This window comes from Pseudomonas vranovensis (assembly GCF_040438935.1).
In the GTDB taxonomy this organism is placed as follows: Bacteria; Pseudomonadota; Gammaproteobacteria; order Pseudomonadales; family Pseudomonadaceae; genus Aquipseudomonas; species Aquipseudomonas vranovensis.
Genome location: NZ_CP159259.1, coordinates 4870480 through 4985822, shown reverse-complemented (window position 1 = coordinate 4985822; position 115343 = coordinate 4870480). Strand labels below are relative to the sequence as shown.

At 56.0% G+C, this 115343-nt stretch carries 91 protein-coding genes and 4 pseudogenes (2 of these 95 only partly in view); 39 read left to right on the top strand and 56 right to left on the bottom strand.

Annotated elements, in window-relative coordinates; all coding sequences use genetic code 11:
* Together ABVN19_RS23010 and ABVN19_RS23005 are read right to left on the bottom strand one after the other, a co-directional pair.
* Positions 1-959, bottom strand: the 5' portion of a protein-coding gene (locus tag ABVN19_RS23010; protein ID WP_105641069.1) for a LuxR C-terminal-related transcriptional regulator. 1552 nt of this gene lie to the left of the window's left edge; 959 of the gene's 2511 nt are visible here — the first part of the coding sequence; the start codon lies at positions 957-959; its stop codon lies off the left edge, out of view.
* Between the two features lie 146 nt (positions 960-1105).
* Positions 1106-2986 (bottom strand): DUF1302 domain-containing protein, encoded by a 1881-nt coding sequence (locus ABVN19_RS23005; protein WP_105641070.1) that lies wholly within the window; start codon positions 2984-2986, stop codon positions 1106-1108.
* A 286-nt stretch (positions 2987-3272) separates the two neighbouring features.
* On the opposite strand from ABVN19_RS23005, the gene ABVN19_RS23000 reads away from it, so the two are divergent.
* Positions 3273-4640, top strand: a complete 1368-nt coding sequence (locus tag ABVN19_RS23000; protein ID WP_105641071.1) for a DUF1329 domain-containing protein — start codon at positions 3273-3275, stop codon at positions 4638-4640.
* A 110-nt stretch (positions 4641-4750) separates the two neighbouring features.
* Here the strand turns inward: ABVN19_RS23000 and ABVN19_RS22995 are convergent, their stop codons facing one another.
* The 9 genes from ABVN19_RS22995 to ABVN19_RS22955 form a co-directional block, all read right to left on the bottom strand.
* Complete coding sequence (locus ABVN19_RS22995; RefSeq protein WP_158259210.1) at positions 4751-6247, bottom strand: DUF1254 domain-containing protein; 1497 nt, start codon at positions 6245-6247, stop codon at positions 4751-4753.
* Positions 6248-6435: 188 nt separating this feature from the next.
* On the bottom strand, positions 6436-7212 hold the full coding sequence (locus ABVN19_RS22990) for a glucose 1-dehydrogenase (protein WP_105641073.1): 777 nt from the start codon (positions 7210-7212) through the stop codon (positions 6436-6438).
* 24 nt (positions 7213-7236) lie between these two features.
* Positions 7237-8052 (bottom strand): glucose 1-dehydrogenase, encoded by an 816-nt coding sequence (locus tag ABVN19_RS22985; protein ID WP_105641074.1) that lies wholly within the window; start codon positions 8050-8052, stop codon positions 7237-7239.
* Positions 8053-8078: 26 nt separating this feature from the next.
* Positions 8079-8456: a hypothetical protein gene (locus tag ABVN19_RS22980; protein ID WP_105641075.1), complete on the bottom strand. Its 378-nt coding sequence runs from the start codon at positions 8454-8456 to the stop codon at positions 8079-8081.
* Positions 8450-9223, bottom strand: a complete 774-nt coding sequence (locus ABVN19_RS22975) for a DUF1295 domain-containing protein (protein WP_158259211.1) — start codon at positions 9221-9223, stop codon at positions 8450-8452. Before ABVN19_RS22975 ends, ABVN19_RS22980 begins: the two co-directional genes overlap by 7 nt.
* Positions 9224-9308: 85 nt before the next feature.
* Positions 9309-10430, bottom strand: a complete 1122-nt coding sequence (locus tag ABVN19_RS22970) for a DUF5938 domain-containing protein (protein WP_105641077.1) — start codon at positions 10428-10430, stop codon at positions 9309-9311.
* 30 nt (positions 10431-10460) lie between these two features.
* Entirely contained in the window at positions 10461-12065 is a 1605-nt protein-coding gene (locus ABVN19_RS22965; protein WP_105641078.1) for an AMP-binding protein, read from the bottom strand.
* Positions 12062-13306 carry a thiolase family protein gene (locus tag ABVN19_RS22960; RefSeq protein WP_105641079.1) on the bottom strand — a complete coding sequence of 415 codons (1245 nt, stop codon included), beginning with the start codon at positions 13304-13306 and terminating at the stop codon, positions 12062-12064. The genes ABVN19_RS22965 and ABVN19_RS22960 overlap by 4 nt, the downstream gene beginning before the upstream one ends.
* Before the next feature lie 10 nt (positions 13307-13316).
* On the bottom strand, positions 13317-14549 hold the full coding sequence (locus ABVN19_RS22955) for an acyl-CoA dehydrogenase family protein (RefSeq protein WP_105641080.1): 1233 nt from the start codon (positions 14547-14549) through the stop codon (positions 13317-13319).
* Positions 14550-14730: 181 nt separating this feature from the next.
* On the opposite strand from ABVN19_RS22955, the gene ABVN19_RS22950 reads away from it, so the two are divergent.
* Both ABVN19_RS22950 and ABVN19_RS22945 read left to right on the top strand, forming a co-directional pair.
* Positions 14731-17364 (top strand): LuxR C-terminal-related transcriptional regulator, encoded by a 2634-nt coding sequence (locus tag ABVN19_RS22950; protein ID WP_158259212.1) that lies wholly within the window; start codon positions 14731-14733, stop codon positions 17362-17364.
* 508 nt (positions 17365-17872) lie between these two features.
* Positions 17873-18877 (top strand): DUF1214 domain-containing protein, encoded by a 1005-nt coding sequence (locus ABVN19_RS22945; RefSeq protein WP_105641150.1) that lies wholly within the window; start codon positions 17873-17875, stop codon positions 18875-18877.
* An 86-nt stretch (positions 18878-18963) separates the two neighbouring features.
* On the opposite strand, the pseudogene ABVN19_RS22940 reads toward ABVN19_RS22945, so the two are convergent.
* Both ABVN19_RS22940 and ABVN19_RS22935 read right to left on the bottom strand, forming a co-directional pair.
* Positions 18964-19112 (bottom strand): annotated as a pseudogene (locus ABVN19_RS22940) (transporter); the annotation flags it as partial.
* Positions 19113-19256: 144 nt separating this feature from the next.
* Positions 19257-20777 (bottom strand): DUF1254 domain-containing protein, encoded by a 1521-nt coding sequence (locus tag ABVN19_RS22935; protein ID WP_105641151.1) that lies wholly within the window; start codon positions 20775-20777, stop codon positions 19257-19259.
* A gap of 400 nt (positions 20778-21177) precedes the next feature.
* On the opposite strand from ABVN19_RS22935, the gene ABVN19_RS22930 reads away from it, so the two are divergent.
* The 4 genes and pseudogenes from ABVN19_RS22930 to ABVN19_RS22915 all read left to right on the top strand — a co-directional run.
* A complete protein-coding gene (locus ABVN19_RS22930) occupies positions 21178-22683 on the top strand; it encodes a DUF1254 domain-containing protein (protein ID WP_256585709.1) in 1506 nt (501 codons plus the stop codon).
* Between the two features lie 147 nt (positions 22684-22830).
* A complete protein-coding gene (locus ABVN19_RS22925) occupies positions 22831-23937 on the top strand; it encodes a DUF1254 domain-containing protein (protein WP_105641083.1) in 1107 nt (368 codons plus the stop codon).
* Positions 23938-24009: 72 nt separating this feature from the next.
* Entirely contained in the window at positions 24010-24783 is a 774-nt protein-coding gene (locus tag ABVN19_RS22920) for a transporter (protein ID WP_256585720.1), read from the top strand.
* 150 nt (positions 24784-24933) lie between these two features.
* A pseudogene (locus tag ABVN19_RS22915) lies at positions 24934-25161 on the top strand (transposase); the annotation flags it as partial.
* Here the strand turns inward: ABVN19_RS22915 and ABVN19_RS22910 are convergent.
* Positions 25051-25457: pseudogene (locus tag ABVN19_RS22910) on the bottom strand (DUF1302 family protein). The pseudogenes ABVN19_RS22915 and ABVN19_RS22910 overlap by 111 nt on opposite strands.
* A gap of 313 nt (positions 25458-25770) precedes the next feature.
* On the opposite strand from ABVN19_RS22910, the gene ABVN19_RS22905 reads away from it, so the two are divergent.
* Positions 25771-26811 carry an AraC family transcriptional regulator gene (locus ABVN19_RS22905; RefSeq protein WP_105641085.1) on the top strand — a complete coding sequence of 347 codons (1041 nt, stop codon included), beginning with the start codon at positions 25771-25773 and terminating at the stop codon, positions 26809-26811.
* Between the two features lie 10 nt (positions 26812-26821).
* On the opposite strand, the gene ABVN19_RS22900 is transcribed toward ABVN19_RS22905, so the two are convergent.
* The 4 genes from ABVN19_RS22900 to ABVN19_RS22885 all read right to left on the bottom strand — a co-directional run bounded on the left by ABVN19_RS22900 (position 26822) and on the right by ABVN19_RS22885 (position 29803).
* Complete coding sequence (locus ABVN19_RS22900) at positions 26822-27901, bottom strand: zinc-binding dehydrogenase (protein WP_105641086.1); 1080 nt, start codon at positions 27899-27901, stop codon at positions 26822-26824.
* 51 nt (positions 27902-27952) lie between these two features.
* Positions 27953-28975, bottom strand: coding sequence for an NAD-dependent epimerase/dehydratase family protein (locus tag ABVN19_RS22895; RefSeq protein WP_218274684.1), 1023 nt, complete (start codon positions 28973-28975; stop codon positions 27953-27955).
* Positions 28976-29033: 58 nt separating this feature from the next.
* Positions 29034-29552: a 2,4'-dihydroxyacetophenone dioxygenase family protein gene (locus ABVN19_RS22890; protein WP_105641088.1), complete on the bottom strand. Its 519-nt coding sequence runs from the start codon at positions 29550-29552 to the stop codon at positions 29034-29036.
* 92 nt (positions 29553-29644) lie between these two features.
* Positions 29645-29803: a hypothetical protein gene (locus ABVN19_RS22885; RefSeq protein ID WP_158259213.1), complete on the bottom strand. Its 159-nt coding sequence runs from the start codon at positions 29801-29803 to the stop codon at positions 29645-29647.
* Between the two features lie 102 nt (positions 29804-29905).
* On the opposite strand from ABVN19_RS22885, the gene ABVN19_RS22880 reads away from it, so the two are divergent.
* The gene (locus tag ABVN19_RS22880; protein ID WP_105641089.1) at positions 29906-31201 is read left to right on the top strand and encodes a DUF1254 domain-containing protein; all 1296 of its coding nucleotides are present in this window, start codon (positions 29906-29908) and stop codon (positions 31199-31201) included.
* Between the two features lie 100 nt (positions 31202-31301).
* Here the strand turns inward: ABVN19_RS22880 and ABVN19_RS22875 are convergent, their stop codons facing one another.
* Together ABVN19_RS22875 and ABVN19_RS22870 are read right to left on the bottom strand one after the other, a co-directional pair.
* Complete coding sequence (locus ABVN19_RS22875; RefSeq protein WP_146117307.1) at positions 31302-31523, bottom strand: DUF1214 domain-containing protein; 222 nt, start codon at positions 31521-31523, stop codon at positions 31302-31304.
* Positions 31490-32956 (bottom strand): DUF1254 domain-containing protein, encoded by a 1467-nt coding sequence (locus tag ABVN19_RS22870; protein ID WP_105641091.1) that lies wholly within the window; start codon positions 32954-32956, stop codon positions 31490-31492. The genes ABVN19_RS22875 and ABVN19_RS22870 overlap by 34 nt, the downstream gene beginning before the upstream one ends.
* A 480-nt stretch (positions 32957-33436) precedes the next feature.
* Here ABVN19_RS22870 and peaA point away from each other — a divergent pair, with 480 nt between their 5' ends.
* The 8 genes from peaA (at position 33437) to ABVN19_RS22830 (ending at position 42978) form a co-directional block, all read left to right on the top strand.
* Positions 33437-34978, top strand: coding sequence for a quinohemoprotein amine dehydrogenase subunit alpha (peaA, locus tag ABVN19_RS22865; RefSeq protein ID WP_256585721.1), 1542 nt, complete (start codon positions 33437-33439; stop codon positions 34976-34978).
* Between the two features lie 86 nt (positions 34979-35064).
* Entirely contained in the window at positions 35065-36495 is a 1431-nt protein-coding gene (peaB, locus tag ABVN19_RS22860; RefSeq protein WP_105641093.1) for a quinohemoprotein amine dehydrogenase maturation protein, read from the top strand.
* A gap of 1 nt (position 36496) precedes the next feature.
* Entirely contained in the window at positions 36497-36820 is a 324-nt protein-coding gene (gene qhpC / locus ABVN19_RS22855) for a quinohemoprotein amine dehydrogenase subunit gamma (protein ID WP_105641094.1), read from the top strand.
* A gap of 17 nt (positions 36821-36837) precedes the next feature.
* Positions 36838-37965 (top strand): quinohemoprotein amine dehydrogenase subunit beta, encoded by a 1128-nt coding sequence (peaD, locus tag ABVN19_RS22850; protein ID WP_105641095.1) that lies wholly within the window; start codon positions 36838-36840, stop codon positions 37963-37965.
* 30 nt (positions 37966-37995) lie between these two features.
* Complete coding sequence (locus ABVN19_RS22845) at positions 37996-39486, top strand: aldehyde dehydrogenase family protein (RefSeq protein ID WP_105641096.1); 1491 nt, start codon at positions 37996-37998, stop codon at positions 39484-39486.
* A 260-nt stretch (positions 39487-39746) separates the two neighbouring features.
* The gene (locus tag ABVN19_RS22840) at positions 39747-40796 is read left to right on the top strand and encodes an AraC family transcriptional regulator (RefSeq protein WP_256585712.1); all 1050 of its coding nucleotides are present in this window, start codon (positions 39747-39749) and stop codon (positions 40794-40796) included.
* A gap of 113 nt (positions 40797-40909) precedes the next feature.
* Positions 40910-42529: an AMP-binding protein gene (locus ABVN19_RS22835; protein WP_105641098.1), complete on the top strand. Its 1620-nt coding sequence runs from the start codon at positions 40910-40912 to the stop codon at positions 42527-42529.
* On the top strand, positions 42526-42978 hold the full coding sequence (locus tag ABVN19_RS22830) for a MaoC family dehydratase (protein WP_105641099.1): 453 nt from the start codon (positions 42526-42528) through the stop codon (positions 42976-42978). Before ABVN19_RS22835 ends, ABVN19_RS22830 begins: the two co-directional genes overlap by 4 nt.
* Before the next feature lie 494 nt (positions 42979-43472).
* On the opposite strand, the gene ABVN19_RS22825 is transcribed toward ABVN19_RS22830, so the two are convergent.
* Entirely contained in the window at positions 43473-44399 is a 927-nt protein-coding gene (locus ABVN19_RS22825; RefSeq protein ID WP_105641100.1) for a LysR substrate-binding domain-containing protein, read from the bottom strand.
* Between the two features lie 195 nt (positions 44400-44594).
* Here ABVN19_RS22825 and ABVN19_RS22820 point away from each other — a divergent pair, with 195 nt between their 5' ends.
* The 4 genes from ABVN19_RS22820 to ABVN19_RS22805 all read left to right on the top strand — a co-directional run bounded on the left by ABVN19_RS22820 (position 44595) and on the right by ABVN19_RS22805 (position 48478).
* Positions 44595-45926, top strand: coding sequence for a dicarboxylate/amino acid:cation symporter (locus tag ABVN19_RS22820; protein WP_105641101.1), 1332 nt, complete (start codon positions 44595-44597; stop codon positions 45924-45926).
* A 54-nt stretch (positions 45927-45980) separates the two neighbouring features.
* Entirely contained in the window at positions 45981-46880 is a 900-nt protein-coding gene (gene ttdA, locus ABVN19_RS22815; protein ID WP_105641102.1) for a L(+)-tartrate dehydratase subunit alpha, read from the top strand.
* The gene (ttdB, locus tag ABVN19_RS22810) at positions 46877-47485 is read left to right on the top strand and encodes a L(+)-tartrate dehydratase subunit beta (protein WP_105641103.1); all 609 of its coding nucleotides are present in this window, start codon (positions 46877-46879) and stop codon (positions 47483-47485) included. Before ttdA ends, ttdB begins: the two co-directional genes overlap by 4 nt.
* Before the next feature lie 126 nt (positions 47486-47611).
* Positions 47612-48478, top strand: coding sequence for an isocitrate lyase/phosphoenolpyruvate mutase family protein (locus tag ABVN19_RS22805; protein ID WP_105641104.1), 867 nt, complete (start codon positions 47612-47614; stop codon positions 48476-48478).
* Positions 48479-49137: 659 nt separating this feature from the next.
* Here the strand turns inward: ABVN19_RS22805 and ABVN19_RS22800 are convergent.
* From ABVN19_RS22800 to ABVN19_RS22780, 5 genes and pseudogenes are all read right to left on the bottom strand, one after another.
* Positions 49138-49329, bottom strand: a complete 192-nt coding sequence (locus ABVN19_RS22800) for an antitoxin Xre/MbcA/ParS toxin-binding domain-containing protein (RefSeq protein WP_353632819.1) — start codon at positions 49327-49329, stop codon at positions 49138-49140.
* A gap of 515 nt (positions 49330-49844) precedes the next feature.
* Positions 49845-50156: pseudogene (locus tag ABVN19_RS22795) on the bottom strand (pyridine nucleotide-disulfide oxidoreductase); the annotation flags it as partial.
* Positions 50114-51286, bottom strand: a complete 1173-nt coding sequence (locus ABVN19_RS22790) for an Abi family protein (protein ID WP_105641106.1) — start codon at positions 51284-51286, stop codon at positions 50114-50116. The pseudogene ABVN19_RS22795 and the gene ABVN19_RS22790, both read right to left, overlap by 43 nt.
* Positions 51287-51562: 276 nt before the next feature.
* Positions 51563-55693 (bottom strand): HigA family addiction module antitoxin, encoded by a 4131-nt coding sequence (locus ABVN19_RS22785; RefSeq protein WP_105641107.1) that lies wholly within the window; start codon positions 55691-55693, stop codon positions 51563-51565.
* 332 nt (positions 55694-56025) lie between these two features.
* Positions 56026-57207, bottom strand: coding sequence for a Fic family protein (locus tag ABVN19_RS22780; RefSeq protein WP_105641108.1), 1182 nt, complete (start codon positions 57205-57207; stop codon positions 56026-56028).
* Between the two features lie 606 nt (positions 57208-57813).
* On the opposite strand from ABVN19_RS22780, the gene ABVN19_RS22775 reads away from it, so the two are divergent.
* The 3 genes from ABVN19_RS22775 to ABVN19_RS22765 all read left to right on the top strand — a co-directional run bounded on the left by ABVN19_RS22775 (position 57814) and on the right by ABVN19_RS22765 (position 61927).
* Positions 57814-59610: an AAA family ATPase gene (locus ABVN19_RS22775; RefSeq protein WP_105641109.1), complete on the top strand. Its 1797-nt coding sequence runs from the start codon at positions 57814-57816 to the stop codon at positions 59608-59610.
* A gap of 14 nt (positions 59611-59624) precedes the next feature.
* Positions 59625-61343, top strand: a complete 1719-nt coding sequence (locus ABVN19_RS22770; protein WP_105641110.1) for a UvrD-helicase domain-containing protein — start codon at positions 59625-59627, stop codon at positions 61341-61343.
* A 338-nt stretch (positions 61344-61681) separates the two neighbouring features.
* Positions 61682-61927 (top strand): type II toxin-antitoxin system prevent-host-death family antitoxin, encoded by a 246-nt coding sequence (locus ABVN19_RS22765; RefSeq protein WP_105641111.1) that lies wholly within the window; start codon positions 61682-61684, stop codon positions 61925-61927.
* Positions 61928-62063: 136 nt separating this feature from the next.
* Here the strand turns inward: ABVN19_RS22765 and ABVN19_RS22760 are convergent, their stop codons facing one another.
* Positions 62064-62348: a hypothetical protein gene (locus tag ABVN19_RS22760; protein WP_158259215.1), complete on the bottom strand. Its 285-nt coding sequence runs from the start codon at positions 62346-62348 to the stop codon at positions 62064-62066.
* Between the two features lie 103 nt (positions 62349-62451).
* Between ABVN19_RS22760 and ABVN19_RS22755 the strand changes: the two genes are divergently transcribed.
* Positions 62452-63339, top strand: a complete 888-nt coding sequence (locus ABVN19_RS22755; protein ID WP_146117308.1) for a TniQ family protein — start codon at positions 62452-62454, stop codon at positions 63337-63339.
* A 1-nt stretch (position 63340) separates the two neighbouring features.
* Here ABVN19_RS22755 and ABVN19_RS22750 read toward each other — a convergent pair whose 3' ends face one another.
* The 25 genes from ABVN19_RS22750 to rpmH all read right to left on the bottom strand — a co-directional run bounded on the left by ABVN19_RS22750 (position 63341) and on the right by rpmH (position 89871).
* Positions 63341-64813, bottom strand: a complete 1473-nt coding sequence (locus ABVN19_RS22750) for a TniQ family protein (RefSeq protein ID WP_105641113.1) — start codon at positions 64811-64813, stop codon at positions 63341-63343.
* Positions 64814-64837: 24 nt separating this feature from the next.
* Positions 64838-66283, bottom strand: coding sequence for an ATP-binding protein (locus ABVN19_RS22745; RefSeq protein WP_105641114.1), 1446 nt, complete (start codon positions 66281-66283; stop codon positions 64838-64840).
* Positions 66276-68447: a Mu transposase C-terminal domain-containing protein gene (locus tag ABVN19_RS22740; protein ID WP_105641115.1), complete on the bottom strand. Its 2172-nt coding sequence runs from the start codon at positions 68445-68447 to the stop codon at positions 66276-66278. Before ABVN19_RS22740 ends, ABVN19_RS22745 begins: the two co-directional genes overlap by 8 nt.
* Positions 68440-69291 (bottom strand): TnsA endonuclease N-terminal domain-containing protein, encoded by an 852-nt coding sequence (locus tag ABVN19_RS22735; protein ID WP_105641116.1) that lies wholly within the window; start codon positions 69289-69291, stop codon positions 68440-68442. The genes ABVN19_RS22740 and ABVN19_RS22735 overlap by 8 nt, the downstream gene beginning before the upstream one ends.
* Before the next feature lie 317 nt (positions 69292-69608).
* The gene (gene glmS / locus ABVN19_RS22730; protein WP_105641117.1) at positions 69609-71444 is read right to left on the bottom strand and encodes a glutamine--fructose-6-phosphate transaminase (isomerizing); all 1836 of its coding nucleotides are present in this window, start codon (positions 71442-71444) and stop codon (positions 69609-69611) included.
* Positions 71444-72223 carry a DeoR family transcriptional regulator gene (locus ABVN19_RS22725; protein ID WP_028942546.1) on the bottom strand — a complete coding sequence of 260 codons (780 nt, stop codon included), beginning with the start codon at positions 72221-72223 and terminating at the stop codon, positions 71444-71446. The genes glmS and ABVN19_RS22725 overlap by 1 nt, the downstream gene beginning before the upstream one ends.
* Before the next feature lie 217 nt (positions 72224-72440).
* Positions 72441-73808, bottom strand: coding sequence for a bifunctional UDP-N-acetylglucosamine diphosphorylase/glucosamine-1-phosphate N-acetyltransferase GlmU (glmU, locus tag ABVN19_RS22720; RefSeq protein ID WP_028942547.1), 1368 nt, complete (start codon positions 73806-73808; stop codon positions 72441-72443).
* Between the two features lie 124 nt (positions 73809-73932).
* Complete coding sequence (locus ABVN19_RS22715; RefSeq protein ID WP_028942548.1) at positions 73933-74352, bottom strand: F0F1 ATP synthase subunit epsilon; 420 nt, start codon at positions 74350-74352, stop codon at positions 73933-73935.
* A gap of 44 nt (positions 74353-74396) precedes the next feature.
* On the bottom strand, positions 74397-75773 hold the full coding sequence (atpD, locus tag ABVN19_RS22710; RefSeq protein ID WP_028942549.1) for a F0F1 ATP synthase subunit beta: 1377 nt from the start codon (positions 75771-75773) through the stop codon (positions 74397-74399).
* Between the two features lie 27 nt (positions 75774-75800).
* Positions 75801-76661 (bottom strand): F0F1 ATP synthase subunit gamma, encoded by an 861-nt coding sequence (gene atpG, locus ABVN19_RS22705; protein ID WP_028942550.1) that lies wholly within the window; start codon positions 76659-76661, stop codon positions 75801-75803.
* Positions 76662-76711: 50 nt separating this feature from the next.
* Positions 76712-78256: a F0F1 ATP synthase subunit alpha gene (gene atpA, locus ABVN19_RS22700; protein ID WP_028942551.1), complete on the bottom strand. Its 1545-nt coding sequence runs from the start codon at positions 78254-78256 to the stop codon at positions 76712-76714.
* A 21-nt stretch (positions 78257-78277) separates the two neighbouring features.
* Positions 78278-78814, bottom strand: coding sequence for a F0F1 ATP synthase subunit delta (locus tag ABVN19_RS22695; RefSeq protein ID WP_028942552.1), 537 nt, complete (start codon positions 78812-78814; stop codon positions 78278-78280).
* Positions 78815-78826: 12 nt separating this feature from the next.
* Positions 78827-79297: a F0F1 ATP synthase subunit B gene (locus ABVN19_RS22690; protein ID WP_028942553.1), complete on the bottom strand. Its 471-nt coding sequence runs from the start codon at positions 79295-79297 to the stop codon at positions 78827-78829.
* Positions 79298-79354: 57 nt separating this feature from the next.
* Positions 79355-79612, bottom strand: a complete 258-nt coding sequence (atpE, locus tag ABVN19_RS22685) for a F0F1 ATP synthase subunit C (protein ID WP_003097235.1) — start codon at positions 79610-79612, stop codon at positions 79355-79357.
* Positions 79613-79755: 143 nt separating this feature from the next.
* On the bottom strand, positions 79756-80625 hold the full coding sequence (atpB, locus tag ABVN19_RS22680; RefSeq protein ID WP_010222723.1) for a F0F1 ATP synthase subunit A: 870 nt from the start codon (positions 80623-80625) through the stop codon (positions 79756-79758).
* Positions 80626-80641: 16 nt separating this feature from the next.
* Complete coding sequence (locus ABVN19_RS22675; RefSeq protein WP_010222722.1) at positions 80642-81049, bottom strand: F0F1 ATP synthase subunit I; 408 nt, start codon at positions 81047-81049, stop codon at positions 80642-80644.
* A gap of 149 nt (positions 81050-81198) precedes the next feature.
* A complete protein-coding gene (locus ABVN19_RS22670; RefSeq protein ID WP_105641118.1) occupies positions 81199-82071 on the bottom strand; it encodes a ParB/RepB/Spo0J family partition protein in 873 nt (290 codons plus the stop codon).
* 9 nt (positions 82072-82080) lie between these two features.
* The gene (locus tag ABVN19_RS22665; protein WP_353632773.1) at positions 82081-82872 is read right to left on the bottom strand and encodes a ParA family protein; all 792 of its coding nucleotides are present in this window, start codon (positions 82870-82872) and stop codon (positions 82081-82083) included.
* 18 nt (positions 82873-82890) lie between these two features.
* Positions 82891-83535 (bottom strand): 16S rRNA (guanine(527)-N(7))-methyltransferase RsmG, encoded by a 645-nt coding sequence (gene rsmG / locus ABVN19_RS22660; protein ID WP_028942556.1) that lies wholly within the window; start codon positions 83533-83535, stop codon positions 82891-82893.
* Positions 83532-85424, bottom strand: a complete 1893-nt coding sequence (gene mnmG, locus ABVN19_RS22655; RefSeq protein WP_028942557.1) for a tRNA uridine-5-carboxymethylaminomethyl(34) synthesis enzyme MnmG — start codon at positions 85422-85424, stop codon at positions 83532-83534. Before mnmG ends, rsmG begins: the two co-directional genes overlap by 4 nt.
* A gap of 517 nt (positions 85425-85941) precedes the next feature.
* Positions 85942-87312 carry a tRNA uridine-5-carboxymethylaminomethyl(34) synthesis GTPase MnmE gene (gene mnmE, locus ABVN19_RS22650; protein ID WP_105641119.1) on the bottom strand — a complete coding sequence of 457 codons (1371 nt, stop codon included), beginning with the start codon at positions 87310-87312 and terminating at the stop codon, positions 85942-85944.
* 83 nt (positions 87313-87395) lie between these two features.
* Entirely contained in the window at positions 87396-89078 is a 1683-nt protein-coding gene (yidC, locus tag ABVN19_RS22645; protein WP_105641120.1) for a membrane protein insertase YidC, read from the bottom strand.
* 2 nt (positions 89079-89080) lie between these two features.
* The gene (yidD, locus tag ABVN19_RS22640; protein ID WP_082071379.1) at positions 89081-89326 is read right to left on the bottom strand and encodes a membrane protein insertion efficiency factor YidD; all 246 of its coding nucleotides are present in this window, start codon (positions 89324-89326) and stop codon (positions 89081-89083) included.
* Positions 89319-89723 (bottom strand): ribonuclease P protein component, encoded by a 405-nt coding sequence (gene rnpA / locus ABVN19_RS22635; protein WP_167332096.1) that lies wholly within the window; start codon positions 89721-89723, stop codon positions 89319-89321. The genes yidD and rnpA overlap by 8 nt, the downstream gene beginning before the upstream one ends.
* Positions 89724-89736: 13 nt before the next feature.
* Positions 89737-89871, bottom strand: a complete 135-nt coding sequence (gene rpmH, locus ABVN19_RS22630; protein ID WP_002551315.1) for a 50S ribosomal protein L34 — start codon at positions 89869-89871, stop codon at positions 89737-89739.
* A 580-nt stretch (positions 89872-90451) separates the two neighbouring features.
* Between rpmH and dnaA the strand changes: the two genes are divergently transcribed.
* From dnaA to ABVN19_RS22585, 9 genes are all read left to right on the top strand, one after another.
* The gene (dnaA, locus tag ABVN19_RS22625; RefSeq protein WP_028942561.1) at positions 90452-91966 is read left to right on the top strand and encodes a chromosomal replication initiator protein DnaA; all 1515 of its coding nucleotides are present in this window, start codon (positions 90452-90454) and stop codon (positions 91964-91966) included.
* 40 nt (positions 91967-92006) lie between these two features.
* Complete coding sequence (dnaN, locus tag ABVN19_RS22620; protein WP_028942562.1) at positions 92007-93110, top strand: DNA polymerase III subunit beta; 1104 nt, start codon at positions 92007-92009, stop codon at positions 93108-93110.
* Positions 93111-93129: 19 nt separating this feature from the next.
* Entirely contained in the window at positions 93130-94233 is a 1104-nt protein-coding gene (gene recF / locus ABVN19_RS22615) for a DNA replication/repair protein RecF (RefSeq protein ID WP_028942563.1), read from the top strand.
* A 4-nt stretch (positions 94234-94237) separates the two neighbouring features.
* Positions 94238-96655, top strand: coding sequence for a DNA topoisomerase (ATP-hydrolyzing) subunit B (gene gyrB, locus ABVN19_RS22610; RefSeq protein ID WP_028942564.1), 2418 nt, complete (start codon positions 94238-94240; stop codon positions 96653-96655).
* Positions 96656-97613: 958 nt separating this feature from the next.
* Positions 97614-98252 carry a TnsA endonuclease N-terminal domain-containing protein gene (locus tag ABVN19_RS22605; protein ID WP_105641122.1) on the top strand — a complete coding sequence of 213 codons (639 nt, stop codon included), beginning with the start codon at positions 97614-97616 and terminating at the stop codon, positions 98250-98252.
* Entirely contained in the window at positions 98233-100197 is a 1965-nt protein-coding gene (locus ABVN19_RS22600; protein ID WP_028942566.1) for a DDE-type integrase/transposase/recombinase, read from the top strand. Before ABVN19_RS22605 ends, ABVN19_RS22600 begins: the two co-directional genes overlap by 20 nt.
* A complete protein-coding gene (locus ABVN19_RS22595; RefSeq protein ID WP_105641123.1) occupies positions 100190-101131 on the top strand; it encodes a TniB family NTP-binding protein in 942 nt (313 codons plus the stop codon). The genes ABVN19_RS22600 and ABVN19_RS22595 overlap by 8 nt, the downstream gene beginning before the upstream one ends.
* A gap of 85 nt (positions 101132-101216) precedes the next feature.
* The gene (locus ABVN19_RS22590) at positions 101217-103061 is read left to right on the top strand and encodes a TniQ family protein (RefSeq protein WP_158259216.1); all 1845 of its coding nucleotides are present in this window, start codon (positions 101217-101219) and stop codon (positions 103059-103061) included.
* Positions 103062-103439: 378 nt separating this feature from the next.
* On the top strand, positions 103440-103940 hold the full coding sequence (locus tag ABVN19_RS22585) for an HAD domain-containing protein (RefSeq protein ID WP_084167932.1): 501 nt from the start codon (positions 103440-103442) through the stop codon (positions 103938-103940).
* Positions 103941-104067: 127 nt separating this feature from the next.
* Here the strand turns inward: ABVN19_RS22585 and ABVN19_RS22580 are convergent, their stop codons facing one another.
* The 4 genes from ABVN19_RS22580 to ABVN19_RS22565 form a co-directional block, all read right to left on the bottom strand.
* Positions 104068-105108: an AraC family transcriptional regulator gene (locus ABVN19_RS22580; RefSeq protein WP_256585714.1), complete on the bottom strand. Its 1041-nt coding sequence runs from the start codon at positions 105106-105108 to the stop codon at positions 104068-104070.
* Positions 105109-105212: 104 nt separating this feature from the next.
* Positions 105213-106601 carry a DUF1254 domain-containing protein gene (locus tag ABVN19_RS22575; protein WP_105641124.1) on the bottom strand — a complete coding sequence of 463 codons (1389 nt, stop codon included), beginning with the start codon at positions 106599-106601 and terminating at the stop codon, positions 105213-105215.
* A gap of 71 nt (positions 106602-106672) precedes the next feature.
* Positions 106673-107986, bottom strand: coding sequence for a DUF1329 domain-containing protein (locus ABVN19_RS22570; protein ID WP_028942570.1), 1314 nt, complete (start codon positions 107984-107986; stop codon positions 106673-106675).
* A 35-nt stretch (positions 107987-108021) separates the two neighbouring features.
* Positions 108022-109842: a DUF1302 domain-containing protein gene (locus tag ABVN19_RS22565; protein WP_051270463.1), complete on the bottom strand. Its 1821-nt coding sequence runs from the start codon at positions 109840-109842 to the stop codon at positions 108022-108024.
* A gap of 131 nt (positions 109843-109973) precedes the next feature.
* Between ABVN19_RS22565 and ABVN19_RS22560 the strand changes: the two genes are divergently transcribed.
* From ABVN19_RS22560 to ABVN19_RS22540, 5 genes are all read left to right on the top strand, one after another.
* The gene (locus tag ABVN19_RS22560) at positions 109974-111029 is read left to right on the top strand and encodes an AraC family transcriptional regulator (protein ID WP_084167934.1); all 1056 of its coding nucleotides are present in this window, start codon (positions 109974-109976) and stop codon (positions 111027-111029) included.
* 69 nt (positions 111030-111098) lie between these two features.
* The gene (locus tag ABVN19_RS22555) at positions 111099-111887 is read left to right on the top strand and encodes a hypothetical protein (protein ID WP_028942572.1); all 789 of its coding nucleotides are present in this window, start codon (positions 111099-111101) and stop codon (positions 111885-111887) included.
* Between the two features lie 75 nt (positions 111888-111962).
* Positions 111963-113339 carry a DUF1254 domain-containing protein gene (locus ABVN19_RS22550; RefSeq protein WP_245219031.1) on the top strand — a complete coding sequence of 459 codons (1377 nt, stop codon included), beginning with the start codon at positions 111963-111965 and terminating at the stop codon, positions 113337-113339.
* Between the two features lie 19 nt (positions 113340-113358).
* Entirely contained in the window at positions 113359-114762 is a 1404-nt protein-coding gene (locus tag ABVN19_RS22545) for a DUF1254 domain-containing protein (protein ID WP_028942574.1), read from the top strand.
* Positions 114763-114774: 12 nt separating this feature from the next.
* Positions 114775-115343 carry the 5' portion of a transporter gene (locus tag ABVN19_RS22540; protein WP_028942575.1) on the top strand. Its footprint extends 379 nt past the window's final position, so 569 of the gene's 948 nt are visible here — the first part of the coding sequence; its start codon is at positions 114775-114777; its stop codon lies off the right edge, out of view.

The following is a 115343-nucleotide window of genomic DNA, read 5'->3' as shown; positions in this document are numbered from 1 at the left end:
GCGCGAATGAACAATGCTTTTTTTTGCTCAAGGGACAGTCGTGCCGATAACAGCCCGGCTGCCGCAGGCTGCACACGGTAGCGTGCAGCGCCACAGTACATCGAGTCGACAAACAGGCCCGTCTCATACAGCTGCCTCATCAGTCGGCCGCCACCGACTGTTCCGATCAGGTAATCGCAAAGCGCGGCATCAAAACCTGGCAAACAAGCCAAAGTGCAAAGCCACTCACGCCACTGCGGCGGTAGCCCATTGAGCACTTCGCTCTCCAGGTATCGCTCTATCAGCAAGCCGTTATGGGGGCTGACAGGCCTCACCCCACGCCGCTGGCCAAGGAGCTGCATCCGAATCCCCGCGTACCAGCCCCCAGTCGAATCCAGCATTTGCTGCGCAGCGCACGGAGCGAGTTGAAGCGTTTCACGTCCCAGCAACTCCTCCAGCTCAGAGTTCGTCAAGGCCAATTCGCGAATGCCAAGTTCCAGCAGTTTCCCTTCCAGTAACAAGCGCATCAGTTGGCAATTGGGTCGTCGACGGCTGGCGATCCACCAGTGGACCTGGTGGGAAGTCGACAGCAGAAAGCTGTTGAGCACGCTGTCCAAGGCATTGTCGGTGGTGCGGGGATAATCGTCGACCATCAGCCACAGAGGGGTCGCCTGTTGTTCAAGGCAGGTTTGTACGCTGGCCATGTCATGCGACACGCCTAATTGCCGGGCCAATACTTCGATGAAACCGTCTGCTCCGAATGACTGCCCTTTCAGGTCGCACCAAAGCAGGCGCGTACCGACGGGACAGTGCTGGGCGCATTCATGCAGCAAAAAGGTCTTGCCACTGCCTGCCGGGGCGCAGAGCAGGCGCACCGGCCAAGGGGCGTCGAGCAACGCCCGGCGCAAACGCGGGCGCGGCACAATGGCTTGGACACAGTGCGGCGCGTGCGGTTTTTTATGGGTGATTGCCAAAGACATGGGGAACTCGCATCTTGAGTTCGACTAAGGGTATCGAAGCGAATGCAACGCTATGACCCCCTCGATGGGGGATGTCCGGCCGCCGATGAAAATAAAAAAGAGCGGCTCGTGAGCCGCCTAAATCCGATGGGAAAAACCGGCAGCAATCAGAAGTTCATGCCGAGACTCAACGCAGCAAAGTCACGATCAACCGAGGTGTTGTAGTCGCCGCCAAAGAAGTTGGTGTAAGACAGGCTTGCGCTATAGGTGTTGCTGTACACCGCATCGAGCCCAAGGCTGACGGCCTTGGCGCCTTCGGTGAACTGACCGTTCGGGCCGTACCCCTCGACGTCGTGGGACCAGGCAATGTTCGGCTTCAGGTTGATTCCGGCGAACACGTTGTTGTAGTCCCAGATTGCCCGGGCACGGTAACCCCAGGAAGTGCTGGTGACATAGCCATCGTCCTTGCAGAAACGGGTCAGGTTTTTGCCATTGGCTCCCACCGTGCCCAGGTTGAGTTGGCGACAGGTATCGATGGCTCCCCCGGCACTCGCCGGCAGCGGCCCCTGGCCGTAGACCGGATCACGACCGTAGCGGGCGTCGGAACTGCTTTCCAGGCCGCCGACATGCACCACGCCCACTTCACCGACCAGCGTCAGGCGATCGGCGCCCATGACCTGGTCGAAAAAGTGCGTAAGGGTACTCTGAAACTGGGTGATCTCCTTGCGACGATAGCCGTGCAAGTCCTGGCCAGGAGCGACGTCCAGCAGCGAAGCGTTGGGCAGGACCGGCCCGCCCAACGGACCGACCGCGGAGAACAAAATGTCCTGGGTGTTCAACTGCACTGGTGCATTGGGCCGATAGCTGATTTCACCCGACCAGGCGGTACCGGTCGGCAGCGTCGTGGAAAAGCTCAGGCCGTACAGGTGAATGTCTTCCGGGTACTCGATGAAGTACTGGGAATTGGCCGCCACGGCGATTGGCTGCAAGGCGGCTGCAGGACCGGTCAGCACTGCCTGCGCTTGGTTGTACACCTGCTGGCTGGCCGCCGTGGCGCTGAAGAATGGAAGGCGGCTGTGATAGTTCATGTAATAGCCACCGAACTCGGTGTCGAGTGCGTCGGACATGTAGCGCAGGGCAATACCAAACTGACCGTCGTCACGTGCATCCCGATCCGGGCCTCGGGGAACCTTCACACCCTCCTGATCGATGTCGGCCCCAAAGACATTTTGCAAGGCGGCCAGGCCGCCCGCCGGAATCGCCGAGCGCGGTGCCAACGCCCGCAGGTTGTTGTTGCAGCCATCGGCCACCACATCGGGCTGGGCGAAAAAGGTCCCGCAGTTGTCGACGACGGTCTGGTCCCACTCAAGCTGGTAGAACGCTTCGGCCGCCAGGTTTTCCGTCAGGCTCTGCGACACATAGAACATGTTGACCGGAATCAGGCCCTCCTTGATTTCGGCACCCGGGCGGCGAAAAGCGGCGGCGTCGATCGGGTTGATCGAGTTGATGCCGTTCTGGATGAACGTGCTCTCCCCCCAACTCACCACCTGCTTGCCCAGGCGCACGGAGCCTGGTTGATCGGCAACCTGATAGTTGTGATAGACGAACGCGTCGAGAATTTGCGCGCCGGAAGATTTGGCGCCCTCCTTGCGGCCGTGGTCATCAATGTCCTTGAACGGGCGACTTTCGTCCTTGAGTTCGAAGTCGTACCAATACTTGCCGCGTACAAAGACACCGCTGTCGCCGTACTTGAGTTCCAGGTCGTGGATGCCCTTGAAGATCTTCGAGAAGGTTTCATTTTTCTTGAAGTTCAGGTGCGAATCATCGGAGGTCTGCGCCAGGCCGTCGCCGCCATTGTTGCCACCGATCAGATCGCGATCGGGGCTGCTGGTCGCCCAACTGGCACCCACGGACAACGAGGAGTCGAACGAACCGTCGATTTCACCGATGTTGAAGGCAACGGCCTGTGCGTCGACGACACAGCCCAGGGCGATGGCGGCAGCCAGCACCGCGCGCTGGAAAATCCAGCCCTTGTTGAGGTTATGCATGTGGCTTCCCTATTGGTTTTATTGTTGGTTGCCAACGCTAAAGGCTTGCTTGCCGGTGCGGTAAGAGACGAAGGAGTGAATCGCAAAACTCATCCCGGGGGATGAGTTTTGCGATCCCGATGCCAGAGCCTGCGGCCGATATTGCCCCCCACTGCCGCCCCCCATCCGGGGGACGTTCTAGCCAGTGCGTGATCGCTAGTTTGTGCTCAAGGCAATTGCCTTCGCCCGTTTCTCCGGGCGTCTTCATGCAAGTCCGTCTCACTTTTGCTCGTCGAGGAAAGACTCAATGACTCCAATAACAACCTGGCTAAAAGCCGGGGCTCTGTCGCTCACAGCACTCTCTGGTGCAGTACTTGCCGCGGTTCCCGCCGACGAAGCCGCCCAGTTGGGCAAGAGCCTGACCCCAATCGGCGCCCAACAGGCAGGCAACGCCGACGGCAGTATTCCGGCGTGGACCGGTGGCATGGGAAAAACCGCAGCACCAGTCGATGCCAATGGTTTCCTGGGCAACCCGTTCGCCAACGAAAAACCCCTGTTCACCATCACCAAGGCGAACATGGATCAATACAAGGACAAACTCACGCCTGGCCAGATCGAGATGTTCAAGCGTTACGGCGACAGCTACCGGATGCCGGTCTACACGACCCATCGCACGGCTGCCCTGCCCGACTCGGTGTACGCCGCGGCGAAAAAGAATGCCACCACCACCCAGCTCATCGAAGGTGGCAACGGCCTGCAGAACTTTGACACGGCCATTCCATTCCCCATCCCCAAGAGCGGCGTGGAAGTCGTGTGGAACCACATCACCCGCTATCGCGGCGGCAGTTTCCGTCGGGTCATTACCCAGGCCACGCCGCAAACCAACGGCAGCAACACGCTGGTGACCTTCCAGGATCAATTCACGTTCCGCACCCAGCTCAAGGACTACAACCCCGCCGAAAACAGTAACGTCATGTTCTTTTTTACCCAACGGGTACTGCAACCGGCGCGCCTGTCGGGTGACGTCCTGCTGGTCCACGAGACCATCGATCAGGTGAAGGAACCGCGCATGGCCTGGATGTACAGTGCCGGTCAGCGCCGGGTGCGCCGCGCCCCGCAGGTTTCCTATGACGGGCCGGGGGTTGCCACCGATGGCCTGCGGACCTCCGACAACTACGACATGTACAACGGCTCCCCTGATCGTTATGACTGGAAGCTGATCGGCAAGAAAGAAATCTACATCCCTTACAACAGCTTCGCGCTGGCCTCGACCAAGCTCAAATACAACGACATCCTGCAACCCGGTCATATCAATCAGGACCTGGCACGTTATGAACTGCATCGCGTCTGGGAAGTCGAGGCGACCCTGAAAACCGGCGAGCGCCATATCTATGCCAAGCGCCACTTCTACTTCGACGAGGACACCTGGCAGGCAGCCGAGATCGATCATTACGATGGCCGCGGCATGCTCTGGCGCGTCGCCGAAGCCCATGAAATGCAACTCTACGACCATCAAGTACCGTTCTATGCGCTGGAAACCCTTTACGACCTGCAATCGGGTCGCTATCTGGCGCTGGGCATGGCCAACGAAGAGAAGCGTTTCTATGACTTCGACTTCCAGGCGTCGACGACTGACTACAGCCCGGCCGCCCTACGCTCTGCCGGGGTGAAATAAACGCCTGACAGCAAATCAACTTCCCTTTGCAAAGCCACCTTCGGGTGGCTTCTTTTTGCTCGTTGCGCGGGTTTGCCGATCTCCGGCAAGCCCGCCATCAACCCCCTGAATCAGTTCACCCGGCGAATCGCCGGAGGCGCCCAATCGCCATTGAAGATGCCCGGATCGGTTGCGCGATAAGCCCGCAGAATCAGCTGGAACGGCCCATCCGGGCTCGGCAGCCAATTGGCCTCCTGCCCTTGCGGCGCTTGTCGCTGGATGTACACGTCCAGAGAACCATCGTCGTTGTACTTGAGGGATTTGTCGACGCTGTTTACCGTCCAGCGTCCAGTCGGATTGGGATAGAAAAGCCGCTCCGGCAGCCGGTAGATGGTCAGACCCCAATAGGCCTGCACGGCCGGGAAAGCGCCCTTGTCAAAATGCAGGACATAGTGATTGTTGCCATTGAGTGGCTGGCCGTCGGTATCGGCAATTCCCGCCATCGCTGCATACTCGTCAGCGGTATTGGAATAGATGCCACGGTGACCGACGCCGGCTCGCTGCAAGTAGTCATAGCCAAAGGCGCCGACGGGCTGGCCCAGTTGCGGTACCCCCCAGCCGTTGACCAACTTGGTGCGCGCCGTTGCGGAGCGGTCCTGGACCAGTTGCCAGCCGTCGGTGATCGCTCTCTGCAACGCCTCGCGGGTAGCGGTATCGAGTTTTTCCGGATCGAACTCCAGTCCAGGGCCAATCCCGATACGACGCAACTGTGCCCACAGCGCTTCTTCGCCGGGACGCGGGCCGGCGGCGGCCATGGCCTGGTTGAGAACGCGGAAGAATTCCAGCGACGTCGACAGTTCCTGCTGTTCGACCGGCACCTTGCGGCGAGGGTCATCGGCTGGCAACTCTGGGGCTTTCCAGTCTTTTTTACCGACGAATACCGATAGCGGCTTGAGACTGAACTGTTGCTGGACCACCCGCGTGCGCTGAGCCAGATCATCCTGGTCTTCAAAGAAGGTGCGAACCAGGATAAATCCGCTGTTGGTATCGACCGGCACCGCAGTGACGCCCTTGGGTAAGGTGCCCTTCCAGCCCGGCCCGACCAGGGCATAGTCACCAGGCCCATTGCCCACCGAACGCTTGGAAATATTGGCCACGGTCTCGGTGTAGCCATCGGTGACCTGGGCGGTCCAGTAGCGCATGCCCTGAGTGTCGGGGACATGCAAAATCACAGGTTCCTGGCTCAAGTCCAGACAGGCTTCCGAGTACAGCAGGTCGCCATTGGGCGTCACGAACAGGCGGTATTGGTCATCGGCGGGTGTCGGCTCGTGGCGAAAACTGTTGAGTGCCGCGTGATGGCGAAAGTCCGGATCAAGCATGCGCGAACACACCCGATAGTTCTCCACTGCCGGCCATCCGTAGACATACGCCTGAATGCCAAGCGAATAGGCATCCAGTTGTCGTGCACGATACATCACCTTGAGGGCGGGCTTGTAGCCGGGCTCGACACGGTCGACCCGAATGCTATCGACCGGCGGCGGCTGGATACTTTGATGGGGAACAGCAGCGAGTACGGTGGTACTCATGAGCGCAACCGTGAGTACGCCCGGATGCATCGAATAGCGCATACGCATTTCCTTTTTTATGATTGTCTGCGAGCCCCGCGTTGGCCTGGACCTATCTGGGCAGCCAGGACTATGCAAAAAACCCCTGTGGGCTTGGATCCCCCGCGTGGGGGGCGGTGTTTGCAGCAGGCAAAAAAAAGCGAAGCACCAGGGTTGCCGATGCTTCGCCAAAACCAGCGCAGTACTGAGGGTTACTGCGCTAGGTAGCCGCCATCGACCACCAGGTCGGAGCCGGTCATGTAGGTTGAATCGTCTGAGGCCAGGAAGAGTGCCGCCTTGGCGATTTCTTCCGGCGCGGCGAGCCGCCCCATGGGAATGCGCTGCTGCAGGTAACTTTGGAACTGCTGCGCCAGATCACCGCCAATGCTCTCCAGTCCGCCACTGATCATTGAGGTCGCAACATAGCCGGGGCAGAGGTTATTGATCCGGATCCCATAGCCCTTACGGGCACAATGGGCGGCGGCCGCGCGGGTAAAAATCCGCACGCCCCCCTTGCTGGCGTTATACGACGGCACCATCGGCTCACCAATGATGCCCTCGATCGAGGCCACGTTGATGATCGAGCCAGCGCCACGGTTTTTCATGACGGCAATGGCTTGCTGGGTGCCGAGGAACACTCCGTCGAGGTTGATCGCGTTGGTTTTTCGCCACTGTGCCAGGGTCAATTGCTCAACGTCGGCGAGAATGGCGATCCCGGCGTTGTTCACCAACACATCAAGCTGGCCCCAGCGCTCAACCACAGTAGAAATCGCCTGCGTCCATTGCTCCTCGCAACTGGCATCGTGACGCAAAAAGGCGGCGTTGAAACCTTGTTCCTGCAAGCGCTCGACTGCCTGCGTACCGCGTGCCTCATCGATGTCGGTCAACAGGACTTTGGCGCCTTCACGCAGGAACGCCTCGGCAATCGCCAAACCAATACCGTTGGCGGCCCCGGTGACCAGGCACACTTTTTCCAATAAACGAGTCATTGCACATATCTCCAGATAAACGAGTTAGCAGGCGCTGGCGCCACCGTCGATGACGAGTTCGCTGCCGGTGCTCCAGCGCGAAGCGCTTGACGCCAGGAACAGCACTGCACTGGACACGTCCTGAGGCTGGCCATAGCCAATGGGATGCAAGGATTCGACATAGGCATCGGCGCTCGCTTCATCCGGTGCAAGGCCGACGGCTGCGAGTCCGCGCACCACATTGATGCCCATTTCAGTTTTGATGATGGCTGGATGGATCGAGTTGACACGGATGCCATAGCCCAGTCGCGCAAACTCCACCGCCGCGGATTTGGTCATCAGCCGCACGGCTCCCTTGGACGAGCAGTAGCCACCCAGCGCTGGCATACCGACAAGGCCGGCCACCGAAGACAGGTTGATGATCGAACCACCCTTGCCCGCCGAACCCTCCGGGCGCATGGCCCTCGCCGCATGCTTGATGCCCAGGAATACTCCCGTGACGTTGACCTCATGCATCAGGCGGAAGTCCTCGACACAGGCTTCGGTGAACAGCGCCATCTTCTCAATGCCGGCGTTGTTCACCAGGATGTCCAGACCGCCAAAAGCCTCGACGGTCGCCTGTACCACTTGTTCCCAGTGCTGCTCGTTGGTGACGTCATGCCCCAGTGCCAACGCCTCACCGCCCAACTCGCGAATACGCTGGGCCGTCGCTTCGGCCTCAGCCATCAAGACATCGCTAACCACCACTTTCGCGCCTGCCTTTGCCAGGGTTTCAGCTGTTTCTGCACCGAGGCCACGTGCTGCGCCGGTTACCAAGGCGACTTTGCCTTCAAGCTCAAAGCATTTGAATACCGTGTTCATAGTCGACTCTCTATTTTTGTTTTAGGTTAGGCGGGGTATTGGCGCAGGAAACTCAGAAACAACCAGGCGAACAGCACATCACCCAGCGCCAGTGCAGGCAGTTGCCAGCCAATATTGCCGGCCAGCCAGTGGCCAAAAATGGCAACCACTACCAGGATTTTGGCCCCTGCGCCGAGACCGACATAAGGCCTGAAACGGCCGGGTGAATAGGCAGTGCACAGGTAAGCGAAACCGAAAGAGGCAATCAGCATCAAGCCCAGGTCACGCAGCGCAAGATTGCTGCCGGTGGCCTCATTGAGTTGCAGCAAAGGGCCCAGCCAGGTATCAAGCAACAGCAAGCCAAAGGCCACTGAAAAGTTGAACAGTGCGGCCAATCCAAACAGCCAGCGCGCATGAATCAGCATACGCCACCCTCCTTGGCGTCAGCCTTGAAAGGCGCCAGCACAATGCGCAGTGAGGGCAGCAACAGGCCACTACTGGCTTTGTAGTCTTCCCAACCCGGGTGGCGCGACAACGAGGCGTCCTTGGCCAGCATGCGTGGCAAAAACAGGCCGAGCCAGCACCAGAGCACGACAACCCAACCCAGCCAGTGTGCCGCGAGCACGGCATAGGTGCCGTAGATCATGATTTCGCCGAGGTAGTTGGGATTGCGGGTGTAGGCAAATACACCGTCGGTGATCAGCCCTTTGCGCAACTTGAGGATGAAGTTCTTTTGCAAATCGGCGGCGACCATCAACACCACGCCCAGGGTGTGCACGGCAATGCACGCTGCGAGCAATGGGTATCCGGGCTCGATGTGTCTGGAAATGAAAAGGTAGGGCAGCGCCCAGTACCAGGCGATCAGGCCCAGGTACAGCACGGCGGTCCCGGCCAGGGTAATGCGGCGATCGAAGTTGGCATCGCGACAGGTCGCGTCCTTGATCAGCCAGCAGTAGCCGTAGATGCCATGCAATCCCAGATAGACCCAGGCGCCGACGCTGAAATTATCGAAATGGCACATCATTGCGAAAATGATGAAACCGGTAATGACCTTGTGCGTGTTGACGGCCCAAGCCATTTTCAACGGCCTTGGACCGCCACCCAGGTCTTCAGTCAAGTAAGTCGTAATACGTTGCGCTTGCCGCACCCACATCGGTGCGGGTTGAGTAGCAGGCAGGCTGGAGCGGGTCATTATTGTTCTCCATCGGCACTCAGTCGTCCAGGGTGCGGCACGGGCGTTGGCAACGCACGACCGAACCCCGGACCCGGAAAATAAATCAGGCAGGCAATGCGCTGCAGTAGCCCAACTCATGGAAGCGCTGGATCAGTTCACGATGACCAAATGCCTTGGCCGAGGACTGGAAGCCATTGTTCTTCAACTGGCCGTCGAGTAGACGCTGGGCCGCTTCGGCACAAATCTCGCCGGTCCAGGTGTAGGCCGCGGACAGGTTCATCACGTAGCTGGTGGTGACCTGTCGACCCTGACCGAGGCAGACAATCACACCGCGCTGCACATCGACCGAATCCTTCGGCGGCTCACCGCTGTCCATCTGGTCGCCCATGGCGTTGGTGAACGCTTCACGTTGCTCCTGATTCATCCCCGGGGCGGCGGCGTTAAAGGCTTTGATCGCCTGGATCACCGGGCCGATCATGTGCTCGCCAACGGCGGTGAGCACCTTGCAATTGCGTACGCGCGGGTCGTTCTTGAACCACACCGGCTCACACGCGCCACCCCATGGATGGGCGCTGAGCATCGCATTGCGATACGGCATCGCCACCTGGTAAGCCACATCGTTCGGCCAGGCCTTGTACTCGTTCTGCTCCAGGTAATACTGCGAGACGTCGTTGCAGACCATGCGCAGGAATGACTTGGTCGAAGCCTCGGAAGGCAGGCCATTGTCGATCTGGTAGCAGATGTCCAGGCTGTCGACTTCCGGGTTTTCCAGTACCACTTCGGCGGCCAGTGCACCGGCGGCCCACATGAACGAGTTGGCCGGGCACAACAGCAGGCCCTTGGCCGCGAACGCCGGGCCGAATTTTTCGCCGATAGCGGCGGTCCAGTCCTGCTCACCGGTGGTGTCCAGATAATGACAGCCGGCTTCCAGGCAAGCCTCTACCACCGGCCAGCCGATCTGCATGAAAGGACCGGCGACGTTGATCACAACGTCGACGTCGGCGAACAGCGGCAGCAGTGCTTCAACGGTGTTGTCGGCGGTAACAATTTCGGCGTCCACGGCCTGGCCATGACGCTCTTCGACCACGGCCAGTGCCGCCTCAAGGCGTGCACGGGTGCGTCCGGCCATGAAAAATGGAATGTTGCGTCGGGCCAGGGATTCGGCAATCAATTTGCCGGTGTAACCACTGGCGCCATAGATCAATACCTTACGAGCTGCAGACATGGTGGTTCCTCTTGTTATTGGTTCTGGGTCTTAACGGGCTTCGTGATGAACACAACCCGGCTGCTGTTCAAACGCTTCGAGCAGGAATCGGTCCTGGGGTTTTTCCGAAGCGGTCTTGGGGATCTGTGCCAGTACCTGCAGGTAACTCGGCACAAAGTTGGATTCGAGCTTTTCGCGGCAGACGCGATAGATGCTCTGCGGATCAAAGCTTTCCAGGTTTTTGGGCACTACGGCCGCCACCACATCTTTCTCGCCGGGCACGCCGTTGGCTGCCGGAATGCCATAGACATAAACGTCATCGACTTGCGGACACTCGGCGATGGCCTTCTCGATAAAAGCGCTGTTGATGAAGTCACCGTTGCGGCGAATGCCATTGCCCTGGCGGTACTGGAAAAACAGCCAGCCTTCGGCGTCTTCAAGCACGACATCGCCCATGTGCAACCACCCCCCCATGCACTTCTTTGCCGAAGCCTGGGGGTTGTTGAAGTACTCGACCCTGTACGGGCTGCCATCGACCGGCTGGAACAACAATTCACCCGGCGTACCCGGAGGGCAGTCCTGACCATGATCATCGACGATTCGGTAACGCAGATTGGGGGCGACCTTGCCGATGCTGCCTACCGGGCCGACGCCAATCGGCTTGATGGTCAAGCCACCTTCGGCCGCGCCGTAAAACTCCAGCATCTGCACGCCGAAACGCTGCTCGAAATCACTCCAGATGGCTTTCGGCATGCCAGCGGAAATCACGAAGCGCACGGGGTTGTCGGCGTCATCCGCCCGCTTGGGCTCTGCGTACAACGCGGTGGTCATGCCGCCCAACAGCGTGAAGCTGGTACAGCCAAAACGCCGGGTAATCTCCCAAAGCCTGGACTTGGTGAAACGCCTGGACAACACACAGGACAACCCCAATGCCAAGGAAGCACCAAGCGTTACCAACTGCGCATTGGCATGGGTCAGCGACAGTCCGGAGTACGGTTTGTCATCAGCCCGGTAGCCAAAGATGCGATCAGTGATAAGTGCTGTTTCGCAGTAGCGCTGGTGCGTCATGACAATCCCTTTCGGGTCGCCCGTCGTACCGGAGGTGAAGATCAACTGCATGGGCGAATCCGCGCCCAATTGCGCCAGCGGATGCTCTTCGCTGTGTGTCGCCAGGGCGTCTGCGTACAGGGTCACTCCTGGAGCATCGAGCGCGGCGCTATCACACTCATCGGTCGGCAACCCGACGATCCACCGCGTATGTTGCAACTGCTCACGTACCGCCAACAGGTTGCCCATCGCATAGTCAGCGGCAATCACGCCCTTGCACTTTGCGTTGTCGAGGAAAAACGCCAGCTTGTCGCCTTTGGCCCGTGGATCGATTGGCACGAACACCGTGCCGGTGATCGCCGCCGCCACCATGGCATCGACAAACTCGACGTGATTGGCCATGAGTAATGCGAAGCAGTCGCCCGGTTGCAAACCGAGTCGGCTCAGCCCCCATGCCAGGCGATGCCCGTTGCGCCACAGATCACTATAGGTACGTTTCTCGACCAGGCTGCGGCTGCCGTTTTCAACGGCCAACACGGCAAAATCGGGTTTTTCCAGGGCTCGATTGCCGATAAGGCCGGCGAGGTTCAAATCGCTATAGACAGTCATTTCAGTTCTTCCCGTACCAGCAGACTTACCACCGTAGCGGCGGCATCCAGGCCGATTGCACCGCCGCCGTTATGGGCCATGCCGATGCGCGCGCCTTGCACTTGTCGGTCACCCGCGCGCCCTTGCAATTGCTCTGTCAGCTCAACGATTTGTGCGCAACCGCTGGCACCGATCGGGTGGCCTTTGCGCAGCAGGCCGCCGGAAGTGTTGACCGGTATCCGCCCGCCCAGGCGGGTAGCACCGCTTTCAAGCAGGTGAATGCCTTCGCCTGGCTGGCACAAATCGAGGTATTCGTAGGCCATGAGTTCCGAAGGCGCCGAGGCATCATGAAGCTCGACGCAGGACAGCTCGCCAGGGCCAATACCGGATGCTTCATAAACCTGCCGGGCCGCGAGGGCGCCGACGCTTTCTCCCGGTTGCTCGAAGTCCCACCCGGACACCAATGCCGAAGCCGCGACGCGCACCGGATTTCTCAGGCCCAGCTGCCGGGCCTTGCGCTCACTGACCACGATCACCGCCGCCGCGCCATCACCGATCGGCGAGCACATCGGCAGCGTCAGTGGATCAATGATTGCGCGTGCTGCAAGGACCTGTTCGACGGTCAGCACTTCACGAAATTGCGCGCGGGGATTGAGGCTGCCGTGAAGGGAGTTCTTGGCGGCGATCATGGCGAAATGTTCGGCTGTGGAGCCGTATTGCTTCATGTGCTTTTTGGCCATCATCGCGTAGATGTCCATGAACACTGACCGAGTGCTGCCCGCGCCCTCGGCCACAAAAGGCTCACCCGCCGCCTCGGCGAGTTTCTTGATGACATTGACCGCACCGTCGGGGTCTTCCACATCCACGGCACTGGAAAACGCCCCCAGGCTGCGCGCCTTGTCTTCGTGGAACAGCTTTTCATAGCCACACACCAGTGCGATGTCGTAGTAACCGGCACTGACCATGGCGCAGGCTTGTTGAAAAGCCGTCGATGAAGAGGCGCACGCGTTCTCCACGTTGATCACCGGGATCTTGCCGATGCCCATGCCTCGCAGCACCACTTCACCACGAATCATTTCCTGACCGGTCACCACGCCTGCCGCGGCGTTTCCCATCCATGCGGCCTGCAACTGAGACTTGTCCAGCCCGGCATCGTTGAGCGCCAATTGAATAGCCTGGCCCGCAAGGCTTTTGAGCGTCTTATCCTGGTGCTTGCCGAACGGCACCATGCCGACCCCGGCGATGTATGCATTCATCTTCATGCCATGTGCCTCAGATCCGGGAAATCAGGGTGCCGCCCTTGATGGCGAGCATCTCATTGCAACCGTCCTCAATCATCGAGGCGCGGGCATCGCGCAACAGTTTCTCGACCGGGTACTCACGGGTGACGCCGTTGCCGCCGAACATCTGGATGGCTTGCGAAGCCACATCGAACGCTGTCTGGGTGGCGGTGATTTTTGCGGCGATGGAACCTTGCAGTGCCGGCTGCGGCGCCACGTGGTTGAAGTAGATGGCACGACGCGCCAACGCGCGGGATGCCTCGACCCGGACAAACATGTGGAACAGGCGATGGCGCACGTTCTGGTGCTGGATGATCGGTACGCCACCCTGTTTGCGCTGGTGGGCATACTCATGGGCATGCTCATAGGCAGCCCTTGCAGCGCCTGTCCAGATCACACCCATCAGGCCGTTAGCCTCGGTCAGAATGCCTTGCTCGGCCTTGACGTAGTCTTCGGGGCCGGCAACCAGGTGGTCCAGAGGCAGGCTGACGTTGTCGAAATACAACTCGCCCTGTGGCAGCGCGCGCTGGCCCATCTTGTCCAGCGGCGCGCCGCGGCTCACACCGGCGCTGTCCAGCGGCACCAGAACCACACAGCGCTTGTCGGTACCCGAACCGTCGTCGTAACCACAGAACAGAATGCAGGTCTGGGCGATCGGGCCGTTGGAGACCCAAGCAGACTTCTGCCCGCTGATGACGATGCGTTCGCCCTGGATCTTTGCGTAGCAGTTGAGGCGACCATGATTCACCCCCGGGTGACGGGTATGGCCACTGCTGTCGAGCATGTCCGAGCCATGGTCGGGTTCGGTGATGCCCCAGCAACCGACAGGTTGGTCGGCGTATCGCGCGATCAGATCCTGCCGACCCATCAGGTTGAGAACGATACTGGGGATCATGGCAGCCCCCAGCACCACCGCCAGGCCGCCATCGCCATAACCCAACTCTTCGAACACCAGGCACATCAGCCGTGCCTGATCGGCGGGCGGCAAGGCCAGCATGTCGGCCAGGGTAATGCCGAGTTTGGAGAACTCGTCGAACACCTGCCAAAGTGGCGAATCTGCGGCGATCACCTCAGCTGGGGTCATGTGGTCCAGTCGTTGGCCAATGGGGCGCATCACCTTGGTGGCGAAGCGCCGGGCGCTGAGCTGCATCGAGGTTTCCAGCTCGTTGAGATCTGCATCCAGGCCTGTAGGTTCGAGCTCGGTGCGCAAGGCATACCCGGTCATTCTTATTCTCTCCGGTCAATGGCGGTGAGCAGTCACACCCGTGAGTGCGGCTGTCGCGTTTGAGGCGAGTTAGATACTATTCGCCTCACTTTGAGGGATTGACCCCCTCGATGGGGGATGACCGATGAATCAAGAAGCACCCATAAAAACAACAAACTCGCCGCTATTGACGACCAAACTGATGCCACCGCGCCGAGGACGAGGCAACCTGCCTCGCCCGCGCCTGGAACAACTGATCGACCAGATCGCAGAGTCGAGCCTGACCGTACTCAAGGCCCCCCCCGGCTTTGGCAAAAGCACCCTGGCCAGCGCCTGGGCCCAAGCCGCGTTGGCCCGTGGTGCACAGGTGGCCTGGCTGACCCTCGACGAAGCGGATGACAGTCCGGAGCGCATACTGCTGTACGTGGCCGCTGCCATTGCGCAAAGCCAGGCGGTGGAAGCCGAACAGTCATTGCTCAAGAATTTCGCATTACTGCCTGCCGAGCACCTGAGCACACTGCTGCTCAACGACCTCGGACGCCGGGAGCAGGCTTGCTTTCTGTTTGTCGATGATTGCCACTGCGCACCCGCCGAGGCATTCGCAGCCGCATTCGATCAACTGATCCGCTACGCACCTGACAACCTTCACCTGGTGTTCTGCGGACGCAACGACTTGCCGGCGAGCCTCTACGCTCACCTTTACAGCGATGCCTGCCTGGAGGTTGACGCTGGCCAGCTGCGCTTTGACCTGGATGAAACCCGCGACCTGTTGTTGCGCTCGGGCTTTGCAGAAATAGATGCAGGCGATTTGCTTGATCTGCACCGTTCCACCCAAGGCTGGATCGCGGCCTTGCGCGCCAGCCTGCTGTCCATTCGTCAACGCCCTGGCGCAAGCGCCCGCTTGCCAAAAAGTATTTCGGGTCTGTTGGACGAATTGCTCAAGCACCTGCCCCCGTCCATGGTCGAGCAGCTCAGCCGACTGGCTTGCGTCGATAAATTCAACACTGAGTTGACGGCACGCCTCACCGGCCACCCGGACGCACGTGCCCTGATCGATGAACTGGACCGCCTGCAATTGTTTCTCAGCTGCCTGGACGACGCTGGCGACTGGTTCAGTTTTCACCCGTTGTTCCGCGAGCATCTGCGTCGACGCCTGTCACCGGTGCAGTTGAGCTATACCTTGAGCCTGGCCGCGCGCTGGTTCGCCGATCAACAGCTGTGGACCGATGCCGTGCGCAGCGCGCTGTCCGCCGGTGACAATGAGAGTGCCCAACAATGGATTGCCCACTGTGCGATGGACCTGGTTGAACGAGGTGACTTCATCATCCTGCTCGACTGGCAACGCCAGTTGCGAGACCATCTGTTGCAAAGCCCGCCGCAACTGAAGCTGGCAATGGCCTGGGCATCGGGCCTGGCCATGACCCATAGCAATTCGCTTCACCTGCTCAGCGAGGTGGAGGCCGACCTCGCCGCCCTGGGTCGGCTGGAGTCGACCGATGCGTTGTTCTGGGAATGCCAGGCCCTGCACGCCATGCTCAAGGCGCTCGGCGATGATGGTCAGGCCGGTGGAGAACTGGCTATTCGCTGCCTGCCGCACTTGAGCAACCGCCCGTGGATCTGCAACACCTTGCTCAATGTGGTGTGTTTCAGCCATCTGAGTGCCAGTCGCTGGGAGGCGTTCTACAGCCTGCCCCCAGTCATTTGCGAACCGCTGGAACGCAGCCGCTACCTGTTTAACCAAATCTACCGCCTGAGCCTGGTGGGCTTCGGCGAATCGCTTCAGGGGCGCTTCTCACAAGCTGCGGCGATTCTGGAGGAAGCCTTGCGCCTTACCACGCCGGTCAATGCCAGTGGCCAGGGACATTCGGTACTTCGTGCGCTGCCCGCGAGCTTTCTCGCTGCCGTGCGTTATTTGCAAGGACGCGAGGAAGAAGCCGCGCAACTGAGCCTGGAAAATATCGAGTTTGCCAAACTCGGCGGTTTCCTCGATTGCATCGCCAGCGTCTACATAACTGCCAGCCGCCTGAGCAGCAGCCATTCCAGCCATCAGGGTGCTCGCTACTTTCTAGAGGACGGTGAGCGTTTGGCACAAACTCGCCAATGGCCACGCCTGCAAGCATATCTATTGCTGGAACGCATCCGGGTCAGCCTGATCGACCATAAACAGCATGAGGCGCAGGCCTGCGCTCAGCAGTTGGAACAGATACAGACTGACCATTCAGCGCCTGCGACAGACAATTTCACTGATTATCAATACCTGGCCAGCCTGGCGGCACTCTGGTGTGAAACGGCGGGCATTTCCAGGCCGGCGGATCTGGTGCAAGCGCAAAAAATCTACAAGTTGGCGGCAGGCCTCAATCAACGACTCAAGCAAGCTCGGCTAGCAGCCAGCCTAGCCCAGGTTTACTGGGTACGTCAGCAAAAGGAGACAGCTGTAACCTGCCTGCTCGAAGCCTGCCAGTTGGCCGATCACAGCGGCGCCTATCGCCTGCTCAAGGACCTACCAGCCACGGATTGCCTGCAGCAGCTCACTCGCTACGCCTTGCAGGACAAACGTCTGAGCCAGGCCCGGCTGGCCCAATTGCAACGTCTGATACCCGACAACAATACGGCCACCCAGCAGACAATCCAGGCACGCACGGCAATAGCGCTTACGAGCAAAGAGCGCAATGTGCTGGAGTTGGTTTCTCACGGTAAATCAAACAAGGAGATGGCAAAGCTGCTGGGCATCACCCCCGAAACCATCAAGAGTCATATGAAAAATATCTTCAGTAAGTTGAAGGTAGACAGCCGCGCCCAAGCCGCTGTCATTGCCAAGGCCCACGGCTTGATTTAGCTGGTTGAGTTGAGCTCTATTCATTGGAGTTTTTTGAAACGCTGTCGACCCATCCCCTTAAACATTGACCGACTGCTTTGAGTTGCCGCCCTTCGCGACAGGCGGAATTCGGCCGATTCTATTGAAAAAGTCGGTCTGCCCAAACTGCCTGATCATTGACGGGTGAAAATGCCATTTTTGCACGCGGGCACGTGAAATCTAAGTCCAAAAGTCTTTGCCAAAAGTAAAGATTTCAATCTCGGACGCGTACTTTTCTGCTGCGCAAGCAATGGCCGACTTTTTCAACAGAATCTGCCAAAAACAGACTCAATAGTTGGTTCGTTTTCAAAAGTGCCGTTGGCATTCGGCAAGCCCCTCCTCATCTCGTTTGTCGACTACGCTTCGGGTTGGAAGTTAATCGCACTTTCCTTCACACAATCTCGCTTACCTGGTCGACATGCATCGCATGGTTAGCACTACTTTTTAATTGCAGTCGATGGGAAATAAAGGAATAGAACCAATGATAGGCATGAGAAAGATTTTGCTCTGTACCACCCTATTGGGGGCGACCACTGCACACGCCGGGATGCAGGTAACGCCTGAAAACTACGCCCGCGCCGAAGTGGACGAATCCTATAAAAATATCGTCAAAGATGTGGGGTCGAACGCCTTTCGCCACGACAGGGCGCTCATGCCCTTGGACAAGCAGCCTGCGGTCACCATGAACCGTGACACGGTGTATTCATTTGGTGTGTTTTACGTGCCCGAGGGCACAACCATCACTTTGCCGAAATCAGCTGACAATCGATACCAGTCGGCCATGATCATGCAGAACGACGACTTCACCGATCAGGTTTTTTACGCACCAGGGACTTTCGAGATCAAATCGAAAACCGAGTTTGCTGCGGTGGTCATGCGCACGCAGATCAATCCTAACGATCCTGCCGACACCCAAAACGTCAAAACGCTTCAGGATGGCATCAAGGTCAATTGGCCAGAGGGCACGGTGCCCAAGGAATACAAAATCGTCGACTGGGATGAAGCCAGCCGCATGACACTTCGTTCCGAATATCAAAAAGAGGCCGCGAAGCTAACGAACTTCAACGACACATCAGGCGCTCGCGGGGTCATCAAACCGGAAATGCTTCGGCTCAGTGCGTCAGTTGCACTCGGGCTACTGCCGGCAAAAGATGCCGTGTACCTCTATCGTGATTACGGCTTGAGTGGTGATAAATGCTACAAGGCGACCTATGCCAAGCCTGAGTTTCTGGAGGGCGGGTTCTTTTCTTTCACGATGTATGGGGCCGATAAATACCTGAAAAGTGAAAACTCCAACCTGAACAATCGCGCCATACACTTCAATGAAGACGGTACTTTCACGGTGCACTACGGGCCGAAGGAGAAGTGTGGGGAGGTTGCGAATTGGCTGCCTACACCGGGTGATAACTGGTACCTCGGCATGCGCATCTATCGCCCTGGCGAAAGTGTTATCAGCGGCAAATACACCATACCGGAACCGACTGCCGTCAATTAGGGGGTATCGTTTCAAAGCTGAAAATGCTGCAAACCCTTTAATGAGCTTTGGCCAACGGGAGCGCCTGCCGTTGGCCAAAGTGCTGTTCAGCGTGGGAACAACAAGGTGACGGCGAAACGAACCCCCCAACCTTGCGGGCCTTCGTCAGGGCTACCCAGTAACGCGGCCCCGCTTGCAGCGTCAGTGGCTGACTACCAATTTTCAGTAGCTGCGTGACCATCAGGTTGATCGGCAAAAGTGAAGACCGGCAGAGAACCCATAGCTGACGTTCTACTCGGTTGCCCGCCCCATGAAAAGACTTGCCGCACGCTGTAACTAATAGGGATTGGTCTGTATGCGAAGCTACGCCGCTGTCATTCAGCGGGCAGCTTTGCAGGGGCTACTTAACTTTTTCCAGATCTCCCGGCTTCCAACTGCCGTCTATAGCCGGCTTGGCTGGCGCATAGAGCCGCAGGATACTGAAAAAGCCCCGGCCCGGCGCAGTAGCAAGCCAGTTTTTCTCATGCCCTGCTGGCGCTTTGGGGCCGATGTACAAATCGGTACTGCCGTCAGGGTTCTGCACTGGCTTGTCCAGTTTTCCCAGAGACGGGAAAGGTTGGCCGTTGGCCAGGCCCGAAGCATTCTCCGCTTCATAGAGCGTCACTGACCAGAACAGCTCAGCGGGTATATTCGCTGGCAAATTCACTTTGTAACTCTGGTCTCCATTGAGCTGGTCGCCGTCTGCATCCTCAAAGGTCATCATGTAGAACGCGCCCTTGCCGGGGGTCATTGAGACCATGCCTGGGCTGATGGAGTAGTAATCAGTGAAAAACCAGGTGCGCACATCCAGGTGGCGGTAGCCACCTTGTTTGGCCTGGAAAGTCAGGTCGAGAGGTGCGTTGGGCCAGCGGGAGGTGAGGTTATTGACCGGGTTCAACCATTTGCGGTCCTTGTACACATGGAAGTCAGCCTTGCCCACGCCAGGCTGGAAGCCAATGGCGCGGCTGGTCTTATAACCGGTTTTGGCAGCGGCATCGAGCAACTCGCGGGTGCGAGCTTCAGGCGCAAACGGCTGGTTGGCGACGACCCCGATACCGGCCAGCATGCCCAGCCAGTCGGGACTGGCCAAATTCAATCCCTCGTCGTCAACGATCTGCTTGAGTTGTTCGAAAGCGCTGAAGTCGCTGTGCGGGAGCATGTTCAGCTCACGACCCGAGCCGTCCGGAAACTGCATCGGCTTCGCGCTCTCCTTCTGGCCCAGCGGATAAATCCGTGATTGCTTGAGTAACGCTACTGCGGGGCTGGTATCGGCCGGGTCGGTGTAGAAGGAACGCAGGAAAATAAACACGTTATTGGTGGTGGACCGGTAAACGTAATAGCCTTTTGGTACTTCTTTTTTGTAGCCCGGTGGCAGGATCAAAAATTTGCCGCCGGCGCCTTTGTCCGGCCCTGGCAGACCGACATCGCCCGCATAGTCGAGACCGTCCACCGGCATCGGCCGTTGCCAGAAGTCCAACAGGATGCCCTGCAATTTGGCCGGAGCCTCGAACACCAAAGGGCCTGTCTTGGCGAGGTTCTCGAACACCATGCCGTAGATCAGATCGGAGTTGGGAGTCGTGATCTTGGTCTTGGCATCCAGACGTTTGGCCCAGACCGGCATGATGTTATAGCCGGTGCCAAAGGCCTGAGCCGCTCCATCGCGCATACCGGCGGTGTTCAGCAGCGGCATGGCCCAGAGATAGGTCTGCATGGCGCGCTGGAACGTGAGTTCGTCCATCAGGGTTTGGGTGGTCGCTGCGGTAGGACGATTATTTTCCGTCGGCAGGTTTACCAGATCCTGATAATGGTCGGTTTGGGCAAACGACATCGTCGAACTCGCTGCCAAGGCCACGACGGTGGCGAGAGCAGAAAGTGATTTCATTGCATACATCCGTGTTTACTCCTCGAAAGAGAGGCGGCGTCACTCAAATTTGCTTAACGAAACCGCGACAGTTGATGGCTGATTAAAGTCCACAGCCACGAGGGGTGCAAACGCACAAGCGGATTCGCTGTATCGAAGTCTCCGCTTGTGGGTCAGACGTATTCAGTTTGTGGCGAAGAGTCATCCGCTGATAGTAGTCCTTATAAGCGCTCTGTAAATGACTCAATTCAGGCTCTATATTCAGCGCTGGCTTGCCCGCCTTCCTTGTAATATCACGCTCAGCATCTAGACTCCCGAGCACATAAATGAGGAGCACGGATGCTGAAAGAAAGCCTCTATAGATGGCCTTGCAGCAATCCGACGCTTCGATTGAAAACGCTTCCATGCAAGGACATCGAAGATGACTCACGCGTTAAAGAAACTTTCAGTCGCCATGGCGCTGACCGCCTCGACGTTGGCCATCGCGCTATGCTTCACGCCAATGGTCAGTGCGGAGGAACAGGCGCCTTCTTCTGCGCTGCTCAAACAGCTCAACAATGGCAACTGGCTCGATCCGAAGGAGGCCGAATCCCTGCGTGACGAGCTGTACTACCAGCGCGCAATTCACGCTTACATGACCATGCTGCCGGCACTCAATGTCATTGGCTTGCGTGATGGATCGGAGAAAGCGTTCGGAAGCGGCTACAACGTGCTGCCGATCTGGAAGCAGCGTATGGATTCACGCGCCATGGTGCCGACGCCTAATGCTGACGTGATCTATTCCATGAGTTATCTGGATCTGAAGAAAACCGGGCCGCTAGTGGTCAAGGCGCCACCTAACGTTATTGGCATGTTCACCGACTTCTTCCAGCGAACGCTCACCGATGTCGGTGCCGTGGGGCCAGACCGCGCGCGAGGCGGCCTGTATCTGATATTGCCACCGGACTATACCGGGCCTGTGCCAGCCAGCTATTTTGCCGTCAAATCGCGCACCTATAACGTGTTTCTGTTCTTCCGCACCGTCATGGCCAAGGGCGAGGGCAAGCCTGATCCGGCGCCGGCGGTCAAGTCTGCGGAGACTACCCGTGTCTATCCTTTGTGGGCGACGGAGAAAGACGTCAAACCCATGGAGTTTCCGGACGCTAGCGGCAAGGCCTTGAACATGATGTATCCGACGGACAACGAGTATTGGACCAAGTTGAAGGCGTTTGTCGACTACGAACCGGTAGAAGCGATTGACCCGGAACTGCGCGGGGTGCTGGCGTCCATCGGTATCATCAAGGGCGAGCCGTTCAAACCCACCGAGCAGCAGCAGGCCCTGCTGAAGAAGGCGGTCGAGATGGCGCCTCGAATGATCCTCGCTAACCGCCAGTTGGGGCGCGAGGACAAACGTAATCTCTACTATGCGGATCGCCAGTACGAGAACACCTGGGCGGGTGGCACGGCGGAGTGGATGCAAGACAGTTACCTGGACGTGAGCCAGCGCGCCAACTTCTTCCAGTTCGCCTATTCATCAGCACCGGCAATGGTGATGCACACCACGGGTGCAGGTTCCAAGTATCCGTTCACCGCGCGGGACAAGGACGGGAAATACCTCGAAGGTGGCGGCACCTACAAACTGCGTCTGCCGCCGAACGCACCGGCAGCGTTGTTCTGGGCTGTTACGGCCTACAACATCACCGACGGCACAATGCCACAGACCAAGCAACTGATGCCCTCCACCAACGGTTATTACGACATTCCCAAGCAGTCGGACGGTTCCATCGAAATCTGGTTCGGGCCGGACAAGCCCGCTGATGTCGCGGACTCCGCATTCATCCAGACCATCCCCGGTCGCAATTTCCTGGTTGCCTTGCGCCTCTATGGTGCGGAAGACGCGTTTTATGACCAAACCTGGAAGCCTGACGATGTCATCAAGGTGAAGTAACGGACAAAAAAAAGGCCTATCGATGGTGGCAGCTGCGTGCCAGATGACCGCATCTGCCGAATGGCATTAGACCTCCCATCAACCGGGGGCATTGCATTGCTGAATCACTGACAAGCTCTACTTTAATCTATGCAAGGAGCGTTCTAGATGAATTTACTGGCCCCAACTACTGTCCTGTTGAGTCTGTTGGCAATGAGTATCCATGCGGCACAGGCCGAGGAGAAAACGCCTCTGCTTAGCCTGGATGCTGCCCGTCAATTGGAAACTACGTTGGTAGGACAAAAGAATGTGGCTGTCACCCCAGAAAATTTCGCTTTCGCCACACTGGATGAGTCAATGCAGAACGAGGTGAAACTCGGAGCGACTAACAAGTTTTACAACCACCGCAAACCCATGGAACTCGACAAGCAGCCAGCAGTGTTGATGAATCGCGATACGCTGTACTCCTTCGCCATCATCGACGCGTCTCACGGCGCCACCATCCATGTGCCCAAGGGCGATGGCCGTTACACCTCGGTGCACGTCATGCAGCACGACCACGTCACCGACAACGTCTACTACGGCGAGGGTGAATACACCATCGACCCGAAAACCGTCACCAATTTCGTCGTGGTCAATATCCGTACACAAGTAAACCCCAATGATCCAGCCGATGTGGCGAAGGCTAATGCCATCCAGGATCAGTACAAGGTCAGTTTTCCAGCCGGCTACACGCCAAAAACCTTCAAGGCCATTGACTGGAACCAGGAGCAACTGAAGCAAGTTAAAGCGCACTACGTGAAGGTGGCCGACACCCGTGGGGTAAGCAAAACCATGGGGGCTCGTGGCACCATTCCACAGGATGACATCAACGTCGGTGTGGCAGTGGCGACCGGGCTGCTGCCTGATCAGCACGCCTGGTATTCCTTCAAGTCATACAAGGTCAAGAAAGACACCTGCTACACCGCGAATTACCCCGTGCCTGGCATGGCCAACCCGCAGCTGGGTTTCTATTCCATGACGATTTACGGGAATGATCTTTACCTGCACACCGAGGAGGGCTCCAGCCTTTCGAACCACGAGATCGTGCCCAACAAGGATGGCAAGACCTTCACCCTGCACTTTGGCAGTCCGCAAAGCTGCGGCAAGGATGCAGCGAACTTGCTGACCGCACCCACGGACAATTGGACACTCGCGTTCCGGGTCTATATGCCCGACAAGTCGGTTCAGAACAACGAGTACAAATTGCCAGAGCCAAAGCCTGTCACCCATTGACCATCAAGCCATAGGTGACCAGATATGGGCGCTAACAAGCAGTTTTTAAGTGCTGGAGCAACGCTGGTCGCCATGCTGGTGTTCATGCCGAGGGCTCAGGCTGAGGATTCGGCAGAGCTGGCCAAGAAAGCCCTGAACCCGGTGGCGGCCATGTACAGCCTGCCGGTGCAGTACAACTGGGATCAGAAGATGGGGCCTAGCGGTGAGGGGATGCACAGTGTCACCAATATTCAACCCGTGCTGCCGTTTACCTTTAACGATGACTGGAACCTGATTTCCCGCACCATTTTGCCAGTCATCGATCAGCATGGCCTGGCGCCGAATGGCGCGGCGGACAAATCCGGTGTCGGCGATATCACGCAGAGTTTTTTCTTCTCGCCCAAACAACCCACGGAAAGTGGCTGGATACTCGGGGTCGGCCCGGCGATATTGATTCCCACGGGCAGTGATGAACTGCTCGGCAGCGAGCAATGGGGGATAGGCCCGACAGCGGTTGCCCTTAAACAGGAAAATGGCTGGACTCACGGCATCCTGGCCAATCATATCTGGGGCTTGGACGGCAGCCCACCGGATGACAAGGACAAGGTCAACCAGACCTTCCTGCAACCCTTCCTTTCCTACACCACCAGCACCCTGACCACATGGGGGGTGAACACCGAATCAACCTACAACTGGCAATCACGCGAATGGTCAGTGCCGGTCAACCTGACGGTGACTCAATTGTTGAAAATCGGTGGCCAGCCACTGACGGTGCAAGCGGGGCCACGTTACTGGCTCAACAGCCCTGACGATGGTCCACAAGGCTGGGGTTTTCGTTTCGCTGTGACGTTGTTATTCCCACGGTGAGTCAGATGCGACTTGAATTAGTTCATGAATGAAAGCTATGGCGAGCTGCCTTGGTTGATGGTCTGCTTTTGGCCGATTCTGTTGAAAAAGTAGATCTCCTGCCTGGCCTGCGGCAAAATCAGGTCATCGGCCAGCGGGGAGATTCGCAGCATGATGGGACAATTGTCGAGTGGGCAAGAGAGACTGTTTTACTCGTTCAACATTGAAGATCACATCCCAGCCAATCACCTCCTGAGCAACATTGATCGATGCCTCGATCTAAGCGATCTACGCCATTATCTCGCCGACTTTTATAGCCCAATCGGGCGTCCTTCGATTGATCCTGAACTGATGATTCGCCTGCTGATCGTGGGCTACTGCTACGGCATTCGCTCTGACGTCTTCGTCCTTCAGCGCTTCGTCGTACCAGCCCTTGACCCGGACCAGGCCGCCCATGTCGCGATTGCGCAACGACAGGTCGGTGACGAACTTGGCGATGGTCGAGACGCGGTCGCCCTTGTCGTAGTTGAGTTACCGGAGTCCACCGAACCGCCGGTACCGCCGGACTTGCCCAACAAGGCGCCGTTGGCACCGCTGTAGAGGTCGTGGTCCTGACCTTCGGCGCGCCATTGCGAGCCCACGGACAGCGTGGTGTTCCACTCACCTTCCCAACCGTTTTCCAGCTGGAAAGGCATGGCTTGCACCGCTCCGGTTGACGCGCAGGAAATGGCCAAAGCAAGCGGTTTAACGAAACTACGGACGTTATGGTTCTTGTTGCGCATGCAGATCTCCGCCATCGCCCTTACCGTGCGAGCCGGACTCGGCCCTTGGGTGAGCGTTCTTGTTTGTTTGAACAAGCATGCCGAGAGACCGGGCAGAAACATTTGTCCGTTCACGTCAGATATTTGTCATTAGCTGTCAGCCAATCCATTAAGCTGTCAGCACGGTGTAAAAACGCAGACCATTGCGTCAGGCCACCGTTTCACACAAAACCAGACAATAAAAACCATGACCGCGCTGATCAAAACCACATCGTTGACCGGGTATGCGCAACTTGTCCGAGACCTGGGCGGCAACCCCGAAGACCTGCTGCAGCAGATGCAGATCGAGCCGAAACTGCTCGACAACGGCAATGCGGTGCTTCCCTACCGCGCCATGATCAACCTGCTCGAACTGAGCGCCGATCAGCTGCAATGCATCGACTTCGGCCTGCGCCTGGCCGAGCGCCAAAGCATCATGATTCTCGGACCGCTGGCCGTGGTGGCGCAGAACGCGCGCAACGTCGGCGAAGCCCTGATCGAAATCACCCGTTTCCTGCATACCTACAGCCCGGGTGTGCAAGTGCACCTGGACACCGAAATCGACCCCGAACACGCCTACCTGATCTATGAATTGCGCCTGCGCCCGGCACCCCGTCAGCGACAGATCATCGAGCTGTCCCTGGGGGTCATGTTCAAGACCTTGCAAATGCTCTACGGGCCGGGATTTCGCCCCCACTCGGTGCTCTCGCGCACTGAGGCCCGATTACCCCAGAGTCGCTATCAGCGCTTCTTCGGCGCTCGCACCTATTTCGGTCAGGCGCACAATGCGCTGGTCTTGCTGCCGGAATATCTGAGCAAGCCCATTGACCAGCAAAACAGCCAGTTGCACGACACCATGATGGATTACGTCAGCAACATCGGTGCCGCCAACCCACTGGACATCGGCAGCCAGGTCGAAGCCTCGATTCGCCGTTTGCTGCCCACCCAGCGCTGCGCGCTGCCGCTGATTGCCGAACAATTGGGGATGCGCGAACGTTCCCTGCAACGTCGGCTGGCCGAATACGAGCTGGTGTTCGAGGACATGGTCGAGCAAGCACGCCGCGAACTGGCCGAGCTGTACCTGACCGAAGCGAGCATGCCCATGGCACAGATCGCCGGCCTGCTCGGTTATGCCGAACAGAGTTCGTTCAACCGCTCCTGCAAGCGCTGGTACGGTGTGGCGCCACGGGAGCGACGCACGCAATTACGTGCCGACCAACAACCTGCCGGCCGGCACAAACGGGGTTGAGGACGACGAATCAGTCGAAGCGGATGATGATTTTCGCGTGTTCGTCCGGCTGGGCCAGATCGGCGAAAGCACCGGCCACCTGATCCATGGTCACGCGCCCGGTGATCATCGGTGCGCCATCGAGTTTTCCGTCAGCCAAGGCTTGCAAGGTGTGGGCGAACTCTTCCCCGGTGTAGCCGAAGGAGAAGTGCACGTTCATTTCCTTGCCGATACCGATCAGCGGCTCGATGCGGTCGCTCTCCATACACACGCCAACCACGATCAGCCGCGAGCGCGGCGGTGCATTCTGGATGACTTGCTGGATCAGCCCCGGAACGCCCACACACTCAAATACCACGCATGGTTTGGGTTGCGGGCCAAGCCCCAACAGCGCCATCGGGCCGTTGATGTCGTAACCCTCGGGCGCCGCGACTTGCAGCCACGATTGATACGGCGACAGCTCGGCCGGGTTGACCACCACGTCGGCGCCCATTTTCTCCGCCAGGGCACGACGCCCGGCCGAGAAGTCCGAGGCCACGATCGGGCCAATGCCACGGGACTTGAGTATCGCGATCAGCGCCAGGCCAATCGGCCCGCAACCGATCACCACCGGCACCTCGCTGCCATCCAGGCGCGCACGGTTCGCTGCGTGTGCGGCCACGGTCAAAGGCTCGGTCAATGCCGCAATGTCCGGCGGCAGATCACCCGGCACCGGCATCAACATCTGCTCGGCCAGGACCATCTGCTCGCCGTAACCACCCGGGTAGCGATTGGAGAAACCGATGTGGTGAAAATGCTGCGCGGTGATCACGAACGGCAACGAACACACCCGCGTTCCCACCTTGAGCTTCTTGTCGCTGCCGGGGCCGTGATCGAGGATCTCGGCGCAGTATTCGTGGCCGAACACCACGTCTTGCTGGTCATCAAAGGCAATCGGAATGTGCCCGCGCTTGAAGTTGGCCAGTACATGTTCGCAGTGGTGAAACATGTGCAGGTCGGACCCGCAGATACCGCAGGCGAGTGTCTTGACCAGCACCTCGCCCTGCCCTGGCGTAGGCGCGGCGATCGAATCGACCAGCAGTTGTTTGTCACGCATGACAACAGCTTTCATGGAAATTCTCCTTATCGGGTCGGGCCGCCGGCATTCGGCGGCCCAGAGGCATCAGCTCAACTGGCCGATCTCGCGAAGCCAGGCTTCGGAGCGGCGCAGTCCTTCGTCGAGACTGACCTTGGGGGCATAACCGAGCAGGCGCCGGGCCTTGTCGATCGAGATGCCACCGGTGCGCGCGAACATGTACATGGTGTCGGGAGTCACCTCATCGGCCCGTCGAATCATCCGATTGAGGGTCCAGATGCCCCAGGTCAGCGCCAGCGCCACGCCCAAAGGCAGGCTACGCGGTGCACCGCTGCGTCCGGCCCAGCGCCAGTGGTTGCCGAAGAACTCACGGCAGCTCACCGACTCGCTTGCACTGATGTGAAAGATTTGCCCGCTCGCCTGCGGCAAGCCGGCGGCGAGCATGACGCCATCGAGCAAGTCATCGATGAACACCGGGGTCCAGCGGCCCTTGCCGCCATTGGGCAGGATCAGCGCGCCGGCCTTGGCCATCTTCAACGGCTCGCTCAACCAGGCACGGGAACCGGGGCCATAGACGTCGCCCGGCCGCACTACCGTGCACTCGATTTCACCGGCCGCGTGCGCCGCCAGCACCACGTGCTCGCTCGCACCCTTGGCCACGCCATAGCGGTAGTGATCACCGATCACCACGTCGCTGCGCTCGTCTGCCTGCTCGGGATAATTCCAGCCAAGGGCGGCAATCGAGGAGAACTGCACGAAACGCCGCGCGCCGCTTTTGATCGCGACATCCAGGCAATTGCGCACGCCGCGAACCGACACCTCGCGGTACAGCTGCCAGTCAGCGGCGAGCGAAACCACGGCGGCCGTGTTGATGAACAGCTCGCAACCACGGGCGTGTTCCGCCCACTGTTCCGGGCGGGTCAGGTCGCCGGCGACCACACCGTTGGCCAGGTCAGCACGCAGATCCATGCCACGAACCTCGGCACCCAGTGCCCGGTAGCGACGGGCCAGTGCCTGGCCGATAAAGCCACTGGCACCGGTAATGAAAACCGAACGAGGCACGTCGGGCGACTGGCCCTGAGCCCCGACGGGCATGACAGGATGGCTCATTGAGCACTCTCCACAAAGTAGCGGGATTGACAGGCGCTGCGGCGCCCGCCGTGAATGCTCAACCGACCGTGTAACCGGCATTGCCGGGGCGGATGTAACGGGCCGGTTCCAGACCGCGCTCCTTCACCAGACGATCGACGATTTGCATGATGTCGGTGGCGTCCATGACATTCACGAAATTGCCGTCCTGGTCGAAGTTGATGTTGGCGCCATAGACCACCATGAAGGTGTCGGTGGGCTCGGTGTTATCGGCCGGCACCATAAAGGTATGGATCGAACCGCCCGGCTCGTAGAGGTAGCTGCCAGCAGTTTGCGGCTGATCCGGGTATTCGACGTAATGCCATTTACCCGACATCGTGAACAGGTGAACCGGGCCGGTGTGGTAATGGCATGGCAGGCGCACGCCGGGTTGAAAGATCACGCGCAACGTCCAGACACCCAGATTCGGGTCCAAGTACAACGGCTGTACATCGACGCCGGGGAAATAAGGTGCCATGGCATCTTTATAGATCGGCAGTTCGTTGGTATTGAGGGTCAGCAGTTCCTTGTGATCGAAGAACGGCACAGGCATTGGCATTATTGTTTTCCTCATGCATGCAAAGGTGGGTAACGGTTGTTACGACGTCTCCATACTGCGACGGTTACCGGCTGAAGAATTGTCATTTGCCGTCAGGCACTTGGCATTTGCTGCCAATCAATTGCCACCACGATCAAGTGCATCATTTGCATTGAAGCGGGCACTGGCAGGAAATCGCGTCTAACCTTCTTCGCACTTTGCTTCATTTTTTTAGCATCTAACGTCTGCCTAAAAGTTTGTTTGCGCGTCATTTAAATCATTACAAACAATGCTTTACTTTTATTTTGACACGGTGATAACTAAAAAAAGCAGCGATAACACAATATGAAGTTTCTCGACAACCCGGAGTGTCCATGAAGAACTCACTACTAGCGGCGTCCTTACTCTCGATTGCATTCCCAGCCTTTGCGCAGATACCGGACAAGGTCGCCGAGGACGCATTCATCTACGCCTACTCGATCGATGAGGCCTACAAGTTTTTCTACGAAACGGCGGTGAAAACCGACACTCCGCTGAACCGTTTCCAGAACATCCGCCACTTGGCCGACGATACCTACACCGCGCACCCGACAATCAACAACGACACTCTCCACCTCATGGGTTGGCTGGACGTCGCGTCGGAACCGGTGATCATTAGCGTGCCCGACATGGATAAGGGGCGTTACTGGGTGCTGCATACCATGGACATGGGCCACTACACCACCTCCATGATCGGCGCCCGCACCCGTGGCACCAAAGGCGGCCACTTCATGTTCGCCGCCAAGGACTGGAAAGGCGATGTGCCGCCGAGCGTCGACGAAGTGATCCGCGTGGATTCCAACCTGGTGAAAGTCATGGGACGAATCATGGCCACCAGCCCCGAAGACGAAAAAGTCGCGCTCACCTACATGGACGACTGGAATGTGCGCACGCTGTCCGCTTATTTGGGCGAACCGGGGCCAAAGGAAAAACAACGAACTTACCTCGACCCGGCCAAGACCAACTGGTTGCAACGGGTCAACGCCGTACTGTGCGATGGCACCATGGGCAACGCCGACAAGAAGTGGCTGGACCAGTACAAAGACATCGGCCTGGCACCGTGCAATGAAAAATTCACCCCGGACCAACTCGCCACAGCGAAAAAGGGTGAAGAACTGGGCATGAAGCACATCAAGGAACTGGCGCCGAAAATGACCGTCGCCGGCAAGTTGCTGGGCACCCGCAATCAATTGGGTGACGGTGAACGTGACCTGTTTGCCGAAGGTACTTACCTGGGCCAATGGGGCCTGCCACCGGATGAAAGCGTCTACCTCAAATCGGAAACCGACAGCACCGGCAAACATCTGAGCGGTGCCAACGGCCAGAAGTACCGCATGCACTTCAAGGCCCCCGACGTCAGCCAGTTCTGGTCGTTCACGGTGTATGCCTCGGACAATCGCCTGATGGCCCACAACGAATTGAACCGTCACAGCCGCGGCGACCGTACGCTCAAGCCCAACACAGATGGCACCTACACCATCGAGATGAGCGCCAAGGGCGACGCCAATAATCCCAACTACCTGCCGATTCCAGAGAAAGACATCTACATCATCATGCGCATGTACGGCCCGAGCAAAGCGGTGCAGGAAGGCGCGTACACGTTCCCGGCCATTGAGACAGTTGCCGAGTAATCATGCTGGCTGCACGGCATTGCCGTGCAGCCACCGATGGGCCCGGGTGCATGACTTATCTCGACTGCGCTTGTCTCGATCTCAATGGCTGTTGCGCTATTCACTCAGCCAATTCGATGTCCGGCAATTTGAAGGTCTTGTTATTCAAGGCCTCGGTGCCACCGTAGAAGCGCATCGCGGGTAACGGCCGTTTACCCGCAGTCGGAATCCAGTTGATTTCCAGCCCGACCGGAGCATTGGGACCGAAGTAAATCGTAGCGCTGCCGTCAGCCGCTGCCCGGGCATTCATCACTTCACACGCATGGCCGCAGGCGGCGTCCATTCACCGCTAAGCACTTCCGGTTTTGGCCAATAGGTGCGAATGGTCACCTCGAACTCGCTGTTAGGCGCCGGGAGCCAGTTCGCTTCCTTGTCCTTGCCCGGTGACTGGTGCTGCACGTACAGGGTCAGCGAACCATCGTCGTTGTACTTCATGTTCTTGCTGTTCTTGGTGCCCAGGGAATAGCGCTTTAGGTCGTTGGGGGCGAAGAAATGCTGCGGATCGTACATCGTCAGCGACCAGAAGCCATTGGCCGGCGGTGTCTGGCCTTTCGCGAAGGTCAGCGTGTAGCGGTGATCGCCTTTGAGCCGCTCACCCTTGTCGTCCACTTCAAGGAAGAAGTAACGGGTCTCTTCCGGCTGGTTGGTGTACATGTTCGATTTCGATGTCGCCGTCCGGGAGAGGTAGTCGTTACCCCAACGCGCCACGTTAGTCGGTGAGTTCCAACCGTTAGGCAACTTCGAACCATTGGTGCGAAAGGAGAACAGCGGGTTGACGGCCTTCTCTTCGGTATCGACCGCGGCCTTGACGATAGCTGCCTTGACCGCCGGGTCTTTCGCCGCTGCATCGAGCATGGCTCTCATCATGGCGTAGCGGCTCTCTTCGCCGGCCAACGGCGGCACCTTGTCGAGTACTTCAGGCAACTGGTCGAAGAACTTCTCGGGGATCACCCAGCGTGATTCCGCAGCGGATTTTTCCGCCTGAGGGAAGTGTGGCGTGGCCTTCCAGTCCTTTGTGACGGTCTTGCCGGTGTATTTGCTCAGGGGATAAACCACCACCTGGTTGAGGACCGCCTGAATTGCCTTGCGGTCTTCGGCACTGTCGTCCATGAAGGCGCGCGGCCCTGCACCGACGAACTCTGTCGGTGACTTGATCACTTCAGTGATGCCTTCGGGCACGGTGCCCTTCCAGTTCGGGCCGACCACCAGGTAGTTGCCGGGTTTGGTGCCGTACTGTTTGCCCAGTTTGGAGAACTCCTCACTGCGCGCGTCGTACAGTGCGTACACCCAGAAGCGGTCGCCGAAATCCGGGACCTGCAACACCATCGGATCGTCGTCGGTCGCGCCGAAACCGAAACCGTACACCACGTCCTGGTTAGGGTGCGCCACCCAACGCTGCGCCGGCGAGATATAGTCGGTGAGCATGCTGACATAACCGGTCGGCGCCGTTGGCAGAATGCCGCCCATCAGACCCGGCTCGGGTGCCTTGGCAAAGGATGCGCGACGATTGAACGCGTTCACGATTGGCCAGCCCCACAGGTAGGCATCCTGAGCGATCACCGTGGCACTGGAAGGCGTGATGACGGTGCCGGCGGGGACGCCTGGCACCTCGGCGGCTAGTTTACCGAAGGAGTTTTCTCCATCGGCTTGGGCACCACCCGCCAGCACGACGGACATTGCCAAAGCCAGCAAGGAGTAGCTGAAAGTGGTTTTCATCGGTTCAAACTCCGTTTGAGTAATCAGTTCGATTGATAACCCTAGACGAATTTTTTTGAGATTCGATGGATAGCCCCAGTTTTAGGTAGCTGCGAAAAGGATGCCCGTATTGAGTCGGCTACGGGTTGTTTCGTGCCTCTCGCGACGGGCAACAATCGGCCAACAGCCGCCTGACACGACAGCCAGAAATTGGCCAGTAGCGGTCTGTCACTTCGCTTCTACAGTCCTCTCTCTGCAGAAAAACTAGCCTCTTCAGGCCTCGCTATTTATCTCTAAACACGATTGCTTGTAACTAGCGGTCAATTTTTTGTGTCGGCAAGAAAAGAAACTTTTGCTTGCAACCCCTGATGCTATGGCCACAGCCAGCGCACGGCGGGCTATGCCCCACCGAGAGCAACCGTGTTGGCTCCAATAATAAGGTCGATTCGGTGGAGGTGGCAGTTGCAGATAAATAGACGACTCTATGTACTGGGGCTCGGGCTGTTGTGGAGCGCAGCCTCGCCTGCGGCGCAACCTACCGAGACGAATCAGCGTGATGGCCTGACCATCATCAAGGAACGTTGTGTGGGCTGTCATATCGCCGAAGGTAATGATTCATTCAGCCGTATCAGTCATCAACGCAAGACGCCAGAAGGCTGGCTGATGACGATCGGCCGCATGCAGAACATGCGAGGCCTGAGCATCAATGATGAAGACCGGCGCACCGTAGTCAAGTACCTTGCCGACAAGCAAGGTCTGGCGCCTTCCGAAACCGACGGCATGCGCTATGCCATCGAGCGTCGTCTCAACACGATCAAGCCGTTCGAACAGCCGTTTTCGGACATGTGCGCACGCTGCCACACCGGCGCCCGTATCGCTTTGCAGCGTCGCCCGGCCCAGGAATGGGAACACCTGATCAATTTCCACATGGCACAATTTCCGTCACTTGAATACCACGCTCTAGCGCGAGATCGTGACTGGTTGCCGATTGCGATGAAGCAAATACTGCCGCAACTGGCTAGCCAATACCCCTTGGACAGCAAAGCCTGGACCGATTGGCAGGCAACCCGGCCACAGGCGCAATCGCTGATCGGGCAGTGGAGTTTCAGCGGGCATATGCCGGGCAAGGGGGAGTTATTCGGCCTCATGGACGTCACCAACGCAGGCGGTGACGCTTTCAAAGTCATCATGAAGGGCCAATACGCCGATGGCGGTCCGTTCAACGGTGAAGGCAGCGCGGTGCTCTACAACGGCTACGAATGGCGCGGCAACGTGAGCATCGACGGCGTGATCATGCGCCAGGTGTTTGCCGCCAGCAAGGGTGCCCTCGAAGGCCGGATGTTCGACAAATCCCATGATGAGCGGGGCCTGGACTTCCAGGCGGCACAGCAAGGTACACAGCGCTTGCTGGGCATCCAGCCGGGCTATCTGAAAGCAGGAGGCGAAGCTGAATTCACCCTGATCGGCAGCGGTCTTGAGGGTGCGCCGGACTTCGGCAAAGGTGTTGAAGTGGTCCAGGTGCTGGAACAGACTCCGGAGCGCATCAAGGCCAGGATCAAAGCCGCCAGCGATGCGGCCCCGGGCCTGCACGCTATCAGCGTCGGCTCGCTCAACGGCACAAGCCTGGCGGTTTACAACGATATCGCCAGCGTCAAGGTGGTGCCGGAGTATCTGGTCGCGCGCATCGGCGAAGGTGGCGGTTCGACGCCGAAGGTCCAAGGCCGCTTCGACGCGGAAGCCTGGGGCATGGGCGCCGATGGCAAGCCCTATCGAATCGGTGTGTTCCCGGCGCAGTGGAAAGTCGAAGCCTTCGACGAGCGCGCCAAGGAGGATGAAGACGTCAAATTCGCCGGCACCATGCAGGCTGACGCGGGCGTGTTCACCCCGGGCGATGCCGGGCCGAATCCGGCGCGCAAGATGTCCACCAACAATGCCGGCAACCTCAAGGTGATTGCCGCCGTCAATGACGCGGGAAAACTCCTGACCGGCGAAGGCCACATGATTGTTGGCGTGCAACGCTGGAACAACCCCCCCATTCCGTGATGTTCGAAACTCGACTGCATCGGCTTCAGATACTTTTTCGGAATGATCGTAGGTCCTCCAAGCAGGTCCTGCACAGGAGGTTGGCAATGGGCGCTATCTTGAATCTGGTTGAGCGGAACCTGCACGAAGTGCATGTCGATGCCGACCGCATGCTGTTCCACATCCCCAGCAGTTCGCTGTTCGCCAGCGATGAACTGACGGGCACCATCATCGACACCTTGCGCGGACCAGGTTGTTCATCGGACGACCTGATCCAGCGCCTCGCTGCGCGCTTCAACGGTGAGGAAGTCACTGAAACCCTGCGCGAGCTGATGGCCCTGGAACTGGTCAGTGACGGCTCGCCGCTGACCCCGGACATCGCCACCAAACGCGTCGAGCGCACGGCGATCAACACCGTGGTGCTCAACGTCAACACCGGCTGCAACCTGAGCTGCACGTATTGCTACAAGGAAGACCTCGACAAGCCTTCGGCCGGCAAGAAAATGGACGTGGAAACGGCCATCGCCTCCGTGGAAATGCTGCTGCGTGAATCCCCGGACGAGGAGCGTTTCACCGTGGTGTTCTTTGGCGGCGAACCGCTGAGCAACCGCAAGCTGCTCGAGTACATGGTCGACTACTGTGAAAAGCGTTTTCGCGAGGCCGGCAAGTTCGTCGAGTTCGTGATGACCACCAACGCCACGCTGCTCACCGAAGACACCGTGGACTATCTCAACGCCCACCGTTTCGGTCTGTCTGTGAGCATCGACGGGCCGAAAACCGTGCACGACCGTAACCGCATCACCGTGGGCGGGCAGGGCACCTACGACGTGGTGCGGCGCAAGGCCGAGATGCTGCTGTCGCGCTACAACAGCCGCCCGGTGGGCGCGCGAGTGACCCTGACCACCGGCGTCACTGACGTCGAAACCATTTGGGATCACCTGTTCAACGAGCTGGGTTTCGCCGAAGTCGGCTTTGCCCCTGTGACCTCCGGCGACATCAGCAGCTTCAACCTCACCAGCGATGAACTGGTGCAGGTGTTCGCCAACATGAAGGCCCTAGGCCGGCGTTACCTGGAAGCGGCACTGGAGCACCGCAACATCGGTTTCTCCAACCTGCACCAGTTAATCACCGACATCCACGAAGGCCACAAGAAAGCCCTGCCCTGCGGCGCGGGTCTGAAGATGCTGGCGGTGGATCACAAGGGCGAGCTGAACCTTTGCCACCGCTTCACCGGTTCCAGCCTGCCGACCTTCGGCAACGTTCACAGTAGCGTGAAACAGGTCGAGCTGAACGACTTCCTGTCCCAGCGCCTGGACCGCACCAATACTGGCTGCGAAGACTGCCAGATCCGCAACCTGTGCTCCGGCGGCTGCTACCACGAGAGTTACGCGCGGTACGGCGACCCGACTCACCCGACCTATCACTACTGCGAACTGATGCGTGACTGGGTCGACTTCGGCATCGAGGTCTACACCCGGATCATGGCCCACAACCCTGCGTTCATCAGCAGTTACATCACTCCGCGCAAGGCTCACTGATATGAAACATCTCAAGGCAATCAATAACAAAGCGTTGAAGCTGGATCAGGCCGCGGACGAGAACCGCATTGAAGAAGTGGTCGCGATGAGTTCGGTGGCGGGCTGCACCTCGACCACCGACCCGGGCTGGGAAGTGGATGCGTTCGGTGGCGTGTCGTCGTTGTGCCAACCCATGGAAGCCGATCTCTACGGCTGCTCCGACCCCTGCTGGTGGCCGGCCCAGGTGCCCGACATGATGAGCACCTACCCAGACTGGAACAAGGATGCCCACGCCTCGGCACAAGGCTGGCGCAATCTGGGAACCGTGTTCCCGGACGACAAATAACTGATCAGGAAGTGACTATGAAAACAATTAAAGCCCTCTCACTTCTCGTTTGCCTCACAGGCGTCAGCACCCTGGTGGTCGCCCAGGATAACCGTGCCCTGGAAAACGGACATGAGTACATGGTGGCGTTGAATTTCCCCAACAACCTGCACGTGATCGACATGGCCACGGACCAGATCTACAAGTCCTGTGACCTGCCGGATTCCTACGGGCCGGGAACAGCGCAAGTGTCGCCGGATGGCAAGATCGCCTACATCCTCAACAACCACTACGGCGACCTATATGGCGTCGACATGGACAGCTGCGAAACCGTGTTTCATGCGCGACTGGCGATCAATCCGAACGAGTCCGCGCGCGCCATGTTCTCCATTGCCGTCAGCCACGACGGCAAGGAAATTTACAGCGTGGCGAATCCCTCAACTCTGTACAGCGACCACATGAAAGCGCTGCCTCCACGCTTGCAGGTGTACGCCGCCGATGGCGGGTTGCAGGCCAAACCCACCCGTACCTTCGAAGTGCCGAGGCAGATCTCCATCCTGATGGCGGCCGATGACGGCAGCCTGTACATGGCAGGTGTCACCGGCATCTTCAAAACCGACGTGCACACCGGTAAATACACCACCGCCGTGGCGACCCGGGACTGGAAGCGTCCCGGCTACGGCGCGCCGGACATCCTCTACGTGTGGCCGCACCAGACCGACATGAACGATTTCACGCTGCTGTACACGGCGCCGAAATTCAAGGACGGCAAACAGGACCTGCAGACCGCCGACTATGTCTACGGCTACATCAGCATCGACCTGAAGACTGGGAAAAGCACGGTCAAGGATTTTGCCCCGTTCACGGAAATCTACTTCACCGGCTTGCGCTCGCCCCAACACCCCGGGCAGATCTGGGGCGTGCTCAACAAGCTGGCGCGGTACGACATCAAGTCACAGAAGCTGCTAGGTCGGGCCGATCTCGATCACACCTATTACTGCGTGGCGTTCAATAAATCCGGGAGCAAGTTGTACCTGGGCGGCAGTCTCGATGACGTCGCCATCTTCGACCCGGAAACCCTCAAGCCCCTGGGCAAGATCAAGTTGCCAGGTGGCGACATGTCCGACAGCACCCTGCAGGCATTCGTGCGCCAGACGCAGCTCTAGCTCTCTACCCGCCCCCCTATCAAAGGATCGATCATGACTGTCTTTTCGATACTGCCCCAAACCCGACAATTTCTCGGCCGTGACTTGCAGATGTTCATCAATGGCGGCTGGACACCCGCCGTCGAAGGCCGCTCCATGTCCTTCCATGATCCGGCCACCGGCGAGCCGCTGGGCAAGGTGCCTGCGGGCACCCGGGCCGATATCGACCGCGCCGTGCGCAACGCCGCGCAAACTTTTGAAAACTCCGCCTGGAGCCGCCTGAAACCACGGGATCGGCAGAACCTGTTGTGGCGCCTGGCCGACCTGGTCGAGCGCGACAAGCAGCACCTGGCCGAGCTGGAAACCCTCAACAACGGCAAGCTGCTGTCGGTTTCCCTGGGCGATATACAGTTCGCCATCGATTACCTGCGCTACATGGCCGGCTGGGCGACCAAGATCGAAGGCGCCAGCCTCAACGTTTCCACCGAGTTGGGCTTGGGCGAAGTGTTCAGCGGCTTCACCCGGCGCGAACCGGTCGGCGTGGTCGGTGCGATCGTCGCCTGGAACGTTCCCTTCTTGCTGGCGTGCTGGAAACTTGCACCCGCGTTGGCCACCGGTTGCACCATTGTGCTCAAGCCGGCGGATGAAACGCCGCTCACAGCCCTGCGCCTGGCCGAGTTGGTCATGGAAGCCGGTTACCCGGCCGGTGTGTTCAACGTAGTAACCGGCACGGGCGCCGAAGTGGGTGCCGCCTTGGCCAGCCACCCGGCGGTAAACAAACTGACCTTCACCGGATCCACCGCGGTGGGCAAGCAGGTGGGCAAGGCGGCGATGGATACCCTGGCACGGGTGACGCTGGAGTTGGGGGGCAAATCACCGGTCATCGTCATGCCGGACGCCGACCTGGATGCCGCTGCCATCGGCGCTGCCAACGCCATTTTCGCCAATCAGGGCCAGGTGTGCTGTGCCGGTTCCAGGCTTTACGTCCACCGCAAGGTATTCGATCGGGTAGTGGCCGACGTGGCGAACATCGCGCGCTCCATCACGCTTGGCAATGGTCTCGACGCGAGGTCGCAAATGGGCCCGTTGATTTCATTGCGCCAGGTGAACCGAGTCGATTCCTACATTGACGTGGGGCTCAGTGAAGGAGCGGAAGTCGTCTGCGGCGGCAAGCCGAGCGGCCCCGGTTACTTCTACGAACCCACGGTCATGGTCAACGTGGGCCAAGACCACAGGGTGGTGCGTGAAGAAATATTTGGCCCGGTACTGACGGCCCTGCCCTTCGATGATCTTGAACAAGTGCTGGCCATGGCCAACGACACGGCTTATGGCCTGGGGGCCAGTATCTGGACGTCCAGCCTGGCCACGGCCCATCGGGCGATTCCGAAAATCAAGTCAGGATCGGTGTGGGTGAATTGCCACACGATACTGGATGCGTCGCTGCCTTTTGGTGGCTACAAGGGATCGGGCCTAGGACGGGAAATGGGCAGTGCGGTGATCGAACACTATACCGAGTTGAAATCGGTACTGATCCAGGTCTGAAGAGGTCTGGGGCGGCACGTCAAAGCGCCGTCCCGACATGCCCGTATCATTTCGATACAGAATGTTACAGCTTCGTCTCCCCGTGACACATAATCCTTCGATTTCGTCATCACTGTCATATCGTTGCATTCCTTCCGGGGGCCGTGGAGTCCCGTGTTTTCGGGCCTCGGCCATCTGTCGAGGAAGGTCTCAAGGGTGGGTGCCAATGGCATAAAAGATGCTGTTTTTTCTGAAAGCCTTGATTCAGAGAGAGCATCCCGGTGGATAACGCACATCAGCACAGCAGTACCGCCGATGTAACGGTGGTGGCATCGGCGGCCCATGGTTTGGGTGAATTCATTGCCCTGCAAGGGGGTGACCCCGACAGTGTGTTCGGCAACGCCGGGCTGAACCCCGAACTGCTGGCCGACCCTACCCTCCGTCTTCCATTGACCGGATTCTGCGGCGCTTTTGAAGAGGGCAGCCGGCAGACCCGAAATGACAATTTCGGCCTCGATTTTGGCCGTCAGTTCAAGCCGGCCAACATCGGCCTGCTCGGCTACATCGCCTTGAGTTCACCAACACTGGGGGATGCGTTTTGCGCCATGTCGCGGCTGTTTGCCGGCCACCAGCAAAACACCCTGATGCGACTTTGCGACGAAGGCAGCGTCTGTCGCCTCGAATACCAGATCCTGCATTGCGCCATTGCGCACAAGCGCCAGGACGCCGAAATGACCCTGGCGGCGTTCACAAACCTGGCCCGTCACGCCTTGGGTAGTCGCTGGGCGCCGGAGCAGGTGCTGTTCGAGCATCAGCGTCCCGAAGGCTGGCACAAGCACAGCAAATTCTTTGATGCACCGGTGCTGTATGGCCAGACTCGCAACGCGATGATTTTCAAACGCAGCTGCCTCGAGCGGCCGATGCCCGACAAGGACGCCCTGCTCCTGCAATTGTTGAGCGCGACCATACAACGCAACATGCCCACGATCGAGAGCAAGGCCAGCCTGGTGGACAGCGTGCGTCGCGAGATCCAGCAGGCACTCGACCATCAGGACCTCAACTTGAAGTTGATCGCCGGGCGCCTCAATCTGACGAGCTGGACCTTGCAGCGCCGGCTCAACGACCTGAACATGACTTTCACGTCCCTGGTCGACGATGTGCGTTGGAACATCGCCTGCAACAAGCTCGCACAATCCTCGCTGCCGATTTCTGAACTTGCGGTACAACTGGGCTTTTCCGAGGTCAGTGCGTTCTCCCGGGCGTTCAGCCGCACCCATGGCATGAGCCCGCGTCAGTGGCGGCAGTCCCGGCCGGCGTGGAGTCCCCTCTAAGTTTGCTGTGGTCGACGGTCAAGTTATCGTGGCCGCCAGTGAAGAATTTATCTGCTTGAAGCTCCAGGCTATGTGCATTGCACTCGTCCATGCTCATGTCCTGGAGATAACCCGTGTACTTTCCCCAAAAACAAGAAAACCCGCAGCCCGGAGCGTTCTTCAACATTGCCGATGCCATCTGTGATCGTTGGGCTTTGATCGATCCCCAGCGCATCGCCCTGATCCAGAAAAATACCGACGGCAGCATCGGCCGCTACAGTTTCAAAGACCTGCAGGCGCAAGCCAACCAATTGGCTAACGCTCTGACGCGGCACGGGGTCAAACCCGGCGACCGGGTGGGCATCATGCTGGCGCAATCCCTGGAAGCAGGCATCGCGCATATCGCCCTGTATAAAATCGGTGCGATTGCCGTGCCTTTGTTCGGTCTTTTCGGTCTCGATGCCATCGAGCACCGTGCTCGAGACTGCGCCATGAGCGCACTGATCACCGACCGCACCGGCACCGACAAACTCCAGCAGATTTGGCAGCGCCTGCCAGCACTGACCCTGTGCCTGAGCACCGCTTCAGGCACTGACAGCAGCGACCCGCGCATGCTTGACCTGCGAGCCTGCATGGCCGGTGAATCCAGCGAATTCAGCACTTTTCGCAGCACTGTCGAATTTCCCGCGCTGATCATCTACACCTCCGGTACCACCGGCCATCCCAAGGGCGCCCTGCACTCACACGGAGTTTTGCTAGGGCATGTGCCAGGGGTGCGGATGTCCCACGACGGCTTCCCCCAGCCCGGCGATATCATGTGGACGCCCGCTGACTGGGCCTGGATCGGCGGCCTGTTGGATGTGTTGTTGCCCAGTTGGTACTTGGGGGTCGCGGTGGTGGCCCATCGTGCGGAAAAATTCCAGGCGGAACAGGCTTTCGCCCTGCTGGAAGAACTGGCCATACGCAATGTGTTTTTCCCGCCTACCGCGTTGAAACTCCTACGCCAAGTGGCTGGTCCGCAAACCCGTTGGAACCTGAACTTGCGTTCGATCGCTAGCGGCGGTGAATCCCTGGGCGAAGAGTTGCTTGCCTGGGGCAAGCGCAGCTTTAATGTGCAAATCAATGAGTTTTACGGGCAAACCGAGTGCAACCTGGTGCTTTCCTCCGCCGCCGCCAGTGGTGTCTATCGCCCAGGCGCCATCGGCAAGGCCGTACCCGGTTTCAACGTCGCCATCGTAGACGACCAAGGGGATGTCGTCGCACCGGGTACGCTCGGCCATATCGCGATCATAACGCCCAACCGTAACCAGATGCTCGGCTACTGGAACAACCCTGTCGCCACCGCGGAAAAATACATAGGCAACTGGCTGATCAGCGGTGACCGCGGCTACATGGATGCCGACGGATACGTCTACTTCCAAGGCCGCAACGATGATGTAATCACCAGCGCTGGCTATCGCATCGGGCCAACGCCCATCGAAGACTGCCTGCTCAAGCACCCGGCGGTGAAGCTGGCCGCCGTCATCGGCAAAAAAGACTCCACACGCACCGAAATCGTCAAGGCGTGCGTGGTGCTCAGTGATGGATTTAGCGCCAGTTTCAGCCTGATTGCAGAGTTGCAGCAGCATGTACGCAAGTACCTGGCCGCCCATGAGTACCCGCGGGAAATCGAGTTTCTGCCAACCCTGCCGATGACGGCCACGGGCAAGATCATTCGTGGCGCCCTGCGCTCCCGTGAGGAGGAGGTCGCATGAACTTCATTGGAAAAGCATTCAACGAGCTGCAAACCGGTGACAGTTTCGGGCAGACGTTGACCATTGAAAACGCCCACATCAGCCAGGCGTGTGGTTTGTTTGGAGATTTCAACCCACTGCACAGTGATGAGGTGTTCTGCGCCAATAGCCGCTTTGGCAAGCGAATTCTGCATGGCCCCATGACGGGTGCGTTCATGTCAGCGTCTATCGGCATGTATTTCTACGGGACTGCCGTGGCGTACCTAGAGCATAACTGCAACTTTGTTGCACCCGTATTCGCAGGTGACACACTGACTGTTACCTGGTCTGTAGAACAAAAGCTCCCGAAGCCAAAGGTCAATGGCGGTATAGCCGTACTGCAGGGCATCTGCGTCAATCAACGAGGCGCAATCGTGGCCAATGCTGCCGGGAAAATAATGCTGATCAACCGACAAGCCAAGGACCGGTAATCGTTGACCAACGTTACCGGCATAGTTGCCAGGGCCGTGAACTCGTCCATGTCTTTACATTATAAATCGTGGACGGCGATACCGTGTATCGCTGTAGGCCTCACGTTGTGCCGGTGTCGGTTTCAACTGCTTGAGGTAGGCAGAAACCGGTCGAGTCCACAGCCAAGAGCAGACACTCATCCGACTGATTGCTTTTGGCTGTGGATTTCTACTTATGGCCATTGGCATCGCTCCCCCTCTCTCGTCGAGATTGGCTTCTAAGCCTGCTGGCCAGGTCCAAAGTATTGAATCGCCCCTAGTTTCGTAGACACCTCCAAGCCTCACATGCCGACTTTAATGACCGGCATTTTTATACTGGTACAAACGTTTCCAATCATCAAATTGAAGCTGTGAATCCCTCGGACTTGCCTTCTGCTGGTTTGTCACATGATTGAACGCCCTCTGGGGCGGTCGAGAACCTTTTTGAATATGTTGTGCACTGGTAAAGGAACGGTTTAACGCCACGTCGCCAACGTATCACCGCGTCCATCCGCATGACGTCGAAAGAAATCACGCAAGTGCTCGATGAAGAACGACACCTTGGCGGACAGATTGAGCCGTTCCAGATATACCGCGTAGATGTCTGCTGAGGGTGTCTGGTATTCCGCTAGCACCTCGACCAGCCTGCCGGTACGCAGATGTTCGGCCAAGTTCCACTCGGCTCGCATGAGGATGCCATGGCCGTCCAATGCCCAATTCAGTGCAACCTCCCCATCGTTGGTACTCAGGCCACCGCGTACTTTGACGGTTTCGACTTGCTTGCCCTTGCTCAATCGCCAATTCCCGAAGGCTGCATCGTTCTGGCGCAGGACAATGCAATTGTGCTGCACGAGCTCCTTGGGTGTTTGTGGGCAGCCGAACGCACTCAGATAATCGGGAGCAGCGCACAAGAGGCGACGGTTCACAGCAATCTTACGCGCAACCAGACGCGAGTCCGGTAATTCCCCGAAGCGAATTGCGACATCAATTGCATCATCCGGCAGGTTGATTGGGCGGTCGCTCAGTTGCAACTGTACCTCGACTTCCGGATGTCGCTGGACAAAGGAAGAAATCGCCGGCCCGACGTGGGTACGGCCGAAGCCGAGCGGGGCGTTAACCCGCAACAGACCTTTGGGTTCCGCACGGCTGCTGGACACCTGCCGTTCCATTTCCTCGATCTCACCCAGGATGCGCTGTGCGTTGACCAGGTAAGTCTCGCCCTCTGCAGTGAGACTGATGCTGCGGGTCGTGCGATTGAGCAGGCGAACGCCGAGGCGCTGTTCCATCTGCGCCAACCGCTTGGACACGGCAGGCGGCGTCAGATTCATTTCTCGAGCGGTCGCAGCCAGGCTGCCTACCCTCACCAGTTGCGTGAAAAAAGACAGCTCGGAGACAGGGTTCATAGTTAGCTTCAGGTTAATAATGAAGTGAATTTCATTGTATTACCATCGTTTAAAAAGTCGATTATCTTTGCGTCCGTGATTAACCACAAAAATAATCTGTGCTTTTTTCTACCCGATGGGTTTTGCCACATCCATGGGTTCAGTCAGCGCAGTAGCCAAATCAATCCGACTCATAAAAATAAAGCGGAGAAGGCTATGGTCAAGCGACTCATAGGAAAGCTGTACGTCCAAGTACTCATCGGCGTTGCTGTCGGCATCTGCCTTGGCGTCTTCTGGCCTGAAATCGGCGTCGATCTCAAGCCGCTGGGCGATGCGTTCATCAAGCTGATCAAGATGGTGTTCGCCCCCATCATCTTCGCCACCGTTGTACTTGGCATCGCCAAGATGGAGAACATGAAGGAGCTTGGCCGTGTAGGTGCGCGGGCACTGATCTACTTCGAGGTGCTGTCCACATTCGCGCTGGTGCTTGGGTTGCTGGTGGTCAATTTTGTCAAGCCCGGCGCCGGCATGAACGTTGATGTCGCAGCTCTGGACACTGCGAGCATCGCCACTTATACCGCCGCTGCAGAGGCCGGCGGGGGCTTCACTGACTTTCTGATGCAGATCATACCGTCCAGCGTGACCGAGGCATTTGCTAAGAATCAGATCCTACCGATCCTACTGTTCTCCACTTTGTTCGGTATCGCTTTGGCACATTTGGGGCCGCGTGGAAAACCCATGGTCGATGTGCTGGAGTCGTTTTCCCACGGCATGTTCCACATTGTCGGCATGATCATGCGCGTTGCACCGCTGGCTGCCTGCGGCGCTATGGCCTTCACCGTTGGCAAATACGGTCTGGGCTCGATCGTGTCTCTCGGCAAACTGGTGGCGACCATGTACCTCACCTGCTTCATGTTCGTGGTGATCGTTCTGGGCTTCATCGCACGCCTGTCCGGCTTCAGCTTGTGGAAGTTCCTCAAGTACCTCAAGGAGGAGCTTTTTACGGTGCTGGGGACCAGTTCCTCGGAGTCGGTAGTACCGCAACTGATGACCAAGCTGGAAAAGGTCGGCGTGTCCAAGCCGGTCGTAGGTCTGGTTATTCCGTCTGGCCTGACCTTCAACCCTGATGGCCAATGCATCTACTACACCATGGCGGCCATCTTCATCGCTCAGGCCACTAATACCCCGCTATCGCTGATGGATCAGTTGATCGTGCTGGGTGTGTTGTTGCTGACCTCCAAAGGCTCGGCAGGCGTGACCGGCTCCGGCTTCATCACCCTGGCAGCCACGTTGGCCACGATGGACAACATACCGGTTGCCGGCATGGTGCTGTTGCTTGGTGTAGACCGCTTCATGTCCGAAGCCCGCGCCATCACCAACACCATCGGCAACGCGGTCGGCACCATGGCCATTGCCAAGTGGGTGGGTGCCCTCGACCAACAACAAATGGATCGTGTGCTTGACGGCCATCCTCTGCCTGAACAAGCCCCGCCACAACAAACTGTAACGCTGAACCAAACCGTGAAAACGCCAGTTGCTGGCGCCTGACTGCCCCGTCGTCAGCACCTGCATATAGCCTTGTGATGTTGTAAGGAGAATAACGTGGATAAAGAATCAGCTGTTTTATCGCTTACCGACACGATGGCGAAGTTCACCGCCTACATCGGCAAACGCCTGCCTACCGACGTGAAGAAGAAAACCGCGCAATTGCGCGCAGCGGAAACCAATCCGTTGGCCATCGCCGTTTATGACTCGATGGCCGAGAACCAGGACTACGCCGACAAGCTCGACCGCCCAAGCTGCCAGGATACCGGCGTGATCCAGTACTTCATCTCGGCGGGCGCGAGCTTCCCGTTGCTCAGCGAGTTGGAAGGCATTCTGGAGAACGCCACCAAGGAGGCCACCATCAAGGGCCCTCTGCGCCATAACGCGGTAGAGACCTTCGTCGAAAAAAACACCGGTACCAATACCGGTTCGAAGATCCCGTGGCTGGACTGGGAAATCATCCCCAACGCGGACTATGCAATTGTTGACGTGTACATGGCCGGTGGTGGTTGCACTCTGCCAGGCTCGGCCAAGGTGCTAATGCCGGGCCAGGGCTACGAAGGTGTGACCGAGTTTGTCTTTGACGTAATCACCTCGCGTGGCGTCAACGCTTGCCCGCCGCTGCTGGTCGGTGTCGGCGTGTCGACCTCGGTAGAAACCGCAGCGCGCCTGTCCAAACGAGCGATTCTGCGCCCGGTGGACTCCAGTCACCCGAACGAAAGTGCAGCTTTGATGGAGCGTCTGCTCGAAGACGGTCTCAACGAAATCGGCATCGGCCCGCAAGGCCTCACCGGTAACAGCAGCGTGATGGGCGTTAACATCGAATCGTCAGCGCGTCACCCCTCCACAATTGGAGTTGCTGTTTCAACCGGTTGCTGGGCACACCGCCGCGGCAAAATACGCATCAACGCCGATCTGTCTTACGATATTTTGTCCCACGAAGGAGTCGTTCTGTGAAAAAGATCCTCAGCACCCCAATCAAGGATGAAGATCTTGCAGAGCTCAATGTCGGTGACGTGGTTTACCTAACTGGTCAGTTGGTAACTTGCCGAGACGTGGCCCACCGTCGCCTGATCGAACTAAAGCGCGAGCTGCCAGTAGACCTGCGCGGCGGGGCGATCTTCCATGCCGGACCTATCGTTCGCAAAAAAGACGATGGCAGCTTCGAGATGGTCTCCATTGGTCCTACCACCAGCATGCGTATGGAAAAGTTCGAAAAGGAATTCATCGAACAAACTGGCGTTAAGCTGATCGTCGGCAAGGGCGGCATGGGGCCGGAAACTACCACGGGCTGCCTCGAAAACAAGGCGGTGCACGCGGTGTTCCCTGGAGGTTGTGCGGTGTTGGCTGCGACCAAGGTCGAAGAGATCGAGCGCGCCGAGTGGCAAGATCTTGGTATGCCGGAAACCCTTTGGGTTAACCGCGTGCGGGAGTTCGGCCCGTTGATTATTTCCATCGATACCAAGGGCAATAACCTGTTCGAACAGAACAAGCTGCGATTCAATGAGCGTAAGGGCTCGGTCATCGAGAAAATCAACGCTCAGGTTCGTTTCATCAAGTGACCTGGCTGTCCGGCCACGGCATTCATGCCGTGGCCGTTTGTTCAAGGCGTGCACACGTCGGCGCTTCACCTCCTCGCTGCATGTCCTGTCAAACGTCTTCCCGACAATAACGATTCAGAGATTGCCATGCGAAAAGCCTCTCATCACGAGCTACGCAACGATTTCCGTGCCCTGCTTGCCCGCAATGCCACCTTTAGCACCGCCTCAGTGTTTGATCCTCTCTCGGCGCGCATTGCCGCTGATCTCGGCTTCGAAGTCGGTATCCTCGGAGGTTCCGTTGTTTCCCTGCAAGTGCTTGGTGCTCCGGATATTGCTCTCATCACTCTGAGTGAATTTATTGAGCAGGCGACTCGTATCGGTCGCGTTGCACGTCTGCCGATGATCGCTGACGCCGATCACGGCTATGGCAACGCGCTTAATGTGATGCGCACAGTAATGGAGCTGGAGCGTGCAGGCGTCGCTGCCCTCACGCTTGAAGATACGCTGCTGCCTGCCCAGTTCGGTCGCAAGTCCTTCGACTTGATCAGCATTGATGAAGGAATGGGCAAGCTTAGTGCTGCTTTGCAAGCGCGCGAAGACAGTGCGCTGGCGATCATTGCCCGTACCCACGCTGGGGTGCAACCACTGGTAGAGGTCATCGAGCGAACCCGCACCTACCAACGTGCGGGCGTAGACGGCATTTGCCTAGTTGGGGTGAAAGACTTCGAGCACTTGGAAGCAATCGCCCAGAGCCTCCACGTGCCACTTATGCTCGTCACCTATGGCAACGCTGCATTGCGTGATGAAAAACGCTTGGCTGAGCTGGGGGTACGCATCATGGTGGATGGTCACGCGGCTTACTTCGCGGCGGTAAAGGCGACCTATGATAGCTTTCGCAAACAGCGCAGTTCTTGCCCGGATAAAGGTCTAGATACTTCAGATCTGGTAACCAAGTACACCTTGCCGGCCGACTTCACCGCTTGGGCTCGGGAGTACATGGATGTCCTAGAGTGAACGAAATGAGGCCGACAAGGCCTTTGAACCAGGAGATCTTGCTCGGCAACATCTATTCGGAGAAAAAAGCTGATTTCTCATGGCGATTCCTCCTAACCTTTTTCGCCATTGGTGATAATAATGGCTCAAGAATTGCCCACCCTAAGGGGAATCACCTGGATGACAGCTTTTAATTGCTGTGTGATGGCGCTGGTGTCTCTGCTCCACTTGTTGCCTACATCATCCCTCGTCGCTAACTCTTTCACCCGGAGACTGACCAGCTGCCGGTGCAGGTAAACGTACGTGAAAGCCGAGTCGTTTCTGGCTGCGACAGTTTTAATTCTCTAGCGCGTCTGTCCGAACCGGCCTTTTGGGCGATCGCGACAGTTTTGCGTTTTCTCTCAACGATGCTGCAGACCGCGAAATTCGTGCCCCACCTGCGACAGTTTTAATTCTCTAAGATCACCTGGTTTTGGACAATAAAAACTGTCACAGCAGGGGTGGGGCCGAGCAATGACGGGCTTGACCGACCGAAGCGCTACCGGTGTTGCAATTTCACGCCGCAAAAGCGAAAGGGAAAGCAGCTTTCTCAAAAAACGGTCGATTTTCCACCGCCAAGGATTCCGGTGCTGGCCAATGGAGAGCCTGTGGCCCCATCGGTGAAGGGGAATCCCTGACTGTCATTGGTACACACCGTAGTCGAGACGTACTAAGTTGTCCCTGACATGACCGTAGCCCAGATGATCTGCTAACAGGCTGCAAGGCGAGCGATGATCAAGTCCAGCTGATGGCTTTATGAGCCACCTTTCCGCAAGATCGCGATTTCCAAGCGCTTGCTCAGCACATTTCAAAATCTGCTCGCGCCTCCCCATGAAGCAGCGGTGGCCTCTACTCCAGCATTTACTAGAAAACGGGACACAAAGCTCGATAATTTGAAGGTCAGTCATTGGCGCAGCTCCCGCAGTTGAATCCCAGAAAGAGGCGTGAAACATCTCGACCGGGAGGGAACTCAGATCGTTGGGTTGGTATCGCAATCTGGCTTCAACGCAATCTTTCTACCGAGCACCTCATGGCTAAGCCGCTCAACGACACCAAGCCCGAGTTCCGCGAGCACCACAGGAGGGATAACTACTATTAGCTTCTCCGCAACTATCTTTAGGGGCTTCGCATTCAACAATCGTGCTCTCTAACTGGCTCATGGAGGTATGCCTCGATAGCGAGCGCTGTCGCCAATGGTAATCGTACTCCTCACTGGCACGATTGGCTGCAAAGGGCCAGGAGCGATCATCCGCGCCGGGAAGCACTTTGTGGTTGTAAAAGCCTCATGCATCTCAAGGAGTAGTCGCGAAGCGCCGCCGCGCGACCCATGCCTAGAGATCGCAGAGGTCTAGCGCTGCGACATTAGCGCAGACTCAATTTCCTCAGCAGTAGCTCGGACAGTGCGCGTGACGCCGATCAGCGTTGCCGATGCCGACCCCGTCCATTCTCCATAGCCCACTAGCCATAATCTCGGCTCGAGCAACGAATGCGTACTTTGAACGTCCACCCGGCCGTCTTTGTTCAAGACATCTAGCTTGGCCAAATGGTTAAGGGCTGGTTTGAAGCCAGTGCACCAGATCACCGCATCCACCCGAGTTTCGGTACCGTCGGTCCAGATTACGCCGGCTTCGGTGAAGCATTCGAACGGACGCTTTGCTTTTTCATATCTTCGAGTTTCATTGCCAACGTAATCAGCTTCTCGATGTGCTGATCTGTTACGTCGAACGGACCTTTTGAAAGATCCTGATCTGAAAGCGAGTCCACCTTCTCAAATAATTCTTGAAGCGGGGGCTTAATTGCCGGAGGTTCAGGCTGTGGGGTAACCTTTTTGACTGTCTGCGGAAAAAGCTTTCTTGGAAATCCTTCCTCCCCAAATCCCATCGACTTAAAAGCAAGTCCGTTAACCTCAGGTTTTTTATCGATAAGGTCCGCAACTCTACAAATCCAGTTTGAGCTCTGTCCGATTCTGGAGACAAGGAACCATAACACACAGATGAAGCCGTACAGTTTATTGAGCTCAACTTGACCTAACTTTAGGGTATTAAAGAAACCTAATTTTGGAAGCATAAGAGTACGGATATTTGGGCGGTTACATACGCGACTGTGGTGAGCACATCTGTTTCGAATACCATTGATATTGATTAGCCAGTTATCAATAACTTGTCTATTATCAATACCTAGCCTATCGCAAATAAGCTTCTGATTTGCACCATTTAGCATGCTGTATAACTTTGAAACTGTGCCGAAATTCCATGCCTCGCACGCCACCCAAATTGGAATAGGTTTTTTAGCGTCAATGTGTGATTTTATACTTTCTTCACGGCTCTCCTGCAAAAGAATTTCATGCTTTCTCTGCCACTGCTCAAACTCTGAAAACTTTTGGCCATCATCAGGAATTAGAGCAAATTTTGAAAAATTCTTTTTATCGAGATAAGCTAGCGGATTATTACGGCCAAGCTCATGAGCCATGATGGTTCGCAGGTATACTTCGATGCGCTCAATCGCGCACATCAGCTCCAACCTTAGTTTTTTGTCGAAAAGATACAATTCAAAAATAGACTCAAAGCTTGTATTAACCTTGAACTCGTTAAGCTTTTCGTACTCACCCGGTGCGATGAATTGGTATTTTAAAGCAGGGGACCAATAGCCGGAAAGTCTGTAATACCCAACCTGGGTCAGCTTTCTCTGTGCTCTAAGAGGGTTATGAAGGAGCATACCGCGCTCAGCAAGCTTCTTAACCAGTTGATCATACTCAAGAAACGGTTTAACAACCTTTGTTGGCTGGTCCATAGCGACTTTTATTTTAGTCAAAAAAAAGGCCAAGACTTCACCGACTCTGGGTCGGGAGGGGTCTTGGCGCTGTTGACAAGGAGAATATCAAAAATTTTAATAATGTCAACAAGGATATCTATTGTAAAAATCTATTGATCTCCGCCCTCCACGTTTCAGGCTTGAACGTGTAGGCCGGGGATGTCTATCGTACCGGGGTAGGAGGCTTCGTAGGCCCTAAGAAAGCAGGTACTATTCAATGGAAGAGACCCCATCAAAGCTAACAACAGCTAAATTTCATGGATGCAATCGACGACGGATGCCCGCTTCGGTGTCCTCCCGCGTTGCTTCATGAGTGTACGTTTTGGCAATTGCCATCAGCAGCTTCGAAGCAACAAACGGGTAAGAGAACTGTAGCGCCTGCCCCCAATCCCGATACTTTTCAGCTAGCTCGCGCTCTTGCTGACCACCGTCACCCCGCACGTGCACACCTCGCGAGTTGTAAATTCCCGTGTGCGCCCCTTCCATCAGGGGTTCGGACTGAATATCCTCCATCACCGCGCGCACCGACTCACAAGGCCATACCCCATCCTTGCCCTCCGGTGCGCGCGATAGAAGCTTGCCGATACAGATATCCGCAACGTCTGCACGACTCAGCTCGTTACATGACTGGCGAACGGCTTCGACCCACTTCGCAAGGCGCAACTGATCAACATCACCGCAAACATCCTGTCCTGGAAGGCGACCTAACGCTTCCAGCAGCCTGTATCCCCGCTTGGCCATATCACTTATGCGATCTAGCGGAACTTGGTAAGCCGCAGGGTCGGCTGCGCCATCCTTGCGTTTGTACATCCAACAAATAGCTTGAACATACAGATCAGGATGCATCTCTATGTACTGCTCAAGATACGGTATGTTCGAGCTTTCTCGCCTCGCCCAAGGCTGCCCCAAAACTTCGATATAGGCGAACTCCAAGCCCGCCTTCTGCTCGAGCGACAGGCTAGTACATTTACTCAATTGCTTGAACGCTTCCTCGACATAGTATGGTTCGAGCATGTACTGGCCAGGCAAATCTCTTCCGCCTTGAGCCATCTCCGACATCAACCGAAAAACTACCCTTGGGTCGACTTTGGATAACTCATAGCGAATACACGAAAATGCCGCCCTTGGCCTACTTGCCTTCAGCAAGCGCTCGACAGCCTCGTTTCGCTCAGACTCCGAGTCGCTCACCCAATCTGGCGATACTTCATTCCAGTACTGTGACTGGACATGCCCACTCAGGGTATCCACCAGGCTCCAAGTACTTTTGCCAAACGGTGCAAGTAGAAACAACCCCACCACAGCCTCTTCGGACAGGCCTGTAGCGGCGCTCGACAATATTCCGTTACGTTGGTCGTCATCTATTAGAGCTCGAATCGCACCACTGATAAGACTCTTGTGGGAGCGGGCCCCATCCCCGCCGGAGTGGTCTGCTTCAAGCGCAATGCGTAGCAGTTCCAGAAGCTCTGACTCGGACAAGACGACTCTGGCAGCAAGAGAACCAATAATCCATGGTGCATTCCCCCGTTCGGACAGCTCCAAAATCCCGGAGAGGCCGCGATGAGCAAAAACTTCGCGCAACGCTTCTCCCCTCAGCCGATTGATTCGCTCTTCGCGCTCAAGGTAATTGGAGCTATGAATATCCTCGAGCTCATCAGCAGACTCCTCCACCCGAGCATTGTTGAATAGCCACATATGCTTGTTCACTAGATCGCTAGGCTCTAGAGCGTCATAGGCGGACTTTCCTGCTGTGGCCAGAGCTGCCGCACCGCCACTCTTTTTCGCACGCAGAGCAGCACGTCGAGACAGTGTCGATACTCGAATCTTCTCGCGCATGACCGCCTTGTCAGCATCACTAGCTTGCGTTTTCGCCCAGCTTTCGACCAACGCCCATACACGGGCCTGGTCGTCATCACTCAATTCTTGCAATCGATTGACTAGGTCACAGAGCATTTCCAGCGAGAACTCAGGCCAATTCAAAGCGAGCTCAACCACCTCGCTCATGAACTCTCGAATTGGTTGCCACGTAGGGAGGGGCTCACCATACCCATAGCCATCGGCACGCCAGCGAGGCTTGTGACTGTAGTCACCGATGCGTTGCTGGGTTTCGAGCTCCGCCATGCAAATCCTCCAAACAACATCGGGGAATTTCGTGGCTAGCTGCTTCAGCAGATTCACACGTTGCTGAAGATTCGCCGCGGTCTGAGGCATCCATGCACTAAAAATTGCGCCGAGAGAATGCGCCGGCTTGTTGATCCAGTTGTCCTTGATCTCGATCTGCGCGAGCCGTGCAAGGATGGATGCGGCACGTGTCAGTGTCGCGGGATTCCAGGAAAGCCCCTCGAGCGCCCACAGTAACCCGGTGCGACTTGGGCTAGCGCCGAATACTCCGGGGCTCACTGGCCGCAGAAGCCCAAATACTGCTGGGCTGTCGGAACGTAGGTCTCGTTCTATAATCGAGAGGAACTCGTCAGGCGCCGCCTCTGCATATGTAGGCAGGTCACGGTCGTTCGCCTCTAGAACTCGCGTAGTTAAAGGAAGGCGTAGCAAGTCGCGAATGACTCGTATTACTTCAATTTCAATATCAAAACCAAAGCGCCCATTGAATACCTCCTCGCCGTGCACTGCGAGTAATACCAACGTTTCCGAGATTCCTTCTCGGAAAGTGCTGGAAAACTCACGCACCTTGCCATGATGCTGCGCCGTCCAGCGCTGCTCCTCATCAAAATCGAGCGCCGGATCATCTTCGCCTAGCACCATACGCGCCACATCGAAGTAACGAACTAAGTCAGCCTCCGTCACCCCGTGAGCAACGGCGAAAAGTAAGTCAAGCTTTGAAATCACCCCTCTGGCAGTCCCGATCGACCAGACCGGCGCATCGTTAAACTTGGCTAAGATCTGACAATCCTTCTCAAGCTCGTCATAAGGTCGATCTCCTGCGAGAAGCGACAGCCCCACTTTATCGGCATCATTCCGACTATCCCACGCTCCAACAAGTAGAAATGGAACAAGCTTCGTTGCCGTTTGTGGATCTGCAACCCACTCTGGCAACTGTACCGCCTGAACAGACGAAAGCCGCCGCCGTAGAACAGTTAGAGAGCGGCCGGAGGCCTTTGCAAGCCGGGTCATTTCATCCCGACTCTTACCCATACCTTCAAGCGCTGCATTGAAAGCCTGGTAACTGGCCGGCTCGAGTACCACACCTGGGGCCGTTATTACGGCGTTGCGAGGGTAAATCACGAACGAGTGTAAGGATTTTGCGTACGGAGCAAGCTCTCGCTCGACTTCACGTGAATATACGGCGGGGATAAAGGCCTGCTTGGCCGAGGCTAAGCGAGGTAGAACGCCAGGCTTGTCGAAGACCAAAACTCGGTCACGATATGAAGCTAATTCGCCACTTCCTTGATCACTGAGCAACTGGGCAAGGAACGCAAGCGCCTCTTCAGTCGAATCAGCTGCGATCACGAGAGGCTTATCAGGCGGGCTCGATAGGTACGAAGCTACGGCTCGTTTGGCGGATTCAATCGCTGACTCAAATAGGCTGCCTACCAGTGGTGGAGTCGAGACTTCTGCCCAGTCGGTCCAGCATTTGTCGAGCGAACGAACCTCTTGAGCAGGAATATTTGTTTCATTAGCGAACCATGCCTGACCAGGCAGCGACTGCTCTAGCCACTGCTCAATATCGCTCGCATCATACGCACGGACGTCCTTCCATAGCTTCAAAGCCTGCTTAGAATCGACCCAGGCTCCTTTTCCGGCCCAACGTCGAGGCGTGACAAAAATGAAGGTCATCTCCGCGCAGTCTGCCTTGCTGAGAGCTTTCACGCTCTTATCAAAGTCGCCATTCGCTTTCGCACGGGGGTCATCGTTGGTGCCAAATTCCCAACCAGAACAACCTTCCGGGATCCAAGGTGTGCCCTCGCCGGCCTCAACGAAACCGTCCCAACCAGGACGTTCAGCATCGTCATTACCTGGGAAGTCCACTTTTGTGAGCCCAATTCCTGTCGAGTGAACCAAGGTACGCAGGAACACTGCCAGGCGAGATCGCGCTTGGATGTTATGCGTAACCCAGTCTTCGAGGGCATTAGCTTTAATCGCTAAGAATGGTGGTACATACGTCTTCGCACTAGCAGGTGCCGTTTTCCTGCTGGCTTGCGCCGCCTCGTACTGCGACTGCATTTCCATTAAGTCCCTGAGCGGGTACTTAAACGCTTTCTCTAGCCGAGCTGCCATTTCAGCCGACAAGGCAGCCTTGCCATTGAGCAGGTTTGACAATGCGGGGCGTCCTACGCCCATTTGTGAAGCAGCCTTGGTCACTGACATCCCAGCCGGAATGACTTCTGCCTTAATCCGCAAGCCTGGATGAAGAACATCTGTAATGGATGCCATCGCTGAATCCTTCGAGCACTGAGAAAGAGAGATCTACCTTTCAGACAAGGTAGTGTATTGTGTATCGCTACGCAATACACTTTTTGAGATTGACCCCAGGAAGCCTTTCATAAAGCGCTCATTAGCTGGCACGCTTCAGCCGAAAGCAGTCGCTCTAGATAGACTGCTCTCGACTCAGAAAGTAGAGCTCAAAAGGGAGCAGGCTGAGGTCAGGGGGCGCGACGATTAAACCTGAGCGTATGACGTTCAAGGCCAACTGATTACCTAATGCCTCGATTGCTACATCAGTGCAGTAAAAAGCCCGGCCAATAGGCGGGTTTTGTAGTTCTGGGCTAAAACAGAGCGGGGAACAGGAACTCGATGGAGTGCCTGGAGAGCTTCAGCGATACCAGCGTACGCCCGTCCAGACTGATCAAGCCCTCGTCCGCCATCTGGCTGAGCAGATTACGGGTAGTGCGCTCGCTCATGCCCAACTTGGCATGGATTTCCGAACGTTGCATCGGGCCGTGGTAAAGCAGGTCGCGATAAACGTCGCGGGCTTCAATGCGTAGAAGTGGCAACTCCATGTTGGTGGTGGTTGGGAGCGTGCCACGCTTGCGCATCTCGAAGTAATAGTCGATACACTGGTTAAGCATGCGAGGTTCTAGGAGCGAGGTGAAGTAACTCACCTGCTCCAGGGCCGTCGCGATGAAATACTCGGTGAACTTGAGCAGCCCGCCGTCGGAAAGCTCGCCACGCCCGTCGAGATCTCCCTTACGGACGTGGTCGGCGGCGTTGAGCGCGGCATAGTACTCTTCGACCTTCTGGCCGAAGCCGCGGCTTAATGTCCAGAGGCCATAACCACCCAGACCGGCGGCGCGCAGGTACTGGTCGGTGAACAGGCGACCGGTGCGACCGTTGCCGTCCAAGAACGGGTGGATCCACATCAGACGGTGGTGAGCAGCTGCAGCAGCCAGAATTGGAGTCATCCCGTGGAGCCGATCTAGGCGGTACGCTCCTTCAAACCAATTCAGGTAGGAGCCAATGCTTTCAGCGGGCGGCGGAATGTGCTGGCCAACCCTCACTTCATGGGTGCGGAATTCGCCTGGGCTAAAGAGGGCGGTCTCTCCCTCGCCGTTGATCTTGGCGCGAATATGCTCCTCCGGCATGCCGACGTAGAGCTCGCGATGCATACGTGCGATCGACTCGCAGGTGCTGATTGCAACCTCATCGATTGGGTCGGTGGAAAGCCGGCGCTGGGCTTCAATGTGACATTTGATCTCCAGCAGATCCTCGGTGATGTTCTCGCCGTTCTGGATTTCCTCGGCGCGTAGCACGTCGACGGGCAGCATTGGGTTGCCCTCAATCTTGTTGCTATAGAACGAATTCACCTGACGCAGCAGGTGGATCATGGGGAGACGCAGCGGTTGAGGGATATTGGCATTCAGGGCAGCATCGAGCTGCGTGAGCTCGACCACGGCGTCCTGCAGGCCCCCTGGGGCTTTGTCTTGGGAGATGAACGGTGTTAATGCCATTTACCGACTATCTACTTTGTTCTACGCCATACATTTCGTGGCTTAAAGCAGTTCCAGTCAAATGATTTTACCGGTTCGATTGCCGGTAATGCAGCACTTCACGCCCAATCAACCCTATCCCGGATGGCAGCTTGCAGAGGATCTAGGCGAGGTCAACGGGTCCATAAAGTACGGGTCATAAACGACTGTTTTTGGCGGTTCTGTGACTACGAAGGTGACAAAGTGTAATGGTCAAATCCCGGTACGATCAGTGGTCAGGACGAATACAAACGGGTGGTCAAGTAGAGTGAAATTTCGCACCTAGCCGCTGCCACCAGTGGACGAGATCATCGTCGCCACAGGCTTCCGCCCCAATCTGCAGCTCCTGAGCGAACTGCGGCTGGCAATCGACCCAGCTACTCAAACCGACCAAACCTAGCAACGCGAAAGTGGCCGCTGCGAAAAATTTTGCACCCTTTGAGCCCAATCACATGGGGCGATGAGGCCCGATCACGCCCCCCTTGGACATTACTTGCCAACAATGTCCTATCTCGTCAGGCGCCTTCGTAAGTTATCGTCTACTTTAATGGCGGCCATCTGCTATGGCTTCGGACAGGGAGTAGGGTTATGCGGGTCGCACGGTTGTACGTAGAAAATTTTCGAGGCATCAAGCGTGCGGAGGTCATCCTGCCGAGGCATGCAGTCATCGTTGGCGATAACAACATCGGTAAGTCGACGCTACTCGAAGCGATCGACCTGGTCTTGGGGCCAGAGCGACTTTCTCGCCGACCAGTGATCGATGAGCACGATTTCTATGCCGGCGAATATGTCGACCCACAAGGAGAATCGGTCAACATCACTATCGAAGTCGTCATCACTGATCTCAATACTGACCAAGAAATGCGGTTCAGGGATCATTTGGAGTGGTGGGTTAACGGCACCGATGAATTGCTCGCGGGACCGCCGGCCGAGGGCACTGATGCCCAGCACGTGCAGTCATGCCTTCGCGTCGTGTTCACAGGAAGCTACGACGCAGACGAAGATGATTTCACAGGGGCCACGTACTTCTCGTCGCCGATGAAGCAAGATGGCTCGTATGACTTCTTCAAAACCTCGGACAAGCGTGTGTGTGGGTTCCTCTACCTTCGGACTGTCAGGACGGGCAGCCGTGCCTTGAGCCTGGAGCGGGGATCGCTCTTGGATATCATCCTGCGGTTACAGGAAGAAAAGAACTTTAAGATCTGGGAAGACCTCCTAGTCGAGCTGCGCGACCTTGAGGTGGCGGCGGATCCCGAGGGTGGAATCAATAACATACTCACAAAAGTGCAGGCTTCAATCCGCAGCTACATGCCGAGCGAAGGTAGCACTGATCCTCACATGCGGGTCACGCAGCTTACCCGGGAGTCATTACGCAGAGCTCTGACTGTCTTCATGGCCACCGGTGCCCGTCGAAGCGACGGAGCGGCTCATGCGGCGCCATTCCAGAACCAGGGCACCGGTACCATCAACATGATGGTGTTGGCCCTTTTGTCATTGATCGCCGAACTCAAGCAGAACGTCATCTTTGCGATGGAGGAACCAGAAATCGCGATTCCTCCGCATATACAGAAGCGAATCATCAACGGGGTGCGCAGCAAGTCTGCACAGGCGATTTTTACTTCGCATTCGCCCTACGTGCTCGAAGAGTTCGATCCCGCGCAGGTCATCGTAGTCAGTCGCGTTGAAGGGCAGCTCAACGCCAAACCCGCAGGCCTTCCCCCAGGCGTGAAGGCAAAAATGTATCGACAGGACATGCGGCTTCGCGTCTGTGAAGCTCTCCTGGCGCGACGAGTACTGATCGCCGAAGGCCGAACGGAATACGATGCTTGGCCGGCGGTAGCCCGTAAGCTCCATGAGGAGGACCCTGAAACCTTCATGCCACTTGAGGCTCTGGGCATTCCTATCATCGATGCGGCATCAGATTCCGTTATCGCGGCGATGGGCGCTTATTATCGGGCGCTGGGGAAAACGGTCTATGCCGTCTTCGATTTGCAGGCCCCTCTCCAGTTTGAGGCGATCAGGGCCGCAGTCGATTATCCCTATCAAGCGCCGGAAACAGGCTTTGAGAACATTGTGCTAAAGGGCACAGATGAACAAGTTCTGCGAAGCTATGTTGCATCCCTGCTTGAAAGCGGCTCATGGCCTACGGATCTCAGGGAAAGAGCCCCCGGACCTGAGGCCCCAAAAGATGAAATCGTTGCCATCCTCTCGCTCCTGCTGAAGCGCTGGAAGGGGGACGGCGCCGCCGCCAACCTACTTTGTACCGCAGCCAATCGACATCAATTGCCCCCATTTATCGTGGACACGCTTCGGAGCATCACGGCCACGGTTGTTCCTAAGGAGCCCGAGGTTCTTGAAGAAAACGATCTACCTAATATGGCCTGATCGGAGTGCTGTCGATGTTGGTACTTGATGATGCTCGAATGGAAGTGATCCAGTCACCCAGGAACCTGATTGTCATGGGTGGGCCAGGCTCCGGAAAAACCACCGTGGCACTGCTCAAAGCGGAGGAATTAATTGGCCGGAAGGTCCTGAAAGAGCACCAGCAAGTGCTTTTTCTCAGTTTTGCCAGGGCAACTGTTGCAAGGGTTGCAGAGCAGGCCGGGAAATTGCTCCCCAAGCTTGAGCGAGGGCGGCTGGAGGTCAACACCTACCATGGCTTTACGTGGAACCTGTTGCGCAGCCATGGCTACTTACTCCGGACAGGAAGGCCGCTGTCCCTACTTCCTCCGCCTGAAGCGGCAGCGCGTTTATCCACTCTTGGCGAGGATCAAATTGCCCAGGAAAAACTCAGGCTGCTCGAAGAAGAAGGACTCTTGCACTTCGACCTTTTCGCAAGCAACGCCGCCCTGCTGTTGGAAAGCAGCCAGGCTCTACGGCGAATCTATGGCGGCAGTTATCCCTTGATCATCCTGGATGAGTTCCAGGACACCAATGAAGACGAGTGGCGTTTCATTCGTGCTTTGACGCAACACAGTCAGGTGATGGCCCTGGCGGACCCGGAGCAGCGGATCTATGAGTTCCGCGGCGCTAACGCGCTTAGGATTCAGGAGTTCGAACAAGCGTTTCAACCCGCCTCGTTCACTTTTGGCATGCAGAACCACCGAAGCAGTGGTACCGACATCGTGCAGTTTGGCAACGATGTCCTCACGGGAGAAAACCGGGGTAAACGCTACGCCAATGTGACAGTGAAACCTTATATACCCCGCAGAGGGCAGCTCCACCTAGATTTCAAATATGCAGTGTTAGCAGCCCTCACTCGATTGAAACAGAGTGGAAACGACTGGTCGCTCACCATTTTGGTACCCAGTAAGAGTTTTATGGTGGAGGTCTCGGCCTACCTCTCGAGCACAGCAGATAGGCTTCCATCAATCACGCATGATGTTGCGTTCGATCAAGAAGCGGCGGCGCTCTCCGCAACTGCAATTGCTGCGTTGCTGGAGGGCGGGTCCACTACCTCTGAAGTCACCGAGAGACTCATAAGAAATCTGTGTGCGCACCTGCGAGGGAGAAAAGGAGAGAAACCGCCCACAAAGCCTCATCTGGAGCTGGTTGAAGCCTTGGAGGAAATGCAGAGAGGGCAACCACTGCGTCGAGTTCCACACAAGCGGGTTTTGGCTGCAGCCGAAGCCTTAGCAGCCCAGCGCCTTGAACTGCAGCTTACGGGAGATCCGCAGGTTGATTGGATTGCTGTGCGGCAGTTGCTGGATTCGAGCACAGACAAGGTGTTTACCCAAATTGGGAGTGATGGCCGGTATGTACGGTTGTTGGGAAAGGGCACTTTGCTTCGAAGCCGGCTGAACGAAATATGGCGATCTGCGGAAGGCTATCCAGGTGCTGAGGGCCTCGTGCGTGATGCGCTTCTTCAAGACCATTTCCAGGCGGCGACAAAAGACTGGAAGGGTATTCATCTAATGACGATGCACAAGTCAAAGGGCAAGGAGTTCACCGAAGTCATTTTGTACGAAGGGCTCATGAAAGGACGATTCGTTCAGGCTGACGCCAACGCTGATCGAGAGCGGCAGGCTCGTTTGGCCATGCGTGTGGCAGTGACTAGAGCAATGAAGAGAGCGACTATCCTCACGCCCCAGGGCAGAAATCGCAGTCCGTTGCTTTAACATCTTCGTAGACGTTTATGGAGTGATTTTGCCTAAACGAATCATAGGCCGACGGCCCCAGCGCAGGCACTCGCGGTTGATCGGAAAACCAGGCGCAGCCCGCAGAGTGCCCCATACTTCCATCATCGCTTTGGAAATCCACCCGACAGCGACCCAGTTACAGCCTACTGTGGTCCCTACGGGGAGGTGCCTATGACTATTCCCTTTTCACATTTCCAGACTTGGCATGAACCTTCCGTCGAACCGGGTACCTCGGAAGGTGAGGTAACCTTGATCGTCACTCTATTGTTTGAGGCCAATTCAGATCGGACGACAGCTATTTCGGCAAGGGGCTCGAGATGCATGTGCTTACCGTGAAACAAGCTAAAGAGAAACTCAAGCAAGCTATGGATGACGTTTGTCGTGACCACGAGCCTACAATCATCGTACGCAAGCGCGGGAAGCCCGTCGTATTACTGTCTTTAAGGGACTACAACGGACTCCAAGAAACGATGTATCTGCTGGGGTCGACTACCAATACCCAGCGTCTGAAGAGGTCTGTTGCTCAGCTTCGGTCCAGCCCTCCCTACTCAAGCGACATCTGAGTGAAAGTGCTCTGATAGAGGTTTGGTTGAAATGAAAATCACGGGCCGTGTAGAAATTGAAGCAGTGACTGACGTGCGTTGCGACGTATGCGAATGCTCAACCCGAACGGGGAGCGGCAATTTGGAATATGGGACGCTAGATGCGCATTGGGGCTACGGTGCGCTGCATGACGGTGAACGCTATGAGGTTCATCTCTGCGAAACCTGTTTTTTCGCTACCCTCGCTTACCTCAAGCAGGAGCGACGGACGGCGCACATGTTTCAGGATGACCCTCGAAGGACGGACGGCGATTTCGGGCTGGTCAGCGAGAATGATTTTTTTCGCGATGGGCGGTGACAAAAAGGCTTGCGCTGGCTCATGGGTCAATTTGGCATCGGCCTCAACAACCATCCAGCTGAATCGGTGCTGGCGCTCGTTCACAAATGCTCCTTGAGCAATGGGAAAACGATCGTGTCGTCAAGGATCCAGTATTATGGCCGGCTAACGCATGCGCTAACTGATAGGCCCGGAAGACGAAATATCAATGAAGATTTTCTCACCATTACCTGGAGAGTATGTGGCGTCGGCACTGCAGCGAGGGAATGAGATGCTAGGTATAAAAACTCTTTCACCTGCGGACTTCCGCATAATACCTATCCCTAGGAAAGGTTACGCGCGCACGGGGCTTGGGCAGAAATCGGAATACAGGAAGCATGCAGTCTTTCAATTCCCTTCCTTGTTTACTGAGCGAAAGATTACAGAAGAAATTTTGCAAAACCATACTTTATACCCTCTCACTGCAGCGCTAGGCCGCTCTACAACAAATACGATTGTAACTCCCACTACCTGGAAGAAAATTTGTCCCGATTGCGCATACGAAGATTTTGAAAATCTTGGAACAGCATACGTACATCGCAGCCATGTCCAAGCATCTGTTCAGGTTTGTAGCATCCATGGCTCTAACCTGATCACAACCTGCCCCGCATGCTCAACTCCGATTCAAAATCACGATATCACCAGCTTGGGGGTATGCAGTCAAAAATATAAAAATTCAATACGCCAGTTAAACTCGCCGAACCACTCGTACTCAATATTCATAGCAGAGCTTCTGAACTATAAAGGCGCTCCCGTCAAAAGGGATGACGCTCAATGGATAGTGGGGAAAAGCTTATATATAAAGTATTTCAATGAAATGTGCAGTGATGAGAACTACTCGTCTAAAATCATAACACGCGAGTTCGGCGCAAAAAGTATCAATTCAAACTACAGGACTGCTTCTGATCAAAGTTTCACAATCCAAGCCTTTCTCGGATGCGGGACCGCAGAAAGGTATTTGGACTTACTCACGAACAAAGCTGCCACTGCTCAGTTGCAAAAGGAAGTGAATGCTCTTGATCACGCTCGCCGACGGCGTAAGACGCTAACTGCATAGCTCACGCGGAGGAAAGAATGTTTAGCACCTCCTCTTCAGCTACATGAGACAGCCTAATACCAGCCAACCGGTATACGACGCTGATAGCGGTTCGCTCAGGCAAAAGATAATGCCTCACCGCCCACCTGATTTTACGAATTTGGTGATCATGATCAGAATCGAGCATATCGCTCATCAACAAGGTACTGATCGGGAATTTATCAGGCATCCTCAAAAAATCATGACGATGAGCCACCGCCCTGTCCAACGCGGCGCGCGTAACCTTTTGCGGCTTGCCCTGCGCAGACAGAATTTGATCCCTCGCAATCAGCAGATCTCGAGCAAGCTCCAAGTCTCTAGCGTTCCAGTCGACCAATCCTGGCCTTAGCCTGATGAAAGGATGTACTGACACATACTGCGCTAACCACTCCCTGTCATGGCAGTACAACCACTGATAGCCAGGCTTATCATGGCATTTAATTTTGGAACTGCTGGAAAACGTTGCCCGTCGCGCGTCAATTTCGCCAGCATCGACGTTGCTGCCAGTCTCTTTGCCCTTGAACGTATTTGCGCTGCGAATATCAGCTTGCGGACGGAAGGATTTGAGCTGCTCAAGGTCTATTTCGAGGAGCCAGCAAAGAAAGTAAAATTTTATTGGCTGCACGACCGCCCCGCGTGGACGCAAGACTCCGAATACCCAGTCGCAAGAGTGACTGACCTCCTGAAACTCTTGAGTGCGAGGGCTACAGAGAAGGCGTGGCGTCAGGAACCCCCTCAGCGCCTGTTCTCTAATCCGGCCAGACTTGAGAAACCCCATCTCATCCAGACGGTGCCTGAGGAAGTTCCCATCCAGTAGATTCATTACATCCGTAGGATGCTCGAGTCCCCAAAGCTGCATTTCACTCACGATATCAGCTGCGGGTTTGCCAGGAAGCTGCATGACTGGCGATCCCAATGCCTCTGCCGGAAGCAGCATGCAACGCCAGTCTGTTCCATCCGGAAACGTCATCCCGCGGAGCACATCTCTATGGTGGGGACAAGTGCAGGTGCCTATCGCCTGGTGAATACGATGCCAGTAGGCCGAGCCGCAAGCGTGAATGTCTTCCTCGACGCATCGTTTGCAGTACCTGAAGGACGCGTGCTTGAGGAAGCCAGAGGCTGTGATGCCCAAGCTCATCTTCAGACCTGTACCGGAGTTACCAGCCATGGAGATTCGCGCGGCTCCGTACTTCGCATCATCTACAAAGGGTTTGTAGAGCGGCAAAAGCGTGAAACGGTCGATTAACTCATCTACCGAATAAGCTGATGCTACCCGTTGCGACAGAGCCCCCAAGCAGCACGGCAGGATAGAGCCACAGGTTCTGGAATACGCACCGAACAGCTCCTGGCTTGTCCGGCGATAACTGTCGTTCGACGACAGTCTGTGATAACGGACCGCCAGGCTGTAGAGCGACTCATCTGGAAACGGTTGAGGAAAACAATGCAAGCGCTCCATTGATCTGGGCTCCCGCGATTCATGTCACCAGGCAGAGTCTCTATCCACCCAGCCACGCCGTTCAAGCTGAATCTGCACATCATCTCCTTCGGAAAAATGGGCGGTTGGAGCTGGATTATTGCCAACCGGAACTACCGGTTTACTAGTGGGCTCGGTAGCAGGCTTCTCGGCGTGTTCAACAGCTACAATCGCAGCCTGAGTGATCAGCGAAAGATGTGTTCTATCAGCACGGCGCGCCAGATCGTAATTCATCATCTGAGCGATCTGGTCCTTCGTGGGCATCATATCCTCGAAGTCTGCTATCTGCAGTGGATCACCGCTTCGTAACGCCTCAATTGGCTTATGAAGGAGCCTCATCTGAATGTCGTATACCTGCTGCAGAACCGTCGGTGTAATCGAGTCGATGCCCTCCCAGATTGCATGCCGCTGAACAAGCATTAGAAGCTTGGCTAGGAAATCCGTGTTTCCTTGGGTGAGGTCATAGATCTTGGAAAGGAGCTTCCCCGTCAACGGAACGGGAGCTTTGGTCCAGTCGTAAGCCCAAAGCTGGGACACCAAATGCACCCAAAACGGATCATCTTCGGTAAACCTGTCGAACGCGATCGGCCCCATTCCCGCCGCACGTCGGGCATTTCGCAAAACACCAGAAAACAGCGGAAGCATTGCGTTCGTGCCGACATAGACCAGTGGGATGCCAGCGTCATTTGATAGCGTAACGAAAAAGTTGAGCAGCTGTTCGCGGTCCAGTCCGCCCCGGGATGAACAAAGATGCTGCATCTCATCAATGATGAGGGCGCCGATGAAGTAGGTTTTGCACAGCTGACTGATGTTCTGCAGCATAACGCTGATGCTGCGGCCAGCAGCACCTCTGCTTGAATATTTCTCAATACCTAATGCAGCATCCAGCGACGAGAAAAATGCGGTGCAAAAGCCCCGCAGCGAGCCATCGTGCGGACACTCGATCTTCAGCCAGACCACCTGCGTCTCTATGAAGATTTGCTGGTTGTACCTACTGTGGCTAATCACCTGTGGATAAAGCTTGGCAATGGAGTTGAGCGCAGTCGTTTTTCCCATGCCGCTCAAACCGATCAGCGTCATGGTTTCCGCGGTGGACATAAACCCATGGCCTTTGATCTCAGCTGACGAAGGTAAGCGATGCCTGACGGTTGCCGCATGCAACGGGTTGCGCCCGGTATATCCATAGCGAATCAGCTGACTGAACAAATCCTCGAGCCGAAGGTGAATTTCAAACGGTACGACAACATCCTTTATCCTATTGATGCCATGACCACGAAGCTTCGGGTCCAGCGCCCGCTCCGCGTCATCAGGCCGTGCAGGAGCGTTTCCGATGCACCTAACGACATCAGCATCCGACAAAATCTTCGGGAGGCACTCTATCAGCGGATTACCATCGTATTGAGGCATGCCAGTCGGGACGTAGTCGGCAGGCGAAAAAATGAAATCATTCATGATTGGCCTCATTATCCGCATTGACGACTAACTTCAGGAAGGCAGCACTCCTAGCCGAGACAGGCTTCGCAGCTGCTGCCTTAGGAGTTTCTTCCGTAGATGATGAGTTATCCACAAGGCGAAGTTGATTTAGATCAGCGGTATGCAGGTCGCGCTCATTCTGAGTTTCTGTGGCACGCTTAGAACGCTTGTCACGCTTGAACTCAGCGTCTGATTTCGGATTCCCTTGGGCTTTGCGTTTGGCCTTCGCCCGGTTGATGATGTCCTCCTGGCGGCCTTGGAGGATTGCACCAGTGTTGGCATCTTCATAACGGTTATCAGGCGAGACCTGATTCAAGATCTTGATCATATCGAGGACCTCCTCCATACGAAGTCCTGCATATTTAGCCTGCTGCTGAGGCACAATGGTCAAGGGCTCGAAACCCGCTTCGGATTTTATCCAGCAATTCCCGATAGAGTTTGGGTCGTAAAAAACCGTGACGTATTTAGTTTTAAAGTTGTGAGAGCGCTCCAACCATTGTGAACGAACGGCCGTCCCGCAGGTGTACTGCACGCCGTGAAAATTGATACCGCCTCGCCCGATGCGGCACTCTTGCGAGGGCAGCAATGCAATCTTCAGTTCCGCAGGTGACACGACTTTTGAGTTCAGAAGATTGTTCGCCATAGACCAATTCCACATAGCTATTGGGGTAGGCTGCACCTCCGCGGCGATCATGTCACGACTTAGGAGATCAGGAACCCGAAGGGTCTGGTTGTGAGCTAGGACACCGGCAATCACCATCTCAGTAAACTCATCAATATCGAAGATCGCGTCGAGCTGATAGTCACGATCACCACGTTCCAATTTCCGAGCATCCACGCCACCTGGAATGAACTTCAGATCCAGCTTTTCGTTGATCAGCCGAAACCGGCTCTCGATGATACTTTTCCAATCCGGTCGAAACGGCGGCAAAATCTTCAAAGAAGTGCCAACAGTTTTGGTCATTGTCTCCCCAGCACCACTAAGGAGCTCGGCGCGATCAGCGACAATTTCGACTGGTAGATGAGAGCATGGCCAATCAGCTTCTTCGATATCAATGTTATAGCGCTTACAAAACTCTTTTTTAGGCGTACAGGCATTATAAATGGCATGCCTAGCGCCATTCCAACTGGGTCCTTCAAGACCGACATGAACACCTACGATCATTCTTGTGAATGTGTCCACCACAACGTAAAGCACTGGCCTGCCGATCAGCCATAGCCTGTTAACGCGATGCACCAAATACACATCAGCAATTGTTGAATCAATTTCATACCGATGCCCAGCACCGATTAGCCGCTGCGACGCTGATCCTATTAGTGCACGATAGTCTTTATTGTAGCGAATCGCGCCATCACGTTTATTCAACTTATAGAGATCATCAAAGAATAATTTTCCATAATGTATCAGTTGATTAAGAGAAGGGTAGCTGTTTTTCACAACATTCCCTTTTGAACCATCTGATTTAATCGACCTGTAAAACTTATTAAGCATCCACTCGTGACATTTCCTTATTCTCCCGCATTTACCACTAGCATAACGCCCGTAAGCCAAGCGAATATGGGCTAGGTGTCGCGATTCGAGAAGAATTGCGCCACCGTCATCCACAACTATGCCGCGATATTTGAGCGGTCGACCAGGAACGATACCAGAGGCACGACTTTTTTGTTTTCCAGGACCTCCACACGCACTGGTGTTCCATAAAAATGCGTTACGAGTCTGCCCCATGCTCCAATAGCGATAGAGAAGTCGATAAATTTGCTTACGGTCAACGCCTGTCACCATTGCATGACTCGCAACGAGAGCACCGAAATTAGACGTCAATATATCGAGCGGGGCGTGATTCTCTACCAGACCGCGTACCAGTTCCCAGTTCTTGTCTCGGCTTTTTTTTTCATTCTCGCTAATCTCGTCGTCACTTCGAAGCAAGTGCATTGGGACCATTTCAGGATTGATCACCGCTGCCCCATTATCGATTTCCTCGACAAAGAGTGAACTTTCAATCCGCCATGGCTTAGTCGGATTTGTCCCCAACTCGATGACTAAAACAAAATCATCCTTTATGCCTAAAACTCTGACTGACTTCGTCAGTAGCACAGAGTCCTCACCTGGAGAAACAATGCAGTTAACTCCCAGACTAAGCATGACGAGGTACCTCGAATGTTTGTGTAACGGGGATGGGTAATTCTCTGACCCGAACGCGCAAAGGCTCAGATAAGCTTATCACCCTAGCGGTGAGGTCCGCCTCCAGCCTCCCCGTCCAGAGAAGATGGTGGAAGAGGCGTTTAACGCCCATATATTCAATAAATATTGCCTTTGATGCTTTTTCTAACAGAGCTCTGAGAGGTAGTTGATCAGTCTTAGACCCTGCTATGTACTCGATTAGGCTATTTATGTTCTTATCCGTAGGCAACGAAGGATGGATGATCGCATAAGTCCTAAGGATGACGAGATTTGCTATTTTGACTTGCGAGAGATTTTCATGGAGAACTAGTTTCCATTCGACCTTCCTCAAAGCCCAGTATTTCGCTTCGATTTCAAACTTTTCCGCCATCCGATTCTGCTCCCTGATACCGGCTTCCTCGAACTCCTTCCGATATTTTACTGAGCGCGCAGCCAGCCTTTCTTCGCCCGATGAATCGATGAAAGTGATAAGGAAATCAGTGGTCATAACAACAGGGACCTGAGTACCTGGGTACACCGGATGACGGTAATTTAGGCTCGAGGCGATCGCCTGGGTCTCAGCCTGTGTTAGCAGCGGGAACTGCTCACGAATGTCGATGATGGAAGGATCCTGCTCGAGGATCAGGTGATAGTCGCGCTCCGCGTTGGAAAGCAGGTGATGAGTGCGATGAAATTTCACTCCCGGTACGAGGTGTGATACCCCACGCGATTGAATATCCCAAATTTTGATCCAAGGCTTATAGGCCTCCCTTACGCCAGATCCGCAGCCCGATTTGATTTTTTTATCAATTTTTCTCTGGGTCATCAGTCTCGGGGCAGCTGGTTTCGCCTGTGAAGCGGCTACAGATGTCATTTCACGAGTCGCTCATCGTTGGTCGACCCACTCGATCAGAACGGCACAGGACGCTTGTGGCGTGGGGAAAATCAGGAGCGGGCTCAGCCGGGATAGCAGTCACATTGGTCCAAAAAGTATTGTGATCGTTACATCAAAGGACTGGCGTCTAGCCCGACAAACGGCCGGGCTAGAGCCTTGTGACAACCTTTATTAACTTGTGACAACCTTTATTCTTTTGTGACAACCTTTATTCTTTCAAAACAGTTTTGGTTCGAACGCAGTAACGGCTATTCCACAGTCACCGATTTGGCCAGGTTGCGCGGCTGGTCAACATCGGTGCCCTTGAGCACGGCTACGTAGTACGACAGCAGTTGCAGCGGGATGGTGTAGAGGATCGGCGCCAGCGCATCGATGATGTGCGGTACGGCGATTACGTGGGTGCCTTCACCGTTGCTCATGCCAGCCTGTGCATCCGCGAACACGATCAGCTCGCCTCCACGGGCACGTACTTCCTGCAGGTTGGACTTGAGCTTCTCCAGCAGTTCGTTGTTCGGCGCCACGGTTACGACCGGCATGTCGCTGTCCACCAGGGCCAGCGGGCCATGCTTGAGCTCTCCGGCAGGATAGGCTTCGGCGTGGATGTAGGAGATTTCCTTGAGCTTCAGGGCACCTTCCATTGCCACCGGGAACTGAGCGCCACGGCCGAGGAACAGGGTGTGGTGCTTGTCGGCGAACAGCTCGGCGGTTTTCTCGACGATTGCATCCATCGCCAGGGCTTCACCCAGACGGGCCGGCAGGCGACGCAATTCTTCGACCAGTTCGGCTTCGACACCGGCTTCCAGGGTGCCACGCACTTGGCCCAGGGACAGGGTCAGCAGCATCAGCGACACCAGCTGGGTGGTGAATGCCTTGGTCGACGCCACACCGATTTCCGGCCCGGCCTGGGTCAGCAGGGTCAGGTCGGACTCACGCACCAGCGAGCTGATACCGACGTTGCAGATCGCCAGGCTACCGAGGAAACCCAGCTCCTTGGCATTGCGCAGCGCGGCCAGGGTGTCTGCGGTTTCACCAGACTGCGAGATCGAGACAAACAGGGTGTCGGGCTGTACCACGACCTTGCGGTAGCGGAACTCGCTGGCGACTTCGACCTGGCAAGGAATACCTGCCAGGCTTTCCAGCCAGTAACGGGCAACCATGCCGGCGTGGTAGCTGGTGCCGCAGGCGACGATCTGTACATTGCGCACCTTGGCAAACAGCTCGGCGGCTTGCGGACCGAACGCCTGGACCAGCACATGATCCTTGCCCAGACGGCCTTCCAGGGTGCGTTGCACCACAGTTGGCTGCTCGTGGATTTCCTTGAGCATGAAGTGGCGGTATTCACCTTTGTCGGCTGCTTCCGCACCTTCGTGATACTGCACGGTTTCACGCTGGACCTGAGCACCGGCTACATCCCAGATGGTGACCTGGTCGCGGCGGATTTCGGCGATGTCGCCTTCTTCCAGGTACATGAAGCGGTCGGTGACCTGGCGCAGGGCCAGTTGGTCGGAGGCCAGGAAGTTCTCGCCATGGCCAAGGCCGATCACCAGCGGGCTGCCGCTACGGGCGGCCAGCAGGCGGTCAGGCTGATGCGCGCTGATCACAGCCAGGCCGTAGGCGCCATGCAGCTGCGTGACTGCAGACTTCAGGGCATCGGCCAGGTTCGGCACGGTTTTCAAGGTGTTGTGCAGCAGGTGGACGATGACTTCGGTGTCGGTCTGGGAGCTGAACACATAGCCCAGGCCCTTGAGCTGCTCGCGCAGTTCTTCATGGTTCTCGATGATACCGTTGTGCACCACCGCCAGCTCCTGACCGGAGAAATGCGGGTGAGCATTCCCTTCGGTCGGTGCACCGTGAGTTGCCCAGCGGGTGTGGGCAATGCCCAGGTTGCCGACCAGCGGCTCAGCGGCAACGGCCGCTTCCAGTTCGCTGACCTTGCCGATTCTACGACGGCGCTCCAGGTTGCCCTGCTGGGTATAGACGGCCAATCCAGCGCTGTCGTAGCCACGGTATTCAAGGCGCTTGAGGCCTTCGATCAGAATGGTAGTGATATTACGTTCGGCGACGGCACCAACGATTCCACACATTATTCATGCTCCTTGGAGAGTGCGGCGCAAATCACATGGATGCCGCGGGCTTCAATCTGTTCGCGTGCCTCAAGGGACAAGCGCTCATCGGTAATAAGGGTGTTCAGACTGCCCCAGGGCAGCTCGAGGTTGGGGATCTTGCGCCCGACCTTGTCTGACTCGACCATCACGATCACTTCTCGCGCCACCTCGGCCATGACCCGGCTCAGGCCCAGCAACTCGTTGAAGGTTGTAGTCCCACGGGCCAAGTCGATGCCATCGGCGCCAATGAACAACTGGTCGAAATCGTAGGAGCGTAGTACCTGCTCGGCAACCTGACCCTGGAAGGATTCGGAATGCGGGTCCCAGGTCCCCCCGGTCATCAATAGCACCGGCTCATGCTCCAACTCGCTCAGGGCACGGGCCACATTCAGGGAGTTGGTCATCACCACCAGGCCAGGCTGATGGCCGAGTTCGGGAATCATTGCCGCTGTGGTGCTGCCGCTGTCGATGATGATCCGCGCGTGTTCGCGGATACGCCCAACTGCAGCCTTGGCAATGGCCTGCTTGTAGAGGGAGACAGGCTGGCCCTGATCGGCAATCAGCTCCTGAGGCAGGGTCACCGCTCCCCCGTAGCGACGCAGCAGCAGACCGTTGGCCTCCAGGGCCGCTAGGTCCTTGCGGATGGTCACTTCCGAGGTTTCGAAACGTTTGGCCAAGGCGTCGACACTCACCTCGCCCTGTTCATTGAGCAAGGCAAGAATGTTGTGTCGGCGTTGGGGGGTGTTTCGTTTCGACATGGTGTCTTTAAGTTTCGTTTCGAAAGATAACGATGCCAATCAAAACCTAAAGAAGGATATGCGTCAAGCGGGCAGACGAAAAAATCGAGTGTGGATAACTCACTCGAAGGCCAAGCCGGCGCCTACCTGCGGGCTCGAACCGCAATGTATCCACAAAAAATAAAAAGGCCGACTTATGCACAATCCAGTCGGCCTTTCTTCACGGCTATGGATAACGTCAGCTCTTCTTGATTTTCTCCGGCCGCTTCCAGCCGTCGATGTTGCGTTGACGTGCACGCCCCACTGCCAGCTGGCTGGCTTCCACATTCTGGGTGATGGTGGAACCGGCTGCGGTGGTAGCCCCGGCACCGATATCCACAGGCGCCACCAGCGAACTGTTGGAACCAATGAACACATCCTCACCCAGGATGGTCTTGAACTTGTTCGCGCCGTCGTAGTTGCAGGTGATGGTGCCGGCACCGATGTTGGAACGTGCGCCGATCTCGGCGTCGCCCAGGTAGGACAAGTGGCCAGCCTTTGCGCCTTCACCGAGGTGAGCGTTCTTCAGTTCGACAAAGTTACCCACATGGGCACGGGCATCCAGCACACTGCCCGGACGCAAGCGGGCGAACGGGCCTGCGTCGCTGCCTTCACCCATGATCGCGCCTTCGAGGTGGCTGTTGGCTTTGACGATCGCACCTTTGCGCAACGTGGTGTTCTTGATCACGCAGTTCGGACCGATCACCACGTCGTCTTCGATGACCACACGGCCTTCGAGAATCACGTTGATGTCGATCAGCACATCACGGCCGACAGTTACTTCACCACGTACATCGAAACGCGCCGGGTCGCGCAGGGTCACGCCCTGGGCCATCAGGCGGCGGCCTTCACGCAGCTGGTAGTGACGCTCCAGTTCAGCCAATTGGCGACGGTCGTTGGCGCCCTGCACTTCCATCGCGTCCAGCGGCTGTTCGGTGGCAACCACCAGGCCATCGGCAACGGCCATGGCAATCACGTCGGTGAGGTAATACTCGCCCTGGGCGTTGTTGTTCGACAGACGGCCCAGCCATTCGGCCAAACGTGCACCTGGAACAGCCAGGATGCCGGTGTTGCCTTCCTTGATGGCTTTCTGTGCCTCGTTTGCGTCTTTGTGCTCGACAATAGCTGCCACCTGGCCCTGGGCATCGCGCACGATACGACCGTAGCCGGTAGGATCATCAAGGGTGACGGTCAGCAGGCCCAATTGCTCAGGGGTTACTTTGGCCAGCAGGCGCTTGAGGGTATCCACCTCGATAAGCGGTACATCGCCATAAAGGATCAGCACGGTGTCGGCATTCAGTGCCGGCAGGGCTTGGGCGACGGCGTGGCCTGTACCCAGTTGTTTGTCTTGCAGGACGAAATTCAGATCGTCGGCGGCCAGGCGCTCACGAACAAGCTCCGCGCCGTGCCCGATAACCACGTGAATACCCTGTGGCTCAAGCTGGCGGGCGCTGTGGATAACATGGCCGAGCATGGAATTGCCGGCGACCGGGTGCAGGACCTTGGGCAGCGCCGAACGCATGCGGGTGCCTTGGCCGGCGGCGAGAATAACGATATCGAGGGACATTGACTGGCTACCAATCCTGGGTGGTCAGCGATGTGACCAAAAGAAGAAAACGCAGAAAAAGAAAAAGGGTAGCCGAGGCTACCCTTTAACTCAATCGCATCACAAGTGATTGGCCGTGGCCAGATTACTTGCCTTTGCGCATTTGCTGGACGGTACGCAGCTGAGCTGCGGCCTCGGCCAGACGTGCGGCGGCGGCGCCGTAGTCGAACTCCGCGCCTTTTTCGTTCAGGGCGTTCTCAGCAGCCTTGAGGGCATCCTGAGCCTGGGCTTCGTCCAGGTCGGCAGCACGTTGCACGGTATCGGCAAGCACCTTGACCATGTTCGGCTGGACCTCGAGGAAACCACCAGAGATGTAGAACACCTCTTGGGCGCCACCCTGCTTGGTCAGCGTGATAGGACCTGGCTTCAGATTAGTGATCAGCGGCGCGTGGCCTGGAGCGATACCAAGATCACCCAGGTTACCGTGCGCAACCACCATCTCGACCAGACCGGAGAAAATCTCTCCTTCTGCGCTGACGATATCGCAATGGACTGTCATAGCCATCTGCTTGCCTCAACCTGATTAGCGCCCCTTTCGGGGCGCCGGGATTACAGTTTCTTGGCTTTCTCGACCGCTTCTTCGATGCCGCCGACCATGTAGAACGCTTGTTCTGGCAGGTGGTCGTAGTCACCTTTGAGGATGCCGCTGAAGCCAGCAATGGTGTCCTTCAGGGAAACGTATTTGCCTGGGGAACCGGTGAAGACTTCTGCCACGAAGAACGGCTGGGACAGGAAACGCTGGATCTTACGAGCGCGGGATACCAGTTGCTTGTCGGATTCGGACAGTTCGTCCATACCCAGGATCGCAATGATGTCTTTCAGCTCTTTGTAGCGCTGCAGCACGTACTGAACGCCGCGAGCGGTGTCGTAGTGCTCATTGCCGATCACGTTCGGGTCCAGCTGACGCGAAGTCGAGTCCAGTGGATCGACCGCTGGGTAGATACCCAGGGAGGCGATGTCACGGGACAGTACGACGGTGGCGTCCAAGTGGGCGAAGGTGGTTGCTGGCGACGGGTCGGTCAGGTCGTCCGCAGGTACGTATACGGCCTGGATCGAGGTGATCGAGCCTTCCTTGGTCGAAGTGATACGCTCTTGCAGAACGCCCATCTCTTCAGCCAGGGTCGGCTGGTAACCTACTGCCGAAGGCATACGGCCCAGCAGTGCGGATACTTCGGTACCGGCCAGGGTGTAACGATAGATGTTGTCGACGAACAGCAGAACGTCGTTACCTTCGTCACGGAACTTCTCGGCCATGGTCAGGCCGGTCAGCGCTACGCGCAGACGGTTTCCTGGTGGCTCGTTCATTTGGCCGTAAACCAGAGCAACCTTGTCCAGTACGTTGGAATCCTTCATCTCGTGGTAGAAGTCGTTACCCTCACGAGTACGCTCACCCACACCGGCGAACACGGAATAACCGCTGTGCTCGATGGCGATGTTACGGATCAGTTCCATCATGTTTACGGTCTTGCCTACACCGGCACCACCGAACAGACCAACCTTACCGCCCTTGGCGAACGGGCAAACCAGGTCGATAACCTTGATGCCGGTTTCGAGCAGGTCGTTGCCGCCTGCCTGGTCAGCGAAGGAAGGCGCTTGGCGGTGAATGCCCCAGCGCTCTTCTTCGCCGATCGGACCAGCTTCGTCGATCGGGTTGCCCAGGACGTCCATGATACGGCCCAGGGTCGCTTTACCGACCGGTACCGAGATAGGAGCCTTGGTGTCGACGACGTCCAGACCGCGCTTCAAGCCTTCGGTCGAACCCATCGCAATGGAACGAACTACGCCGTCGCCCAGCTGCTGCTGAACTTCCAGAGTAGTTTCCGCGCCTTGTACTTTCAGCGCGCTATAGACATTCGGAACGCTGTCACGTGGGAATTCCACGTCGATGACGGCGCCGATGATTTGAACGATACGTCCGCTACTCATAGCTGGATCCTCTGAATATTTGAACCGTTAAACCGCGGCAGCGCCGCCGACGATTTCCGAGATCTCTTGGGTGATCGCAGCCTGACGCGCCTTGTTGTAGATCAGCTGCAATTCGCTGATCAGATCACCGGCGTTGTCGGTGGCGTTCTTCATTGCGATCATCCGGGCAGCTTGTTCAGCTGCGTTGTTCTCGACCACCGCCTGGTAGACCTGCGACTCCACGTAACGCACCATCAGGCCGTCCAGCAGCTCTTTGGCGTCAGGTTCGTAGAGGTAGTCCCAGTGGTGCTTGAGTTCTTGATCCGGGGTTGCAACCAACGGAATCAACTGCTCGACCGTTGGGGTTTGCGTCATGGTATTGATGAACTTGTTCGATACCACGGACAGACGATCGATACGACCATCCAGGTAAGCGTCCAGCATGACCTTGACGCTGCCGATCAGATCATTGATCGACGGCTCTTCGCCCAGGTGGCTGATCGCTGCAACGACGTTACCGCCGAAGCTGCGGAAAAACGCCGCACCCTTGCTGCCAACCACGCAAAGATCGATCTCGATACCTTGCTCGCGGTTGACCGCCATGTCCTTGACCAGGGCCTTGAACAGGTTGGTGTTCAAGCCACCGCACAGACCACGGTCACTGCTCACGACGACATAACCAACGCGCTTTACAGGGCGGTCGATCATGAACGGGTGACGGTATTCCGGGTTGGCGTTGGCCAGATGACCAATAACCTGGCGGATACGCTCCGCATAAGGACGGCTAGCAGCCATGCGCATTTGAGCCTTGCGCATCTTGCTGACCGCCACTTTTTCCATGGCGCTGGTAATTTTTTGCGTGCTTTTGATGCTCGCAATCTTACTGCGAATCTCTTTTGCGCCTGCCATGTAACACCTATCAGGTTAGCAAGCGGGGGCTGCAAAGCCCCCGCTGCGGCTTACCAGGTTTGGGTGGCCTTGAACTTCTCGATACCGGCTTTGATGCCAGCGTCGATTTCGTCGTTGAAGTCCCCCTTCACGTTGATCTTCGCCATCAGTTCGGCGTGATCACGGTTGAAGTAAGCAATCAGCGCTTGTTCGAAGCTGCCGACTTTGGCGATTTCAACGTCGGTCAGGAACCCACGCTCAGCGGCATACAGCGACAGCGCCATGTCCGCGATGGACATTGGAGCGTATTGCTTCTGCTTCATCAGCTCGGTAACACGTTGACCGTGCTCGAGTTGCTTACGGGTGGCTTCGTCCAGGTCAGAGGCGAACTGGGCGAATGCCGCCAGTTCACGGTACTGAGCCAGAGCGGTACGGATACCACCGGAGAGCTTCTTGATGATCTTGGTCTGAGCGGCACCACCTACACGGGATACCGAAACACCGGCGTTAACTGCAGGACGGATGCCCGAGTTGAACATGGCCGATTCCAGGAAGATCTGACCGTCGGTGATGGAAATCACGTTGGTCGGAACGAACGCGGAAACGTCGCCAGCCTGGGTTTCGATGATCGGCAGTGCGGTCAGGGAACCGGTCTTGCCAGTTACAGCGCCGTTGGTGAACTTCTCGACGTACTCTTCGGAAACGCGCGATGCACGCTCCAGCAGACGGGAGTGGAGATAGAACACGTCACCTGGGTACGCTTCTCGTCCTGGTGGACGGCGCAGCAGCAGGGAGATCTGACGGTAGGCAACGGCCTGCTTGGACAGGTCATCGTAAACGATCAGAGCGTCTTCACCGCGGTCACGGAAGAACTCGCCCATGGTGCAACCGGCGTATGGCGCCAGGAATTGCAGTGCGGCGGATTCCGAAGCACTGGCAACAACCACGATGGTGTTGGCCAGGGCGCCGTTTTCTTCCAGCTTGCGAACGATGTTGGCAACGGTGGAACGCTTCTGGCCGACGGCTACATAAACACAGAAAATACCGCTGTCTTTCTGGTTGATGATGGCGTCGATCGCCATGGCGGTCTTACCGATCTGACGGTCACCGATGATCAGCTCACGCTGGCCACGGCCGACAGGGATCATGGCGTCGACGGATTTGTAGCCAGTCTGTACAGGCTGGTCTACCGACTTACGCCAGATAACGCCCGGGGCAACTTTCTCGACCGCGTCGGTCTCGGTGTTGCCCAGTGGGCCTTTGCCGTCGATTGGGTTGCCCAGTGCGTCGACAACGCGACCCAGCAGTTCCTTACCAACTGGAACTTCGAGGATGCGACCGGTGCACTTGGCGCTCATGCCTTCAGCGAGGGTGTCGTATGCGCCCAGTACTACCGCACCAACGGAGTCTTGCTCCAGGTTGAGGGCCATACCGAACACGCCACCTGGAAACTCGATCATTTCGCCGTACATAACGTCGGCCAGACCGTGAATCCGCACGATACCGTCAGAAACACTGACGACGGTACCTTCGTTGCGGGCTTGAGAGGCTACATCGAGATTCTCGATGCGGCCCTTGATGATTTCACTAATTTCGGAAGGATTGAGTTGCTGCATTGCTCTGCTGCCCCTTCAAACTCAAGATTTCAATGCTTCGGCCAGTTTCGCGATTTTGCCGCGAACCGAGCCATCGATTACCAGGTCGCCGGCGCGGATCACGACACCACCGATTAGGGAGGCGTCCTCCGTCGCATGCAGGCGCACTTCCCGGCTGAGCCGTGCACTGAGAACCTTGGCGAGTTTGTCTTGCTGTTCTTGGTTCAACGCAAAAGCACTAGTGACTTCCACGTCCACGGATTTTTCTTGCTCGGCCTTGTACAGCTCGAACAAAGACGCAATCTCCGGCAACAGCAGGAGACGGTCGTTTTCCGCGGCAACATGAATGAAATTCTGTGCCTGTACATCGAACTTGTCACCGCACACGTCAATAAACGCGGCGGCCTTTTCTGCGCTCGTCAGTCGCGGGGCCTTGAGCAGGCGCTGCATTGTGCCGTCTTCCGACACTGCAGCAGCCAGGCCGAGCATGGCTGACCAATTGGCCAGTTGCTGATGGGCCTGGGCGTGCTCAAAGGCCGCCTTAGCGTAAGGTCGGGCCAACGTGGTCAGTTCTGCCATGATCGCCCTCGCTTAAATTTCAGCGGCCAGTTTATTAACCAGCTCCGCATGCGCGTTTTGATCGATTGTGGCGCCAAGGATCTTTTCAGCACCGCCAACGGCCAGGCTACCCACTTGGGCGCGCAGCGCGTCTTTGACGCTGTTAATTTCCTGTTCGATCTCGGCTTGAGCCTGAGCCTTCACACGGTCAGCTTCGACGCGGGCCTGATCACGGGCTTCCTCGACGATCTGAGCACCGCGCTTCTTGGCTTGCTCAATGATTTCGGCTGCCTGAGCTTTCGCTTCGCGCAGTTGCTGACCCGCTTTATCTTGGGCCAACTCCAGGTCGCGAGCTGCTCGGTTGGCAGCGTCCAGTCCATCCGCGATCTTCTTCTGACGTTCTTGCAATGCCGCGATGACCGGAGGCCACACGAACTTCATGCAGAACAGCACAAAAATGAAGAACGCAACGGACTGACCAATCAGGGTTGCATTAATGTTCACGCCAACACCTCGCTCGTTCTTTGTCCATCACACCAAACCACTCGAGAATTCGAGTGATTAGCCGGCGATTTGACCAACGAAGGGATTAGCGAAGGTGAAGAACAGAGCGATACCAACACCGATCATGGTGACGGCGTCGAGCAGACCGGCAACGATGAACATTTTAACTTGCAGCATTGGAACCATCTCTGGCTGACGAGCAGCGCCTTCCAGGAACTTGCCGCCCAGCAGGCCGAAACCAATGGCGGTACCCAGAGCACCCAGGCCGATCAGCAGAGCAACAGCGATAGCGGTAAGACCAACTACAGTTTCCATCTTTCCTCCCGACTTTTACGTCGTATTGGTTAGGTTTTTTAGTTTGAAGCGGTAAAACAAAATCGTTTGGTACAGCTGCCCTTGCGGACGTTTTCGACCCTCCCCGATACCTGCGGAAGGGTCATCAGACACGCCAGGCGGTCTTAATGGTTATCTTCGTGAGCCATCGACAGGTAGACGATGGTAAGCATCATGAAGATGAACGCTTGCAGGGTGATGATCAGGATGTGGAACACAGCCCACGCCCATTGCAGCACCACACCCAGGCCGCTCAGCCACAGCAGGCCGCTGCCGAACATCACGGCGATCAGGATGAACACCAGCTCGCCGGCATACATGTTGCCGAACAGACGCAGGGCCAGCGAAATCGGCTTGGCGATCAGGGTGACGAATTCAAGCAGGAAGTTGACCGGAATCAGCAGGATCTGAACGAAGATGTTCTTGCTGCCGAACGGGTGCAGGGTCAGTTCGCCGAGGAATCCGCCGATACCCTTGACCTTGATGCTGTAGAAGATGATCAGGGCGAACACGCTGAAGGCCATGGCCAGGGTGGCGTTCGGGTCGGTGGTCGAAACGGCACGGAAAGGAATGTGCGGATCACCGGAGATCAGGATGGCCAGCTGAGGAATCCAGTCGACCGGGATCAGGTCGATGGCGTTCATCAGGAAGACCCAGACGAAAATGGTCAGCGCCAGTGGGGCGATCACCGGGCTGCGACCGTGGAAGCTGTCCTTGACGCTGCCGTCAACGAACTCCACCAGCACTTCAACGAAGTTCTGCAGGCCGCCAGGCTGGCCGGAAGTTGCCTTCTTGGCTGCCATGCGGAACAGGAATACGAAAAGCAGACCCAGTGCGACCGACCAACCCAGGGTGTCCAGGTGGAAAGCCCAGAAGCCCATTGCCTTGGCTTCTGCTGCGGAATGGGCAAAGCCCCAACCGCCGTCTGGTAGTTGACCGAAGGTCAGGTTCTGCAAGTGGTGCTGGATATAGCCCGAAGCGGTTTCTGCTGCCATGGTTGCCTCAAACGCCCTAAGGTCTCGAAAGTCTTATATTCATCAGCAGGGGCGCGAACCAGCTGACCAGTTGGGTCAACAGAAAGACACCGAAGACTGCTAACGGCGCCAATGGCTTCACTCCTGCAAACGTCAGTGCAAAAAGCACTGCCGTCAAAATCAATTTGCCTGCTTCGCCTGCGTAAAACGACTTGACGATAGCCTGCGCTGCCCTGGCCCCCGTGTAACGAAAAGCCTTCCAGGCGAAATACACATTTGGCAGCCAGGCAATCAGTCCTCCGCAGAGTGCTGAATATCCACTGACCGCCCCGTGCCACTGCCACAACGCCAAAGTTGCCAACAGAAACACGACACATTGAGCCAACAGTACCGGAAAAACCGCCCAGCGATGGAAAGGCAGGCGGTTTGGCGTGCGGGTTTCCATCACAACTGCTCCTCGAAAGTCGACCAACCAGTCAGCAATGACTTGGCATAATTTGTGCCGACAAAATGCGCGCAGAGTATAGGGGCGGTTTAACCCCTATTCAACTGCCGGGTAGTGATTTCCGACTACGCGCTACAAAAGGAATTGTTTCAGCGGATGTGTGCTAGCACACCTTGCAACTCATCTAACGAGTTGTATCGGATAACTAGTTGGCCTTTGCCTTTGTTGCCATGTCGTATCTGTACCGCCGAGCCCAGGCGCTCTGCCAGACGCTGTTCAAGGCGGGTAATGTCCGGGTCTGGCTTGGCGGGTTCGACAGGCTCCGGCTTGCCGTTGAGCCACTGTCGAACCAGTGCCTCAGTCTGGCGCACGGTCAGCCCACGTGCGACAACATGACGCGCCCCGTCCACCTGTTGCTCATCCGGCAAACCGAGCAATGCCCGGGCATGTCCCATTTCCAGATCGCCATGGGACAGCATGGTCTTGATGACCTCAGGCAGCGAGATCAGGCGCAGCAGGTTGGCCACGGTTACCCGTGACTTGCCCACCGCGTCGGCGACCTGTTGCTGGGTCAGCTGGAACTCCTGCTGCAAACGCTGCAACGCGATCGCCTCCTCCACCGGGTTGAGGTCTTCGCGCTGGATGTTCTCGATCAGGGCCATGGCGATGGCTGCTTCATCGGGCACATCGCGGACCATGGCCGGGATGGTTTCCATTCCGGCCTGTTGGCTGGCGCGCCAGCGACGCTCACCGGCGATGATCTCGTAGCGGTTCTCGGCAATCGGGCGGACCACGATCGGTTGCATGACGCCCTGGCTCTTGATCGACAGAGCCAGTTCCTCCAGCGCCTGCGGGTCCATGTCCCGGCGTGGCTGGTACTTGCCGCGCTCGATCAGGTCGAGCGGCAGATGGTGAAGTTCTTTTTGGTCGACCTTTACAGCCTGCTCTTCGAGCGCGCTGACGGTAGGACCACTGAGCAGTGCATCCAACCCACGTCCGAGACCCCGTTTCTTAACGGCCATACGGATTCCTTAAGTTGTTTGTGCAGTGCGAGATGGACGGCGCTGACGGCGTACGAGTTCCCCAGCCAGGGCCAGGTAAGCCAGTGCTCCACGCGATTGCTTGTCATAGGCCAGGGCCGGGATACCGAAACTCGGAGCCTCGGCCAGGCGTATGTTACGGGGGATCACCGTATCGTAAAGCTGATCGCCAAAATGCTCCTTGAGCTGCGCCGAGACATCGTTGATCAGGCTCAGACGCGGGTCGTACATGGTCCGCAGCAGGCCTTCGACCTTCAGGTTCGGGTTCAGGCGTTCGCCGATGCGCTTGATGTTATCCACAAGGTCGCTCAAGCCTTCCAGGGCAAAGTATTCACATTGCATCGGAATGATGACGCCATCGGCGGCCACCAGCGCATTGAGGGTCAGCATCGACAGCGACGGCGGGCAATCGATCAGGATGTAGTCGTAATTCTCGCGAATGGGCGCCAGCGCCGTGCGCAGGCGACTTTCCTTCATCTGCATTTCCAGCAGCACCACTTCGGCAGCGGTGAGGTCGCGGTTGGCCGGCAGCAGCTGGTAACCACCGTGTTCGGAAAAATGCATGGCCTGGGCCAGGTCGCATTCACCGATCAGCAGGTCGTAGACCGAGTGTTCCAGGACGTGTTTATCCACACCGCTACCCATGGTGGCGTTGCCCTGTGGATCGAGATCGATCAGCAGTACGCGGCGCTTGGTTGCCACCAGCGATGCTGCGAGATTGATACAGGTGGTGGTTTTACCCACCCCCCCTTTCTGGTTCGCGATTGCGAATACCTTAGCCATTCTTGCTTGTGTTCCCAGTCATGCCGTGCGGCGCAGTATCAGCAGATGGCGTTGGCCTTGGCAACCCGGTACGGTCAAGGCCTGCTCGCTATCTACTCTGAAATCTGCCGGCAATGCTACCAGTTCATCGGCAGGATGCAGCCCTTTCATTGCCAGCCACTGCGTCTGGCCGTCGCCGAGATGGCGCGTCCAGTTGGTGAAGTTCTCCATGCTGCTGAAGGCACGGGACACAATTCCAGTGAAGGGGAGCTCCGGTTGGTACTCCTCGACCCGTTTGTGGATAACTTGCAGGTTGTCCAGCTTCAGTTCCAGTTTCACCTGGGTCAAAAAGCGGGTTTTCTTACCGTTGCTGTCGAGTACCGTGACTTGCTTGTCCGAATGCAGGATAGCCAGCGGAATGCCCGGCATGCCGCCACCGCTGCCGACATCGAGCCACCGCTCGCTGTGGATAAACGGCATGACGCTCAGACTGTCCAGCAGATGGCGGGACACCATTTCGTCCGGATTGCGCACGGCAGTCAGGTTGTACGCCTTGTTCCACTTGATCAGCAAGGCCAGGTAGGCCAGCAATTGCGCGTGCTGGGCCTCGCTCAGCTCGACACCAAGCTGGCGGGCACCTGTGGACAACTCTTCGGCGTGTTGAGGGGTGACCAGAGAACTCAAGCGCTTTGCTCCAACTCGCGGCCTGCGCCGCGTTTTTTCAGATGAATCAGCAACAGAGAAATCGCCGCCGGGGTCACGCCGGGGATACGCGATGCCTGGCCCAGGGTCTCGGGCCGAGTCTGGCCGAGCTTGCTCTGAATTTCCTTGGACAGACCGGAAATACCGCTGTAGTCGATATCGTCGGGCAGGCGGGTGTCTTCGCTGGCACGCAGGCGGGCGATTTCTTCCTGTTGCCGGTCGATGTAACCGGCGTATTTGGTCTTGATCTCGACTTGCTCGGCGACCTGTGGATTGATTTCGGCACCGCCGGTCACTTCCATCAGGCCCACATAGTCGATTTCCGGGCGGGTCAGCAGGTTGAGCAAGTTGTATTCGTGGCTCAATGGTGTACCGAACTTCTCGGCAATGGCCTGACCCTGCGCCGTATCCGGGCGCACCCAGGTAGATTTCAGGCGTTGTTCTTCCTGTGCGATGCCTTCGCGCTTGGCACTGAAGGCCGCCCAACGTTCGTCATCGATCAGGCCGAGCTCGCGACCTTTTTCGGTCAGACGCAAGTCGGCGTTGTCTTCGCGCAGGATCAACCGGTATTCGGCACGTGAAGTGAACATCCGGTAAGGCTCCTGGGTACCCAGGGTGATCAAGTCGTCGACCAGCACACCGATGTACGCCTCGTCGCGACGTGGGCACCAGCTTTCGCGGCCTTGCGCACGCAGAGCGGCGTTGGTTCCGGCGAGCAGTCCCTGGGCACCGGCTTCTTCGTAACCGGTCGTACCGTTGATCTGTCCGGCGAAGAACAGGCCACCGATGACTTTGGTTTCCAGGCTGTACTTGAGATCACGCGGATCGAAGTAGTCGTACTCGATGGCGTAGCCCGGCCGCACGATGTGTGCGTTTTCCATGCCGCGGATCGAACGGACGATCTCCAGCTGCACGTCGAACGGCAAGGATGTGGATATCCCGTTCGGGTACAGCTCATGAGTGTTCAGGCCTTCGGGCTCGATGAACACCTGGTGGCTTTCCTTATCGGCAAAGCGATGGATCTTGTCTTCGATCGACGGGCAGTAGCGTGGGCCAATGCCTTCGATTACGCCGGAGTACATCGGCGAACGGTCGAGGTTCGACGCAATGATCTCGTGGGTCCTGGCGTTGGTATGGGTAATCCAGCAACTGACCTGGCGTGGATGCATGGCCTTGTCGCCCATGAACGACATCACCGGGATCGGTGTATCGCCTGGTTGCTCGGTCATTACCGAGAAATCCACGGAACGACCGTCAATACGCGGGGGGGTACCGGTTTTCAGGCGACCGACGCGCAGCGGCAATTCACGCAGGCGATGGGCCAAGGCAATGGCAGGAGGATCACCCGCCCGACCACCGGAGTAATTCTGCAGGCCAATGTGGATAAGTCCGCCCAGGAAAGTCCCGGTAGTCAGTACCACCGAGTCAGCCATGAAACGCAGGCCCATTTGAGTGACCACGCCACGGACCTGGTCCTGTTCGACGATCAGGTCGTCACAGGACTGCTGGAATATCCACAGGTTGGGCTGGTTCTCAAGAATTTCGCGCACCACCGCCTTGTAGATGGCCCGGTCGGCTTGTGCACGAGTAGCGCGCACGGCAGGGCCTTTGCGGTTGTTCAATACACGGAACTGGATACCGCTCTTGTCAGTGGCCAGTGCCATGGCACCGCCGAGCGCATCGATTTCCTTGACCAGGTGGCTCTTGCCAATACCACCGATGGCCGGGTTGCAACTCATATGACCGAGGGTTTCCACGTTATGGGTCAGCAGCAGGGTTTTTACGCCCATGCGTGCAGACGCAAGCGCAGCCTCGGTACCGGCATGGCCGCCGCCGATGACGATCACTTCAAAACGGGAAGGGAAATCCACCACGCACCTCGTGCCTGTTTCGGGAATAGATAGGGATAACGCACAAGTATAGGGACTTACCCCCCTCTAAAGGAACCTTTTGCACAAAATTTAACCAGGCTGTGGATGAGTGGCGTGCAATAGAAATAAAGAGAGAGAAATTTATTAAAGCTTTGTTTTTATGTTTATTCTTATACACCGCATTTTCTGTGGATAAACAGCTGTAGGCCTTTGTTTACCTTATGTACAGCGATTCAAAACTCTGTGGTCTAGTGGTCATGAGCGTTCTGGATAAGCGCTTTAAGCCTGTGGATTAAAGTGCTACTTACCCACAGGCGCAGTTATCTTCAGTTTTGAAGACCAGTTATCAACGGAGCTGAAGGCGAGTTTTCCACAGGGCTTAATCCGCACAAATCGGGATAGAAAGACAAGCGAGAGGGCAGGACGAGCGAATTTGCTGTCCTGGCGAGAGGGGGGTCGGGTGGAAAAAAGAGGCGTCAGCCGGGTCCGTTGCAGACCCGGCTGTGGATAAAGACGTTTACTTGCCGATGCAGAAGCTGGAAAAAATGCGACCCAACAGGTCGTCAGAGCTGAAGGCGCCCGTGATCTCTCCAAGGGCCTGCTGAGCCTGACGAAGGTCTTCGGCTAGCAGCTCACCAGCACCGGCCAGGGTCAGCTGGGCACGACCGTGCTCAAGATGCGTACTGGCCTGACGCAACGCTTCCAGGTGCCTTCTGCGCGCACTGAAGCTGCTTTCGGCGGTCTGCTCATATCCCATGCAGGCCTTGAGGTGCTCGCGCAACAGCTCGAGGCCCATGTCGGTGTCCTTGGCACTAAGGGTAATGGTCACATGGCCATCTTCACTCTGTTCCATCGCAATGGTCTCGCCGCTGAGGTCGGCCTTGTTGCGAATCAGCGTGACCTTGGCTGGATCTGGCCGCAGATCGAGGAACTCTGGCCACAAGGCAAACGGGTCGCTGGCCTCTGGCGCCGTCGAATCGACCACCAGCAGCACTCGATCAGCCTCATTGATGGCTTTGAGTGCGCGTTCCACACCGATCTTTTCGACATGGTCGTCAGTGTCACGCAGGCCTGCGGTATCGACCACATGCAGCGGCATGCCGTCGATGTGGATGTGTTCGCGCAGGATGTCCCGGGTGGTGCCGGCGATATCGGTGACGATGGCAGCTTCACGCCCGGCCAGGACGTTGAGCAAACTGGATTTTCCGGCATTCGGACGCCCGGCAATGACCACGGTCATGCCATCACGAAGCAACGCCCCCTGCCCGGCCTCACGCTGTACTGTGGATAAATTGGCCCGGACATCATCGAGCATGCTCAATACATGGCCATCGGCGAGGAAGTCGATTTCTTCTTCGGGGAAGTCGATGGCGGCTTCCACGTAGATGCGCAAGCTGATCAGTTTTTCGGTGAGGTTATCCACCCGCCGGGAGAATTCCCCCTGCAATGAACGCAAGGCGTTGCGGGCTGCCTGCGCGGAACTGGCTTCGATCAGGTCTGCGATGGCTTCGGCCTGGGCCAGGTCGAGTTTGTCATTGAGAAACGCCCGCTCACTGAACTCACCCGGCCGTGCCAGGCGGCAGCCCAGTTGTACGCAGCGTTGCAGGAGCATATCCAGCACCACCGGACCACCATGGCCCTGAAGTTCCAGCACGTCTTCCCCGGTGAATGAGTTTGGCCCGGGGAAGAACAGGGCAATACCTTCATCCAGGACCAGGCCGTCCTCAGCCCGGAAGGGGCCGTAATGGGCATAGCGGGGCATCAGTTCCCGCCCGCAGATCGCAACCCCGGCCTGCTTGGCCAGGGGCCCGGAAAGCCGCACGATCCCCACTCCCCCACGTCCCTGGGCGGTGGCAATGGCGGCAATGGTTTCACGCACAGTGTTCATGCTCGAAGGCCTCACAACAAAAACGACAGATAGCAAAACGCCCCACGAGGGGGCGTTTGTCCACAGGTTAGCTGACTAACCCGTTATGCAGCGGCTTTACTGGTAGCCTTTTCGATGCTGCGAGTGATGTACCACTGCTGTGCGATCGACAGGCAGTTGTTCACAACCCAGTACAGCACCAGACCTGCAGGGAACCACAGGAAGAAGAAGGTGAAGATGATCGGCATCAGCTTCATCACCTTGGCCTGCATCGGATCCGGCGGAGTCGGGTTCAACTGCTGCTGGATGAACATGGTTGCGCCCATGATGATCGGCAGGATGAAGAACGGATCCTTGATCGACAGGTCAGTGATCCAGAACATCCATGGCGCCTGACGCATCTCGACGCTTTCCAGCAGAACCCAGTACAGCGAGAGGAAGACCGGCATCTGCACCAGGATCGGCAAGCAGCCGCCCAGCGGGTTGATCTTCTCTTTTTTGTACAGCTCCATCATGGCCTGCGACATTTTCTGCCGGTCATCACCATGTTGTTCCTTCAGGGCTGCCAGTTTCGGCGCCACGGCGCGCATGCGGGCCATCGACTTGTAGCTGGCGGCCGACAACGGGAAGAACAGCAGCTTGATCAGCATGGTCAGGACGATGATCGACCAGCCCCAGTTGCCCAGCAGGCTGTGGATATGTTGCAGAAGCCAGAAGATGGGCTGGGCAATGAACCACAGAATGCCGTAGTCGACGGTCAGTTCCAGACCTGGGGACAACTCTTTGAGCTTATCCTGAATCTTTGGACCGGCGTACAGAACGGTGCTGGTTTCAGCCTTGGCGCCAGCGGCTACGTTAAGCGCAGGACCGGTGAAGCCAATGATGTAGTTGCCTTGGCTGTCTTTGCGGGTCTGAACGATGTTGTTGTCAGACTTGTTCGGAATCCAGGCGGTAACGAAGTAGTGCTGCAGCCAGGCTACCCAGCCACCGGAAACATTTTCTTTCAGATTCCCCTTGTCGATGTCTTTCATCGACACCTTTTTGTAGGGCTCCGAACTTGTCCACAGGGCTGCACCCAGGTAGGTAGCAGTACCGGTGGCGGTGCTCGAGGATGGATCCGAGCTCGCGTCGCGCTTGAGTTGCGCGAACAGGTTACCGGTCCAGAGCTGAGCGCTCTGGTTGTCGATCAGGTAGGTAACGGTCAGGTCATACTCACTGCGCTTGAAGGTAAAGCGCTTGATGTAGTTGACGCCGTTATCGCTGAACTTCAGGTCAACGACCATCTGATCCTGGCCATCGGCCAGTTGATAGGTTTTCTGATCAGCGGCGTAGAGCGGACGACCGCTCGGGCGTGCATCCGGACCGTTGACGCCAGTCAGGCCGCTTTGCGCCAGGTAAGTACGCTCGCCACCGTTGTCGAACAGCTGGAACGGAATGTCCGGATGGTCCTGACGGCGCGGATACTTGGGCAGCATCAGCTGGGCGATATCACCGCCGTTTGGATCGATAGCCAGGTCCAGGACATCAGTCTTGACCCGAATCAGGTCCTTGCTGACTGCAACCGGAGCCAGTTCGGCAGGGCTGGATTCAGCGTTGGCGCTCGGCACATCGGCGCTGGCGCCAGTGTTACCGGCCTGCGCGGTGTCCGGCAGTGCCGGGGCAACGTTGCTGGCAGCAGTATTCTGAGTCGGCAGGGCAGCTTGGCCGTAGTCCTGGTTCCAGTTAAGGACCAAAACGTAGGACACGATTGCCAGGGCGACGATCAGGATCGTGCGTTTAATATCCATGATTACTCGGCTATCGAAGAAGAACGGGAAGAGGGAGCTGGCGGAACCGGGTCAAAACCGCCGGCATTCCACGGATGACAACGCCCCAGGCGACGAACGGTTAGCCACCCACCGCGCAAAAGGCCATGGTTTTCGATGGCTTCTAGCGCATAGCAGGAGCAACTGGGGTAGAAACGACAGTGGCTGGCCATCAGAGGACTAATGGCATAACGGTAAAACTGGATCGGAACGAGCGCCAGTTTACGCATCTTGACTGTCTACCCCCACAGAGTCGGTGTTCACCACTGGAGCGGGCCGACTGCGTGCGAGGCGCTTCCAGAGCTTGCCAAAATGTTGGTGCAATTCTGGGTTTTCAATCTCGCCCAACCCTTTGCGCGCGACGATCACGATATCCCACCCAGCAAGCAAATGCTGGTGCAGGCGAAACGAATCGCGCATCAGGCGTTTCAGGCGATTGCGTTGAACGGAGAGCTTGACGCTCTTTTTCCCGATCACAAGCCCCAGGCGGGGGTGATCCAGACCGTTCTCGCGGGCAAGGAGCAGCAGGTTTTTCCCTGGAACCTTGCCGGTTGGGGAGTCGAAGACCGCTTTGAAGTGTCGGGGAATAAGCAGACGCTTTTCCCGACTGAAGTCCTGACTCACCACCAGTGCCGAAAAATCAAACTGCCAGACGCTTACGGCCTTTGGCACGGCGACGCGACAGAACGGCACGACCGTTCTTGGTAGCCATACGGGCACGGAAACCGTGAGTGCGAGCGCGCTTGATGGTGCTTGGTTGGAAAGTACGTTTCATGGCGTGTTACCTGGTTCGTCCACAACGGGCCGGAATGGCCCCCGTTTTAAGAGACCGGCGATTCTAGAGAAAGCAGGGCCACAGGTCAATTTCCAACCAGCTTTTCCTTATAGACGGGAAATCACTCGGATGGACGGGTGAGCCAGGTCGTGCGAACCAACACACGCTTAAACATAAAAAAAGAGAGAGGAATTATTTAAAGCTTTTCTGTAAAACTTATAGAACTTAAGCGAAGAATTTCTGTGGATAAAACTCTGCAGGCCTTTATTTTCGCTATGTACAGAGATCTGAAACCTTGTCGAGAAGACGTGCTGCGGCTGTGTCGAATGCTCGGAAAACCTGTGGATCAAATCGATGGTTATCCACAGCCAAGTTATCCACCGACTTCAGCCCCCAGTTGTGCAAAGACCTCAGGCACGGTTATCCACAGAGCTTATTCACAGTGCCGCAAGGTCATTTTGGTCACTAAGCTGCTGATTTATCGCCACCCTTAGCGCACCTGCATGTGGATAACTGCGCTGGTGCTCGGTACAATGGCGGCTTGTTTTTGCCTCACCGGCTTTCAACTCAGGGGATATCCGTGTCAGTGGAACTTTGGCAGCAGTGCGTGGAGCTTCTGCGCGATGAACTGCCTGCCCAGCAATTCAACACCTGGATCCGTCCGCTACAGGTCGAAGCCGAAGGCGACGAGTTGCGCGTCTATGCGCCCAACCGTTTTGTTCTCGACTGGGTCAATGAAAAGTACCTGAGCCGTCTGCTCGAGCTGTTGGGCGAACACGGCAACGGTATTGCGCCTGCCCTTTCCTTATTAATAGGCAGCAGACGCAGTTCGACGCCTCGTGCCGCCCCCAATGCGCCATTGGCAGCGGCTGCCGCTGCCTCCCAGGCCCAGGCAGCACAGACTGCCGTGGCCAAGGAGCCTGTCCAGGCACCTATTGCCGCCCCGGCGGTAGCCGAGGTCGAGGACGCGCCTTCGCGTGACAGCTTTGATTCGATGGGCGAGTCCAATGCCGCCCCGGCGCCAAGTGGTCGCACCGAAACACGCACGGTGCAGGTCGAAGGTGCGCTTAAGCACACCAGCTACCTGAACCGCACCTTTACCTTCGAGAACTTCGTAGAGGGTAAGTCCAACCAACTGGCCCGCGCGGCCGCCTGGCAGGTCGCCGATAATCCCAAGCATGGCTACAACCCACTGTTCCTGTATGGCGGCGTAGGCTTGGGTAAAACGCACTTGATGCATGCTGTGGGTAACCACCTGCTCAAGAAGAACCCGAATGCCAAAGTGGTGTACCTGCATTCCGAGCGTTTTGTCGCCGACATGGTCAAGGCGCTGCAACTCAATGCCATCAACGAGTTCAAGCGTTTCTACCGTTCGGTTGACGCCTTGCTTATCGATGACATTCAGTTCTTCGCCCGCAAGGAGCGTTCCCAGGAAGAGTTCTTCCACACCTTCAACGCCTTGCTTGAAGGCGGTCAGCAGGTCATCTTGACCAGTGACCGTTACCCGAAAGAGATCGAAGGGCTGGAAGAGCGACTGAAATCGCGATTCGGCTGGGGCCTGACCGTGGCCGTCGAGCCACCGGAACTGGAAACCCGTGTCGCGATCCTGATGAAGAAAGCCGACCAGGCCAAGGTAGACCTGCCGCATGACGCGGCCTTCTTCATTGCCCAGCGCATTCGCTCCAACGTCCGTGAACTTGAAGGCGCGCTGAAGCGAGTCATCGCTCACTCGCACTTCATGGGACGCGATATCACCATCGAGCTGATTCGCGAATCGCTCAAGGATCTGTTGGCACTGCAGGACAAACTGGTGAGTGTGGATAACATCCAGCGCACCGTGGCCGAGTACTACAAGATCAAGATTTCCGACCTGCTGTCCAAGCGGCGCTCCCGTTCGGTGGCCCGCCCACGTCAGGTGGCCATGGCACTGTCCAAGGAACTGACCAACCACAGCTTGCCGGAAATCGGTGACGTCTTCGGCGGTCGCGACCACACCACGGTGTTGCACGCGTGCCGCAAGATCAACGAACTCAAGGAATCCGACGCGGATATCCGCGAGGACTACAAGAACCTGCTGCGGACCCTGACGACGTGATCGGCGTCAGCGCAGCTTATTAAAGGCAAGGGACTAGACCATGCATTTCACCATTCAACGCGAAGCCCTGTTGAAACCCCTGCAACTGGTCGCAGGCGTCGTCGAGCGCCGCCAGACCTTGCCGGTATTGTCCAACGTATTGCTGGTAGTTCAAGGCCAACAACTGTCACTTACCGGTACTGACCTGGAAGTGGAACTGGTTGGTCGTGTGCAACTGGAAGAGCCCGCCGAGCCAGGCGAGATCACTGTGCCGGCACGCAAGCTGATGGATATCTGCAAAAGCCTGCCTAACGACGCACTGATCGACATCAAGCTCGACGAGCAGAAGATCGTGGTCAAGGCAGGCCGCAGCCGTTTTACCCTGTCGACCCTGCCGGCCAACGACTTCCCGACTGTGGAAGAAGGCCCGGGTTCGCTGACCTGCAACCTTGAGCAAAGCCGTCTGCGCCGCTTGATCGAGCGCACCAGCTTTGCCATGGCTCAGCAGGACGTGCGCTACTACCTCAACGGCATGCTGCTGGAAGTGTCTACCGATACGCTGCGCGCCGTGGCTACCGACGGTCACCGTCTTGCCATGTGCTCGATGCGTGCCGATATTGGTCAGGCCGACCGTCACCAGGTCATCGTGCCCCGCAAGGGCATCCTGGAGCTGGCGCGCTTGCTCACCGAGCCTGATGGTATGGTCAGCATCGTACTGGGTCAGCACCACATTCGTGCTACTACCGGTGAGTTCACCTTCACCTCCAAGCTGGTCGATGGCAAGTTCCCGGACTACGAGCGCGTGCTTCCTAAAGGTGGCGACAAGCTGGTGATCGGTGATCGTCAGGCGCTGCGCGAAGCGTTCAGCCGTACTGCCATTCTGTCGAACGAGAAATATCGCGGCATTCGCCTGCAGTTGGCCAATGGCCAGCTGAAGATCCAGGCGAACAACCCTGAGCAGGAAGAAGCGGAAGAAGAGATCAGCGTCGACTACAACGGTAGCTCGCTGGAAATCGGCTTCAACGTCAGCTACCTGCTGGACGTATTGGGTGTCATGACTACCGAGCAAGTTCGTCTGATCCTGTCGGATTCCAACAGCAGTGCCCTGCTGCAGGAAGCTGACAATGACGACTCCGCTTACGTTGTCATGCCGATGCGTCTGTAACTTGTCCAGCAGACTCTAGATGTCCCTCAGTCGCGTTTCTGTCACCGCGGTGCGTAACCTGCACCCGGTGACCTTCTCCCCCTCCCCCCGCATCAATATCCTGTACGGCACCAACGGCAGTGGTAAAACCAGTGTGTTGGAAGCTGTTCATCTGCTGGGCCTGGCCCGCTCTTTCCGTAGCACTCGTCTTACACCGGTCATTCAGTACGAGCAGTTGGCGTGTACGGTGTTCGGTCAGGTTGAGCTTAACGAAGGCGGCACCAGTAACCTGGGGATTTCGCGGGATCGGCAAGGGGAGTTCACCATCCGCATCGACGGGCAAAACGCCCGCAGTGCCGCACAGCTGGCGGAGATTCTGCCGCTGCAATTGATCAACCCGGACAGCTTCCGCTTGCTCGAAGGCGCTCCGAAAATTCGCCGGCAGTTCCTCGATTGGGGTGTGTTCCACGTGGAACCACGCTTCATGGCCACTTGGCAACGCCTGCAGAAGGCTTTGCGGCAGCGGAACTCATGGTTGCGGCATGGTACACTTGACGCTGTTTCTCAAGCGGCCTGGGACCGGGAACTGTGCCTGGCCAGCGCTGAAATAGATGAATACCGCCGAAATTACATCAAGGCCTTGAAGCCAGTCTTTGAGCGAACCCTGAGCGATTTGGTCGAGCTCGAAGGGCTGACCCTGAGCTATTACCGTGGCTGGGACAAGGACCGGGAACTCAGTGAAGTCCTCGCCTCCTCCCTGCAACGAGATCAGCAGATGGGCCATACCCAGGCCGGACCACAACGAGCTGATTTGCGCCTGAGACTCGGCGCACATAACGCCGCCGATATTCTTTCTCGGGGCCAGCAGAAGCTTGTGGTTTGCGCATTGCGCATCGCCCAGGGACATCTGGTCAGCCAGGCTCGGCGTGGCCAATGTATTTATCTAGTGGATGACTTGCCGTCTGAACTGGACGAGCAGCACCGTCGCGCACTTTGCCGCTTGTTGGAAGACTTACGCTGCCAGGTATTTATCACCTGTGTAGACCACGAATTATTGAGGGAAGGCTGGCAGACGGAAACGCCAGTTGCTCTGTTCCACGTGGAACAGGGCCGTATCACCCAGACCCACGACCATCGGGAGTGAAGGCATGAGCGAAAATCAAACGTACGACTCCTCCAGCATTAAAGTGCTGAAAGGGCTAGATGCCGTGCGCAAGCGTCCCGGTATGTACATTGGCGACACCGATGATGGTAGCGGCCTGCACCACATGGTGTTCGAGGTGGTCGATAACTCGATCGACGAGGCACTCGCCGGCCACTGTGATGACATCACCGTAATTATTCACCCGGATGAATCCATCAGTGTTCGCGACAACGGTCGCGGCATCCCGGTCGACGTGCATAAAGAGGAAGGCGTATCCGCCGCCGAGGTCATCATGACCGTCCTGCACGCTGGCGGTAAGTTCGACGACAACTCCTATAAAGTTTCCGGCGGCCTGCACGGCGTAGGTGTGTCGGTGGTGAACGCCCTGTCCGAACAGTTGATCCTCACCGTTCGCCGCAGTGGCAAGATCTGGGAACAGACCTATGTTCACGGTGTGCCTCAAGCCCCGATGAAAATCGTAGGTGAGAGCGAAACCACTGGTACCCACATCCACTTCAAGCCGTCGTCTGAAACCTTCAAGAACATCCACTTCAGCTGGGACATCCTGGCCAAGCGGATTCGTGAACTGTCCTTCCTCAACTCTGGCGTTGGCATCCTGCTGAAGGATGAGCGCTCGGGCAAGGAAGAGCACTTCAAGTATGAAGGCGGTCTGCGTGCCTTCGTTGAGTACCTGAACACCAACAAGACTCCGGTCAACCAGGTGTTCCATTTCAGCGTTCAGCGTGAAGACGGTGTGGGCGTGGAAATCGCCCTGCAGTGGAACGACAGCTTCAACGAGAACCTGTTGTGCTTCACCAACAACATTCCGCAGCGCGACGGTGGTACTCACCTGGTCGGCTTCCGCTCGGCGTTGACCCGTAACCTGAACAACTACATCGAACAGGAAGGCCTGGCCAAGAAGAACAAGGTCTCGACTACCGGTGACGATGCCCGTGAAGGCCTGACCGCGATCATTTCGGTGAAGGTCCCGGATCCGAAGTTCAGCTCCCAGACCAAGGACAAGTTGGTCTCTTCGGAAGTGAAAACTGCCGTGGAACAGGAGATGGGCAAGTACTTCTCCGATTTCCTGCTGGAGAACCCGAACGAAGCCAAGGCGGTTGTCGGCAAGATGATCGACGCCGCGCGTGCCCGTGAAGCAGCGCGCAAGGCGCGGGAAATGACCCGCCGCAAAGGCGCGCTGGATATCGCTGGCCTGCCAGGCAAACTGGCGGACTGCCAGGAGAAGGACCCTGCTCTTTCCGAACTGTACCTGGTGGAGGGTGACTCCGCAGGTGGTTCGGCCAAGCAAGGTCGTAACCGCAAGACCCAGGCGATCCTGCCGCTCAAGGGCAAGATCCTCAACGTCGAGAAAGCACGTTTCGACAAGATGATCTCGTCCCAGGAAGTGGGCACCCTGATCACCGCCCTGGGCTGTGGTATCGGTCGCGAAGAGTACAACATCGACAAGTTGCGTTATCACAACATCATCATCATGACCGATGCTGACGTCGACGGTTCGCACATTCGTACCCTGCTGCTGACTTTCTTCTTCCGTCAGCTGCCGGAGTTGGTCGAGCGCGGCTACATCTACATTGCCCAGCCGCCGCTGTACAAGGTCAAGAAGGGCAAGCAAGAGCAGTACATCAAAGACGACGAGGCCATGGAAGAGTACATGACCCAGTCGGCCCTGGAAGATGCCAGCCTGCACCTGGACGAATCCGCGCCACCGGTTTCCGGCGTAGAGCTGGAGCGCCTGGTTAACGAATTCCGCACCGTGATGAAGACTCTCAAACGTCTGTCGCGTCTGTACCCGCAGGAGCTGACCGAGCACTTCGTCTACCTGCCAGCTGTGTCCCTGGAGCAACTGGGCGACCACGCGGCCATGCAGGAATGGCTCGGCAAACTCGAAGAGCGCCTGCGTACCAGCGAGAAGTCCGGCCTGCTCTACAAGGCGAGCCTTCGCGAAGACAAGGAACGTAATGTCTGGCTGCCGGAAGTGGAAATCACCTCCCATGGCCTGGCCAGCTACGTGACCTTCAACCGCGACTTCTTCGGCAGCAATGACTATCGCACCGTCACCGCCCTGGGCGCACAACTGAGCACCCTGCTCGGCGAAGGCGCTTATGTTCAGCGTGGCGAGCGCAAGAAGGCTATCAACGAGTTCAAGGAAGCACTCGACTGGCTGATGACCGAAAGCACCAAGCGCCACACCATCCAGCGATACAAAGGTCTTGGCGAGATGAACCCTGACCAGCTGTGGGAAACCACCATGGACCCAACCGTGCGCCGCATGCTCAAGGTGACTATCGAAGACGCGATCGCTGCCGATCAGATCTTCAACACCCTGATGGGCGATGCCGTTGAGCCTCGTCGTGAGTTCATCGAAAGCAACGCCCTGGCGGTCTCGAACCTGGACTTCTGATCAGGTGTAGGTTCACTGAATAGTTGCGCATTTTCACAAATAAATGGAACTACTAACTCCTAGAGTTAGGATTCCACGTTGAAAGAAGGCCCGCTTACTAGCGGGCTTTTTTTTGCACAAAAAAAGGCCAATATCCTTATGGTAAGGTTGGCAAGATCGATAAGTTATAACGGTAGAAGCTCAGGACATTCCCGAGCAGAAATACTAAAAGAACTCGAGTTCAATGACACTTAGAGACTTTAATTTTTACTTTGAATATAGAGTCTAAAGTTTATTGGGGGAGGCGGATTTTTTCATCTTATGGCAGGGTCTCCTAAAAAATTAAGACACATATTACGGCCATTCGTAATTCGAAAAAAAACCGCTCGGCTTCCCTGAGATTAGAAATTTTAAAAATATGCAGCGTATAAAGATATTATACGTTGAAAGATTAAATTCTGAGCCTTCAGTGTTGTAAGTATTCAATAAAAATACTTAGATTCAGTTGTAAGCAATGGATTTTCCCAGTGGTCTGGAATATTATTTGGTAATTGTATTTATTGAGGTTGGAGCTGTTCTAGCAATAAAATCAGAAGCTTGCCGAAGCCGACGCAAGTCAAATATTCGATTTGGAAGTGGCTAAGAATTGCAAGATTAGAGCAAAACCGTATAAACGAGAGGAAGCTTGAATTAATTTAGCTATGAGTGTCAGAGGACGAGATCATGAAAAGCGGGAGGTGTGAAATGTAAAAACGCGACCAAAACCTAGGGGTTTTGACCGCGTCCATTTGAAGCGATGTTGCTGGTCTGGTAGCCGCAATTTCAGCTTTTTTTGGATGCTTGTCAATCCCCTCCCATCATTTCGACTTTATCGAGGGCTCTCGACGGGAAAGTGTTGCCTGTCGATTCTGCCCCTTGGGTGCCGCTCTGTGCCTGTGTTCTCAGGCGCCGCGACGGTACACGTCTACGGAGGTGTGCGATGGCAGTACGTAAGGTAGTTACTCGCAGCTCATGTCATTTCAGAGGGTACTTCCCCTCGATCAAAAATGGTCACCCTGTAGCCTGGGAATCCCAGCTGGAAGGAGGTTTTCTCCGCTTACTCGAGCTCTCACCGTCAGTTCTTCGTTATGAAGTGCAGCCGTCTCGGGAAAGATTTCTCTTGGGAGATACATTAGTAGATTACGTTCCGGATCTTCGTGTTTTCCTTGCGGACGGTGGTGAGTGGTGGTTCGAAGTAAAGCCAGAAAAAAAGCTTTTGGTCAGTAGCGTCAAGCGAAAGCTGTGTGCAGCTAAGAACCATTTTTCTGCCACCGATCGGAGTTTTTCCGTCGTTACAGAAGGCCTGATCTGGCGAGAACCATTGGCGACCAATATCCAAAAAATTCTGTATCACCGATACAGTCCTTCTCTTCCTTCGTCAGATCAAGCCGAAGTTTGGCTTAAGTTGAATAAATACAAACCCCAAGTATTCCATGAGGTCATATCATTATTTGGGGAAGTAGAAGCTTGGCGTTTGTTGGGGCTGTGTATTGTCGGTGTTGACCTTGAAAAGCCTTTGCTGAACCAATCACAAGTCTTTCTTTCAGGAGGACATCGTCATGCAAACTTTTTTGCTTAAGGCGAAGTTAGTTGTGGTTATACATGGTAGAACGATGTCGCTGCAGCGGCGGCTGATCGATAGACGTCTGCTTTTCATTGATCAATATGGTGAGCCAACTACTTTAACCGACCGTGAGTTTCATCTTGGTTATGAGCGACGTGAGATCGAAATCTGTACAGACCAACCTTACCTAGGTGAGATTCCATGCGTGAGGAACGTAGCCCCGGATCTATCTTGTTTTCCCGCAAAGCACAGTGAGGAAGCTTTACGCCGTCGTAAGTATATTGAGTGCGTAACCGAGGGGCAGATAAAATTGCCTAAAAAATATGATCTGCAAGAGAAATTAACCGAGATTGCCGTAAAAATTGGAGATGCAACTGTTCCATCTGTATCTACTTTTAGAAGGTGGCACACAAAATTCGTAGGTCGAAATGTTGTAAAGCTTATTCCTAAACATGCCGATAAGGGAAGAACCAGCGTAATATCTGGTGAGTTGGAAGAAATATTACAAGATGTCATCCACGAGGTATACCTTCAGTTAGAACGGCATCAAGTTTCAAAAGTAGTTGGCGAATATCTGAAGCGTGTCGATGAGAGGAACGTTACACGTTTGCCCTCTGATCAGCTAAACAAGCCTTGTGGTATGACTGTTCGTAGATATATTGCCAGGCTCGATCCATACGAGGTTGATGTTCGTCGTATTGGTAAGTATGCGGCCAAAAAGAAGCATCGGGTTGCGAGAGAAATGCTCGTGGTTGGGGGGATTTTGGATCGATGGGAGATCGACCATACTCTGTTGGATGTCCTACTTGTAGACGAAGAAACTGGATTGGTTATAGGCCGCCCCTATATCACTATCGTGTTAGACAAATATTCACGAATGATCATGGGCTACCTAATTCACTTAGCTGCACCTAACACTGAGACAATCCTTCGCGTCATTGAACGTTCCATTCGCCCTAAAACGGAGCTTCTGGAGCGATTTCCTAAAGTACAAAACGAGTGGCGCGCTCATGGAGTCCCCGCACGACTCGTTCCTGACAACGCTGCGGAATTTCATGCAGATGATTTGATTGCCGGATTCAACGAACTCGGCATCGAGATTATGTATCCTCGCTCAAGAGGTCCAGAGATGAAAGGATCGGTCGAAAGATTTTTCCGCACTCAGAATCTCGGACTGATTCATAACCTGCCTGGCACTACATTTTCCAACACCCAAGAGAAGGGAGACTACAGATCAGAGAAATATGCGTGCTTCACGCTGGCTCAACTGGAAGCCAGCGTCGTCAAATGGATTGTTGATGGTTATCATCAGACCCCCCACCGGAGTCTTAGCAAAAGGACCCCTGCGCAGGTATGGGCCTCCGAAGAGACTAGTCGGCTGATCAAGTTGCCCGTTGACCTTGATGCCCTTGAATGCATTCTAGCTCGCCGAAGTTCGGTGAAAGTACATCATTACGGTATTGAAGTATGCGGTCACGGGTACCACTCGCCGGAACTTGCTGAGCTAAGAATGCTGATGGCACCGCAGGAGAAAATCAATGTTCGATATCGTGATGAACTTGGACATGTTTGGGTGCATGACCGTTTCAGAAACGTATTTTTGCAGGTACCCATAAAAGATAAGCGCATGCTCGGGTTGAGTCGTGAATTATGGAAAGCGGCCGAAAAAGCACTTCAAGACAGCGGCAGCAATAGCCCAAGCTTTGACCAGGTCCATCAGTGCTATCGCGATTTAACACAGGATATTGCGGAGGCTCGCCGCTCTCAGAAGTTGCGTAAACGTCGGGCTGTAACCCGTGCCAAGATAGATAAGGACGGTTGGAGGCTCGATGGTTCCGTAAAGCCTCTCATCGCGTTTTCAGAAATGGATTGGTTAGACAAGCCAAGCGGCACCGCAAATGTAGCAACATCATTCAAGGTTACCCGGCGTCACCTGAGCGGAGGACTAAGTGATGAGTAATCATGAAGGAAGTCCAGCCTCATTTTCTCTGCGTCACCACTTCATTCTGAGCCCTCAGGCAGAGCAAGCACTAGCCCGCCTAACTGAAGTTCATGGAGACACACGACGCACAGGTACTAGTAAGGGACTTGTTATACAAGGGCCAAGCGGTGTTGGGAAAAGTACTTTGATCAGAGAGTACGTCGAAGAATTGAAGTCTGCTGACGGAGTTGATGCGAGGCAACGCGCTGTGCTCATCGTGGAAATTCCGTCCTCTCCAACCAAAAAGAACCTAGCAACGGCTGTGTTGACCGCGATGAAAGATCCGTACGCGGACTCGCGTAACCATTCGGCAGAAACGAAGTTTGCGAGAACTATTCAACTATTAAGCAAATTAGGTGTTGAAGTAGTCGTTCTAGACGAAGCGCAGCATCTCGTGGATTACAAGCGTAATGCAGCGTACGAGGCGGCGGACTGGATCAAGAGCCTGATGAACGAAACTAGCATTACATTCGTCCTTGTCGGTCTGAAGCGAACTGAAGGTCTGCTCTGGGCTAACGAGCAGCTGAGACGAAGATTCTCTGCCACGGTTGATTACAATAGGTTCATGTTGACCGAAGCTTGTTGGAGACAGTTCGCTATACTTCTCCAAAGTATTCAGGAACTACTACCGGTAGCGTCTATTAGCTTTTCAGAAAAAGAAATTATCCGCCGGATGTATCTAGCTTCATTTGGGTTGATTGACTATCTGATAAAAATTTTAGATCGCTCTGTTTGGCTGGTCCAGTACCGATGTTCTGAAGGCATCAATCTGGGACTACTGTCTGAAGCGTTTAAGGATGAGGTATGGAGCTCTGCACCTGATGTACGCAATCCTTTCAGTGATGTATTCGACTTCAAACCTTTAATTGGAGCTCGTGAGCCTTTTGAGAACTTTGACATCATTGCGGCTTGAGATCTAATCAATGTCTGTTAGTTAACAACGGACATTCAAGATTTAAGTGCCTTTCGTTGCAATGCTATATGAAGGAATAAGGTGCATGTTCGGTCTATTGGTAAATGCTACGCCAAAGTGCGATGAGAGCTTGGTCGGATACCTGCATCGCTTGGGGGATTGTAATGCCCTCCGAAATGGTGAGGTTGTAAAGCTATTTAAAGAGCTGACAGATGAGCAAGTATACGAATGGTTGGATGAGGATGTAAGGCCTGTAAGCTGGCATGAAGTGGTCACAGTAGTTAGATCGCCTAAGTTCACTAATCAAAAAATCTGGTCGTTAGTTAGGTCAAAGTTTTGTCCGGTTTGTTTTGTAACTGAGCTTTACTGGCGTGAGGTATGGGAGCTAACTCTTTATACAACCTGCTCGATCCATAAAGTTGAGTTGCTATATGGATGTCCGAAGTGTCAGGCGAAAATAAATCAAAAGATACTGATCACGAAATTTTGCGACATCTGTGGATTTTCATTTTCGGATGTAACTTTTCCAACTTTAGCAGCCGATGAGTCAAAGGTTTGGATGTCGGTGGAGCTTGAAAAACGTTTAAGGCAGAGAAGTACCGAAAACACATCTGGAGTTGAGTCACTAACCTACGAACAGTTACATTTATTAGCTGTTCGCGTCGGTGTGAGGGCGTTGAGTCGAAAACATTTCATGAACATGACAGTTTCATCGATGGCGTGCAGGAACGTAGCTCCTGACTTAGCTCAAGCGGCGGGCCAAATTCTTTCGGGTTGGCCTGGGTCCTTTCATGATTTACTCACTGATCTTATCAGAATCAGAGGAACAAAACTTTCATCTAAACTAGGTTCCGCATTTGGGTTAATTTATAATGACGTGTACTTGTCTCTGGCCGATCGATGCTACGACTTTGTTCGTGATGAGTTCGAAAGGTACATCGTTCAAAATTGGGAGGGTCCTTTGGCTTTGCGGAATCGGCGTTTAAGTGAGTGCACATTGCTTGAACACCGTTGGCTTTCATACAGCAAGGCAGCGCAAAAAACTGGTCTTCCCGAAAATTTTCTTAGAAGGATGCATTTATCCGGTGAGCTCGATGCTCGGGAGTTTAGGTATTCCTGTGGTAAAACTGTCGTAGTCGTCGATATTGAAGAAGCGCGAAGGCTCTCTGCAATAGTGCACGAGCCTCTTAACCTACGGCAAACTTCTCGGCTGCTTTGCGTCAGTAGAAAGCGCGTTGAGCAGTTAATAAAATCAGGGGTACTAAATTATGTTGGCGGCTCTCCACATGCTGGTGAAAAATGGTTTGTCGACTTTAGCTCAATAATTTCTCTTGCTCCTCCACGGTTTTTACCCTATCCCAGCGATAACTTTATAACAATATCGCAGGCTGCAAAGCATTATCTGCCTACATCTGGCGGCTTGCCGGAGTTGGTAATGGCGATCCAGTCTGGGACTATACCTGTGTTTTGTAGAGCAGAGAAAGAAGCTCTAAATATTGGGAAATGGCTTTTTGATCCGAACGAGCTTGAGAAAAACAGTATAACGAGTCTTACCTCCTCGTACGCGAATGGTATGTCAGTTTCACAAGCAGCAAAAACTCTCGGTGTAAAGGATGAAGTTGCTTACGCTCTTGTACGTCTTGGTCGGCTTCGTAGCGAAACGGTTCAAAGCTCCAGGCGACCAGCACAATTGATCAGCCTCCAATCAATAAAGCATTTTGAAAGAAACTATATCCTTTCTCCAGAAATTGCGCGGATTCTAGGAACTCATGTTGTAAATGTCCAATTTCATTTACAAGCAGGAGGTTTTTCCCCTATAGCTGGTCCTAATATTTTAAGCGCACCGTGCCGCCAGAATGTATGGAGACGGGGGAAAAAGCTTATGGCGTACATTTCCACCACAGCTAATATTTACGATCTAGTTGATTGATATTGATGCCGTAGAGGCAGCATCGCGCTGCAACGATTTTCTACTTAAGGCCTGAAAAAATGAACAATATTGAGCTGTTGCGAGAAGAAAAAAGCGCCCTGCGAGTGCTGGAAATGAAAATGCACAGTCGCAATAGGCTTATTGTAGCTGTCTATGCGGCTTCCCATGCGGAGCTCGAGCGAGCAGCAGTCGCTGTAAAGGCAGCGCTGCGTGGGTCTGGCCCATCCGCTCGGCCACGAAGCTTCCGATCGCTAGAGGACGAGTTCAAGAGTTCAAAACCTTATGATTGAGTGGGATGCTTTTTGAGTCCCAGCATATTTTCTCGGTTGTTGATATTGAACGTCGATTGGGTACGACTTTTTACCTGGAGTAACCTAAGTGCAGAAAAGTACACCTGTTCTTTTCTTGGATTTCGATGGTGTCCTACATCCCGACGCCGTCTATTTTAGTCGTCTTGGGCCGACACTAAAGGCTGAAGGGAATCTTTTCATGTGGGCGCCGATTCTTACCAAGCTCCTCAACGAGTTTCCTTCGGTCTCGTTGGTATTGAGCACTAGTTGGGTTCGACTCCTCGGCCATAAGCGGGCTCTTGGCTATCTGCCTTACGAGCTGCAAGAGCGAGTTATCGGTGCTACATGGCATAGTTCAATGGCTAAAGGCTGGGTGGATGAAAGCGTATGGGACGGGAAGACACGATACGACCAGATCTGCCGGTACGCTGCGCGGTCTCAACTTCGGCACTGGGTCGCACTGGATGACGATGTACAAGGATGGGCGGAAAGTTCGGTGCAACGCTTAGTCGCTTGCTCACCAGATCTAGGACTCAGCTCTGCGGAGGTTCAAGCAGAGCTTCAAAGCCGTCTGGTTGAAATATGTTGAACGGCGGCGTGTGCTCGCATAACCAGAACTAGTCCGTCGAGTGTAGTGGTCTAATGAATCCGGACACCCATTTAGGCGAGAATGCTCGCCACAGAAAGGTGTCCGGATTCATTAGACCACTACATCCTTAGCCTAGGACTTGGCGGCGATAGTTCAATGGTGTGTCGCCTTGCCAGCGACGAAATGCACGATTGAAGCTGCTGGAACCACTGAAACCGAGTTTGGTGGCGATTTGTTCCAGGCTAAAGGCTGGGTTGGCCAGTAGGACCATCGCTTGAGCTTCGCGTGCCTGATCAAGCAACTGGCTAAAATTCAGGCCTTGGCTTCTCAGGCCACTTCGCAGTTGACTGGCGCTGATTTGCAGAGCGAGCGCTAACTGTTCGAGAGAAGCGCCGCTGGCAAGCGTATCGGCCAGCAGTGCACGCAATGCGCTCGCCGGCAATGGCAGGCGAAGTTGGGCCAGTTGACGCAAGATAGGTTTTTCCAACTGTGCCAACAAAAGCGGATTGGCGCCGGGTAATGGTAAGGCCCAGGCTTGGGGCTTGAATACCATAGCGCCGCACGGGCTACCAAAAACTACTGGGATGCCCAGATCCAGCCAGGGTGTTGGGTCATTCGGTGCCGCACGGGGAAGTTCCAGACGTCGTAGTAATTTGTTGACCTGTAGCCCGGTCTGACGCTCGAACAGACGGATGAAGAAGGCATGGAAAAAGCAATCAAGCGCCGCGTCGGTAGGTCGATCAGGGCCGTAACGATGGATCTCTAGGCGATGATTTCCGTCGGCATCGGTTTTCAGAGACGCCAAGGCGGCAGTGGTTAATACACGAATGAACTGAACATGGAGTTGCAGCGCTTCTCCGAACGTAGCGGCGGTACACAAGGCCAGATCGACGCCATAGAACTGCGCTGGCTGGTAATAACGGGCAGCATATAAGCCGAAAGCTTCATCACCGGTCACTTCCACACACCGCAGCCATAGCGGGCTCAGGGTAGCCACCGTCAAGCGCCGGTCGCTGTCCTGTATCACTATCGGATCAATTCCGACGCTGTTCATTACCGGTACTGGGTCAATACCGTATCTGCCTTTAAGGGTACCGGCGATACAGCTCACCACAGAGATCAACGTTGATTGCGCCAGCGGGGGAGCGTGGGATATAAGTCGAGCCATGGTCAGCAATCGATGGAGAGGTTACCGCCAAGGATGGCTGGCACAAACTGATCCGGCAAGATGAAAAAACCCCGGCTACAGTGACCGGGGCTGCATGAAGTGTTTCAGTCGAGACGTTTAATTGCTGGCGGTAACCAACTGCGATCAAGCACTGCTTGTGCGGGCCAATACAGGCGTAGCATCAAATTGAAGTTCGTGGCAGGCGCAGGCAACCAATTTGTCAGTTGTTCCTTCGCTGTTGGTGCCTGCGCCTGAATGTACAAATCAAGTGAACCATCAGGGTTGTAGTGCAATGCATTCCGGTCACCGATAGCGAAGCGATCCAGTGGATTGGCGAAAAAGAACTGCGCTTGATCGTAGAGAGTCAGCGACCAGAAACCCTTCACTGGCGGTAATTGTTGCTTGTCGAAATGCAGGACATACCGATGTGCCCCGGACAATATCTGGCCAGCTCCATCTCGACGCAGCGTCGGGTAGATAGCGTCTTCATTGGTGTTAGCGCCCAGGCCAAACTTGGCGACCATCGCCCGGCGTCGATAGTCGCTTGCATATTCACCAATTCCATAGGGAATTCGCCACCCATTGTGCGTTGGCAGGCTGTCTAGCAAGTGTTCGCTATCGTTTAGCGCGGCAACCACCTTGCGGAAGCCCATCCAACTACCCAGGCGCTGAAGCGCAGATTGCTGTAGGCGACAGTCCGCATTAAGCAAGCCAGCCTCACGCATCTTTTGTAGCGCTGGCGTGTCATCAGGCCGTGCCGGATTATTGCCGAGCAACTGGCAGAACGTTGTGAAGAATGACTCGGCGGTCCACGTCGCCAACTGCTGATCCGGCGCCTGACGCGGCTTCACAGGTGTGTTGCTTACCGCTGCTGCCGCGACCTTCGGAACGTCGTTACCTTGCCAGGTACTCAAGGGCTGCAGCGTCATACGATCTTGCAGGGCATTGATTTCGGAATAGTCAGTCGGCCCGCGGCTTTCGATCCGGCCGATCATCCAAGCCATGTTGGTGGGCGATCGCAGCACGTTCAGATTACCGGGGGTCTGGCCATTCCAGTTCGGACCGACAATGAGATAGTCACGTGGCTGTTCACCGGTGGTGCGTGTACCGGGGGAGGTAAAGACATTCGTCCAGGCATCCAGAATCGGTGTCATGTAGTAATGGCCGCGCATATCTGGAATGCTCAATACTTGCGGTTCGCTGCTCAAGTCGAGGTGGGCCATTGAATACAGTGTGTCGGCGTTCGGCGACACTACTGAACGAAAGCTGGCATCCGGAAAGCTGCGCAAGTGGCGCAGGTGGTTGAGCTCTACGCCTGAGCTCTGCACATGGTAACGGCGTGTGAGGTCCATCAGTACGAGCGGGTAACCAAACAGATAGGCGTCTGCGGTAGCTTTTGCTTGTTCGACAACGCTTTTACCCACCAGGCCTGCCGTCACCAATGTGGCAGTGGCTAATCCAAGACCCCAATAAACTTTAGCCATAGTAGGCATGATGTATCTCCAGAAACAGAACGATCGCCGGAAGCACGGTGCAGCCCACTTGGCGGGCTGCGTGATGATATTTACTTGCCCATTCGCTTGAGCTGGACTGGAGTGAATTCAGCTCGCGTGCTGACAAAGCCGATTTCGATCTTTTTCGGCACTTCATTGGTTAGGTAGTTTGCGGCGTATCGCCCGGAAATCAGGTCGTAGGTTACTTCCACCGCCGTTATCGGCATCTCAATATCGTGCAGCTGGGTCAGGTGCGACTCGTAAAAGCGCCACAACTCGCCACGACTGTCATAGATATCCGAAGCCATGATCTGCCAGGAATCTTCATCGATGTAGAAGCGACGTTTGCTATAGACATGCCGATTGCCGGGCTTCAGCGTGGCTTCAATAACCCAGACGCGGTGTTTTTCGTATCGCGCCAGATCGGGGTTGAGGTAACCGGGCTTAAGAATGTCAGCGTATTTGATGTCCTTGCTGGCCAAGGGAAAGGCGTTGTAGCCGACCAGCATTTCCTGCTTGCCGATCAACTTCCAATCGTATCGATCTGGAGCACCGTTGTAGCCGTCGACGCTGTCGGAGACCACCTGACCGAAGCTGTAGCGAGCACTGTTGTCATAGGCCACCGTTGGCGCACGACGGACCCGGCGTTGTCCTGGAATGTACTGCCAAGCGGAGCGCGGCTCGGCGACCTGGTTCAGTGGTTCCTGGACCAACGTTACCTCACCGGAATAGCGAGAAGGCTCAACGGTCAGCACCCGGTTGTAGAACAGCACGTTAGCGTCTACAGGCATGTCACTGATGTTCTCGCGAAAAGCGCTAAGGGCGTCATAGCCCACCACGGTGTAATCGCCACTCTCCTGTACGGTGGCCGAGGCGAACTGACGGCGCACTGAACCGCCACGAAAACGGGTCAGGTGGTTCCATAGCACTTCTTTTGCCTCGGTCGGCTCAGGGAAGGCCACACCGAAGTGATATCCCTTCAATCCATAACCATTCTCTTCCAGCGTTACTGCGCCAAGGTTATTGCGGCTTTCATCCACATATCTTTTCGGCAACCGGGTGCTACGATGACTGGGGAATACACGCATACGGTATTCGGGGTGGCGGATAAACATCGCCTGCTGACCGGGGCTCAACAGATCTTTGTATTGAGCCAGGTTGCTCTTACTGATGGTATACACGGGCTTTTCTGCCGCGTAGGGATCGGCATAGTTGCCATTGGGGCTAACCGTAGCAGCACCTGGTGGCATCCCCCCCGTCCATGCTGGAATACTGCCATCGGCATTCGCGGCGCGTTCGGCGCCAAAGGGTGTCAACGGGCCTTCAAGTCGGCTGGCATCAGTTTGCTTAGCGTGAGCCAGTGCACAGGCGGCAAGCAGGGTCAATGTGAAGCTCCATTTGGTAACTTTTGAATTAATCATTAGAAACTCACTTTGAGGTTGACTGACGCGAAGTCGCGATCATCGATGGTAGAAAACTTGTTAGAGCCAAAGAAATCGTTGTAGGCCAGCTCTAGCGAATAGTTATTTCGGTAATCAAAAGTCAGTGCCGCACCCGCGGCCATCTGTCCCTCCTGGAAGTTCGGGCCGTATCCTTCGACGTCATGGCGAAAGTTCAGTGATGGCGTGACCACCATGGCCGGAATCAGACTTTCGAACGCCAGGGCAGCACGTAGGCGATAGCCCCAGGAGAATCCGGTGGTGTAGCCATGGGTGTTGCAAAAGTCGGCATTTTTCTCGGCAGCCTGCCCAGCGTTCAGCCCTCCCGCAGCCGGATTGAAACAGGCAGCACCATTGTTCTGCACGCGACCAAACAGAGCGGCGCGACCGTAACGCTCTTCATCCAGATCGATGCCCTCGATCCAGTTGGCGCCGGCTTCGGCGATCCAGGTAAGTTTCTCTGCACCGAAGATATTGCTGATGTTATCGGTAGCACCCAAGCTGTACTGCCATACCTCCTTGCGCTTGTAACCCTGTACTTCGCTACCCAAGCTCGGGGTAGTTCCGTCGTAGATCGGAGTACTGGCACCGGCGCCTGCAACTACAGCCACCACGTCAGAAGCGTTATAGGACAGCGGCTGGTTGGGTCGGTAGCTCAACTCAGTGAACACCGCAGTGCTGCCGAGCACGCCGCTCAGGCTGATACCGAACAAGCGGATGTCTTCTGGGTACACAGTGTTGTAGGTACCGGTTGGCAACGAGCCAGCACTAAGACCAGTACGCACCCTTCCGTCCATGCTCGGTGTACGACTGTGGTAATTGGCGTAGTAGATTCCCAACTCGGCATCGTTGAGCATTTCGAGGGTTTTGCGCAGGGCCAGACCGTATTGGCCGTCATCGCTTGCCCAGTCAGTACTGCCTCGAGTCTCAAATGCGCGCGCATTAATAGCTTGCTCGGTACTCAAATTGCCTGCCGGCACAACGATCAGTCGGTTCATCTGACAACCTTCTTGAATGTTGTCGCCGACCGAGAAAAAAGTGCCGCAACCGTCCAGAACCGTCGGACGGAAGTTGTATTGATAGAACCCCTCAAGGCTCAGCGTATCGCTGAGGTCATAACTGAAACTGAGCATCTCCACTGGCAATTGGCCTTCTTTCAATTCCACCCCGGGGCGATTGAAGGCAGAAGCATCCAGAGGGTTGATCGCATTGATGCCATTCTGAAGAAACAGGGCCTCTCCCCACGACAGCACTTGCTTGCCGAGCTTGAGGCTGAGTTGACGCTCACCCAGTTCGAAGTTTTTCCATGCATACAGGTCGAGCACCTCAAACCCCTTGAACTTGGCGAGGTCCTGCCAACCACTGTCGTCAAACTGGGTGAAGTCGCCATTGGTGGATTCGTAGGCGTGGTCGTACCAATACTTGAATCGGACGAAAGCGCCCTGATTGCCATCATTAAGATCTAATTCGGTCAAGCCCTTGAAGATTTGTGAGATGGCATCGCCTTTGTCAAAGTTGAGTTTGCCATCGTCAGCGCTGTAGTTGATGCCCTCGCCGCGTTTACCGATGGAACGGGCATCCGGGGTGGTCAATTGATTTGGATCGGCGTTGCGCAAAGCCCAACTGCTGCCAAGTGTTAGGGTGGAATTGCTGGTCAGATTCCAATCATCATTGAGCTGCCAGGTGGTGGCTCGGGCTTGCGGCATGCCCGAGGTTGCAAGGGCAAGGCCCGCTGCGATGAGGCCAGGGCTCAGGCGCGATGCTCGAATAGCAGTTAGATAAGGTATGAGGAACGGCTTCATATGCTGAATCACCTGTTGTTTTTGTAATGGTGAGGTCTTCAAGGCGCTGCTAGGGTTGGCCCGTACTACGGCGTACCTTTGGCTACACACACGTAGTCGCATGGCCTTAGTGCCACCATGGGAGGATTTGCATGCAGATCGTTAATCATTGGCCGACAAATTCTTTCCCCCAGCATCGAAATAGGTCGTCGTTATGCGTCTCCATAATCAATTCAGCGGTTCAGGAACTTGACGCCCGTGGCGTGGACTTGCAGCGCCTACAAGCCGATTGGGGGGTCAGCATCACCACGCTGCGACAACCGCAACTACGTTTGCCGGCATTTCTGGGGCGACGATTCTGGGAGGTAGCGCGCGAACTGAGTGGCGATCCAGCCATTGGGCTGGCCGCCGCCCGGCAAAATGACCCTGGGCAAATGTTGGGCTTGGCGTATCTGATGCAAATGATGCCTACCCGCCTGGCCTCCTTGCAGATGCTGGTACGCTACTGGCCGTTGCTGGCCGGCCACTTGGCCTTGCAGTGCATGGAGCGCGACGGGCTGCTGTGTGTAGCCTTGGTACCCAACCAAGAACTATTTCCCGCTATTGAGGAGGTGGATTGCTGGGGGGCTCTTCAGGTTCAGCACCTAAAAGGATTGCCAGGCACACGCAACGCTGTATGCGAACTACGCCTACGTCGCTCAGTCCCCATCGATCCTTCGCCTTGGTTGCGGTTGCCAGTCGGCAAAATTCAGTTCTGCGCTGAACGCGATGAGGTGGCCTTGGACATTGAAGCCCTACAAGAATTGCGACCAACAGGTAGCCCGGCAGTGTGCGCTGCGCTGGAAGACGCGTTAGAAAGATACGCAGTGGATACGCTGAAGCCTTCGATACTGGAATCAGTGGCCGATATGGTTCTGGGAAGTCTCGCTGCAGGGCCGGACTTTGAGCAAACGGCACGACACCTTCATGTGGCTTCACGTACGCTACACCGTGCCCTGCAACGTGAGGGGTGGAGCTTCAACGCAATTGTGGATACTCAGCGACGTTATTTGGCTGGCGATCTGATCCAGGCGGGTGAGCTGGCGGTAAGCGAAGTAGCCGGGCGACTGGGCTACCGAGAGGTTTCCAATTTTATCCGTGCCTTTCGTCGCTGGTACGCGGTGGCCCCAAGAGCATTTTCGCAAAGCCGCGTTTGCTCCCAGTATTAAATTGGTTGATTTCCTCCTATTCTGCTGACCCTCGTTACGCGGCACACGCTACTTAAGGAAGAGTCGTTGATGTTCAAACACACATTGCCCACCTTATTTATTGCGGCAATCACGCCATTGTCCACCCATGCGCTGGCCGACAATGCCGAGACAGCGAACAAAAGTAACAACCCGCTCAACCTGGCACCGGGACTGAATATTCAGGACTATTACACGCCGACGATTGACGACAGCAATGCCCATACTAATGACCTGTTGCTACGTGGCACCCTGCCACTTGCCCCTGGCGACTTCATCGGTGTACCGCAACTGCTTCGCGCCACCTTGCCGATCAGCACTCGACCAGATCCCCATAATGGCTACAGCACCGGTGTTGGCGACCTCAATCTGTTCGACATCTTCTTGCTCAAGACCGAAGGCGTTCAGCTCGGTATTGGTCCGCAGATCACCGCTCCCACCGCCGAATTCGACGAATTGGGCACCGGCAAATGGCAGGCGGGTCTGGCGGCTGTCGCCATCGATTCATCGCCGCGTGGCCTGCTAGGAGCGTTGGTGCAGTACCAGAGTTCATTCGCTGGTGATCATGGTCGCCAGCATGTAGAAACTGCCACCTTCCAACCCCTCCTCATTCATAACCTGCCCAAAGGTTGGTACCTACGCTCCACAGGAACTTGGACCTACAACCTAAAGGACGACACTCACTACATTCCGGTGGGCCTGGGTGTGGGCAAGGCCTGGAAATCCGGGCACAACATTCTGAATGCTTTTGTCGAACCGCAGTGGACGGTTGACCACAAGGGGCCTGGTCTACCCAAATTCACCGTATTCGCTGGACTGAATATCACCCTCGGTAAGTAAGGATGCACAATGATAAGAACAATAGGTTTTTTGTTTCCCCTGACATTGGTAGCGAGTATCGCTCACGCCTCGTCCATGGAAACGCGTTTCGCTAACCTGGAAATGCAGGGCACGCTGCCGACCCCAGCGTCAGTGGCAAAACTGTACGAAGAGCTAGATTACCAGCAGGCAACCCAAAGCTACCTTTGGGCATTGCCCATCGTTGCATTTGCCGAATGGCAACAAGCTCACGAAAAGGTCTTCGGGGCCAAGAGCGGTGACCTGGTTATCTATGACAACTATCAGGACAAGCTCGGCATCCTCACTGCCAATGCCACCACCCCCTACATCATCAGCTTCGTTAATCTGAAAGAGACAGGTCCGCTGGTGATTGACTTACCAGCCGGACCGACTGCAGGTGGCGTGGGTGATTTCTGGCAGCGTTCGGTGATTGATCTTGGGCAGACTGGGCCCGACAAAGGCAAAGGCGGAAAATACCTACTACTCCCCCCAGGTGAAAAGGCGCCCCAAGATACGCAGGGTTACTACGTCGTTGAAGCCAGCACGATGAACGTCATGCTTGGTTTTCGCGTGCTGGACCCGGATCCGGTCAAAGGAAAGGCTCTTGTTGATCAGTTCAGGCTGTATCCCTATGCCCAGCATGGCAACCCCCCGGCCACCCGTAAGGTCACACCAAATGGCAAGAAATGGTACGGGGGTCAACCCCAAGGCTTAGCCTACTGGCAGCGTCTCCACGCAATCATTCAAGATGAACCAGTCGCCGAGCGTGACCGATTCTATATGGCCATGCTGGCCAGTTTAGGCATCGAAAAAGACAAGCCATTCGCGCCTACTGCGGCTCAACAAAAGGCGTTGCTTGAAGGGACGCAAGCCGGCGAATTGATCGCCAAGGCCAATAGCTTTGCCAAGCGCTTCCCTAACTCCCGGTTCTGGCCCGACCGGGGTTGGGATCTGGTGTTGAATATCGCAGACCCCAGCCAGCGTATGCAGTACTTCGATCAGCTGTGGGAGCGTACCGCGTACTACTACGAGGCTGTGACCAATAGCAAAGGCATGATCAGCAAGACGCCTGGCTTGGGGCAGACTTACCTCGGTGCCTATACCGACAAGGCTGGCAACTGGCTTGACGGTGGCAACGCCTACACCTTGCGTGTACCTGCTGGAGTTCCAGCCAAGCAGTTCTGGTCGGTAACGGTCTACGACACCGACACACGTTGTCTGATCGATAACCCCCAGCGCAAGGCCGACCTGTCGTCGCGCCAAGAATTGAAGAAAAACGCCGACGGATCGGTAGATATTTACTTCGGTCCCACTGCCCCGGTAGGAATGGAAAATAATTGGGTGCAGACAGTGCCTGGCAAACACTGGTTCAGCTACTTCCGCCTCTACGCGCCTACACAAGCTTACTTCGACAAAAGCTGGAAGCTGAATGACATTCAACTTGCCAAATAAGGACGCCGCCATGAATGCAATGACCAAATCACGTCTGTTCTTGGCCGGCCTTTTCGGCCTGCTCGCCAGCACGGCGCAAGCTGACTTCAGCGCCACCCCAGCCGAAGCCCGAGCCATCGCCAAGGAAGCTTACCTTTACGGCTTTCCTGCTGTTGAAATGTACAAAACGCTGTATGCCCAAGCGATCGATCAACATGGACCGAATTTTAAAGCACCGTTCAATCAGATCGGCAACAGTGCCAACGTCTTCACTCCCAAAGACACCGCGATCATTACGCCGAACTCAGATACTCCTTATTCATTCGTATGGATGGATTTGAGAGCCGAACCGCTGGTGCTGACGCTGCCAGCCATCGAAGACAGCCGCTACTACTCCGTTCAACTCATTGACCTTTATACTCAGAATTTCGATTACCTCGGAACCCGTAAAACCGGTAACAAGGGTGGTCGATACATGATCGCTGGCCCAGACTGGCAAGGTACAAAACCAGCGAACATCGACAAACTCATTCGTAGTGAAAGCAACATTGCCTACGCCTTGTACCGCACCCAGCTGTTTGACGAAAGCGACCTGGCTAACGTCAAGAATGTCCAACAAGGCTACAAGGTCCAGGGTCTCAGTGCCTTTCTCGGTAAAACCGACAAACCTGTCGCCGGGACGATAAACTGGCCAAAGCCAGATGCCGACATCACCCAGCAACCTGCCTTGTTCCGATATCTCAGTTTCATGCTGTCCTTCGCCCCTACAGTGCCCAGTGAGAAAGACGTCATGGAGCGGTTTGCCAAGATTGGCGTGGGCCCTGGCCAATCATTCGACGAGCACAAGCTCAGCGCAGAACAACTTCGGGTGTTGCAAGCAGGTATCGATGACGGTCGAGCGGAATTCGAAACATTCAAGAAATCTCAAGTCGATACCCACAAAGTTGTCAGTGGAGACTTTTTCGGCACTCGCGAACATCTGAAGAACAATTATCTGTACCGTTACGCTGGCGCCAAAATGGGTATTTTCGGCAACTCCGCTGAAGAGGCTGCTTACATGGGCTACTTCGTCGACAACAGCGGCAAGGCCGCCAATGCCGAAATCCACGACTACACCCTGCATTTCCCCAAAGGGCAACTGCCTCCAGCCAACGCCTTTTGGTCGCTCACAATGTATGACGGGAAGACTCAGTTACTGGTCGAAAACCCGATTAACCGCTACCTGATCAACTCGCGCATGGTGCAAGACCTTAAGCTGGACGCCGATGGTGGATTGACCTTGTATGTGCAGAACAAGGCGCCGGCCAAAGACCTGATAAACAACTGGCTGCCAGCACCAAACGGGCCTTTCTACGGAGTGCTGCGTCTGTACCTGCCCAAGCCGGAAGTCACCAGCGGTCAGTGGAAACTTCCGTTGCTGACACCCGTCTCTCAAAAACAATAAGCGAAGACACTCATGTTCAACCCCTACGTACTGCGCATCCTGTTAGCACTAAGCATGGTCGGCAGCAGTCCAATAGCAATGGCCGTTGAAGGCGGCGTCGGCCGGCCGGTCACTGGCCAACAGGTATTCTCCAATGCCGGGATCGTCCCACCGGAACCTGGTTGGGTAATGTCCTTGACCAGTATTTGGTATGACGGCGACCTGAAGGGCAATGTTCAGGTGCCAATCGGGGGCACCTCGAGTACCGGGTTGGACATGAAAGTCTCCTATACCATGGCAAACTTCACCCATGTATGGGACACAGGTAAGGGACGTTGGAACTACGCCTCGGCCATCGGTGTACCAGTGCAGCACACTGATATTAGTGCGAGTATCACCGGTCCCCGAGGGAGGACCTTGGGTACCGGAGACGAGGCCACCCAATTTGCCGACATGCTGGTGACGCCGATTGCGGCTGGTTACCACTTCGATGCGGTGAACCATATCTCGTTCTCGCTACCAATCTATATGCCAACCGGTGCATACAACGACGATCGGCTGGCCAATGCCGGCCAAAACACTTACACCCTCATGCCCACGGT

Coding starts and splice junctions, on each gene's coding strand:
- ABVN19_RS23005 (WP_105641070.1), bottom strand. CDS start 2,986: ATGCATAACCTCAACAAGGGCTGGATTTTCCAGCGCGCGGTGCTGGCT.
- ABVN19_RS23000 (WP_105641071.1), top strand. CDS start 3,273: ATGACTCCAATAACAACCTGGCTAAAAGCCGGGGCTCTGTCGCTCACA.
- ABVN19_RS22995 (WP_158259210.1), bottom strand. CDS start 6,247: ATGCGCTATTCGATGCATCCGGGCGTACTCACGGTTGCGCTCATGAGT.
- ABVN19_RS22990 (WP_105641073.1), bottom strand. CDS start 7,212: ATGACTCGTTTATTGGAAAAAGTGTGCCTGGTCACCGGGGCCGCCAAC.
- ABVN19_RS22985 (WP_105641074.1), bottom strand. CDS start 8,052: ATGAACACGGTATTCAAATGCTTTGAGCTTGAAGGCAAAGTCGCCTTG.
- ABVN19_RS22980 (WP_105641075.1), bottom strand. CDS start 8,456: ATGCTGATTCATGCGCGCTGGCTGTTTGGATTGGCCGCACTGTTCAAC.
- ABVN19_RS22975 (WP_158259211.1), bottom strand. CDS start 9,223: ATGACCCGCTCCAGCCTGCCTGCTACTCAACCCGCACCGATGTGGGTG.
- ABVN19_RS22970 (WP_105641077.1), bottom strand. CDS start 10,430: ATGTCTGCAGCTCGTAAGGTATTGATCTATGGCGCCAGTGGTTACACC.
- ABVN19_RS22965 (WP_105641078.1), bottom strand. CDS start 12,065: ATGACTGTCTATAGCGATTTGAACCTCGCCGGCCTTATCGGCAATCGA.
- ABVN19_RS22960 (WP_105641079.1), bottom strand. CDS start 13,306: ATGAAGATGAATGCATACATCGCCGGGGTCGGCATGGTGCCGTTCGGC.
- ABVN19_RS22955 (WP_105641080.1), bottom strand. CDS start 14,549: ATGACCGGGTATGCCTTGCGCACCGAGCTCGAACCTACAGGCCTGGAT.
- ABVN19_RS22950 (WP_158259212.1), top strand. CDS start 14,731: ATGCCACCGCGCCGAGGACGAGGCAACCTGCCTCGCCCGCGCCTGGAA.
- ABVN19_RS22945 (WP_105641150.1), top strand. CDS start 17,873: ATGAGAAAGATTTTGCTCTGTACCACCCTATTGGGGGCGACCACTGCA.
- ABVN19_RS22935 (WP_105641151.1), bottom strand. CDS start 20,777: ATGAAATCACTTTCTGCTCTCGCCACCGTCGTGGCCTTGGCAGCGAGT.
- ABVN19_RS22930 (WP_256585709.1), top strand. CDS start 21,178: ATGACTCACGCGTTAAAGAAACTTTCAGTCGCCATGGCGCTGACCGCC.
- ABVN19_RS22925 (WP_105641083.1), top strand. CDS start 22,831: ATGAATTTACTGGCCCCAACTACTGTCCTGTTGAGTCTGTTGGCAATG.
- ABVN19_RS22920 (WP_256585720.1), top strand. CDS start 24,010: ATGCTGGTGTTCATGCCGAGGGCTCAGGCTGAGGATTCGGCAGAGCTG.
- ABVN19_RS22905 (WP_105641085.1), top strand. CDS start 25,771: ATGACCGCGCTGATCAAAACCACATCGTTGACCGGGTATGCGCAACTT.
- ABVN19_RS22900 (WP_105641086.1), bottom strand. CDS start 27,901: ATGAAAGCTGTTGTCATGCGTGACAAACAACTGCTGGTCGATTCGATC.
- ABVN19_RS22895 (WP_218274684.1), bottom strand. CDS start 28,975: ATGAGCCATCCTGTCATGCCCGTCGGGGCTCAGGGCCAGTCGCCCGAC.
- ABVN19_RS22890 (WP_105641088.1), bottom strand. CDS start 29,552: ATGCCAATGCCTGTGCCGTTCTTCGATCACAAGGAACTGCTGACCCTC.
- ABVN19_RS22885 (WP_158259213.1), bottom strand. CDS start 29,803: ATGACGCGCAAACAAACTTTTAGGCAGACGTTAGATGCTAAAAAAATG.
- ABVN19_RS22880 (WP_105641089.1), top strand. CDS start 29,906: ATGAAGAACTCACTACTAGCGGCGTCCTTACTCTCGATTGCATTCCCA.
- ABVN19_RS22875 (WP_146117307.1), bottom strand. CDS start 31,523: ATGGACGCCGCCTGCGGCCATGCGTGTGAAGTGATGAATGCCCGGGCA.
- ABVN19_RS22870 (WP_105641091.1), bottom strand. CDS start 32,956: ATGAAAACCACTTTCAGCTACTCCTTGCTGGCTTTGGCAATGTCCGTC.
- peaB (WP_105641093.1), top strand. CDS start 35,065: ATGGGCGCTATCTTGAATCTGGTTGAGCGGAACCTGCACGAAGTGCAT.
- qhpC (WP_105641094.1), top strand. CDS start 36,497: ATGAAACATCTCAAGGCAATCAATAACAAAGCGTTGAAGCTGGATCAG.
- peaD (WP_105641095.1), top strand. CDS start 36,838: ATGAAAACAATTAAAGCCCTCTCACTTCTCGTTTGCCTCACAGGCGTC.
- ABVN19_RS22830 (WP_105641099.1), top strand. CDS start 42,526: ATGAACTTCATTGGAAAAGCATTCAACGAGCTGCAAACCGGTGACAGT.
- ABVN19_RS22825 (WP_105641100.1), bottom strand. CDS start 44,399: ATGAACCCTGTCTCCGAGCTGTCTTTTTTCACGCAACTGGTGAGGGTA.
- ABVN19_RS22820 (WP_105641101.1), top strand. CDS start 44,595: ATGGTCAAGCGACTCATAGGAAAGCTGTACGTCCAAGTACTCATCGGC.
- ABVN19_RS22805 (WP_105641104.1), top strand. CDS start 47,612: ATGCGAAAAGCCTCTCATCACGAGCTACGCAACGATTTCCGTGCCCTG.
- ABVN19_RS22800 (WP_353632819.1), bottom strand. CDS start 49,329: ATGGGGAGGCGCGAGCAGATTTTGAAATGTGCTGAGCAAGCGCTTGGA.
- ABVN19_RS22790 (WP_105641106.1), bottom strand. CDS start 51,286: ATGGACCAGCCAACAAAGGTTGTTAAACCGTTTCTTGAGTATGATCAA.
- ABVN19_RS22785 (WP_105641107.1), bottom strand. CDS start 55,693: ATGGCATCCATTACAGATGTTCTTCATCCAGGCTTGCGGATTAAGGCA.
- ABVN19_RS22780 (WP_105641108.1), bottom strand. CDS start 57,207: ATGGCATTAACACCGTTCATCTCCCAAGACAAAGCCCCAGGGGGCCTG.
- ABVN19_RS22775 (WP_105641109.1), top strand. CDS start 57,814: ATGCGGGTCGCACGGTTGTACGTAGAAAATTTTCGAGGCATCAAGCGT.
- ABVN19_RS22770 (WP_105641110.1), top strand. CDS start 59,625: ATGTTGGTACTTGATGATGCTCGAATGGAAGTGATCCAGTCACCCAGG.
- ABVN19_RS22765 (WP_105641111.1), top strand. CDS start 61,682: ATGCATGTGCTTACCGTGAAACAAGCTAAAGAGAAACTCAAGCAAGCT.
- ABVN19_RS22755 (WP_146117308.1), top strand. CDS start 62,452: ATGAAGATTTTCTCACCATTACCTGGAGAGTATGTGGCGTCGGCACTG.
- ABVN19_RS22750 (WP_105641113.1), bottom strand. CDS start 64,813: ATGGAGCGCTTGCATTGTTTTCCTCAACCGTTTCCAGATGAGTCGCTC.
- ABVN19_RS22745 (WP_105641114.1), bottom strand. CDS start 66,283: ATGAATGATTTCATTTTTTCGCCTGCCGACTACGTCCCGACTGGCATG.
- ABVN19_RS22740 (WP_105641115.1), bottom strand. CDS start 68,447: ATGCTTAGTCTGGGAGTTAACTGCATTGTTTCTCCAGGTGAGGACTCT.
- ABVN19_RS22735 (WP_105641116.1), bottom strand. CDS start 69,291: ATGACCCAGAGAAAAATTGATAAAAAAATCAAATCGGGCTGCGGATCT.
- glmS (WP_105641117.1), bottom strand. CDS start 71,444: ATGTGTGGAATCGTTGGTGCCGTCGCCGAACGTAATATCACTACCATT.
- ABVN19_RS22725 (WP_028942546.1), bottom strand. CDS start 72,223: ATGTCGAAACGAAACACCCCCCAACGCCGACACAACATTCTTGCCTTG.
- glmU (WP_028942547.1), bottom strand. CDS start 73,808: ATGTCCCTCGATATCGTTATTCTCGCCGCCGGCCAAGGCACCCGCATG.
- ABVN19_RS22715 (WP_028942548.1), bottom strand. CDS start 74,352: ATGGCTATGACAGTCCATTGCGATATCGTCAGCGCAGAAGGAGAGATT.
- atpD (WP_028942549.1), bottom strand. CDS start 75,773: ATGAGTAGCGGACGTATCGTTCAAATCATCGGCGCCGTCATCGACGTG.
- atpG (WP_028942550.1), bottom strand. CDS start 76,661: ATGGCAGGCGCAAAAGAGATTCGCAGTAAGATTGCGAGCATCAAAAGC.
- atpA (WP_028942551.1), bottom strand. CDS start 78,256: ATGCAGCAACTCAATCCTTCCGAAATTAGTGAAATCATCAAGGGCCGC.
- ABVN19_RS22695 (WP_028942552.1), bottom strand. CDS start 78,814: ATGGCAGAACTGACCACGTTGGCCCGACCTTACGCTAAGGCGGCCTTT.
- atpE (WP_003097235.1), bottom strand. CDS start 79,612: ATGGAAACTGTAGTTGGTCTTACCGCTATCGCTGTTGCTCTGCTGATC.
- atpB (WP_010222723.1), bottom strand. CDS start 80,625: ATGGCAGCAGAAACCGCTTCGGGCTATATCCAGCACCACTTGCAGAAC.
- ABVN19_RS22675 (WP_010222722.1), bottom strand. CDS start 81,049: ATGGAAACCCGCACGCCAAACCGCCTGCCTTTCCATCGCTGGGCGGTT.
- ABVN19_RS22670 (WP_105641118.1), bottom strand. CDS start 82,071: ATGGCCGTTAAGAAACGGGGTCTCGGACGTGGGTTGGATGCACTGCTC.
- ABVN19_RS22665 (WP_353632773.1), bottom strand. CDS start 82,872: ATGGCTAAGGTATTCGCAATCGCGAACCAGAAAGGGGGGGTGGGTAAA.
- mnmE (WP_105641119.1), bottom strand. CDS start 87,312: ATGAACACTGTGCGTGAAACCATTGCCGCCATTGCCACCGCCCAGGGA.
- yidC (WP_105641120.1), bottom strand. CDS start 89,078: ATGGATATTAAACGCACGATCCTGATCGTCGCCCTGGCAATCGTGTCC.
- yidD (WP_082071379.1), bottom strand. CDS start 89,326: ATGCGTAAACTGGCGCTCGTTCCGATCCAGTTTTACCGTTATGCCATT.
- rpmH (WP_002551315.1), bottom strand. CDS start 89,871: ATGAAACGTACTTTCCAACCAAGCACCATCAAGCGCGCTCGCACTCAC.
- dnaN (WP_028942562.1), top strand. CDS start 92,007: ATGCATTTCACCATTCAACGCGAAGCCCTGTTGAAACCCCTGCAACTG.
- recF (WP_028942563.1), top strand. CDS start 93,130: ATGTCCCTCAGTCGCGTTTCTGTCACCGCGGTGCGTAACCTGCACCCG.
- gyrB (WP_028942564.1), top strand. CDS start 94,238: ATGAGCGAAAATCAAACGTACGACTCCTCCAGCATTAAAGTGCTGAAA.
- ABVN19_RS22605 (WP_105641122.1), top strand. CDS start 97,614: ATGGCAGTACGTAAGGTAGTTACTCGCAGCTCATGTCATTTCAGAGGG.
- ABVN19_RS22600 (WP_028942566.1), top strand. CDS start 98,233: ATGCAAACTTTTTTGCTTAAGGCGAAGTTAGTTGTGGTTATACATGGT.
- ABVN19_RS22595 (WP_105641123.1), top strand. CDS start 100,190: ATGAGTAATCATGAAGGAAGTCCAGCCTCATTTTCTCTGCGTCACCAC.
- ABVN19_RS22590 (WP_158259216.1), top strand. CDS start 101,217: ATGTTCGGTCTATTGGTAAATGCTACGCCAAAGTGCGATGAGAGCTTG.
- ABVN19_RS22580 (WP_256585714.1), bottom strand. CDS start 105,108: ATGGCTCGACTTATATCCCACGCTCCCCCGCTGGCGCAATCAACGTTG.
- ABVN19_RS22575 (WP_105641124.1), bottom strand. CDS start 106,601: ATGCCTACTATGGCTAAAGTTTATTGGGGTCTTGGATTAGCCACTGCC.
- ABVN19_RS22565 (WP_051270463.1), bottom strand. CDS start 109,842: ATGAAGCCGTTCCTCATACCTTATCTAACTGCTATTCGAGCATCGCGC.
- ABVN19_RS22560 (WP_084167934.1), top strand. CDS start 109,974: ATGCAGATCGTTAATCATTGGCCGACAAATTCTTTCCCCCAGCATCGA.
- ABVN19_RS22555 (WP_028942572.1), top strand. CDS start 111,099: ATGTTCAAACACACATTGCCCACCTTATTTATTGCGGCAATCACGCCA.
- ABVN19_RS22550 (WP_245219031.1), top strand. CDS start 111,963: ATGGAAACGCGTTTCGCTAACCTGGAAATGCAGGGCACGCTGCCGACC.
- ABVN19_RS22545 (WP_028942574.1), top strand. CDS start 113,359: ATGACCAAATCACGTCTGTTCTTGGCCGGCCTTTTCGGCCTGCTCGCC.